The sequence below is a fragment of the Acuticoccus sp. MNP-M23 genome (genome assembly GCF_031195445.1).
In the GTDB taxonomy this organism is placed as follows: domain Bacteria; phylum Pseudomonadota; class Alphaproteobacteria; order Rhizobiales; family Amorphaceae; genus Acuticoccus.
This window is the reverse complement of sequence record NZ_CP133480.1, coordinates 342,054-456,388: the sequence shown is the minus strand read 5'-3', so window position 1 is coordinate 456,388 and position 114,335 is coordinate 342,054. Positions and strand designations below refer to the sequence as shown.

Annotated in this window: 104 protein-coding genes, 1 tRNA gene, 1 other RNA gene and 2 pseudogenes (2 of these 108 cut by a window edge); 39 read left to right on the top strand and 69 right to left on the bottom strand. The window is 63.6% G+C overall.

The window, feature by feature from the left end; all coding sequences use genetic code 11:
• Nucleotides 1-68, top strand: partial view of a hypothetical protein gene (locus RDV64_RS02145; RefSeq protein ID WP_309197643.1) — the final stretch only. 133 nt of this gene lie to the left of the window's left edge; 68 of the gene's 201 nt are visible here — the last part of the coding sequence; its start codon lies off the left edge, out of view; the stop codon is at nt 66-68.
• A gap of 32 nt (nt 69-100) precedes the next feature.
• Here the strand turns inward: RDV64_RS02145 and RDV64_RS02140 are convergent, their stop codons facing one another.
• The 7 genes from RDV64_RS02140 to glpK all read right to left on the bottom strand — a co-directional run bounded on the left by RDV64_RS02140 (nt 101) and on the right by glpK (nt 9,000).
• On the bottom strand, nt 101-2,254 hold the full coding sequence (locus tag RDV64_RS02140) for an ABC transporter permease (protein WP_309197642.1): 2,154 nt from the start codon (nt 2,252-2,254) through the stop codon (nt 101-103).
• Between the two features lie 56 nt (nt 2,255-2,310).
• The gene (locus tag RDV64_RS02135) at nt 2,311-3,102 is read right to left on the bottom strand and encodes an ABC transporter ATP-binding protein (RefSeq protein ID WP_309197641.1); all 792 of its coding nucleotides are present in this window, start codon (nt 3,100-3,102) and stop codon (nt 2,311-2,313) included.
• Nucleotides 3,095-4,156 carry a branched-chain amino acid ABC transporter permease gene (locus RDV64_RS02130; protein WP_375143786.1) on the bottom strand — a complete coding sequence of 354 codons (1,062 nt, stop codon included), beginning with the start codon at nt 4,154-4,156 and terminating at the stop codon, nt 3,095-3,097. The genes RDV64_RS02135 and RDV64_RS02130 overlap by 8 nt, the downstream gene beginning before the upstream one ends.
• Nucleotide 4,157: 1 nt before the next feature.
• On the bottom strand, nt 4,158-5,174 hold the full coding sequence (locus RDV64_RS02125; RefSeq protein ID WP_309197640.1) for a branched-chain amino acid ABC transporter permease: 1,017 nt from the start codon (nt 5,172-5,174) through the stop codon (nt 4,158-4,160).
• A gap of 119 nt (nt 5,175-5,293) precedes the next feature.
• Nucleotides 5,294-6,124, bottom strand: coding sequence for a helix-turn-helix domain-containing protein (locus RDV64_RS02120; protein WP_309197639.1), 831 nt, complete (start codon nt 6,122-6,124; stop codon nt 5,294-5,296).
• Between the two features lie 86 nt (nt 6,125-6,210).
• On the bottom strand, nt 6,211-7,482 hold the full coding sequence (locus RDV64_RS02115) for an adenylate/guanylate cyclase domain-containing protein (RefSeq protein WP_309197638.1): 1,272 nt from the start codon (nt 7,480-7,482) through the stop codon (nt 6,211-6,213).
• A gap of 30 nt (nt 7,483-7,512) precedes the next feature.
• Nucleotides 7,513-9,000 (bottom strand): glycerol kinase GlpK, encoded by a 1,488-nt coding sequence (gene glpK, locus RDV64_RS02110; protein ID WP_309197637.1) that lies wholly within the window; start codon nt 8,998-9,000, stop codon nt 7,513-7,515.
• Between the two features lie 127 nt (nt 9,001-9,127).
• Here glpK and RDV64_RS02105 point away from each other — a divergent pair, with 127 nt between their 5' ends.
• Both RDV64_RS02105 and RDV64_RS02100 read left to right on the top strand, forming a co-directional pair.
• Nucleotides 9,128-9,733, top strand: a complete 606-nt coding sequence (locus tag RDV64_RS02105; RefSeq protein ID WP_309197636.1) for an HAD family phosphatase — start codon at nt 9,128-9,130, stop codon at nt 9,731-9,733.
• Between the two features lie 75 nt (nt 9,734-9,808).
• Entirely contained in the window at nt 9,809-11,461 is a 1,653-nt protein-coding gene (locus tag RDV64_RS02100) for a polysaccharide pyruvyl transferase family protein (RefSeq protein ID WP_309197635.1), read from the top strand.
• 69 nt (nt 11,462-11,530) lie between these two features.
• Here RDV64_RS02100 and RDV64_RS02095 read toward each other — a convergent pair whose 3' ends face one another.
• Complete coding sequence (locus RDV64_RS02095; RefSeq protein WP_309197634.1) at nt 11,531-11,812, bottom strand: hypothetical protein; 282 nt, start codon at nt 11,810-11,812, stop codon at nt 11,531-11,533.
• A gap of 34 nt (nt 11,813-11,846) precedes the next feature.
• On the bottom strand, nt 11,847-13,832 hold the full coding sequence (gene tkt, locus RDV64_RS02090; RefSeq protein WP_309197633.1) for a transketolase: 1,986 nt from the start codon (nt 13,830-13,832) through the stop codon (nt 11,847-11,849).
• 201 nt (nt 13,833-14,033) lie between these two features.
• Here tkt and RDV64_RS02085 point away from each other — a divergent pair, with 201 nt between their 5' ends.
• From RDV64_RS02085 to RDV64_RS02015, 15 genes are all read left to right on the top strand, one after another.
• On the top strand, nt 14,034-14,288 hold the full coding sequence (locus RDV64_RS02085; protein ID WP_309197632.1) for a DUF4164 family protein: 255 nt from the start codon (nt 14,034-14,036) through the stop codon (nt 14,286-14,288).
• Nucleotides 14,285-14,851 (top strand): cell division protein ZapA, encoded by a 567-nt coding sequence (locus RDV64_RS02080; protein WP_309197631.1) that lies wholly within the window; start codon nt 14,285-14,287, stop codon nt 14,849-14,851. Before RDV64_RS02085 ends, RDV64_RS02080 begins: the two co-directional genes overlap by 4 nt.
• Before the next feature lie 27 nt (nt 14,852-14,878).
• Nucleotides 14,879-15,493 (top strand): LysE family translocator, encoded by a 615-nt coding sequence (locus RDV64_RS02075; RefSeq protein ID WP_309197630.1) that lies wholly within the window; start codon nt 14,879-14,881, stop codon nt 15,491-15,493.
• Between the two features lie 79 nt (nt 15,494-15,572).
• Nucleotides 15,573-15,727: non-coding RNA, 6S RNA (gene ssrS / locus RDV64_RS02070), on the top strand.
• A gap of 105 nt (nt 15,728-15,832) precedes the next feature.
• A complete protein-coding gene (gene gap, locus RDV64_RS02065; protein WP_309197629.1) occupies nt 15,833-16,834 on the top strand; it encodes a type I glyceraldehyde-3-phosphate dehydrogenase in 1,002 nt (333 codons plus the stop codon).
• 2 nt (nt 16,835-16,836) lie between these two features.
• Complete coding sequence (locus RDV64_RS02060) at nt 16,837-17,421, top strand: GNAT family N-acetyltransferase (protein WP_309197628.1); 585 nt, start codon at nt 16,837-16,839, stop codon at nt 17,419-17,421.
• Complete coding sequence (locus RDV64_RS02055; protein ID WP_309197627.1) at nt 17,418-18,611, top strand: phosphoglycerate kinase; 1,194 nt, start codon at nt 17,418-17,420, stop codon at nt 18,609-18,611. Before RDV64_RS02060 ends, RDV64_RS02055 begins: the two co-directional genes overlap by 4 nt.
• A gap of 78 nt (nt 18,612-18,689) precedes the next feature.
• The gene (locus RDV64_RS02050; RefSeq protein WP_309197626.1) at nt 18,690-19,724 is read left to right on the top strand and encodes a class I fructose-bisphosphate aldolase; all 1,035 of its coding nucleotides are present in this window, start codon (nt 18,690-18,692) and stop codon (nt 19,722-19,724) included.
• A gap of 4 nt (nt 19,725-19,728) precedes the next feature.
• On the top strand, nt 19,729-20,298 hold the full coding sequence (locus RDV64_RS02045) for a thiamine phosphate synthase (RefSeq protein WP_375143848.1): 570 nt from the start codon (nt 19,729-19,731) through the stop codon (nt 20,296-20,298).
• Nucleotides 20,295-22,415 carry a hypothetical protein gene (locus RDV64_RS02040; RefSeq protein ID WP_309197624.1) on the top strand — a complete coding sequence of 707 codons (2,121 nt, stop codon included), beginning with the start codon at nt 20,295-20,297 and terminating at the stop codon, nt 22,413-22,415. Before RDV64_RS02045 ends, RDV64_RS02040 begins: the two co-directional genes overlap by 4 nt.
• Nucleotides 22,416-22,505: 90 nt before the next feature.
• A complete protein-coding gene (locus tag RDV64_RS02035; protein WP_309197623.1) occupies nt 22,506-23,393 on the top strand; it encodes a glycerophosphodiester phosphodiesterase family protein in 888 nt (295 codons plus the stop codon).
• A gap of 162 nt (nt 23,394-23,555) precedes the next feature.
• Nucleotides 23,556-24,119: an elongation factor P gene (gene efp / locus RDV64_RS02030; RefSeq protein ID WP_309197622.1), complete on the top strand. Its 564-nt coding sequence runs from the start codon at nt 23,556-23,558 to the stop codon at nt 24,117-24,119.
• Nucleotides 24,120-24,172: 53 nt separating this feature from the next.
• Nucleotides 24,173-24,973, top strand: coding sequence for an inositol monophosphatase family protein (locus tag RDV64_RS02025; protein ID WP_309199596.1), 801 nt, complete (start codon nt 24,173-24,175; stop codon nt 24,971-24,973).
• 92 nt (nt 24,974-25,065) lie between these two features.
• A complete protein-coding gene (locus RDV64_RS02020; RefSeq protein WP_309197621.1) occupies nt 25,066-26,055 on the top strand; it encodes a flagellar motor protein MotA in 990 nt (329 codons plus the stop codon).
• Nucleotides 26,056-26,071: 16 nt separating this feature from the next.
• Nucleotides 26,072-27,106, top strand: coding sequence for a peptidoglycan -binding protein (locus RDV64_RS02015; protein ID WP_309197620.1), 1,035 nt, complete (start codon nt 26,072-26,074; stop codon nt 27,104-27,106).
• 14 nt (nt 27,107-27,120) lie between these two features.
• On the opposite strand, the gene RDV64_RS02010 is transcribed toward RDV64_RS02015, so the two are convergent.
• Nucleotides 27,121-28,950 carry an ABC transporter transmembrane domain-containing protein gene (locus RDV64_RS02010; protein ID WP_309197619.1) on the bottom strand — a complete coding sequence of 610 codons (1,830 nt, stop codon included), beginning with the start codon at nt 28,948-28,950 and terminating at the stop codon, nt 27,121-27,123.
• Between the two features lie 158 nt (nt 28,951-29,108).
• Here RDV64_RS02010 and rpmE point away from each other — a divergent pair, with 158 nt between their 5' ends.
• Nucleotides 29,109-29,333 (top strand): 50S ribosomal protein L31, encoded by a 225-nt coding sequence (rpmE, locus tag RDV64_RS02005; protein WP_309197618.1) that lies wholly within the window; start codon nt 29,109-29,111, stop codon nt 29,331-29,333.
• Nucleotides 29,334-29,405: 72 nt separating this feature from the next.
• Here rpmE and RDV64_RS02000 read toward each other — a convergent pair whose 3' ends face one another.
• Entirely contained in the window at nt 29,406-29,597 is a 192-nt protein-coding gene (locus tag RDV64_RS02000; protein WP_309197617.1) for a DUF1192 domain-containing protein, read from the bottom strand.
• A gap of 62 nt (nt 29,598-29,659) precedes the next feature.
• Between RDV64_RS02000 and RDV64_RS01995 the strand changes: the two genes are divergently transcribed.
• From RDV64_RS01995 to RDV64_RS01985, 3 genes are all read left to right on the top strand, one after another.
• On the top strand, nt 29,660-30,649 hold the full coding sequence (locus RDV64_RS01995) for an NAD(P)H-quinone oxidoreductase (protein WP_309197616.1): 990 nt from the start codon (nt 29,660-29,662) through the stop codon (nt 30,647-30,649).
• Between the two features lie 126 nt (nt 30,650-30,775).
• Nucleotides 30,776-31,492, top strand: a complete 717-nt coding sequence (locus RDV64_RS01990; RefSeq protein ID WP_309197615.1) for a cell cycle transcriptional regulator TrcR — start codon at nt 30,776-30,778, stop codon at nt 31,490-31,492.
• Nucleotides 31,493-31,583: 91 nt separating this feature from the next.
• Nucleotides 31,584-32,228 (top strand): LysE family translocator, encoded by a 645-nt coding sequence (locus RDV64_RS01985; protein WP_309197614.1) that lies wholly within the window; start codon nt 31,584-31,586, stop codon nt 32,226-32,228.
• Nucleotides 32,229-32,231: 3 nt separating this feature from the next.
• Here the strand turns inward: RDV64_RS01985 and pbpC are convergent, their stop codons facing one another.
• From pbpC to RDV64_RS01960, 5 genes are all read right to left on the bottom strand, one after another.
• The gene (gene pbpC / locus RDV64_RS01980) at nt 32,232-34,229 is read right to left on the bottom strand and encodes a penicillin-binding protein 1C (protein ID WP_309197613.1); all 1,998 of its coding nucleotides are present in this window, start codon (nt 34,227-34,229) and stop codon (nt 32,232-32,234) included.
• 86 nt (nt 34,230-34,315) lie between these two features.
• A complete protein-coding gene (locus RDV64_RS01975) occupies nt 34,316-39,697 on the bottom strand; it encodes an alpha-2-macroglobulin family protein (protein ID WP_309197612.1) in 5,382 nt (1,793 codons plus the stop codon).
• A gap of 64 nt (nt 39,698-39,761) precedes the next feature.
• On the bottom strand, nt 39,762-40,490 hold the full coding sequence (locus RDV64_RS01970) for a DUF3299 domain-containing protein (RefSeq protein ID WP_309197611.1): 729 nt from the start codon (nt 40,488-40,490) through the stop codon (nt 39,762-39,764).
• Nucleotides 40,491-40,620: 130 nt separating this feature from the next.
• Nucleotides 40,621-41,172 (bottom strand): inorganic diphosphatase, encoded by a 552-nt coding sequence (locus RDV64_RS01965; protein WP_309197610.1) that lies wholly within the window; start codon nt 41,170-41,172, stop codon nt 40,621-40,623.
• Nucleotides 41,169-41,708 (bottom strand): GNAT family N-acetyltransferase, encoded by a 540-nt coding sequence (locus RDV64_RS01960; RefSeq protein ID WP_309197609.1) that lies wholly within the window; start codon nt 41,706-41,708, stop codon nt 41,169-41,171. Before RDV64_RS01960 ends, RDV64_RS01965 begins: the two co-directional genes overlap by 4 nt.
• 144 nt (nt 41,709-41,852) lie before the next feature.
• Here RDV64_RS01960 and mtaB point away from each other — a divergent pair, with 144 nt between their 5' ends.
• From mtaB to RDV64_RS01945, 3 genes are all read left to right on the top strand, one after another.
• Nucleotides 41,853-43,088, top strand: a complete 1,236-nt coding sequence (mtaB, locus tag RDV64_RS01955; protein WP_309199595.1) for a tRNA (N(6)-L-threonylcarbamoyladenosine(37)-C(2))-methylthiotransferase MtaB — start codon at nt 41,853-41,855, stop codon at nt 43,086-43,088.
• Nucleotides 43,085-44,155: a signal recognition particle-docking protein FtsY gene (ftsY, locus tag RDV64_RS01950; protein WP_309197608.1), complete on the top strand. Its 1,071-nt coding sequence runs from the start codon at nt 43,085-43,087 to the stop codon at nt 44,153-44,155. The genes mtaB and ftsY overlap by 4 nt, the downstream gene beginning before the upstream one ends.
• A gap of 228 nt (nt 44,156-44,383) precedes the next feature.
• Nucleotides 44,384-44,460, top strand: a tRNA-Arg gene (locus RDV64_RS01945).
• A 420-nt stretch (nt 44,461-44,880) separates the two neighbouring features.
• On the opposite strand, the gene RDV64_RS01940 is transcribed toward RDV64_RS01945, so the two are convergent.
• Together RDV64_RS01940 and RDV64_RS01935 are read right to left on the bottom strand one after the other, a co-directional pair.
• Complete coding sequence (locus RDV64_RS01940) at nt 44,881-45,513, bottom strand: LysE family translocator (RefSeq protein WP_309197607.1); 633 nt, start codon at nt 45,511-45,513, stop codon at nt 44,881-44,883.
• 145 nt (nt 45,514-45,658) lie between these two features.
• A complete protein-coding gene (locus tag RDV64_RS01935) occupies nt 45,659-47,086 on the bottom strand; it encodes a PLP-dependent aminotransferase family protein (protein WP_309197606.1) in 1,428 nt (475 codons plus the stop codon).
• A 256-nt stretch (nt 47,087-47,342) separates the two neighbouring features.
• On the opposite strand from RDV64_RS01935, the gene RDV64_RS01930 reads away from it, so the two are divergent.
• Together RDV64_RS01930 and RDV64_RS01925 are read left to right on the top strand one after the other, a co-directional pair.
• Nucleotides 47,343-48,035 carry a glutathione S-transferase N-terminal domain-containing protein gene (locus RDV64_RS01930; protein ID WP_309197605.1) on the top strand — a complete coding sequence of 231 codons (693 nt, stop codon included), beginning with the start codon at nt 47,343-47,345 and terminating at the stop codon, nt 48,033-48,035.
• A 737-nt stretch (nt 48,036-48,772) separates the two neighbouring features.
• Nucleotides 48,773-49,744: a LysR substrate-binding domain-containing protein gene (locus tag RDV64_RS01925; protein ID WP_309197604.1), complete on the top strand. Its 972-nt coding sequence runs from the start codon at nt 48,773-48,775 to the stop codon at nt 49,742-49,744.
• Here the strand turns inward: RDV64_RS01925 and RDV64_RS01920 are convergent.
• From RDV64_RS01920 to RDV64_RS01865, 12 genes are all read right to left on the bottom strand, one after another.
• Nucleotides 49,677-49,940 carry a DUF2274 domain-containing protein gene (locus tag RDV64_RS01920; protein WP_309197603.1) on the bottom strand — a complete coding sequence of 88 codons (264 nt, stop codon included), beginning with the start codon at nt 49,938-49,940 and terminating at the stop codon, nt 49,677-49,679. The genes RDV64_RS01925 and RDV64_RS01920 overlap by 68 nt on opposite strands.
• Nucleotides 49,941-49,943: 3 nt before the next feature.
• Entirely contained in the window at nt 49,944-51,113 is a 1,170-nt protein-coding gene (locus RDV64_RS01915) for a TrbI/VirB10 family protein (RefSeq protein ID WP_309197602.1), read from the bottom strand.
• A complete protein-coding gene (trbG, locus tag RDV64_RS01910; RefSeq protein ID WP_309197601.1) occupies nt 51,110-52,087 on the bottom strand; it encodes a P-type conjugative transfer protein TrbG in 978 nt (325 codons plus the stop codon). The genes RDV64_RS01915 and trbG overlap by 4 nt, the downstream gene beginning before the upstream one ends.
• Entirely contained in the window at nt 52,084-52,773 is a 690-nt protein-coding gene (gene trbF / locus RDV64_RS01905) for a conjugal transfer protein TrbF (RefSeq protein ID WP_309197600.1), read from the bottom strand. The genes trbG and trbF overlap by 4 nt, the downstream gene beginning before the upstream one ends.
• Complete coding sequence (gene trbL, locus RDV64_RS01900) at nt 52,770-54,122, bottom strand: P-type conjugative transfer protein TrbL (RefSeq protein WP_309197599.1); 1,353 nt, start codon at nt 54,120-54,122, stop codon at nt 52,770-52,772. The genes trbF and trbL overlap by 4 nt, the downstream gene beginning before the upstream one ends.
• A gap of 6 nt (nt 54,123-54,128) precedes the next feature.
• Nucleotides 54,129-54,410 (bottom strand): putative entry exclusion protein TrbK-alt, encoded by a 282-nt coding sequence (gene trbK-alt / locus RDV64_RS01895; protein WP_309199594.1) that lies wholly within the window; start codon nt 54,408-54,410, stop codon nt 54,129-54,131.
• Between the two features lie 30 nt (nt 54,411-54,440).
• Nucleotides 54,441-55,214, bottom strand: a complete 774-nt coding sequence (gene trbJ, locus RDV64_RS01890; protein WP_309197598.1) for a P-type conjugative transfer protein TrbJ — start codon at nt 55,212-55,214, stop codon at nt 54,441-54,443.
• Nucleotides 55,201-57,666 carry a conjugal transfer protein TrbE gene (gene trbE, locus RDV64_RS01885; protein ID WP_309197597.1) on the bottom strand — a complete coding sequence of 822 codons (2,466 nt, stop codon included), beginning with the start codon at nt 57,664-57,666 and terminating at the stop codon, nt 55,201-55,203. The genes trbJ and trbE overlap by 14 nt, the downstream gene beginning before the upstream one ends.
• A 16-nt stretch (nt 57,667-57,682) precedes the next feature.
• Complete coding sequence (locus RDV64_RS01880) at nt 57,683-57,964, bottom strand: VirB3 family type IV secretion system protein (RefSeq protein WP_309197596.1); 282 nt, start codon at nt 57,962-57,964, stop codon at nt 57,683-57,685.
• Entirely contained in the window at nt 57,964-58,296 is a 333-nt protein-coding gene (locus tag RDV64_RS01875) for a TrbC/VirB2 family protein (protein WP_309197595.1), read from the bottom strand. Before RDV64_RS01875 ends, RDV64_RS01880 begins: the two co-directional genes overlap by 1 nt.
• Nucleotides 58,277-59,302: a P-type conjugative transfer ATPase TrbB gene (gene trbB, locus RDV64_RS01870; protein ID WP_309197594.1), complete on the bottom strand. Its 1,026-nt coding sequence runs from the start codon at nt 59,300-59,302 to the stop codon at nt 58,277-58,279. Before trbB ends, RDV64_RS01875 begins: the two co-directional genes overlap by 20 nt.
• Nucleotides 59,303-59,559: 257 nt before the next feature.
• Complete coding sequence (locus RDV64_RS01865; protein WP_309197593.1) at nt 59,560-60,399, bottom strand: SDR family oxidoreductase; 840 nt, start codon at nt 60,397-60,399, stop codon at nt 59,560-59,562.
• A 52-nt stretch (nt 60,400-60,451) separates the two neighbouring features.
• Here RDV64_RS01865 and RDV64_RS01860 point away from each other — a divergent pair, with 52 nt between their 5' ends.
• Complete coding sequence (locus RDV64_RS01860; RefSeq protein WP_309197592.1) at nt 60,452-61,027, top strand: TetR family transcriptional regulator; 576 nt, start codon at nt 60,452-60,454, stop codon at nt 61,025-61,027.
• A 50-nt stretch (nt 61,028-61,077) separates the two neighbouring features.
• On the opposite strand, the gene RDV64_RS01855 is transcribed toward RDV64_RS01860, so the two are convergent.
• The 17 genes from RDV64_RS01855 to RDV64_RS01775 form a co-directional block, all read right to left on the bottom strand.
• Nucleotides 61,078-61,506 carry a CopG family transcriptional regulator gene (locus RDV64_RS01855; RefSeq protein ID WP_309197591.1) on the bottom strand — a complete coding sequence of 143 codons (429 nt, stop codon included), beginning with the start codon at nt 61,504-61,506 and terminating at the stop codon, nt 61,078-61,080.
• A gap of 3 nt (nt 61,507-61,509) precedes the next feature.
• Nucleotides 61,510-63,495, bottom strand: coding sequence for a conjugal transfer protein TraG (locus RDV64_RS01850; protein WP_309197590.1), 1,986 nt, complete (start codon nt 63,493-63,495; stop codon nt 61,510-61,512).
• A 180-nt stretch (nt 63,496-63,675) separates the two neighbouring features.
• Nucleotides 63,676-64,614, bottom strand: coding sequence for a pyridoxal-phosphate dependent enzyme (locus RDV64_RS01845; RefSeq protein WP_309197589.1), 939 nt, complete (start codon nt 64,612-64,614; stop codon nt 63,676-63,678).
• A 276-nt stretch (nt 64,615-64,890) separates the two neighbouring features.
• Nucleotides 64,891-66,630, bottom strand: coding sequence for a DUF3363 domain-containing protein (locus RDV64_RS01840; protein WP_309197588.1), 1,740 nt, complete (start codon nt 66,628-66,630; stop codon nt 64,891-64,893).
• Nucleotides 66,631-66,880: 250 nt separating this feature from the next.
• Nucleotides 66,881-67,642, bottom strand: coding sequence for a lytic transglycosylase domain-containing protein (locus RDV64_RS01835; RefSeq protein WP_309197587.1), 762 nt, complete (start codon nt 67,640-67,642; stop codon nt 66,881-66,883).
• 3 nt (nt 67,643-67,645) lie between these two features.
• On the bottom strand, nt 67,646-67,981 hold the full coding sequence (locus tag RDV64_RS01830) for a DUF736 domain-containing protein (RefSeq protein WP_309197586.1): 336 nt from the start codon (nt 67,979-67,981) through the stop codon (nt 67,646-67,648).
• Between the two features lie 48 nt (nt 67,982-68,029).
• Complete coding sequence (locus tag RDV64_RS01825; RefSeq protein ID WP_309197585.1) at nt 68,030-68,575, bottom strand: S26 family signal peptidase; 546 nt, start codon at nt 68,573-68,575, stop codon at nt 68,030-68,032.
• Nucleotides 68,572-69,093 carry a DUF2840 domain-containing protein gene (locus RDV64_RS01820; protein ID WP_309197584.1) on the bottom strand — a complete coding sequence of 174 codons (522 nt, stop codon included), beginning with the start codon at nt 69,091-69,093 and terminating at the stop codon, nt 68,572-68,574. Before RDV64_RS01820 ends, RDV64_RS01825 begins: the two co-directional genes overlap by 4 nt.
• Nucleotides 69,090-69,341 (bottom strand): hypothetical protein, encoded by a 252-nt coding sequence (locus tag RDV64_RS01815; protein WP_309197583.1) that lies wholly within the window; start codon nt 69,339-69,341, stop codon nt 69,090-69,092. Before RDV64_RS01815 ends, RDV64_RS01820 begins: the two co-directional genes overlap by 4 nt.
• Nucleotides 69,338-69,976: a ParA family partition ATPase gene (gene parA, locus RDV64_RS01810; protein ID WP_309197582.1), complete on the bottom strand. Its 639-nt coding sequence runs from the start codon at nt 69,974-69,976 to the stop codon at nt 69,338-69,340. The genes RDV64_RS01815 and parA overlap by 4 nt, the downstream gene beginning before the upstream one ends.
• Nucleotides 69,973-71,151: a replication initiator protein A gene (locus RDV64_RS01805; protein ID WP_309197581.1), complete on the bottom strand. Its 1,179-nt coding sequence runs from the start codon at nt 71,149-71,151 to the stop codon at nt 69,973-69,975. Before RDV64_RS01805 ends, parA begins: the two co-directional genes overlap by 4 nt.
• Nucleotides 71,152-71,159: 8 nt before the next feature.
• The gene (locus RDV64_RS01800) at nt 71,160-71,432 is read right to left on the bottom strand and encodes an AlpA family transcriptional regulator (protein WP_230721431.1); all 273 of its coding nucleotides are present in this window, start codon (nt 71,430-71,432) and stop codon (nt 71,160-71,162) included.
• 164 nt (nt 71,433-71,596) lie between these two features.
• The gene (locus RDV64_RS01795) at nt 71,597-73,063 is read right to left on the bottom strand and encodes an FAD-dependent monooxygenase (RefSeq protein ID WP_309197580.1); all 1,467 of its coding nucleotides are present in this window, start codon (nt 73,061-73,063) and stop codon (nt 71,597-71,599) included.
• A 169-nt stretch (nt 73,064-73,232) separates the two neighbouring features.
• Nucleotides 73,233-73,553, bottom strand: coding sequence for a DUF2285 domain-containing protein (locus RDV64_RS01790; RefSeq protein ID WP_309199593.1), 321 nt, complete (start codon nt 73,551-73,553; stop codon nt 73,233-73,235).
• A gap of 97 nt (nt 73,554-73,650) precedes the next feature.
• Nucleotides 73,651-73,986: a transcriptional regulator domain-containing protein gene (locus RDV64_RS01785; RefSeq protein ID WP_309197579.1), complete on the bottom strand. Its 336-nt coding sequence runs from the start codon at nt 73,984-73,986 to the stop codon at nt 73,651-73,653.
• Nucleotides 73,987-74,103: 117 nt separating this feature from the next.
• Nucleotides 74,104-74,472, bottom strand: a complete 369-nt coding sequence (locus tag RDV64_RS01780; RefSeq protein ID WP_309197578.1) for a DNA -binding domain-containing protein — start codon at nt 74,470-74,472, stop codon at nt 74,104-74,106.
• Nucleotides 74,473-74,492: 20 nt separating this feature from the next.
• Entirely contained in the window at nt 74,493-74,753 is a 261-nt protein-coding gene (locus tag RDV64_RS01775) for a helix-turn-helix domain-containing protein (RefSeq protein WP_309197577.1), read from the bottom strand.
• A 155-nt stretch (nt 74,754-74,908) separates the two neighbouring features.
• On the opposite strand from RDV64_RS01775, the gene RDV64_RS01770 reads away from it, so the two are divergent.
• Nucleotides 74,909-75,127: a helix-turn-helix domain-containing protein gene (locus RDV64_RS01770; protein ID WP_085816326.1), complete on the top strand. Its 219-nt coding sequence runs from the start codon at nt 74,909-74,911 to the stop codon at nt 75,125-75,127.
• A gap of 200 nt (nt 75,128-75,327) precedes the next feature.
• On the opposite strand, the gene RDV64_RS01765 is transcribed toward RDV64_RS01770, so the two are convergent.
• Both RDV64_RS01765 and RDV64_RS01760 read right to left on the bottom strand, forming a co-directional pair.
• Nucleotides 75,328-76,374, bottom strand: a complete 1,047-nt coding sequence (locus tag RDV64_RS01765) for an IS110 family transposase (RefSeq protein ID WP_309197576.1) — start codon at nt 76,372-76,374, stop codon at nt 75,328-75,330.
• 152 nt (nt 76,375-76,526) lie between these two features.
• Nucleotides 76,527-77,486 carry a LysR family transcriptional regulator gene (locus tag RDV64_RS01760; RefSeq protein ID WP_309197575.1) on the bottom strand — a complete coding sequence of 320 codons (960 nt, stop codon included), beginning with the start codon at nt 77,484-77,486 and terminating at the stop codon, nt 76,527-76,529.
• A gap of 64 nt (nt 77,487-77,550) precedes the next feature.
• Between RDV64_RS01760 and RDV64_RS01755 the strand changes: the two genes are divergently transcribed.
• Nucleotides 77,551-78,414, top strand: coding sequence for an NAD(P)H-binding protein (locus RDV64_RS01755; RefSeq protein ID WP_085816323.1), 864 nt, complete (start codon nt 77,551-77,553; stop codon nt 78,412-78,414).
• A 232-nt stretch (nt 78,415-78,646) separates the two neighbouring features.
• On the opposite strand, the gene RDV64_RS01750 is transcribed toward RDV64_RS01755, so the two are convergent.
• From RDV64_RS01750 to RDV64_RS01700, 11 genes are all read right to left on the bottom strand, one after another.
• The gene (locus RDV64_RS01750) at nt 78,647-78,967 is read right to left on the bottom strand and encodes a DUF736 domain-containing protein (protein ID WP_309197574.1); all 321 of its coding nucleotides are present in this window, start codon (nt 78,965-78,967) and stop codon (nt 78,647-78,649) included.
• Between the two features lie 582 nt (nt 78,968-79,549).
• Nucleotides 79,550-79,987, bottom strand: a complete 438-nt coding sequence (locus RDV64_RS01745) for a hypothetical protein (RefSeq protein ID WP_309197573.1) — start codon at nt 79,985-79,987, stop codon at nt 79,550-79,552.
• 183 nt (nt 79,988-80,170) lie between these two features.
• Complete coding sequence (locus RDV64_RS01740; protein WP_309197572.1) at nt 80,171-80,962, bottom strand: phytanoyl-CoA dioxygenase family protein; 792 nt, start codon at nt 80,960-80,962, stop codon at nt 80,171-80,173.
• Between the two features lie 170 nt (nt 80,963-81,132).
• Nucleotides 81,133-82,053, bottom strand: coding sequence for a DUF2493 domain-containing protein (locus RDV64_RS01735; protein WP_309197571.1), 921 nt, complete (start codon nt 82,051-82,053; stop codon nt 81,133-81,135).
• 324 nt (nt 82,054-82,377) lie between these two features.
• Entirely contained in the window at nt 82,378-83,445 is a 1,068-nt protein-coding gene (locus tag RDV64_RS01730) for a toprim domain-containing protein (RefSeq protein WP_309197570.1), read from the bottom strand.
• The gene (locus tag RDV64_RS01725; protein WP_309197569.1) at nt 83,442-87,737 is read right to left on the bottom strand and encodes a strawberry notch family protein; all 4,296 of its coding nucleotides are present in this window, start codon (nt 87,735-87,737) and stop codon (nt 83,442-83,444) included. The genes RDV64_RS01730 and RDV64_RS01725 overlap by 4 nt, the downstream gene beginning before the upstream one ends.
• Nucleotides 87,738-87,832: 95 nt before the next feature.
• Entirely contained in the window at nt 87,833-88,051 is a 219-nt protein-coding gene (locus tag RDV64_RS01720) for a DUF6117 family protein (protein WP_309197568.1), read from the bottom strand.
• On the bottom strand, nt 88,048-88,458 hold the full coding sequence (locus tag RDV64_RS01715; protein ID WP_309197567.1) for a hypothetical protein: 411 nt from the start codon (nt 88,456-88,458) through the stop codon (nt 88,048-88,050). The genes RDV64_RS01720 and RDV64_RS01715 overlap by 4 nt, the downstream gene beginning before the upstream one ends.
• A 99-nt stretch (nt 88,459-88,557) precedes the next feature.
• Complete coding sequence (locus RDV64_RS01710) at nt 88,558-90,663, bottom strand: ParB/RepB/Spo0J family partition protein (protein WP_309197566.1); 2,106 nt, start codon at nt 90,661-90,663, stop codon at nt 88,558-88,560.
• A gap of 133 nt (nt 90,664-90,796) precedes the next feature.
• Nucleotides 90,797-91,174, bottom strand: a complete 378-nt coding sequence (locus RDV64_RS01705; RefSeq protein ID WP_309197565.1) for a DUF2958 domain-containing protein — start codon at nt 91,172-91,174, stop codon at nt 90,797-90,799.
• A complete protein-coding gene (locus RDV64_RS01700; protein WP_309197564.1) occupies nt 91,171-92,130 on the bottom strand; it encodes a zincin-like metallopeptidase domain-containing protein in 960 nt (319 codons plus the stop codon). Before RDV64_RS01700 ends, RDV64_RS01705 begins: the two co-directional genes overlap by 4 nt.
• Nucleotides 92,131-92,414: 284 nt before the next feature.
• On the opposite strand from RDV64_RS01700, the gene RDV64_RS01695 reads away from it, so the two are divergent.
• From RDV64_RS01695 to RDV64_RS01685, 3 genes are all read left to right on the top strand, one after another.
• A complete protein-coding gene (locus RDV64_RS01695) occupies nt 92,415-93,020 on the top strand; it encodes a DUF6088 family protein (RefSeq protein ID WP_309197563.1) in 606 nt (201 codons plus the stop codon).
• A 443-nt stretch (nt 93,021-93,463) separates the two neighbouring features.
• Nucleotides 93,464-93,853, top strand: coding sequence for a helix-turn-helix transcriptional regulator (locus RDV64_RS01690; protein ID WP_309197562.1), 390 nt, complete (start codon nt 93,464-93,466; stop codon nt 93,851-93,853).
• Complete coding sequence (locus tag RDV64_RS01685; protein ID WP_309197561.1) at nt 93,853-95,076, top strand: type II toxin-antitoxin system HipA family toxin; 1,224 nt, start codon at nt 93,853-93,855, stop codon at nt 95,074-95,076. The genes RDV64_RS01690 and RDV64_RS01685 overlap by 1 nt, the downstream gene beginning before the upstream one ends.
• A gap of 429 nt (nt 95,077-95,505) precedes the next feature.
• Here RDV64_RS01685 and RDV64_RS01680 read toward each other — a convergent pair whose 3' ends face one another.
• Nucleotides 95,506-95,784 carry a hypothetical protein gene (locus RDV64_RS01680; RefSeq protein WP_309197560.1) on the bottom strand — a complete coding sequence of 93 codons (279 nt, stop codon included), beginning with the start codon at nt 95,782-95,784 and terminating at the stop codon, nt 95,506-95,508.
• A gap of 249 nt (nt 95,785-96,033) precedes the next feature.
• The gene (locus RDV64_RS01675; RefSeq protein ID WP_309197559.1) at nt 96,034-96,279 is read right to left on the bottom strand and encodes a hypothetical protein; all 246 of its coding nucleotides are present in this window, start codon (nt 96,277-96,279) and stop codon (nt 96,034-96,036) included.
• Between the two features lie 129 nt (nt 96,280-96,408).
• Here RDV64_RS01675 and RDV64_RS01670 point away from each other — a divergent pair, with 129 nt between their 5' ends.
• The 3 genes from RDV64_RS01670 to RDV64_RS01660 are packed head-to-tail and all read left to right on the top strand — an operon-like array spanning nt 96,409 to nt 102,619.
• Nucleotides 96,409-97,302 (top strand): WYL domain-containing protein, encoded by an 894-nt coding sequence (locus RDV64_RS01670; RefSeq protein ID WP_309197558.1) that lies wholly within the window; start codon nt 96,409-96,411, stop codon nt 97,300-97,302.
• Between the two features lie 8 nt (nt 97,303-97,310).
• Nucleotides 97,311-99,209 carry a site-specific DNA-methyltransferase gene (locus tag RDV64_RS01665; RefSeq protein ID WP_309197557.1) on the top strand — a complete coding sequence of 633 codons (1,899 nt, stop codon included), beginning with the start codon at nt 97,311-97,313 and terminating at the stop codon, nt 99,207-99,209.
• The gene (locus tag RDV64_RS01660; RefSeq protein ID WP_309197556.1) at nt 99,206-102,619 is read left to right on the top strand and encodes a DEAD/DEAH box helicase family protein; all 3,414 of its coding nucleotides are present in this window, start codon (nt 99,206-99,208) and stop codon (nt 102,617-102,619) included. The genes RDV64_RS01665 and RDV64_RS01660 overlap by 4 nt, the downstream gene beginning before the upstream one ends.
• An 80-nt stretch (nt 102,620-102,699) precedes the next feature.
• Here RDV64_RS01660 and RDV64_RS01655 read toward each other — a convergent pair whose 3' ends face one another.
• A complete protein-coding gene (locus RDV64_RS01655) occupies nt 102,700-104,016 on the bottom strand; it encodes a tyrosine-type recombinase/integrase (protein WP_309197555.1) in 1,317 nt (438 codons plus the stop codon).
• A gap of 494 nt (nt 104,017-104,510) precedes the next feature.
• Between RDV64_RS01655 and RDV64_RS01650 the strand changes: the two genes are divergently transcribed.
• Together RDV64_RS01650 and RDV64_RS23805 are read left to right on the top strand one after the other, a co-directional pair.
• Complete coding sequence (locus tag RDV64_RS01650) at nt 104,511-108,824, top strand: hypothetical protein (RefSeq protein ID WP_309197554.1); 4,314 nt, start codon at nt 104,511-104,513, stop codon at nt 108,822-108,824.
• 153 nt (nt 108,825-108,977) lie between these two features.
• Entirely contained in the window at nt 108,978-109,127 is a 150-nt protein-coding gene (locus RDV64_RS23805) for an SH3 domain-containing protein (protein ID WP_375143847.1), read from the top strand.
• 54 nt (nt 109,128-109,181) lie between these two features.
• On the opposite strand, the gene RDV64_RS01645 is transcribed toward RDV64_RS23805, so the two are convergent.
• Nucleotides 109,182-109,307, bottom strand: coding sequence for a hypothetical protein (locus RDV64_RS01645; protein WP_309197553.1), 126 nt, complete (start codon nt 109,305-109,307; stop codon nt 109,182-109,184).
• On the bottom strand, nt 109,307-109,633 hold the full coding sequence (locus tag RDV64_RS01640; RefSeq protein ID WP_309197552.1) for a hypothetical protein: 327 nt from the start codon (nt 109,631-109,633) through the stop codon (nt 109,307-109,309). Before RDV64_RS01640 ends, RDV64_RS01645 begins: the two co-directional genes overlap by 1 nt.
• A 106-nt stretch (nt 109,634-109,739) precedes the next feature.
• Between RDV64_RS01640 and RDV64_RS01635 the strand changes: the two genes are divergently transcribed.
• Nucleotides 109,740-110,126 carry a hypothetical protein gene (locus RDV64_RS01635; protein ID WP_309197551.1) on the top strand — a complete coding sequence of 129 codons (387 nt, stop codon included), beginning with the start codon at nt 109,740-109,742 and terminating at the stop codon, nt 110,124-110,126.
• 60 nt (nt 110,127-110,186) lie between these two features.
• On the opposite strand, the pseudogene RDV64_RS01630 reads toward RDV64_RS01635, so the two are convergent.
• The 4 genes and pseudogenes from RDV64_RS01630 to RDV64_RS01615 form a co-directional block, all read right to left on the bottom strand.
• A pseudogene (locus RDV64_RS01630) lies at nt 110,187-111,455 on the bottom strand (D-alanyl-D-alanine carboxypeptidase family protein); the annotation flags it as partial.
• Nucleotides 111,456-111,824: 369 nt separating this feature from the next.
• Nucleotides 111,825-112,888: pseudogene (locus tag RDV64_RS01625) on the bottom strand (IS3 family transposase); the annotation flags it as partial.
• Nucleotides 112,779-113,888, bottom strand: a complete 1,110-nt coding sequence (locus RDV64_RS01620; protein WP_309197550.1) for a hypothetical protein — start codon at nt 113,886-113,888, stop codon at nt 112,779-112,781. The pseudogene RDV64_RS01625 and the gene RDV64_RS01620, both read right to left, overlap by 110 nt.
• A gap of 110 nt (nt 113,889-113,998) precedes the next feature.
• A protein-coding gene (locus tag RDV64_RS01615; protein WP_309197549.1) for a hypothetical protein crosses the window boundary here: on the bottom strand, nt 113,999-114,335 show its 3' portion. Its footprint extends 50 nt past the window's final position; 337 of the gene's 387 nt are visible here — the last part of the coding sequence; the start codon falls outside the window, past its right edge; the stop codon is at nt 113,999-114,001.

Here is a 114,335-nt window from a genome sequence, read left to right as displayed (position 1 = left end):
GGGGCGCTGCCAGTGCGCTGGGGGGCGCGATGCTGCCGCAACCAATCTCCGCGGTGGCGCCACACTAGACTGCGCCCGCAGACACACGGCACGTCGTCCACTAGCCGGCCCTGCGTTTTTGCGCAGCGCCGTGGAGGGCGCGGTAGGCTTCGGTCAGCGCAGCGGCAAAGGCGGGATCGTTGATGTTCTCCGGACGGCGGATCAGCTGTCGGTTGGCCGTCTGGCGGACGGTTCTCGTCAATGCATCGAACAACGCCTTGTCCGCCGCGGGGTCGTGAAAAGGCTGGCCGGGCTTGTCGAGCGCCGAAACGCCGCCTTCCGGCAGGAAGAACCGCACCGGCCCGTCCATCTCGTTCAGCCTCTCGCCGATCCAGGTGCCCATCTTCGCGTTTTCGTCCGCGGTGGTGCGCATCAGCGTGATCTGCGGGTTGTGGTGGTAAAGGGTGCGGCCGCGATAGCGCTCCGGCACCGTTTCGGGGGCGGCAAAGTTCACCATGTCGAGCGCACCGCAGGCGCCGACATAGGGCATCTTGGTGCGGATGAACGCGCCGAAGCGGTCTTCGGTGGCGGGAAAGACGCCGCCCATCATCATGTCGCAGATTTCTGTGGTGGTGACATCGATGACGCCCTGCACCAGCCGGTCGTCCACCAACTGCTCCATGGCCTGCCCGCCAATGCCGGTGGCGTGGAACACCAGGCAGTCGTGGGTCTTGGCCAGCGCCGCACCGATCTGCTGCACGCAACTGGTCGTCACGCCGAACATCGACAGGCCCACCGCCGGCAGGCTGCCGTCGGCTTCGATCTCACCGGCGGCCACCATTCCGGCAAGGCCGTGGGCAGCGTTGGCGAGAACGCGCCGGGTGAGGGCGTTGAGGCCCTGCACGTCGGCCACCGAGTGCATGATGGTGATGTCGGACGCGCCCACATACTGGCGCACGTTGCCCGACGCGACGGTGGAGACGATCAGCTTGGGGATGCCCACCGCAAGGCGCCGCATGGCGGGCGCCAGCATCGCAGTGCCGCCTGACCCGCCGGCGCCGATCACGCCCGCAACGCCGCTCTGGCGGCTCATCCAGCGCTCGAACGCCTCGGTCATGCCGGCCACCGAGCGGCCGCGGTCCTCGGTAAACACGGCCGATGCGCCGCGCGGGTGATAGGCGGCAATCTGGTGCGCCGGAATTTCGGCGCCCGAGTGCTTGCCGGACGTGGAGAGGTCGGCCAGCCGGACCGCGAGGCCATGGCCTCGGATGATGTCGCGGATGTAGCGCAGCTCTTCGCCCTTGGTGTCCAGCGTCCCGGCCACGATCACCACCCGCTCGCCGGGGGCGGCGAGGGGGCGCAGGTCCGCCTCCACGGTGCGGGCCGTGGCCTCGGACACAGTGCGCGCGTTATGCTCGATGACGCGGACCGGGACTGCGCGCGACCACCTGGTCGGCACCGACGGGTTGGAGACATAGACCTTCGACGGCCCGGTCTGCTGCACGGCGGCGGTGGCGGCCTGCTCTTCGGGGGCGGGCGTGTCTTCGTGGGCGACGCGGCCGACGCCGAGGAGGCGCTGCTGCAGTTCGCGGTCGGCGGAAAGCTGGCCGGCATCCAGCAGCCGGTCGATCCGGCCATTGACCATGATGGCGACCCGCGGCGCCACCTCGGTCGCAACACCGATATTCTGCTCGATGACGAGGACGTGCTGGGCTTCCTCGCCAAGGCGGATCAGCATTTCCTCCACCTGGGCGACGATGACCGGCGCCAGCCCCTCTGTCGGCTCGTCCATGACGAGGAGCTTGGGGTTGAGGAGGAGCGCGCGCGAGATGGCGAGCATCTGCTGTTCGCCGCCCGAAAGCTGGCCGCCGCCATTGTTCTTTCGCTCGCCAAGCCGCGGGAAGGTGGCGTAGATCCGCTCCGGCGACCACTGGCCGCCCGGCACGGCAATCATCTTCAGGTGCTCGTCCACCGTGAGCGAACGCCACAGCCGGCGTCCCTGCGGCACATAGCCGACACCAAGGCGTGCAATGTCGGTGGAACTCTTGCCGAGGATCTCCTGCCCGTCGAACCGGATGGAACCCGAGGAGGGGACCAGACCCATGATGGCCTTGCACAGCGTGGTCTTGCCCATGCCGTTGCGGCCCACAACCGACATGACGCCGGACTTGAGCGTGAGGTCGACGCCCTGAAGCGCGTGGCTTCGGCCATAATAGACGTTGAGGCCGCGCACTTCGAGGATGGGCGCGGCGGGGCGTGCCTTGGGATCAGCCATCGCGTCGCCTCGCGCTGCCGCTTCGGCGCGCCGCATGCGCAGCCTTGGTCCGGGTCTCAGTGGCCGCCATGGGCGCCTCCGAGGTAGAGCTGCTGGACTTCCTCGTCCTCCTCGATTTCCTGGGGGAGGCCTTCCTTGAAGATCTTGCCGTTGTGCATCATCGTCACCCGCTCGGCGACCCGCAGCGCCACGTCCATGTCGTGCTCGATGATCATGTAGCCGATGTGCTCGGGAAGGCCGGTGAGGATCTCGATCAGCTCCCGCCGCTCGGTGGGGGAGAGGCCCGCCGCCGGCTCATCGAAGAGGACGAAGCGGGGCGCACCCGCCAGGGCAAGCGCGATTTCGAGCTGGCGCTGCTGGCCGTAGGAGAGGTTGGCGACCAGCGTGGCGCGCACGTCGGTCAGGTGCACCGCGTCGATGAGGTTCCGGGCGCTTGCCATCAGCGCATCGCTGCGGCGGGGCCGGATCATCGAGAAGCGGCCGCGCGAGACGCCCCGGCAGGCAAGGTAGACGTTGTCCTCCACCGACAGGCCGGCAAACAGCAGCGAGATCTGGTAGGTGCGGCGAAGGCCCCGGCGGATCCGCTCGTAGGGCGGAAACGCGGTGACATCCTCGCCGAACAGGCGGATGGAGCCGGCCGTCGGCGGAAAGTCGCCGGTGATGCAGTTGAACAAGGTGGTCTTGCCGGCACCGTTGGAGCCCAGCACCGCGCGCCGTTCGCCGGGCGCAACGGTGATGGTGATGTCCTCCAGTGCCCGCAGTGCGCCGAAAAAGCGCGAGACGCCGCGCAGTTCCAGCGCGTTGGCAGTGCCGGTGGCGGACAGGCGTGCGGCAACAGTGTCAGCCATCACGGCGTTCTCCGGTCACGGGATCGCGCCGCGCGCGCTCGCGAAAACTCTTCCAGATACCGAGGAGACCGTCCGACGAGAAGAACACCACCACCAGAAATCCAAGCCCGATCAGAAGCTGAAAGCGTTCGCCGCCAAGGCCCAGCGCCACCAGCACGTCGATGGCAAAGGTGCGCAGGAGGACGTAGAGGAACGCGCCGAGATAGGGGCCGATCGGGTGGGCAAGGCCGCCCACAACGGCAATGATGAGAATGTCGATGGCGGGGCCCACAGCAATGGTGCCCGGCGAGACCTGCCCGTTGAGCCACACCAGAAGTACGCCCGCCACTGCCGCAATCAGGCTGGCGAATGCGTAGGCCGCGATCCGGTGCATGGTGACGTTGAAGCCAAGGGCCGCCATGCGGCGCGGGTTGTCGCGCACGCCCTGAAGGGCAAGGCCGAACGGGGTTCGCGACACATACGTCACCGCCCAGTAGGACACGAGCGCGATAGCCAGCGTGAGGTAGTAGAACGGCGCCGGATCGCTCCAGTCGACCCCCCAGAACACCGGCGCGCGGACCTGGTTCATGCCGGAAAAGCCGTTGAACAGCGTATAGTTCTGCCGCACCAGGTAGAACATCGCCGCCGCAATCGCGAGGGTGATCATGATGGTGTAGATGCCCTCGGTGCGCACCGCGAGCGCGCCGGACAGGGTGCCGAACAGCACCGCCACGAAGATCGCCACGGGCACCGCAAGCCACCACGGCCAGCCGAGCGAGATGGTGTCCACCGCCGACATTCCGAAGATTGCGGTCATGTAGGCGGCAACGCCGGCAATGGTCATCTGCACGAGGCTGACCATGTTGCCGTAGCCGGCCAGGAACATCAGCGACAGGGCGATGGTGCCGAGGATGAGCGCGTAGGAGACGATCTGGCGCAACACGAAGTCGCCCGCGATCACCGGCATGATCAGGAGGATGAGGCCGATCACCGCGAAATGGAGCGGGATGCGCGTCACGTCCCACCACTGGCCGCCGACATCGCGCCCGGTTGTATCGCGCTCGGTCACGGCCATCTCAGCGCTGCACCGCAATGAGGCCCTGCGGCCGGAAGGCGAGCACCAAAACCATGATAAGGAACGTCAGCACCACCGAATAGGTCGGCGCGTAGACCGAGCCGAACTGCTCGGCAAGGCCGATGATCAGCGCGCCGAGCGCAGCGCCCGGAATGGAGCCCATCCCGCCGACGATCACCACCACCAGCGAGGCGAGGAGAAAGCGGATGTCCTCGCCGGGTGCAACGGACTGGAACGTGCCGCCGATGACGCCGGCAATGCCCGCAAGGCCGGCACCGAAGGCAAACACCAGCACGAACACGCGCTGGATGCGCACGCCGGTGGCCGACAGCATCTCGCGGTCGTCGACGCCTGCCCGCACCAGCATGCCGATCTTGGTGCGGTTGAGCGTCAGCCACATGCCGACGCCGATGGCGATGGCGGCAAGGAAGATGACGAGGCGGACGATGGGGTAGGTGAGGTAGATATATTCGCCGCTGCGCCGGGAGATGCCGGTGATCAGCGGCAAATCGATCGGGCCGCTCAGCCATGTGGGCGTTTCGATGGTGTAGAAATCGCCGCCCCAGATCCACAGCATGATGTCGGCCAGCACCAGCGAAATGCCGATGGTGACCAGCGTCTGCTTGAGGTCCTGCCCCTCCATCCGCCGGAACACGACGATCTGAAGGAGGATGCCGAGGACGGCGACCACCAGAAACGACACCACGAAGGAGAGGAGCCACCAGCCGGTGAGATTGGCCGTCTCGTAGCCGATATAGCCGCCCAGCATGTAGAGCGAGCCGTGGGCAAGGTTCACGTTCTTCATGAGGCCGAAGATCAGCGTGAAGCCGGACGCCACCAGAAAGTAGAGCGCGCCCAGCGTGATGCCGTTGAAGAGCGCGTTCAGAAAGATCTTCTTGCGGCCGACGAGATCTTCCAGCCCGCCAGGCCACGGCGCAAAGATCGCCCACAGGAGGATGGCCGCGGCCAGCACCCAGATGGCAGTCAGGATCGGGTGGCGCTCGGCATAGCGGACCATTCCTTCCCGCATCCCTTCATCAACATTCCACAAGGTCGAGGTGGAAGGTAGCCGAGCAGGGCGCCGGACAGCATACCCCAAAGTCTTGGTTTTTCGGAGAGGTTCCGGCGCCCGCCAATTCAGCCCGAGAGGACTGATGCGCGGCGGTAATCTGTGGGTGCCATGCCGATATTGTTGGAGAAAAAGCGGGTGAACGAGGCCTGGCTTGCAAAACCGAGGTCGAGACCGATGGAGGTCACCGGCTCCTCGGAGCGGGTCAGCCGGTCGATGGATCGCTCAAGCCGCAACGTGTTGAGGTACATGTTGGGCGTGAGGCCGATATTCTGCCGGAACAGCTTGTAGAAATGCGGGCGAGAGAGGCCGGCATCGCGGGCAATCCGGTCGAGCACGCAGGCATCCGTCACGCGCTCGTTCATCAGGCGCATGGCGTTGCGGATGCGGTAGTCGCTGAGGCGCGGCCAGAGCGAAGGGTCGCGTGCCAGGACCGGCGCCTTCTGCCAGGTGCTCTCGAAGGCGCTGCCTGTGAGTTCGTACAGATAGCCCGGAAAGCGCTCGCCCATATGGCCGTCGGCCATCATGTCGGAGACGATCGCCACGAGGCGGGTGAGGTTGGCATCCAGCACCACACGCGGGCTGCCGAACCGCATGGCGTTGCCCGGCCCGCTCGACTGTTCCTCGAACCAGCGCGGCGAGATGTACAGCGTCAGAAAGGTGCCGCCGCTGCCAAAGTCGGTGGGGCGAAAGTCGTGCGGCTCCCAGGGGCTGATGGCAGCGCCGCAGCCGGCGTCCATCAACTGGCGATGCCCGTCGATGTCCACTATGCCGGGCATTCCGGCCACATGGAAGATGAGATGCCCCTCCCTGTGGGCATGGGGTGCAAGTGGCTTGTTAAGGCGATACAGCGCGGCGCGACCGAATGCGCCATGGAAGACGGCAAGCGCCGTGCTCATGGACAGAAACCTCCCCGGGGAAAACGGCGCCTTTGGCGCTCTTGGGGGACAGTCCAGCACTCTGCAGCGAGAGTGTCAAAGCCACATTAGCCTTCAACCATTGTAAAAATATCTATTTGTTTTGAATGCCCACGGATCTGGACCGGTGCAACCGCGCGCCAGTCCTTGGCTCTCATGCCGGGAGACTCGACCACTGCGCGGGAGGCAAGAATTGCGGTGCCGGCAATCTTGTTGGCGCTTTCCAGACGCGCGGCGACATTCACCACATCGCCGATGACAGTGAATTCAAGCCGCGCGTCGTCCCCCACCGTACCGACGAATGCTTCGCCGGTGTGCAGGCCGATGCCGATCTCGACGGGCGGAAGACCGGTTTTTTCCAGCGATTGCGACCATGTGTGCATTGCAGCCAGGATCTGGCGGGCTGCACTGGCGGCTCTGGCAGGATCGTCCGCGCGGGGCTTGGGCACACCGAACACGACCAGCGCGCCATCGCCGATGAACTTGTCGATGACCCCTTCGTGGGCGTCTGCGGCGGCCGCGATGTGGGCGCGAAAGTCTGACAGGAAGCGCCGCACCGCATCGGGTGCCATGGTTTCGGCGCGCGCGGTAAAGCCGCGGATATCGACGAACATCACCGTGACCGCCTGCCGCGAACCGGCCCGCAACGCGTCGGCGGACTGGGTTTCGATGAGGTTCGCGATCCTGGCGGGGAGAAAGCGTGTCAGAAGCTGCCGCCGGCGTTGGTCATTCAGCGCCTGGATCAGCCGCTTGCGCGCCCGCATCACGGCAAGGCCGAGGACCGCGCAGAAGGCGGCCAGCATGGCAAGGCGCATGATGTTGGGCGGTGCCATGAAAAGTTGTGCGTGCAGCATCTGCGGCGGCGCTGCCGTGCCGAGGAGCAGGACAAGGCCCGCCAGAAGGATCGCACTGCCGTAAAGCTGCACCGCCCAGTTGTAGCGCAGCGCGTTGAACGCGACGATCAGCGGCACGAGGAAGAACGAGGGGAGGGCGAACAGCAGCGCCGGTTCGGTGCTGGTGTTGGCAAGAGCGGTAAAAAGGCTTGCCAGTACATAGAGCGCGTCGGCGGTGACGAAGCCGAACGCAAACCAGGGCCGGTAGCGTCTGCGGTTGGACAGGTACACCGCAAGCACGCCGATCCCGATGAACAGCAAGATCGTGACGCGTGCGATGATCTGCTGGTCGATGAGCGTGACGTCCCACGAAGGCATGCTGCCATCGATGGCCACATTGAAGACGGCCATAAACACCAGGCCGATGGCGATCCGCAGACCGCCGATCAACCGTTCCGCGCGGCGCTCCGCATCCTCGATCAGCGCGCGGTGGGACGGATCCATCATCATCGTCTCCGGTCCCGGTCGCGCGCCCTGCTAGCGGGTCGACAGGGTGCGGGAGACGGCGTCGTTCCAGGCCTCGATCAACCCGTCCCGTTCGTCGGCGTTCATCTTCGGCTCGAACCGGCGGTCCCGTGCCCAGCTTTCGGCAAATGCCTCCTGGCCGGGCCACACGCCCACATGGTGCCCGGCAAGCCATGCCGCGCCGAGCGCCGTGGTCTCGCCGATCACCGGGCGGTCGACCGGGGCGGCCAGCACATCGGCCAGCCGCTGCATCGCCCAGTCGGATGCTGCCATCCCGCCGTCGACGCGCAGCACCGTCTCGCCCGCCTCGTCCGACCAGTCCTTGTGCATTGCGTCGAGCAGGTCGTGGGTCTGGAGCGCAACGCTTTCCAGAGCGGCCTTCGCGAATTCTGCCGGGCCCGTGGCGCGGGTGATGCCGAAGATGGCGCCTCTGGCGTTGGCATCCCAGTGAGGCGCGCCGAGGCCGACGAAGGCCGGCACCAGCACCACATGCTGGTGCGGATCGGCATTTTGCGCCAGTTCGCCGGACTGGGCGGCATTCTCGATGATGCCGAGCCCGTCGCGCAGCCACTGGACCGCCGCGCCCGCAATGAAGATCGCGCCCTCCAGCGCATAGTGCGTCTCGCCGCCAAGCCTGTAGGCGATGGTGGTGAGGAGCCGGTTTTTGGAGGTGACCGGCGTGGTGCCGGTGTTGAGGAGGGCAAAGCAGCCCGTGCCGTAGGTGGACTTGACCATGCCGGGCTTGAAGCAGGCGTTGCCGATGACGGCGGCCTGCTGGTCGCCCGCCGCGCCGCACACCGGAATGGCGGCGCCGAAGATGGCCGGATCGGTTGTCCCGAAATCGGCCGCATTGTCCTTGACCTCGGCCAGCATCGCGCGGGGGATTTTCAGCATTTCGAGAAGCTCGTCGTCCCAGTCCTGCTTGCGGATGTCGAACATCAGCGTGCGCGAGGCGTTGCTGATGTCGGTGACGAAGGCGCCGGTGAGGCGGGCAATCAGGTAGGTGTCGATGGTGCCGAACACCGCTTCGCCCTTCTCGGCGCGGGCGCGCAGGCCGTCCACGTTGTCGAGGAGCCAGGCAAGCTTGGTCCCGGAGAAATACGGGTCGAGGAGAAGGCCGGTCTTCTCGGAGACCATGGGCTCCAGCCCGTCCGCCTTCAGCTTCGCGCAATAATCGGCGGTCCGGCGGTCCTGCCACACGATGGCGCGGTGGGCAGGCTTGAAGGTTGCACGGTCCCACACGGCCACGGTTTCGCGCTGGTTGGTGATGCCGATGGCGGCAATGTCACCGGCTTCGAGCCGCGCTTCGTTCAGCGCCTGGCGGATGGTGGCAAGGGTAGTGGACCAGATGTCCTCAAGGTCGTGTTCCACCCAGCCGGACCGCGGATAATGCTGGGTGAATTCCTGCTGGCCGACGCCGATGATCCGCTGCGTCCCGTCAAATATCATGGCGCGGGTGGATGTGGTGCCCTGGTCGATGGCGAGAATGGGAGCAGACATAGCGTCCTTCCGTGACAATCGGCGCGAGGCTCAAGCAACGTTGCGGCGCTGTCAAACAAATCAGCCATTTGACAGTGGCGGCCAAGCCGTTTTCCATCGCGGCCCAAATCCAGCAAGGACCCGTCTGATGATCCGCCACATTGTTTTCGATATCGGGCGCGTTTTGATCCGCTGGGACCCGGAGATTCCCTACCGCCGCCTCATCGCCGACGATGCGCGCCGCGAATGGTTCCTGGCAAAGGTGTGTTCCTCCGCCTGGAACAAGGAGCAGGATCGCGGCCGCAGCTGGGCCGAGGCCGAAGCGGTCCTGATCGCGCAATATCCGGACGAGGCCCCGCTGATTCGCGCCTACCGCGAACACTGGTCCGAGATGGTGCCGGGCGAGGTGGAGGGCACGCGCGAGATCTTCGACGGCCTTGTCGCAGCCGGCCTCGACGTGACGATGCTGACGAATTTTGCCGAAGACACGTTCCAGATTGCGCAGTCGCGCTTCCCGGTGCTGACGCGCAGCCGCGGGGTCACCGTGTCGGCTGCCGTGGAGATGGTGAAGCCGGACCGGGCGATCTACGACCACCACGTCCGCACGATGGACATCGACCCGGCCCAGACGCTGTTCTTCGACGATATGGTGGAGAATATCGACGCGGCGGAGGCGGCAGGCTGGCATGCCCGCCACTTCACCACTGCGGCGCAGATGCGCGCCGACCTTGGCGAACTTGGCGTGCGTTTCTAGCGGCCAGCGTGATAGCTGCTGGCAGAGCGCTGGCGCCACCGTACGCGCGGCCATCTACAGTGAGGCGAGTATTCGATGGATTCCGGCGTTTCAGCCTATTCCCCCCAACTGCGGGAAGAATTGTTTGGCCCCGGCGCGGATCCCGACCAGTGGCCGGTCACCCCGGTCATCCCGAACGAAGGGACGGTGTTTGCCGAACGCGGTGCCGGCAACCTTGACCGAAAGCTTGAGATCCTCTGGGCAGAGTTTCAGTCCAGGCCGATAATCTGCTGGATTCACGCCGCGCTGACGGTGCACATCCGCCGGGGCATCAATGCAGAGATCAACGCGGCTCGCTTCTTCCGGCTGTGGGAGCGGCACGGCGACATCCTGTTGCGGGAGCTTGATTCACGCTGGCTGGTCTCTGCGTGTGACACCATCATCGACATCTCCAAAGATCCAGCGCAGCGGGCGCTGGCGCTGAACGGCTCGATGCTGGTGAATACGGTGAAGCTCTACGAGACGGAGCGGATCCTGATCGGCCAGGAAGCGTCGCCCTACAAAATCAGCGAGGAGAGCCGAACGCTGTTCGATGGGATCAGCAAATTCGGTGCCGGCAGAGGCAACATGATCCTGCATCTGCAACAGCGGATGCTCGATGTTTCGTCCGATGGAAGCCTCGCCGCTTCACTCGTCCGGGAGCTGGCCAGACGCTTGGCCCGGCACGATACGGTGTTCAGGCGGTTTGCGGCGATCCATACCAACGACAAGACACGCTGGGCCTTTCTGGCGAAGCGCGTTGCCGTGTTCAACGACACCGCTTCAAGCGGTCACTTCGGCTGCGTCGCGGTCATGTCCACGCTTGAGAGGCTCGTGCATGATTCCAACGCTTCCATCGTCTACCGGCATCCGGTGGGAGCCGGGTGGCAGGACGATCCCGCAGCGCTGGCGGCGATTGACGATGCCGACATCGTCATCGTCAACGGTGAGGGGTCGATCCACCACAACAATGCCCGCGCGCGGCAACTTGCTGCGATCGGACCATACTGTGCCAGGCGCAGCAAACCGGCCTACCTCATCAACACGACACTGCACGAAAACAATGCGGCAGTGATGGCAGACGTTGCCGCGTTCGACCACGTCTGGGTCAGGGAGACGGCCTCATCGCGGATTCTCGCCGATCTCGGTATCGCGCATGGCATCTGCCCGGACCTCAGCATGCTTTCGCGGTTTGGGCCGAAACCCGCAAACCGGGGGCGCATTCTTCTGGTGGATTCGGTGATCCCGCAGGTGACAGCGCGACTGGGGCGGTTGGCCGCAAAGCGCGGTCAGCCGCTCGCGACAATGACGAGCGGCGCAAAACGGGGCGCGATCCTCGGCGCATTGCCGCAGGCGGAAAACAACAACCCGGTTGGCCGTGAGGATATGGTCACTGTGCTGGCGGAGGCTGAGGACCACCTAGCCTTCGGCCAATACATGGCGGGGTTCAACCGCATCGTCACGGGGCGGTTTCACGCCGTGTGTTTTGCCGTCGCCATGCGCATCCAGTTCCACGCCATCCCGTCAAACACGCCGAAGATCGAAACGCTCATTGCCGATATCGGCCTCAACCCGGCGAGGATCGCTGGTCTCACCGGCGGCCTGCCGCGGCCGTTGCCATTCAGCGAAGATGAACTGGCGGCAATCGGCCGCTATCTCGCCGATGCTGAAAAGGCCGCGCAGGACATGGCCGGCCGTATTTTCGCATGACGCGGCGGCAATCTCAGCCCGCCGGCTGAACTTTGCAGATCACGCTACGGACAGAGAGTTGCTTGCGTGTCAGTCGACCAGCTCGCAGCCGACTTCGCCGTCGGCGCGGATGCAGGTGTCGTCGGCTTCGGCGCCTTCGGTCTCGGCCATCGCCTTGCTCATGCCGTCCTGTTCGGAACCGTATTGGCCGACTTCCGCCGCCTCGTCGGCGATTGAGGGGAGGCCCTGTTCGTTGGCGTCGTTGCGGTGCTGGGTGGCGACAGCTTCGCCGGCACGCTTGGTCTCCTGAGCGAGGCCGGCGGCGGACGACAGCACCAGCGCAGCGGCGCAAAGGGTGGTGAGGCGGATCATTGAAAACTCCTGACGGGAAGAGGGCGCGCCCGGCCTAGCGGCCAAGGCGCTCGCGGACGGCGGCAACGGTGTGCGCCGCCGTGATGCCGAAGTGCTCGTAAAGCTCCTGGAACGGGCCGGAAGCGCCAAAGCCCTTCATGCCGATGAAGATGCCGTCGTGGCCGATGATCGAGTCCCAGCCGAAGCGGACCGCGGCCTCGATGGCGACCTTGACCGGCGCCTTGCCGATCACGGTGTCGCGATAGTCCGCGTCGGCCTCGTCGAAGAGGTCCATGCAGGGGACGCTGACGACTTCGGTCGCGATGCCGAGGACGTTCAGCTGGTTGGCGGCCTCCACCGCAATCTCGACTTCCGAGCCGCTGGCGAAGATGGTCGCCATTGCATCGTCTTCGGTTTCGCGCAGCTTGTAGGCGCCGCGGCGGGAGCGGTTGTCGCCTGTGTCGCTGAGGGACAGCGTCGGCAGGTTCTGCCTGGTGAGGGCAAGGGTGCTCGGACCGCGCCGCTCGACGGCAAGCTCCCACGCTTCGGCCGTTTCCACCGCATCGCAGGGGCGGAAGTTGATGAGGCCCGGCATCGCACGGAGCGCTGCCATGTGCTCCACCGGCTGGTGGGTCGGGCCGTCTTCGCCAAGGCCGATGGAATCGTGCGTCATCACGTAGACCACGCGCAGGCCCATCAGCGCCGAGAGGCGGATGGCGGGGCGGCAATAGTCGGAGAAGGTGAGGAAGGTGCCGGAGTAGGGGATCAACCCGCCTTCCAGCGCCATGCCGTTCATGGCGGCGGCCATGCCGTGCTCGCGGATGCCGTAGTGGATGTAGCGGCCGCCATACTGGCCGGGCGACACGGCGGACAAATGGTCGGTCTTGGTGTTGTTGGAGCCGGTGAGGTCGGCCGAGCCGCCCACGGTTTCCGGCAGCACACCGTTGACGGTGTTGAGGACGCGCTCGGACGCCTTGCGCGTTGCCATGGACGGGCGCTCTGCCTTCAACTGTGCACGAAGGGCGGCCATCGCGGGCTTGAAGTCGCTCGGCAGGTCACCGCGCTTGCGCCGTTCGAAGTCGGCCCGTGCCTCAGCATCCATCGCCTCGAAGCGCTGCTCCCAGTCCTTGCGCGACTGTGCGGCGCGCAGGCCGGCAATGCGCCAGGCGTCGCGCACTTCCTCCGGCACCTCGAACGGGGCTGAGTCCCAGCCGAGTTCGCTGCGCGTCGCCGCCACTTCGGCGGTGCCCAGCGGCGAACCGTGGACGCCGGATGTGCCGACCTTGCCGGGCGAGCCGAAGCCGATCTGCGTGCGGGCGGCAATCATCGTCGGCTTGTCGCTGGAGGCAGCGCGGGTGAGGGCGGCATCGATGGCGGCAACGTCGTGGCCGTCGATCCGTTCGGCGTTCCAGCCGGCAGCCTCGAACCGCTTGACGGCATCGCCGCTGTCCGACAGCGACGTCGGCCCGTCGATGGAGATCTGGTTGTCGTCGTAGATGACGGTGAGCTTCTTCAGGCCAAGATGGCCGGCCAGCGCGATGGCCTCGTGGCTGATGCCCTCCATCAGGTCGCCGTCGGAGGCGAGGACGAACGTGCGGTGGCTGACGATGTCTTCACCGAACTCGGCGGCGAGAATGCGCTCGCCCAGCGCCATGCCGACGGCGGTGGCAAGGCCCTGGCCGAGCGGGCCCGTGGTGGTTTCGATGCCGCGGCCGTGCGGATATTCCGGGTGGCCGGCGGTGATCGAACCCAGCTGACGGAACTTCTTCAGCGAGTCGATGGTGAAGTCCTCGTAGCCGAGGAGATGGTAGAGGGAGTAAAGCAGCATCGAGCCGTGACCGGCGGACAGCACGAAACGGTCGCGATTGGGCCAGTCCGGCTGCGCCGGGTCCACGTTGATGTGGTGCACGAAAAGCGTGGTCACCAGGTCGGCGGCCCCCATGGGCAACCCCGGGTGGCCGGACTTGGCGGCTTCGACCGCATCCACCGACAGCATCCGTATCGCATTCGCCATGGGTTTTAGCTTGCCGGCGTCGACCATCTTTTCAGCTCTTTCTGTTTATTCCCGCGAGCGCCCCAATAGCCCAGCCGGAGCGGAGACGATAGGCCCAAGGGTAAAGGCTTGCTGCACAATGCTTGCCTTGCGTTGACATTCAGACGATTTGCCAAAGACGATGGCGGCACGCCAGGCCGTCTTGCACCCGAATCGACACAGGAGAGCCCCATCGCTGGTCCGCGGACATTGAGCGCCATCAGGCGGCTTGAGGGAGCACTTGCGCGCCTGAATGGCGCAGCCGCCCTCAACGCCGAGGCGTCGGCGCAGGAGGCTGCGGCCGATGACGATCGCGCGCGCCTTGCCGCCGACCGTGCGGACCTTGCCGACCGGCTGGACCGGGCCGAAGCGCGGGCCGAACGCCTCAGCACTGCGAATCGCGAGGTGGAGGGCCGGCTGGTATCGCTGATGGACAAGGTGCGCCGGATGGAGCCGCCCCGGTGAACCGCGTCACCGTTTCCATCGGCGGGCTCGAATACACCGTGGCCTGCAACCCCGGCGAGGAGGACCGGCTGCAGGACCTTGCCGCCGGGTTCGACGAAATCGTCCAGGGCATGAAGGTGAAGGTCGGCGAGATCGGCGACCGGCGCATTGCGGTGATGGCGGGGCTTTCGGTGCTGGACCGGTTGCACGCGGCGGAGGCGCAGAACGCAAGGCTGACCCATCGCGTCGCCGTGCTGGAGCGCGCGCGTGAAGCCGCCGCCCTTGCCGCGGAAAGCGACGACGACACGCTGGTGCAGCGGCTGGAAGAGACGGCTGCGGCCATCGACACCATCACCAGCCTCATCAACCGCGACACGCGCAACCGCACCAGAACCGGCGAGCGCAAGGTCGTGCCCACCGCGGCCGTCGCATCGCGCGGCCGGCCGGCTGCACCGGCTGACGAGGCCGGCCCGCCGGCGCCAGAGGGCGAAGCCGAAACGCAGCCGGCGGGAGAGCCGGAGGCGGATGGACCGGAGGACGGGGCAGGCGCTATCGTACCCGCAAAGGATCGGCGTCCGGCCTGATGCGGGCGCCCCACTGGAGAGCGGCCCATGTTCGACCCGTCCGTCATCATCACGCTTTTTCTGGCTTCGGCGGTGGTTGCCGTCGTGCCGGGGCCGAACGTGAGCCTCATTGTCGCCAACGCGCTGCGCAAGGGGACGGCGGCGGGGCTTGCCAATGTCGCAGGAACACAGATTGGCGTTCTCACCATGATCGGCGTTCTGGCACTCGGCCTTGAGGCTGTTGTCAGCTTCATGGGCGAGGCGTTCGTCTATCTGAAGCTCGCGGGCGCGGCCTATCTTGTCTATCTCGGCTACAAGCTCCTGCGCTCGGACGGGGTGATCGAAACCAGCGCCGGGTCGAACAGGTCGCTTACCGGTTACATGGTGCAGGGTTTTCTGGTCCTGTGGTCGAACCCCAAGGCCCTCCTATTCTTCGGCGCGTTCATTCCCCCGTTCGTGAACCCGGCATACGACGCCTCATTGCAGGTGATGGTGTATGGCGGCGTCTTCCTGGTGACGGCGACGGTGCTGGACAGCGGCTACGCCATTCTGGCCGGGCGGGCGGGGCGTCTTCTGAGCCGCCAGCGGGTCCGGATTGCCGAAAAGATCGGCGGCTCGGTGCTGATTGCGGGCGGGCTGGGGCTGGCGCTGACCCGGCGCTGAGGCACCGTCGCGGCCTTCGCGCAATAAACCGGCTAAGACGCCTTTTCGCCGCGGCCTGCCATCTCTATATTGGGTCGTGGCGATGCTGCCTGGTTCGTCAGGATTTTGAATCCCCGGGGCCTTATCGATCCTAAAGGGAGCTGTCCCTGTTGAGGCCCGTGGGCTTCAGTAAACGGCGCCCACCTACTCTGTAGGTTCCCGGGATCGTACTTCCAACGGCCGAGGTGGCTCGCTTCAAGCTTTATGATCGCGCATCTGCGCGGTCACTTGGTTGTGCGCGGCTCTTGCCCTTCCGACAGTGTTGCGACAGAACCGCGACAACGAAATCGGGAGTTCATCATGGCCGTGAAGGTTGCAATCAACGGGTTTGGTCGGATCGGGCGCAACATTTTGCGCGCCATCGTGGAATCGGGCCGCACCGACATTCAGGTCGTTGCCATCAACGACCTCGGTCCGGTCGAGACCAACGCACACCTCCTGCGCTATGACAGCGTGCACGGCCGCTTCCCCGGCACCGTCACCGTCGACGGCGACACCATCGACCTTGGCACCGGCCCCATCCGCGTCACCTCCGAGCGCGACCCCAAGGCGCTGCCGTGGGGCGACGTCGACATCGCGCTCGAATGCACCGGCATCTTCGCGACGCGCGACAAGGCCGCCATCCACCTCGAAAACGGCTCCAAGCGCGTCCTCGTTTCGGCGCCCGCGCCGGGTGCGGACCAGACCATCGTCTACGGCGTCAACGACAAGGTGCTGTCGGCGAACGACAAGGTGGTCTCCAACGCGTCGTGCACCACCAACTGCCTGGCGCCGGTGGCGTTCGTCCTCAACAACGCGGTCGGCATCAAGCGCGGCTTCATGACGACGATCCACTCCTACACCGGCGACCAGCCGACGCTCGACACCATGCACAAGGACCTTTACCGCGCCCGCGCGGCGGCCCTTTCCATGATCCCGACGTCCACCGGCGCCGCCAAGGCCGTCGGCCTCGTGCTGCCGGAACTCAACGGCAAGCTCGACGGCGTGTCGATCCGCGTCCCGACGCCCAACGTGTCGGTGGTCGACCTCACCTTCGAGGCGGAAAAGAACACCACCGCCGAAGAGATCAACGACGCGATCCGCGCAGCCGCCAACGGCGACCTCAAGGGCATCCTCGGCGTGGTCGACGCCCCGCTCGTCTCGTCCGACTTCAACCACGACCCGCACTCGTCAATCTTCGCGGTCGACCAGACCAAGGTGATGGACGGCAACTTCGTGCGCATCCTCACCTGGTACGACAACGAGTGGGGCTTCTCCAACCGCATGGCCGACACGTCCGTCGCCATGGCGAAGTACATCTAGCAATGCCGCTCAGCCTCGTCCCGCCGATGCGTCTTGCGACCGCTGCCGATGGGGTGGCGCTCGCCGAACTGGTCAATTTTGCAGGGGAGGGCCTGCCCCTCTACCTGTGGAACCGCCTGTCGGAACCGGGGCAGGACCCCTGGGCGCTCGGCGCCGAGCGCCAGGCGAAGATGGCGGCCGACGGGCGCATTGTTGTCGTCGACGAGGGGGCAGGCGTTGTCGCCGCGCTGACCGGCTATCCGGTCCACGAGGAAAAGCCGCTGCCCGAAGACATGCCGCCCATGTGGCGTGTCCTTCAGGAGCTGGAAAACCAGGTCGTCGGCACGTGGTATCTCAACGTGCTGGCGACCTATCCGCGTGCCCGCGGCCGCGGTCTTGGCGCACAGCTCATCAAGCACGCCGAAAAGATCGCCCGCTTCGACAAGCTGTCCGGCGTGTCAATCATTGTTGCGGACGAGAATGTCGGCGCGCTGCGGCTTTACGAGCGGCTCGGTTATGCCGAGATCGACCGCAAGCCGATGATCAAGGAAACGTGGGACAACCCGTCCGACAACTGGATCCTGTTGAAGAAAGACCTTGCCGCATGAACATTCTCGGCCTTGACGAGATCGGCGATGTGGCCGGCAAGCGCGTCCTCGTCCGTGTTGACCTCAACGTGCCCATGGCGGACGGCAAGATTGGCGACCGCACGCGCATTCACGCCGTCGCGCCCACCATCACCGAGCTGTCGGACGCGGGCGCCAAGGTCATCCTGCTTGCCCACTTCGGCCGCCCCAAGGGCGAGCGCAACGACACCATGTCGCTGCGCCCCATTGCCGAAGCGATGGCCGAGGAGATCGGCCGCAAGGTCGCATTCGCAGAGGATTGCGTGGGTGAGGCCGCCGCATCCGCCGTCGCCGACATGGACAATGGCGCGGTGCTCCTTCTGGAAAACACCCGTTTTCACGGCGGCGAGGAAAAGAACGACGCCGACTTTGCCGATGCGCTGGCGAAAAACGGCGATCTTTACGTCAACGATGCCTTCTCCGCCGCGCACCGGGCTCACGGCTCCACCGAGGGGCTTGCGCACCGCCTTCCGGCCTTCGCGGGCCGCTCCATGGAGAGCGAACTTGCCGCGCTCACCAAGGCGCTGGGCGAACCGAAGCGGCCCGTCATGGCCGTGGTCGGTGGCGCCAAGGTCTCCACCAAGATCGCGCTTCTGGAAAACCTCGTTACCAAGGTGGATGCGCTCGTCGTCGGCGGGGGCATGGCCAACACCTTCCTCCATGCCATGGGGATCGACGTTGGCCATTCGCTGAAGGAGGCCGACCAGGCCGAAACCGCGCGCCGGATCATGTCGGCGGCCGAAAAGTCCGGCTGCGCGATCATGCTGCCCCATGACGCGATGGTGGCGGAAAAATTCGAGGCGGGCGCCGAGGCGACCCACGTCGGCACCGACGAGGGCGTGGACCACGACAAGATGATCCTCGACGTTGGCCCCCGCACCGTGGAGGCCATCAACAACGAGATGAACCACTGCGCCACGCTGGTGTGGAACGGCCCGCTGGGCGCGTTCGAAATTCCGCCGTTCGACAAGGCAACCGTCGCCTGCGCGCGCCATGCGGCAATGCGCACCAAGGCCGGGCTTTTGTCGGTCGCCGGCGGCGGCGATACCGTGGCGGCGCTGGTTCATGCCGGGGTTGCGAACGAGTTTTCCTACCTCTCCACGGCAGGCGGCGCGTTCCTCGAATGGCTCGAAGGCAAGCCGCTCCCCGGCGTTGAGGCCTTGAAGCGGTAGCAAGTCCGGGTAAAACGGTTCTAAAGCGGCGCAATCAGCGCCAAATCAGGACTGCGCGGCAACTGCGAAGGAACGCCCATGACCGAGACACTGAACGATATTGCCCTTGCCATGATGGCCGATGGCCAGGGCATTCTGGCTGCCGATGAGTCCACCGGCACCATCAAGAAGCGCTTCGACCAGATCGGCGTCGAAAACACCGAGCCCAACCGGCAGGCTTACCGCGAGCTTCTCTTCACCGCCGACGAGGCCATGCAGAAATACGTCTCCGGCGTGATCCTGTTTGACGAGACGCTGCGCCAGTCGACGCTCGACGGCCGCCGCTTTGCCGACGTCATCAAGGCCGCGGGCGCGGTTCCGGGCATCAAGGTGGACGGTGGCGCCAAGCCGCTGGCCGGTTTCCCCGGCGAGAGCGTGACCGAAGGCCTCGACGGCCTGCGCGGCCGCCTGGAAGAATATTACAAGCTCGGCGCGCGTTTCGCGAAATGGCGTGCGGTGATCGACATCGACACTGCCAACAACCTGCCGACCGCCGGTGCCATTGCCGCCAACGCCCATGCGCTCGCCCGCTATGCGGCGCTTTGCCAGGAAAACGGCATCGTTCCCATCGTTGAGCCCGAAGTGGTGATGGACGGCCCCAATTCCGGCCACGACATCGACACCTGTTATGCCGTGACCGAAACGACGCTGCGTGCCGTGTTTGCCGCCCTGAACGAAATGCGCGTCGACCTCACCGGCATCATCTTGAAGCCGAACATGATTGTCCCCGGTCAGAACGGCCCGCAGGTCTCCACCCGCGAAGTGGCCGAAAAGACCATCGCGTGCCTGAAAGCCACCGTTCCGGCGACCGTGCCCGGCATTGCCTTCCTCTCCGGCGGCCAGTCGGACGAGATGGCCACCGAGCATCTGGCGATCATGAACGAGATCGGCGGCATGCCGTGGAAGCTCACCTTCTCCTATGGCCGCGCGCTGCAGCAATCCTGCCTGAAGGCATGGAGCGGCCAGAAAGAGAACGTGCCTGCCGGTCAGGCCGCGTTCACCCACCGCGCGAAAATGAACGGTCTGGCCGCTCTCGGCACCTGGAAGGCCGAGGACGAGCGCGAAGCGGCCTAAGGCCCTGCGCCCGCGTCTGATACTCGTCGTCCCGGCAGGTCTGGCCGCGGACCGCCTTGCCGCGGCGCTCGCCGGGGGCGACGTTGCGGCGGTGATGATCCCGGCCGATGCGGCGGAGGGGCGAACGCTGGTTTCCCTTGCGCAAGGTTCCGGGGCGGCGGCGCTGGTTGTGGGGAGCGGATGGCCCGCACCCCACGGCGCCGACGGTCTCCACACCGATGCGGAAGCGGTCGACCGCATTCGCGCACGCCCTGCCGAGGCCACCTGCGGCGCACGTGCGATCAACAAGCACGACGCGATGATGGCGGGCGAGGCCGGGGCGGACTATCTATGGTTCGACGGTGTGGACGATCTGCCCGCAGCCGCCGAGCTTGCGGCGTGGTGGCAACGGGTGTTTGAGGTGCCGGCGGTGATTGCCGGCCCGAACGACACGGCCTCCGTCACCGCGATGATCGAGACAGGTGCGGAGTTTGTCGCCTTGGTAAATGCGTTCGGCGAAGAAGATGATCCGCGTGAGATTGTAGCGCGGGTGAACACCGCGCTTGATGCAGCGGGCGCGGACGGCACGGCGTGAGCCGCGCGCGTGCCAGCCGCGCGGCATTGTGCACGGCCTTGGCTGCCATCGCCCTGTGCGGGGCCGCGGCGCCCACCTTTGCGCAGGATGCACCGGAGCCTGCGCGCCCGCGCGCTGAAGCCCCGCCGCCCAGCCCGGCAGAGGATGCACAGGCAGATGATCCTGCGGCAGATGATCCCGCACAGGAAAGCCCCACCGCTGAAACGCCAGGAGCCGAAGCCGAGCCGCAACCGCCGGAAGCCGTTTCGGAGGCCGCATTGAAAAGCGCGCCCGCCGCGCAACCGGCCGATGCCGAGAGTGATGCTGCAACCACCAGCGGTGACCCGGCAGAGCGCGCACCAGGGGCGAAGGTGTCGCCGCTGGACACCGAGGCGATCAAGCGCGTGATCGAGAATGCGCCCCGAACTGCGCCTGAAACCGGTGAGGCGGCGGCAGACACCGAGCCGGCCGCCGATGAGCCGGCAAACGACGCGGCAGAGAGCCCGCCCGCCGCCGCTGAGCCCGATGAGAACGCCGCAGCCGCCCCGGAGCGCCCCAGGGCGCCGGAGCAGACCAGCCCGTCCGCGCGGCAGGCCACCGACCGCAACGCGCCGGCAGATGAGGCTGCCGCGGTGGAGCGTACCGCAGACACCCCGGCCGCGGGCATCGATACCGCCGCACAACCGGCGGACAGCGTGCCCGCAGAACCCGTGCTCCCGCCAACTGCAACAGCTCCTGCCCCGGATGCGGACGATGCATCGGAAACACCGGCGGACGCTGTGCCACCCACAGCCGAGGCTGTTCCGGCACCGGAACCTGAGCCGGACGCAGCACCGGAAGCGGTGACGCCTCTGGAGACCCCCGTACCGGCCGCGCCAGCGGTACCGGCGAGCACCGCCACACCGGCCGAAACCGGCGAGACGCCCGCTGTCGTTGCAGAACCCGCTCCTGCCCCGAAGCCCGAGGCGGCGCCAGAGCCTGCGCCTGCGGTGGAGGCGGCGCGCCTGCCGGGTCTCGCAGAAGAGCTTCTGGGGCCCCAGAAGCGCAATTTCCTTCCGATGCCACTGTCCAGCCAGCTCATCGTGCCGCAGCAGGACGGGCCGGGCATTGTGGTCTCCGCCGCTCAGGTCGGCGATCAGGTGAGTGTGCCCAACACGGTCGCGGCGCAGGTGGTGAGCCGCGCCACGGTTGCCATCGGCGCCAACGATCAGGCGGCGGACGCTGCACCCGGCACAGACACCTACGAAGATTATGAGAGCATTCCGGACGCGATGCTGCGTGCCGCCTCGGAGGGCGCAAGGCCCCTCCGGCTGGCCCACTACGCCTATGGCGCCTTCCAGCGCGGCCTTTACAACACCGCCCTCAACGTGGCCCTGCGTGCCTCGCTGGATGATGATCCGGCTGCAGCCGCGCTGGTCGGCCGTCTTTACGAAGAGGCGATGGGCGTGGAGCAGGACTATGCCAAGGCCGCCGGCTGGTATGCCCTTGCCGCCGATCTTGGCAGCACCGTGGCGCAGAGCCGCCTTGCCGCACTGCTTCTCACCGGCCGCGGCGTGCCGAGGGACGCGGAAAAGGCCGCGGACGTTTTCACCCGGGCCGCCGATGCCGGCAACGCCGAAGCGGCCCACGCCCTGTCGCTGATCTATATCCGGGGCATCGGCCGGCCGCGCGATCCGGCAAAGGCCTTCAAGTACATGAAGATTGCCGCTGAAGGGGGCGACCCCGCAGCACAGTTCGCCGTCGCCGTGATGTACGAGGACGGCGAGGGGACGGTGCCCGACGACACAAGGGCGACCCGGTGGTACGGCAAGGCGGCCGAACAGGGCGATGCCGCCGCGGCTCTGGCCTATGGCGAACGGCTTGTGGCGGGCCTCGGCGTGGCGCCGGACAGCGCCGGTGCAGCGCCCTTCCTGGCCATTGCGGCGCACACCGGCAACCCGCGCGCCATGAACCTTTATGCCCGCATCCTGTCCGGCACCGACGTGGTGTCAGACCCGGTGGAGGCGGTGAAGTGGCACCTTCTTGCCCGCGCCGCCGGCATCTCCGATCTTTATCTCGACGGCTATATGGGCACGCGCGACCCGGCGGTGATCGACCAGGCCCGCGCCCGCGCCGAGGCGTTTGCCGCCCGGCGCTGACCGTGCGCGCCGCTGGCGCCGGCACTGTCATCCAGCGGTCGCGTGGGGCCGTTAGGGGACGCAAACCAACCCTCATCCCAGAGACCTGAAATGCTGAAACTCCTGGGCACCATCGCCCTTGCAACCACAATGACCGTCCCTGCGCTCGCCGCCGCCGACGACCTGTCCGGCCGTGACCTGCCGGGCTGGGACGTGGTGCTCGTCGCGCACCGTGGCCTTGCCCCCGGCCTGCCGGAAAACACCATGGCCGCCTTCGAGGACGTTGTGGCCCGCGGTGTCGGCGTTATCGAGATCGACCTGCGCGGCACGGCCGATGGCGATGTCGTCATCATGCATGACGAGACGGTGGACCGCACCACCGACGGCACCGGCCCGGTGACATCGCTGACGCTATCGCAGATCAAGGCACTCGACGCTGGCCGCCATGCGGGTGATGCCTACGCCGGCGCCACCGTGCCGACCTTCGAGGAGGCGCTGGCCTTCGCGCAGGCCAACGGTGTGATGCTCCTCCTCGACATCAAGGAATCGGACGTTCTGGACCGCGAGAAGATCGTGCGTCTGGTCGAAGCCCATCACGCGACGCTCAACGTCATCGTCGGCGTCCGCTCGCTGGAGGACCTTGCCGAGTTCCGGGCGCTGAACCCGAACCTGCGCACCCTGGGCTTCATCCCCAACCCGGAGGCAATCGACGCTTTCGCGGAAGCTGGCGTGGAAATCATCCGCCTGTGGCCGGTGTGGATCCGCGGCGAAAGCACGGAGAAGCGTGGTGCAATCCCGGCGGACTGCGAGGGCGTCGAGAATTGCCTCGTCTCTCGCGTACAGTCGCACAACCGTCCGGTGTGGACCACCGCCGGCACCGCAGACCGCGCAGAGCTGATCGACCTGATGGCCGCTGGCGTCAACGGCATCCTCACCGACGTGCCGGACGTGATGGCAACGCTCAAGGCCGATATCGAAAAGCAGCGCACCGCCGACTGATCGGTAGCGCTTCAACGCGGTGTTGCAGCGCCCGGCCTGCGGGGCGCTGCAACATCCGGTCTTGAGTTTGGCCCGATGCGGCCTTAGACCGGCCCAATCGCGATTTATTACCCGGTGTGGCCGCGTGTGACGTGTGCGCCTTGCCCGGACGCAGGATTGGTCATGAAAATCAACGGCAATGAAATTCGCCCCGGCAACGTGCTGGAGCATCAGAACACCCTATGGGCCGCGGTCAAGGTCCAGCACGTGAAGCCCGGCAAGGGCGGCGCGTTTGCGCAGGTCGAGATGAAGAACCTGATCGACGGCCGCAAGCTCAACGAGCGCTTCCGCTCCGCCGACAGCGTCGAGCGCGTGCGCCTGGAGCAGAAGGACTTCCAGTTCCTGTACGAGCAGGGCGAAGACCTGGTGTTCATGGACGAGACCACCTACGAGCAGCTCGAACTTGCCAAGGACTTTGTCGGCGACCGCGCGGCGTTCCTGCAGGACGGCATGCAGGTCACGGTGGAAATGTACGAAGAGAAGCCCATCGGCATCAAATTGCCGCAGCACGTGACGCTGGAGATCACCGAGGCCGATGCCGTGGTGAAGGGGCAGACTGCGTCCTCCAGCTACAAGCCCGCGGTTCTGGAAAATGGCGTGAAGGTGATGGTGCCGCCGTTCATCGGCGCCGGTGAGCGCATTGTGGTCGATACCGAGGAAGTCACCTACCTGCGCCGCGCCGACTGACCTTCCCGCACTGCCAAGCCGAACACTGAAGCCCACCTTCAAGGAGACGTCCGATCGCCCGTTCCGCCCTTCTCAACGTCATGGTCGCTGCCGCCGAAAAGGCGGGGCGCAACCTCGCCCGCGACTTCGGTGAGGTGGAAAACCTCCAGGTTTCCAAAAAGGGCCCGGCGGACTTCGTGTCCCGCGCGGACATGCGGGCCGAGGAGATCGTCCTCACCGAACTCTCCAAGGCCCGGCCGGATTATGGCTTCATCGGCGAGGAAGGCACCAACGTGAAGGCGGCGGACGGCCAGCACCACTTCATCGTGGACCCGCTGGACGGCACCACCAACTTCCTCCACGGCATTCCGATCTTCGCGGTGTCCATCGCGCTGCAGCGCGGCGACGACCTCATTGCCGGCGTTGTCTACAACCCGGTGATGGACGAGCTTTACGTCGCCGAGCGCGGCCGCGGCTGCTTCCTCAACAGCCGCCGCCTGCGCGTGGCTGGCCGGCAGGACCCGACGGCCGCGGTATTTGCCACCGGCGTGCCGTTCCTCGGCCGTGGCAACCAGTTGCGCTTCCTGTCCGAACTTCAGCCGCTGATGAGCCGCTGCGCCGGCATCCGCCGCGGCGGGTCGGCGGCGCTGGACCTTGCTTGGACAGCAGCGGGCCGGTTCGACGGCTACTGGGAGCACGACCTCTCGCCGTGGGACATTGCCGCAGGGATCGTTCTGGTGCGCGAAGCGGGCGGTTATGTGACCGACGCTGACGGCGGCGAGGACCCGCTCGGCAAGGGGTCCATCGTGGCCGGCAACGAGTACATGCAGCGCCTCCTTCTGAAGAATGCGAAGGACGCAGCGAAGGGCCGGTAAAGCGGACGTTCAGCTTGGGCACGCAATGTGCAATGAATTTGTTTGGGCGGCGCGCGTTGTGACCGCTCCGAAAGTTCGGTTACATCGACCCTATGGCGCGTAAGGATCCCTACAAACTCACCCAGCCGCAGGTATACCTGTGGCGCATGGGCCTGTTCGTGATTCTGGTCGGCTTTCTGATTTTCATTCAGTTTGCCACCATCTACGAGGCTTTTCTGGCCAACCCGCTGCTCAACGGGATGATCATTGGCGTGGGGGCGATCGGCATTCTCCTGTCGGTCCTGCAGGTCACGCGCCTTTTCCGCGAGATCAACTGGGTCAACCGGTTCCGCTCCGGTGCGCCGTCCACCCGCAGGAACCCGCTGCTTCTGGCGCCCATGGCAACGCTCCTGCGGGACGGGGTGGACGACACCATCATGAGTGCCGTCACCATGCGCTCGATCCTCGACACCATCGGCACGCGGCTGGACGAGCAGCGCGACATTTTGCGCTATCTCATCGGCCTTCTGGTGTTTCTCGGCCTTCTGGGCACCTTTTACGGCCTGTTGCAGACCATCGGCTCGGTGGGCGACACCATCGCCTCGCTGGATGTCGGCTCGGGCAACAGCGCAGTCATCTTTCAGGACCTGAAAGCCGGGCTCGAAGCGCCGCTGTCGGGCATGGGGACCGCGTTTTCGTCCTCGCTGTTCGGCCTCAGCGGCTCGCTGATCATCGGCTTCCTCGACCTTCAGGCCGGACAGGCGCAAAACCGATTCTACACGGAGCTGGAAGACTGGCTGTCCACCCTGACGGACATTGTGGACGACCTTGAGGTGGCGGGCGCTGCGCAGGCGACAACCGACCTTCAGGCCGCTGTGGATCGCCTCACGACCCTGCTGGAGCAGGGCGGCGGGGCAGGGCCCGGCCAGTCCAACAAGGCCATGGCAAGCCTTGCGGACGGCATCCAGGCCGTGGTCAAGAACATGCGCCGTGAACAGAAGGTGCTGATCGAGTGGGCCGAGGCCCAGGGCGCCCAGAACGACCGTATCGAAGAACTCCTGATCCGCCTCAACAACGCGCTCGAGCAGGACGAGCGCGCCTGACGAGGGGACGATTGCCATGCCGCATGGATCCAGACGTCGGGGCCGCGAGGCCCGCGCCGACTATTGGCCGGGCTTCGTCGACGCGATGGCGACGCTGCTCCTCGTCATCATCTTTTTGCTGTCGCTGTTCATGCTGGCGCAGTTCTTCCTCAGCCAGGAGCTGACGGGGCGTGAAACCGCGCTTCAGCGCCTCAACGCACAGATTGCGGAGCTGACTGACCTTCTGGCGCTGGAGCGGGCACAGGACAGCGCGCTGGAAGACGAAACCCAGTCCATGAGCGCCAGCCTCGAACAGCTGATGGCCCAGCGTGACAGCCTGCAGGGCCAGCTTGCCGGTGAGCAGGACGCCGCCGGTCAGGTGACCGAGGAGGTGCGCTCGCTCACGGAGGCGCTGGAGAGCGAGAAGCGGCTGGGCGCCGATGCATTGTCCAGAGTTGCGCTGCTCAACCAGCAGCTTCGCGCGCTCCGCCGCCAGGTGGGGGCGTTGGAAGAGGCGCTTGAAGCCTCCGAGGCGCGCGACCAGGAAAGCCAGACCCGTCTTGCCGACCTTGGCCGCCGCCTCAACGTGGCGCTGGCCCAGCGTGTCCAGATCCTCAACCGCTTCCGCTCCGATTTCTTCGGCCGCCTGCGGGACATTCTGGCCGAGCGTGCCGGCATCGAGATTGTCGGCGACCGCTTCGTCTTCCAGTCCGAGGTGCTTTTCCCGTCGGGGTCAGACACGCTTAACCCGGCCGGCGAGGATGAGCTTGCAAAGCTTGCCGCCGAACTCATCGGCCTCGACGCCGAAATTCCCGACGATATCGACTGGGTGCTGCGGGTAGACGGGCATACGGATGCGCGGCCGCTGTCGGGCTCCGGGCGGTTCCGGTCCAACTGGGACCTTTCGGCAGCCCGCGCCATTTCGGTGGTGCAGTATCTGATTTCGCAAGGGGTATCGCCGACGCGGCTGGTGGCGGCCGGGTTCGGCGAGTTCCAACCGATTGTGGATGAGGCGACCGAAGAAGCTTACGACCGCAACCGCCGCATCGAGTTGAAGCTCACCCAGCGCTAGCGCCGGGTGCAGGCTCAGGCGGCGTCGGAGGCGTGGAGGCGCGTGCCGGCTTCGCCGAACTGGAGCGCGGCAAGACGGGCGTAGACGCCTTCGCGTGCGGCAAGCTCGGCATGGGTGCCGCTTTCCACAATACGTCCTTCGTCCAGCACCAGAATCCGGTCGGCCCGGACGACGGTGGCGAGGCGGTGGGCGATGACCAGCGTGGTGCGGCCGACCATCAACCGCTCCAGCGCCTCCTGGATCAGCGCCTCGGATTCAGCGTCCAGTGCGGAGGTCGCCTCGTCGAGAAGGAGGATCGGCGCATCCTTCAGCACCGCGCGGGCAATCGCGATGCGCTGGCGCTGACCGCCGGACAACGTGATGCCGCGCTCGCCCACGACAGTCTCGAAGCCGTTCGGCAATGCGCTGACGAAGGGGGTGACGCGTGCGGCTTCGGCCGCCGCAATCACGTCGGCATCGCTGGCCTCCGGCCGGCCGATGCGGATGTTGTCGGCAATGGAGGCGGCGAGAATTGTGGTGTCCTGCGGGACCAGCGCAATCCGCTCGCGAACCGCCTTCAGCGATGCATCGCGCACGTCCACGCCGTCGATGGAGATGGACCCGCCGAGAACGTCATAGCTGCGGGTCAAAAGCTGGAACACGGTGGTCTTGCCAGCGCCGGATGGTCCCACAAGCGCAACCGAGCGTCCGGACGGCACGTCGAACGACACGTCGTCCAGCACGCCGCGGGCAAGGTCCGCGGGGTAGGCGAACGAGACGTTGCGGAAGGACAGCGCCCCGGCGGCCGGGGCGGGGAAGCTGACCGGATTTTCCGGCTCCTTCACGTCCGGCGTTTCCGCGGCGAGGATGGAGAGCCGCTCGGCGGCACCGGCGGTCTGCGCCACTTCGCCCCACACCTGGCTGAGTTCGCCGAGCGCACCCGCCGCAAACACCGCATAAAGCACGAACTGGCCGAGCGCGCCGGCGGTGAGGTTGCCGGCCAGAACCTCCTGTGCGCCCAGCCACAGGACGCCCACTATGGCGGTGAATACCAGAAAGATGACAATGGCCGTAAGCGTCGCGCGGGCCGCCGTCGCCTTCTTGGCGATGCCGTAGGCTTCCATGGCGCCGGTGCGGTAGTGCGCGCCAGCCCGCCGTTCCGCCACGAACGATTGCAGCGTCCGCACGGCGCCGATGGCCTCCGTGGCATAGGCGGAGATGCGCGCCAGCGTGTCCTGTGCGGCGCGCGAGCGCCGGCGAACGGCCTTGCCGAACGCCACCAGCGGGATCACCAGAAGCGGAATCACCGCGACCGCCATGCCCGACAGGGCAGGGCTCGTCCACACCATCATCACCATGGCGCCGATGAACATGAAAAGGTTGCGCAGTGCGATGGAGGCGCTCGCCCCCACGGCGGACTTGATCTGCGTGGTGTCTGCGGTGAGGCGGGAGACGATTTCGCCGGACATGGTGCGGTCGAAGAACGCGGGCGACAGGCTCATCACCTTGTCGAACACATCGGCCCGGATGTCGGCGACCACGCGCTCGCCCAGCGTGATGACGAGGTAGTAGCGCATGGCCGATGCCACCGCGAGCGCCAGCGCCACCAGAATGAGCATGCCGAAATATGCGTCGATGAATTCGGCGTTTTCCGCGGCAAAACCGAAGTCGATCATCCGGCGCACGGCCAGCGGCACGGCAAGCGTCGCCGAGGTCGCGCACAGCATCGCGAGCAGCGCCGCGCCGAGGCGGACCTTGTAGCGCAGCGCATACGGGAACAGGAAGCGCAGGGGTTTAAGGGCGACCCGCTGCCGCCCGCCACCCTGTACACCTTGTTTAGAACGATTGTTGCGTCCGAATTTCATGTCGCCTGACAACAGGTCGCAGCGCGCAATGTCAATGTGTCAAACACGGCTGGCCTTGCGCAAAAGCGCCTTACGGTTTATTGCCGCGCGGTTCCCCGATACAACCGGAACGGCCGGGCGCTTTGTCGCGCCGCCGTTTTCGCCACAGGACTTTTGCCATGAAGAAGGACATTCACCCCGATTACCACGCCGTCACGGTCGTGATGACGGACGGTACGGAGTACGTGACCCGGTCCTGCGCCGGTTCCGCCGGTGACCGTATTCCGCTCGACATCGACCCCCGCACCCACCCGGCGTGGACCGGCGGCCAGACGACCCTGCTTGACCGCGGTGGCCGCATCTCCCGCTTCAAGAACAAGTTCAAGGGCATTCCGGGCGCATAACCCGGCAACGGCCGACGGCGCCCGGCCTCTGGCCGGCGCGCCGCCAAAATACGGACGCCGGGCTGCGGCGGCCTAGAATTTGAAGACGCTGGCCGCGGCAACGCGGGTGGCGTCTTTTGCGTTGATCTCGGCTTCGATGCGGCTCGCCTCGTCAAGGCACGCCTGCCGCAATGCGTGAAGCTCGTCCACTGAAACACGTGACAGGTCCGCGCCGATGGTGTGGCCGGGCTTCAGCGCCTTGGGTCGTGCGTCGTCTTCGTTCATACAGTCCTCCCGCGGGCGCAAGTTTAAGCAAAGCGACCGGCAGAGCGCGAGAGGAATTGGCAATGACACTCCCCACCACCATGCAGGCCGTGACGGCGCCGACCCCCGGCGGACCGGATGCGCTGGTCATTGGCGAACATGCCGTCCCGTCACCGGGGCCGGCTGAGATTCTGATCAAGGTCGCGGCTGCCGGCGTCAACCGTCCCGACTGTTTTCAGCGGGCCGGGATGTATCCGCCGCCTCCCGGTGCGCCCGACATCTTCGGCCTTGAAGTGGCCGGCGAGGTTGTGGCGCTGGGCGAGGGCGCGTCCCTCCACGGCGTGGGCGACAAGGTGATGGCGCTGGTGCCGGGCGGTGGCTACGGCGAATATTGCGTGGCTGCGGAAACCAATGCGCTCCCGGTGCCCGCGGGCCTTTCGATGGAAGAAGCCGCGGCAATCCCCGAAACCTTCTTCACCGTCTGGAGCAACCTGTTCGACCGTGCGGGCCTCGTCGCCGGCGAGTGGCTGCTGGTCCACGGCGGGTCGTCCGGGATCGGGACCACGGCCATCCAGCTTGCCAAGGCGTTTGGCGCGAGCGTCATCGTCACCGCAGGGTCGGCGGACAAGTGCGAGGCGTGCGTGGCGCTGGGGGCGGACGTTGCCATCAACTACCGCGACAGCGATTTCGTGGCCGAGGTGAAGACCCACACCATCAAGGGTGTGGATGTGATTCTCGACATGGTTGGCGGAGAATACGTGGAGCGGAACTGGCACGCCGCCGCAGTCGAGGGCCGGATTGTCCAGCTCGCCACCTTGCAGGGCAAGTCCACCGCGGACTTCAGCGTCCTGATGCGCAAGCGTCTCGTCCACACCGGGTCGACGCTCCGGCCCCGCAGTGTGGCGTTCAAGGCCGAGATTGCGCGGGCGCTGACCCAAAAGGTGCTGCCGATGGTGGAGGCCGGCGCGGTCCGGCCGGTGATGGACCGCACGTTTGCCCTGTCGGAGGTGTCTGCGGCCCACGCCCACATGGAAGGAAGCAGCCACATCGGAAAGATCGTGTTGCTTCCGTAAGCGTTTCGGCCTGTGGGGTTTGCTCCTGCGTGCGCATGGCCCTATATCTCGATCATTCCACGACAACCCGAAGTTTGATCTCGGGTTCTCCCGCCGGCAGGCGGGAGACCAGAAGGATTGTTGCGCATGCCAGCTGATGATACGCCCCTGATGCCCAAGGCCACCGCCGTTTGGCTGGTGGACAACACCTCGCTTTCGTTCGAGCAGATTGCCGCGTTCTGCCGGCTGCATCCGCTCGAGATCGGCGCCATTGCCGATGGCGACGCGGCTCAGGGCATCAAGGGCGCTGACCCGATGCAGACCGGTCAGTTGACGCGGGCCGAGATCGAGAAGGCCGAGGCCGACAAGGATTATCGCCTCAAGCTCTCCAAGCCGAAGACCATCGTGCCCGAGCTGAAGCGGAAGGCGCCGCGCTATACGCCGGTGTCCAAACGGCAGGACCGGCCCAACGCCATTTTGTGGCTCCTGCGCCAGCACCCGGAGCTGAAGGAAGCGGCGATCATCCGCCTGGTCGGCACCACCAAGACGACGATCCACGCCATCCGCGATCGCACCCACTGGAACTCCGCGCACCTTGCTCCGCTGGACCCGGTGACGCTGGGCCTCTGCTCGCAGATGGATCTGGACCGTGAAGTGGAAACGGCGGCCCGCGAATCCGGCATCACCAACCCGCAGCCGGCACTCGGCAGCGCGGACGGGTTGTTGTCGGTGGAGGAGAGCCTCCAGCCCGAAGAGGCCGAGGACGAGCCGACCGGCAACGAGCGTTACGACGCCGATACCGTGTTCAAGGGCCTGAAGGCGTGGACCAAGGGCCAGCCCGCCGAAGACGACGACGAGGCCTGAACCGGCCTGCGCCGTCCTTGCGGGATGGCGCTGACAATTTCAGTGGCGCGCCGGTTGTTGCAGACTGGCGCGCCGCTTTCTAGTGTCGGGCATGGCTCTCGACATCCTCCTGCTGTTCGCCGCGACCGAATTTCTCCTGTGCATCTCGCCGGGGCCGTCGGTGCTGCTTGTGGTGGGCCTTGCCATGCGCTCTGGCACGCGCGCCGGATGGGCGGCAGCTGCCGGCGTCACTGCCGGTTCGGCGTTTTATTTTGCGCTGTCCGCGCTGGGCGTCGGCGGGCTGATTGTCGCCAGCCACACCCTCTTCACCATCGTCAAATGGGCGGGCGCGGCGTATCTCGTCTATCTCGGCATCCGGATGATGGGGCCGCTGGTCTGCGCCCTGCGCAATGGCGCCATGCCGGCTGCCGGGCCGCTGCCGGTTGCCGATGGCGGGGGGAGCCAACGCGCATTCTGGAAGGGCTTTGCCGTCCAGCTCGCCAACCCCAAGACGCTGATCTTTTTTGTTGCGCTGTTTCCGCAGTTCATCGCGCCGGAGGGCAATGTCGCGCTTCAGTTTGCGGTGATGGCACTCGTTTCGGCCTTGATCGAGATGCCCGTGCTGATGGTTTATGCGCTGGTGTCTGCCGCGTCGGCGCGGTGGATGGCGCGGACCGCGGTTCTCTGGTTCGAGGGGCTGGCCGGCGCCGTTCTGGTGTTCATCGGCGGCGCGCTGGCTCTGGCGCGGGGGCGCTGACCTTCACTCGGCAATAAACGAGACGCGCTCGGACGCCCCGTCGCGGGTGACGACGGTGAGCGTGTGCGCGCCGGGCGGCACGTCAATCTGCGCTTGCCGCCGGTTGACCTTGATGGGGAGCGGACGGCCGTTGAGAAGCCAGGTGTCGGCCGGGCGGCCGACAACGCGGGCCACCAGCTTGTTGCGGCTGCCGTCGGCTGCGGCAAGGGCAAGCACGGCGCCTTCGGGTGGAAACGCAATCTCGATCTCCGGCGCCCTCGCCGGGCCGCCCTTGCGCCGGCCGGGCACGAATTCGCGCAACGGCGGCGGCAGGGCAGCGGTGGGTACGGCCACTGGCGCGGGTGGCAGGCGGTGGACGCCGATGCGCGCGAACGCGTCGAACAGCAGGGGGGCAGCGTCGGTCCACCCGGTGAGCGAGGGCACGGGCGTGCCGTCCGGCCGGCCGACCCACACGGCCACAACATGGCGCGCGTCGTAGCCCACCGCCCACGCATCGCGGTAGCCGTAGGACGTCCCGGTCTTGTAGGCGATCTCGCCGGCGGGCGCGTTGCGGGGCGGGCGCATTGCCGTGAGCATGGCCGAAACGTCCGCGGCCGCCCGCTCCGACAGGAGGCGTGCGGTGCGCACTGGCGGAGCCTTCTGCGCAAAAAGCTGTGCGGGCACGCCGCCGTCCGGCAGGGCCGTGTAGAGGCTTGCAAGGTCACTGAGGGTGATCCCGAAACCGCCGAGACCCACGGCCAGCGTGGGCACGAAGCCCTGGGGGAGCACGATTGCGGCGCCGGCCTCCTCAAGCCGTGTGACGAGGCGGATGGGGCCGAGTGCTTCCAGCACCGTCACCGCCGGTACGTTGAGGGACTGGCGCAGCGCCTCTTCCACGGTGACCATGCCGTGAAATTCATCGTCGAAATTTTCAGGCTGGTAGCCGGCAAAGGTTGCCGGTGCGTCGGCAAGGAGGGTGTTGCGCGCAACCAGCCCCGCCTCGATGCCGAGGCCATAGATGAACGGCTTCAGCGTGGAGCCGGGCGAGCGGATGGCGCTGGTCATGTCCACATGCCCGGCGCGGCTCTGGTCCAGAAAGCGCGCGGCGCCGACGCTGGCGCGAATGCGGCCGGTGCCGTGCTCGGCCACCACAATGGCGGCGGACAGACGTGGGCCGATCCGGTCCACCCGTTCGGAGGCAAGGTCTTCCAGTGCGGCCTGCCAGTCCCGCTTGAGCGTGGTGGTGTGGACCGTGGCGGCCGGCTCCGCCTGATGGAGCTTGCGGGCAAGATGGGGGGCAAGACGGGGCACGGGGCGCCGCCGCGTCGGCACCGCCTCGCGTTTTGCGCGCGCAGCGTCGGCTGCTGTGATGGCGCCGGTGGTGGCCAAGCGGTCCAGAACCCGGTTGCGCGCGCGTGCGGCATTTTTGGGGTGCCGGTCAGGCCGCCGGCTTTCGGGAGACTGGGGCAGGGCGATCAGCAGTGCCGACTGCGCCAGCGTCAGCCGGCCGGGCTCGCGGCCGAACCAGGCGAGCGCGGCCGCACGCACCCCCTCGATATTGCCGCCATAGGGGGCAGCGTGAAGATAGCGGGCAAGAATTTCGTCCTTGGTGAGACGCCGCTCCATCTGCCAGGCGCGAAACGCTTCGGTGGCCTTGCGCCAGGGCGTCCGCTCGCGCGCATCGGTGAGAAGGCGCACGGTCTGCATGGTGAGGGTGGATGCACCGGAGACGATGCGGCCGGCGCGTACCGCCTGCATTGCTGCGCGTGCGGCGGCCCGCGGGTCGACGCCGCCATGGTCGCGGAAGCGGCTGTCCTCGAAGGCAATCAGCAGATCGATGAAGCCGGGGTCGACCGCATCCACCGCCACCGGGAGCCGCCACCGCCCGGCGCCAACGGTGAAGGCGCGCAGGAGCACGCCGTCATCGTCGAGCACCACCGTGGACACCGGCGGGATGGCAAGAGGAGGCGGCGCTGCGCGGTCGATGGCGCGCCCGCCCGCGACCACAGCCACAATCAGCACCGGCAGTGCCAGGAATGCGGCCGGCCAGGCCCGCGATACGGGCCGCGGTGCGGTCCGCGGCCTGTGCTTCCTGTTCGGCCCGCGCGTCAGCGTGTGGGCACCACGGAGAGGCTGCCGCTCTCGGTCCGGGCGACAAAGCCGGGCTGGTACATGTCAGACACCTCGGCGGCCGGCACCGCGAAGGTGCCCGGCGAAATGGCCCGCACCAGGTAGCTCACCGTGATCGCCCGGTCTTTGTTGCCGCGCCCCAGCGTCCACGCCGCGGCGAAGCGGTCATCCCGGAATGCGGTGAACTCCGGCGTCTGGCCGGACTGGACGAGCTTCACCCCGGCGACATCCGCGGCCGACATCAACCGCGGGTTCTCCACCTCGAAGCCTGCGGGCAGAAGGTCGGTCAGCATGATGCGCATGGGGTTTGCCACGGTTTTCTGGAATTGCAGCGTGACGATGACCCGGTCGTTCTGGGCAATCGTGCCAAGGTCGACGGGCGTTCCGTCCAGCGCGGCATAGGTGCGCGTGATCCTGAGGCCGTTGGAAACCGGCGGCAGCGGCGCCACAGGGGTGCCGGTGATGGTGCTCGCAAGGCTGAGGGGCGCGGTGCCGGTGTTTTCAACCGACACGCCAATGGCCGTTGCCGTGCTGTCAAAAGCGCGGGTGCCGGGTGCGGACACCACCTCGCCGTCAACCAGCGCCGAACCCGTCACGTCCTGCCGGGCCTCCGCCGACAGCACCAGCCATGCCGCTTCCTGGGTGGAGTAGGTGCCGCTGTCGGCGCGCTTTGCATCGTTCAGCCGGGTGGTCAGCCAGTCAATCGTGGTGCCGGGCACGCGGCTTTCGCTGGCCAGCGTCACGATGGCGGCCGCATCGCGCAGCGGCGTGCCAAAGTCGGTCCGGTTCGGCCGCTGGGGGAGCGGGCCGGAGAGGACCGCGTTCTGGAACAGACGGTTTGCGGCAGACTGATCGCCGGTGAAGGCAAGGCTTGCGGCCAGTTGTGCGCGGGCCAGCGGCGCCTTGAAATCGTCCAGCTTTTCCTCGGCGAAGTAGCGCAGATCGCCGATGGCGGCCCGGCCGTTGCGGGCCAGAACGTACGTGGCATAGGCCACTTCGGTGCCGCGCTCGCCCTCCACGTTGTCGATGTAGGACAGCACCGACTGAAGCCGGTCCAGCCCCGCCTCGAAGGCATCGTCCGGCACCTCGTAGCCGGCCTCCCTGGCGCGGGACAGGAAGTCCATCACATAGGCGGTCAGCCACACATCGCTGCCGGGCGACCAGAGGCCGAAGCCGCCGGTGGTGCCCTGGTAGGCAAGCACCCGGTCGATGGCGCTGCGGATACGCTCGGGCAGCGCCGTGTCGGCATCCATGCCGAGCGTGGCGCCAAGGTCGTTGGCATAAAGGAGGGGGAGGGCGCGGCTCACCGTCTGCTCGGCGCATCCGTAGGGGAAGCGGTCGAGCATGGTGATGAGGCCGGCGGTGTCGATGTCGCCCGCACCCACCGTCACCGAAACCGTCGCATCCGCCTCGAAGCCGGCATCGGCGACGTTGGCAAGGGTCATCGTTTCGCCGGGCGACAGGACCAGCAGTTGACGCTGGCTGACGACCGGAGCAGCGGACCGCACCGTCAGCCGATATTCGGACGTGAACTCTGCCCCGTCCGGCCCATCCAGCGTTGCGACAATGGTGGCAAGGCCGGGTTCGTCTGCCGTGATCGGAAACTCGATGCTGTCCCTTGCATCGGCGCCAAGGTTCAGCGTTTCAGACGTGCGGTCGATATGGACCGGGCCGTCTACGTTGAGCGAGAGGCGGTATTCGCCAGCAGCGCCCGCCACATTGTGCAGGTCCATCCGCATCCGGCTGGTGTCGCCGGGGGCCAGAAACCGCGGCAGCGAGGCGGCAACCACCACGGGGTCGCGGATCGTCATGTCGGTGCTGGCATTGCCCACCTTGTCCGGCGTCCACGCAATGGCCATGAGCCGCACGGCGCCGTTGAAGGCCGGCAACTCGAACACCGCTTCAGCCACGCCATCGGCGTCGGTCTCGATCACGCCGGTGAACAGGGACACGCTGTCCTCGGTCGGGGGCAGGGCTTCGGAGCCGGATGCGATGCCGTCGCCGCCGGAGCGGATCCGACCGCGCTTGGCGCCGGCAGTGTCGATCAGGTCGCCATAAAGGTCGCGCAGTTCCACCGCGAGACGGCGCTGGCCGAGATAGAACTCGTCCACGTTAGGCGCCTCGTAGCCGGTTATGTTGAGGATGCCGATATCCACCGCGGCAACGGTGAGATAGGCCGTCTCGCCAGCATCGAGACCGCCGACGCGCACCGGGATCGTGGCGGTCTGGCGCGGTTCGGCCTGCGCCGGCGCGTCGATAGTGACGGCAAGGCGGCGGTTTGCGGTATCGACATCGAGATAGGCAACGCCGACGGAACGCTCCGGCAGCGGGACGCCGGAGGGCGAGGGATCGCCGTTGCGGAAAAGCGTTGCCGCCACGTAGGCACCGGGCGACCAGTCCGCCGAAACCGGAATGTTGACGGTGGCTCCTTCGGCCGGGACATCCACCACAGTGGCAAAGGCCACGCTCTCCGACAGGACGGTGACCAGCGCCTTGCCGGCGGCGCGCGGGGTGATTCTGAGGGCGGCGGTATCCCCGTCGCTGTAACTTTCGCGGTCGAGGGTGATTTCCAGAACGTCGGGCGTTTCGGCGTTGGCGGCGCTGCTGACCCAGCCGGCATCAAACAGCACGCTGCTGGCGACGCTGCCATCGGTGTTTGCCACCTCCAGCCGGTAGCGGCCCCAGCCCACCGGCTCGGAAATCCGCAGCGGCGCATCGGCGCCGAGCGTGACCTCGCCTTCGGCAACCTTGTCCAGCCGCTCGATCGCGTCGTGGTACCAGCGGTCGCCGCGCCTGTACCACTGGAAGTCCCGCTCGATGCGGGTCAGCGTCCATGTGGCGTCGGTCTCGATCCGCTCGCGTGCGGCGCCGATGGCGATCACGTCGAACCCGGCCACGGAGCCTTCGCCCACCCGGCCGTCATCGAAGGCAGGGCGGATGCCGATCATCGGCGCCCCGGTGTCCACCGGCAGGGTGATGGCATCGCCCACCTGCCGGCCGCCGGGTTCGCGGACCGACACGATCACCCGTGCCTCAAGCGGTCCTGTGGCGTCTGGTGCCTGCCCGATGTCGACGCTGAAGGTGGCGCTGCCGTCCGGTCCGGTGCGTGGCAGGTTTTCCAGCGGAGTGCGCTGCGGGGCGACCTCTTCGCCGGCAAGGCCGAAGCGGTAGCCCTCGAAGGCGGCCACCGTCCGGCTTTCGCTCAAAACAACCGCGCCTTCCACAATCAGCCCCGCGGCGGGGGCGCCGTAAAGAAATTGCGCGTCGAGGTCGACGGGGACGCTGGACCCGGCGCGCGCCTCGGTCTCGTCCGACGCAAGGGCGACCTCGATCCGCTGGGGCACGAAGTCTTCCACCAGAAAGCTGGTGTCGCCGACGGCGGGTCCGCTGGGGTCAACGTGGGCGGTCAGCTGCCAGGTGCCCGTGGCGGCATTGGTGGTCAGCGGGATTTCGACGGCCGTGCCGCCTGCCTCGGCGGCGCGGGCCACGATGCGGCGTGACAGCACCCCGTCCGGCCGAACCACCTTGATCGTGACCGGCACGTCGAGCGCAACGGCATTGTCGTTGCGCATCAGGACCGTGGCGTTGACGGTTTCGCCCGCCCGGTAGACGCCGCGTTCGGTGGCGATGAAGCCATCGACCGGGCCGGGCGCGGTCCGCCCCTCCACGCCGCGGTCGGTGAGTTCGAATGCGCCGCCCTTGAGGGAGACGAACGCAAAGTCGTCGTCGCCGTTTTCGGCGGTCACCAGCACGGGGGCGCGGCTGCCCTCCACCGGCGCATTGCTGACAAGGCGTGCGCGGCCCTCGGCGTCGGTGATTGCGGTGGCGAGAAGCGCATCGTTCTCGGCCAGAAGGGTGAGTGCGACGCCCTCAAGCGGCTCTGCGGTGGCGAGCGAGCGGGCGAACACGTCCACCGTGCCGCGGTTGGAGAAGGTGGAAAGCCCGAGGTCGGAGATCACGAACCACTGGGTGGCCAGCGCCTCGGAGCGGTTGGCCAGTTCCCGCGGCATGGCGGTGAGGACGTAGACGCCGGGTTCGCGCGTGCCGATCATGTCGCCCACGGGGGCAAGGGTGCGCACCTCGGTGTTGCGGGTCATCCCGACGGGCATTGTGCCCTTCCAGACTTCGGCGCCGCGCTCCTGCGCAATCTCGTTCATCTCGTAGGGGTAGAGCTGGCGCCGGAAGTCGCCGCGCCGGACCACTTCGGCCAGGTTGCGATCGTTGATCTGGTAAAGGACGAGGTCGAGCTCGCGGGTGTTGATGGTGGTGACCGGAACGCCTTCAGCGGAGGCCGGCAGGACATAATCGTTGGTGTCGAAGCGGGCGAGGGGGGCGCGGTCCCGCACGAACACGGTGAATGAAGGGTCGCCGCGCAAGGTCTCGCCGGTGGTCGCGGGAAGACCTTCGCGCAGGTTCACCTCGTAGCGTGAACCGTGGGACAGGCCCTCCACGCACAGCTGACTGTTCTCCACCGTGATGGCGGGATCGGCGGCACCGTCCAGCGTGACGAAGCGCTGGAGCGCGGCAGAGTCGCCACGCAGCGGCTCGGAGAATTGCACGCACATGCGCGGCGTGATGACCTCGGCGTTGACCGTGTAGTCCAGCACGCGGAAGCCATGCTCGCGGCGCAGCTTGTCCAGCCGCTCGGCCTCGGCGCCATCGTAGCGCAGCGTGAGGCCGGCCTCCGATGCGGTGATGGCCGGCCGGAAGATGCCCTGCCGTTCGAGGACTGCGGAGAGCATCGCAAGCCCCGCGCCCTGTTCGCTCACCGTGCGGGCGGACTGCAGCGCCAGATATGCCGCGCCAGACGCTTCGCGCTGGGCGTTGACCTGCCGGTCGTAATTGTCGGTGCGCAGATCCAGCATCTGCCGGGCGTAGCGCAGCCACGCGCCTGAATCGCCGCTGGCAAGGTCGCTTGCCGCGGCCGGATTTTCCAGCGCAGCCGAGCCGGAACCGCTCTGAATGGCGGCCTGCACTTCGGACGCAAGGTCCTCCGCCTCCCGCGCATAGCTTGCCGGCAGATATGACACGTCCGGCATGTCGAGCGGCGGCTCGCTGGCGGACGTTTCGCGCACCACGGCCGATGTGGCGCCGCTATAGGGCGTCCGCTCGCCCACTTCGGATTTCAGGAAGCACCATTGTGCGCGCTCGTTGTAGGTGAAGGCGGCGCAACCGGTGTCGGCGAGGCACACGCGCTCGCAATCGGGCAGAGGCACGTTGCGCAAGGTGCGATAGTCGAAGCCGGGAAGGTCGACCTCAGGAAGGCGCTCCAGCGTTCGCTCTGCCGCGGCTGGCTGAGCCAGGACCAGCAAGGCGGCCAGAGCGGCAAGACCTGCGGCAACATGGGTGCGAAGCGCCATGGTTATTCTCCCGGATTTTTGCCAGTACTAGCGCAATCCGGGCCGCAGCGGAACGCCTGTCGGCCTATCGGTAGGGTTCGACCTTTGCGTCGACGAGCTGATAACCGACATCGGCAAGAATTGTGGCGACCGGGGCAGCCTTCAACGTGCCCGTGACCCAGACCGGATCGAACATCTTCGCCTCGCCGGTTTTCACCTCCGGCACATAGACGATCTGGTTGGCGGGGGGCGGGGGCACGTGAATGCAGGCGCCAAGCTCCGGCACCAGCAAAAAGCGCGGGTCGGTCTCGTCGAAGCCGACGGGGGTGACGTAGCCGGCCAGGCGCACCCGCTTGCCGTCCATGTCCGCCTTCACGCTGCCCATCTGCGGCTGCATCGAGCGCATGTCGCCCATGTCGAGGAAGAAGAGCATCACGTCTTCCGCGGTGGTGCCCTCCGGAAACTGGTCCGCCGTCGGCCGCCCGACGCGGTCTTCCTCCGCCGCCTCGATGGTCATGTCGCCTTCCTGCCAGAGGTCTTCCCACACGATTGCGGTGGTATCTTCGGCCAGCGGCGGCGTATCTTCGGGGGTGGGCATGTAATAGCGCACCAGATCGTGCTGTCCGGCGGCGGGATCGTTGATCGGCTTGAAGCTGCCGTCATCCTCGATGGGGAGGCCGTCGGCACCGATGAGCGTGGCGGTGCTGGTGGCGGGTGCCGGCGCCAGAACGCTATCCTTCCACGGCTGCCACATGATGAGGCCGCCGACGACGAACGCGATCAAAACGAAGAGCCCCCGGATCGCGACCGACATTTCGCGCCTCCCACGCAGCCTGACATGGGGCTGCTGTTATTTCATTCGCGCACCGTGCGCGAGTCCCCCCGCCGCATTGCGGATCGCTTGCGTCAGATGGCTCTGGTGGGCCTCCGGCGACAGATTGCGCTCAGCGGTCGATGAGCGGCAGATGGTCGCGGACGCGTTCGGAGGCTTCCATGATGACGCGCCGCGCTTCGCTCACATCGCCCCATCCGGCGGAGCGGGCCGGGCGCGCGTCCTCCATGTCGCGGTAATGGCTGAAGAAGTGGGCGATCTGGCGCAGCTCGCCTGACGGAAGGTCTGTATAGTTGGCGATGGCGGCGTGCCGCGCGGAGAGCCGGGCCGCCGGCACCGCCAGCACCGTGGCTTCGTCCGCTGCATCGCCGGAAACGTAAAGGACGCCCACGGGGCGGGCGGCAATCACCATGCCCGGCGCCAGAACGTGGCTGGTCAGCACCAGGGCCTGCAGCGGGTCGGCATTGTCGCCCTGGGTGTGGGGGATGACGCCGAGGTTGCCGGGCGTGCGCATGGTGCTGTGCAGGAGCTGGGACACGGTAAGGGCGCCGGACCTGTCATCCACCCGCACGTCGAACGGCTCGGCCCCGCAGGACACCGTGATGAGGACGTTGATGTCCTCGGGCGGTGCGGCGCCCAGGGTCAGCGCATCGAGCCGGATCAACGCTTCAGCCTGACGCGCGGCAGGGCCTTGCGGTCGAACGCGTAGGCCAGCTTGGCGACATCCGCGGTCTCGAAGGGTTCGCGCGCGTTGGCGACCACCTTGCCGCCCAGACGCTCGTAAAATGCGCACCCGTCGGTGTTTTCCGAAAGGCACCAGACGACGAGCCGGTCGTGGCCGCGGCGGGCCAGCCGCTCCTGCACGGTGCGGAACATCCTGCGGCCGAAGCCGAGGCCGGTGAATTCGGGCTGGATGTAAAGCTCATAGATCTCGGCCCGGTAGGGGAGGGTCCGCATCCGGCTCGCGCCATAGGTGATATAGCCGCGCACCGCGCCGCCGGCTTCCAGCACAATGATCGGCACCCGGCGTGAGATGGCTCTCGCCCACCACTGGGTGCCGCGCCTTGCAATCATCCGCTCCAGCTCGGTGCCGGGCAAAATTCCGCGGTAGGCGAAACGCCACGCGGAGTCGTGCACTTCCGCAACGCCGAATGCGTCGTCCGGTCTTGCGGTGCGGATGGCAATGGCTTCGGTCGTCATGATTATGGATGGTGCTGGACGAATGCGGCGGCTGCAAGCCAAAAAAGCGTCACGCCGGAAGGCTGGAGCCAGTTGCAAGCAAGGGCCGCCCGGCGCATATCACGCACCGTGAATGCACCTGTGACCCTGCCCGCCCCCGAAGTGATGACCTTCGGCTGCCGCCTCAACGCGCTTGAGAGCGAGCGTATCCGCGCGCTCGCAACCGCTGCCGGCCACGATGATGCTGTGATCGTGAACACCTGCGCCGTCACGCAGGAAGCCGTGCGCCAGGCGCGCCAGGCGATCCGCAAGGCGCGGCGCGAGAATCCCGCGGCCCGGATCATCGCCACCGGCTGCGCCGCGCAGATCGACCCCGCCGCGTTCGCCGCGATGGACGAGGTGGACGTGGTTGCCGGCAACGCGGAGAAGCTGAGCCCCGGCTTCTGGCAGGGGCTGGACCGCGCCGGCCCCGTCGCCGTCACCGACATCATGGAAGTGCGCGAGACCGCGGGCCACCTCATCGAGGGTTTCGCGAGCCGCACCCGCGCCTTCGTCGAGGTGCAGAACGGGTGCGACCACCGCTGCACCTTCTGCATCATCCCGTTCGGGCGCGGGCCGTCCCGCTCCGTGCCCATGGGCCGGGTGGTGGATGCGGTCAGACTGCTGGTGGACAGCGGACACCGCGAGGTGGTGCTGACCGGCGTCGACCTCACCAGCTACGGCGGCGACCTTCCGGGCGCGCCCCGCCTCGGCGCGCTCGTCGGCCGCATCCTGAAGCTGGTGCCGGACCTTGCGCGCCTCCGCCTTTCCTCCATCGACAGCATCGAGGTGGACGACGAGCTGGTCGACCTCATCGCCGATGAACCGCGCCTGATGCCCCACCTCCACCTTTCGCTCCAGGCCGGCGACGACATGGTGCTGAAACGCATGAAGCGCCGCCACCTGCGTGCCGATGCGCTGGCGTTCTGCGCATCCATCCGCGCCCGCCGGCCGGACATTGCGTTTGGCGCGGACATCATCGCCGGCTTCCCGACCGAAACGGACGAAATGTTCGAAAACACCCGCCGCATCATCGAAGACTGCGGCCTCACCCACATTCATGTCTTCCCGTTTTCGCCGCGCACCGGCACCCCCGCCGCGCGCATGCCCCAGGTGGACCGCCAGACCGTGAAGGCCCGCGCCGCGATCCTGCGCGCCGAGGCCGGCGCCGCCATGGGCCGCGCGCTGGCGGCACAAGTGGGCCGTTCGGTGGCGGTGCTGGTGGAGGACGGCAACAAGGGCCGCACGCCGCACTATTTTTCCGCCCGCATCGAAGGCGCGGCCATTGCGCCGGGCACAATGATGACGGGCCGCGTCACGGGCCTCTCTGGAGAGACGCTGGTTGTGGACGGTGCATCGTGAGCGAAGGACGCCGTTCATTCTGGGGCTTCGGCCGCAAGAAAGCTGACGACCCCAAGGCGGACGCAGCATCCTCCGCGCCCGCTGCACCCGCAGAGACGGCGCAACCGGGCACCACCCCTACGCCGCCGGTTCCGGCGACGGACACTGCATCCGCCGAGCCGAAGAAGCGCTGGTTTTCTCGGCTGACGTCGGGCCTCAGCCGGTCGTCTTCCAAGCTGGGTGACAGCGTTTCCGGCCTCTTCACCAAGAAGAAGCTCGACGCCAGCTCCCTTCAGGACCTCGAAGACATTTTGATCGAGGCCGATCTCGGCATCGAAACCGCAATGGCCATCACCGATCGCCTGTCCGAATCCCGCTTTGCCAAGGGCATCGAGGCGGAGGAATTGCAGGAAGTTCTGGCCAGCGAGATCGAGAAGGTGCTGGCGCCGCTCGCCCGTCCGCTCGAAATCGGCCCCGCGCCCTACGTTGTGCTGGTGGTGGGCGTCAACGGCACGGGCAAGACCACAACCATTGGCAAGATTGCCGCCCAGCAGGCCGCCGCGGGCAAGCGCGTTGTGCTGGCGGCCGGCGACACCTTCCGCGCCGCCGCAGTGGCGCAGCTGAAGATCTGGGGCGAACGCTCCGGCGCGACCGTTGTGTCGGGCGAGCAGGGCGCTGACCCGGCGGGCCTGGTGTTCGACGCCATGGACAAGGCCGCCAGCGCAGATCTCCTGATTGTCGACACGGCCGGCCGCCTCCAGAACAAGGCCGAGCTGATGGCGGAGCTGGAAAAGATCGTCCGGATCATCAAGCGCAAGAACCCGGCCGCGCCCCACGCCGTCCTCCTGACGCTCGACGCCACCACCGGCCAGAACGCCATGAACCAGGTGGACATCTTCAAGAAGAGCGTTGGCGTGACGGGCCTCGTCATGACCAAGCTCGACGGCACTGCCCGCGGCGGCATTCTGGTCGCCATCGGCGCCAAGCACGGCCTTCCGATCCACTTCATCGGCGTGGGCGAGGGGGTCGACGATCTCGCCCCGTTTGCCGCGCGCGATTATGCCCGTGCAATTGCCGGTCTCGTCTGACAAGGCGCCTTGCCGATCTCTTTGCGATCGGCTACGTCTCTCCCCCGGTCAGCACCCGTAGCTCAGCTGGATAGAGCGCTGCCCTCCGAAGGCTGATGTCAAGGGGCTCGGCGACAAAGAGGAAACGAAAAAGGACTATAATAACAAGGATTTGCGAGGCCCTCGTTCTGATCTTTCAACTCGCGAAAAGTTCACGTAAGCACTGCGTAAGCAGTTGCGACGCGGTAAGCACCCATAGCTCAGCTGGATAGAGCGCTACCCTCCGAAGGTAGAGGTCTCAGGTTCGAATCCTGATGGGTGCGCCATTTCATAAAAAATTCAGCCAAAATCGCTCAGTGCGACAGCGCCGCCACTTCTGCAGCATAACCCATGCTGGCAACATCTATTGGACCCTGCCACCCGCGTGATGGCGTCGATGCGTTCACGGCTGTTGCGGGACAGGACAAGCAGAACCTCGCTGATCTCTCCACCGGAAATTGGTCTCGCGGAAAACCCTCCGGACTTCTCGTGGGCAAGGAGCATGAAGCTGATCATGTCCGACCATACCATTATCGAAGACTGTTCCTCACTGATGTCTTCGGTCTTCCTGCAACCAATTGCTTTGTAGAAGTTGGTAGACTTCTCAACATCGGTAACTGGGGGTTTCGCGAAATCATCTTTCGCCAATTCAATTCTAATTCATTGTCTATTCCGCATCAACAGCCAGTACGACTGGAGCGTGCGTTTTATAGTTTCGAGGTGATGAGCTTCCAACTGGCGAAGCAGAAGAAGACACCCAGCACGCCCTGTATCCAGCGCTTGGTGCGCAGATAGATCCGGCCGACCGGCGGTGCGGAGAAGAGAAGCGCATACGCCATATGGCCCGCGAGCGAGATAAAAAAACAGCCAGCGACAACCGCCATGCCGATCCAGATGGGTGCGCCGTCGCGCATCCCTAGCGACATGATCGCGATCCAGGTCAGCGCCGCCTTGGGGTTAGAGAGCTGGATGGCGAGGCCGCGTAAATAGAGGTGCCCCGCTATGGTGCCGTCTCCGGACCCTTCCGGCATGTCGGAGCCGTGCGTCATCGCGGCGCGGAAGGATTTCCAGGCGAGCCAAATCAGATAGGCAGCGCCCGCAATCTTGATGAGAATGAGCGTACCGGCATAGAGCGCAAGTAAGGCATTCAGCCCGAGTAATGTCATCGTACCCCAGACAAGCGTGCCGCTGACCATGCCAGCAGCAAGCGTCACGCCCGCGCCGCGCCCCTCTTCCATGGACGTTCCCATGACGGCGAGCACGTTTGGCCCGGGGCTCAGAATGCCCATCCCATAGGCGCTCCAAGCGAGCAGCAATCCGGGGAGATAGAGTTCCAGCATGTCGGGGGCCCGTCAGATTGAGTGATTCTCGGTCGGCAATTCAGATTGCTCAGACAGTGCCCGAATCGATGGCTCCTATAAGGGGCCATGATTAGGATATATTATAGAGCCAATCGAAGGGCACCGATTGAACTAGTGACATACCTCATGCCAGTCGCGCCAGTATCTTTACAGCCGGCTCTATGTCCTCTGCCCGAATCAAACCGAAGCCGAACACAAGGCCACGCTGATCGATATCGCGCACCGCATAGCGAGCGATGTCTTCAACGCGAATTCCCTTTGCCTCCGCTTTGACGACAAGCCTTCGGTCGTCCAGTGAGTCCGAACCTGCGGCGAGATGGACTCCGGCATGGGCGGGAAACAATTGCAGTCGGTCATCGAAGTGATGGGCGATCGCCTCAGTGAGGGCTCTGTGGCGTTCGCTGTAAATGCGGCGCATCCTGCGTACATGTCGTGCCAGATGCCCTTCGGCGATGAAATCCGCCAGCGCAAGCTGGGTGATGAGCGGGCAATGCCAGTCGTTGAGCTGTTTGGCCAGCGTCAGCGCATAGCGCGCCCAGCGGGGGACAACCACGAAACCAACGCGAAGTTCTGGAAACATGCTTTTCGAGAACGTGCCTACATAAAAGACGGTCTCAGCTCGGTCGAGTGTCTGCAATGCGTCGAGCGGCTGATGATCGTGCCGGAACTCGCTGTCGTAGTCGTCCTCGATGATCACCGCGTTAAAGCTCGCCGCAAAATCGAGCAGCGCGCGCCGCCGCGCCGCCGACATGACGACGCCAAGGGGAAACTGATGTGAAGGGGTCACACAGACGATGCGCGCGCTTGGCGGCAGGCGCTCAACTACGAGGCCTTCAGCATCGACCGGTGTTGCTCGGATAATCGCGCCGGCGATCTCCAGCGAGCGACGGGTCGGTCCGTAGCCGGGATCCTCGATCGCCGCTTCGGTTTGGCCAGGTGTCACGAGGATGCGCGCAATCAGATCGATCGCTTGGCGCGCGCCACCGGTGACGACGATATCGTCGGGCGTGCAGGCAACCGCACGGACGAAGGAGACGTGGTTGGCGATAGCCTCGCGCAGAGAATATTCACCGGCCGGATCGCGTTCCTGTACCTTGCGCCGTGCAACCTGCCGCGCAGCGCGGGTCGAGAGACGCTGCCAGATGTCGAACGGAAACGCCATACTCGGCACACCAGCGATAAAGTCATAGCGGAAAACCTGGTCGCTGCAGAATTCCTTGACGGGACGCCAGCCGCGCCATTGGGACGCCAACCGCGTATCGGCCTCTGGGTCGGGTGGAGGTGCCTTGGGGCGGGTGAGCCTTGGGCGGAGATCAATGACGTAAGTGCCGGCGCCGCCGCGAGCCTCCACATAACCTTCACTCAACAACAGATCATAGGCAGCAATGGCTGTATTTCGCGAGATACCCAGCGCCTTCGCCAGTGCGCGTGTCGGTGGAAGGCGCACTCCGGCCTTTAGCCGTCCGTCTACTATGGCTGCCCGTAATTGCCGATGGAGTGAGCGCAGGAGGTCGCGCGAAGCCTTCTCGGGGAGCTCGATGGCGATATTCAAAATTGGTTCTATAGACATACGGCAACCTGTTCCGTTTGAGGAACCATATTTCAGCACGGGACCGCGAACAACGGATTGCTTTATGCCGAGAGCCACGGCTGGTCGATCGGCACCTATCCGGGGGAAGCCAAGCACCCCTTCGGTGTTGGTTCTCAGTTAGTTGACAGACTTGGAACTTACCCGTTGCGGAAATTGACTGCACCGTTTCGTGGCTGCCCATCGTCGATGGACAGCCCACCGGAAAAGGGCAACGTCGATGATCGATCTTTATTATGCGCCGACACCGAACGGGCAGAAGCTGAAGCTGTTTCTGGAAGAGGCCGAGTTGCCGCACCGGATCGTTCCGATAAGGCTCTCGAGGGGCGAACAGTTCACTCCGGAATCTCTGGCAATCTCACCCAACGGCAAGATTCCGGCGCTGGTTGATCACGCTCCGGCCGATGGCGGCGGGGCCATACCGATGTTCGAGTCCGGCGCGATTTTGCTCTATCTGGCCGAGAAGGCATGCAAGCTTGTGCCGAGCGCCCCGCGGCAGCGGCAGGTCGTCCTTCAATGGCTGTTCTGGCAGATAGGCGGATTGGGAGCCATGGCCGGCCAAGCCGGGCACTTCCGCGTCTACGCCCCGGAGGATGTTCCCTATGCTGTGGAACGCTATACGAGGGAAACCGCGCGCCTGTTCGGTGTGCTCGACAGACGATTGCGCGATCACACGTTCATCGCCGACGACTACTCGATCGCCGACATCGCCTGCTATCCTTGGGTCGTGCCTCACGTCGGGTTGGGCCAGAATCTGCGCGACTATTCACATCTAGACCGCTGGTTTGAAACGATTGCAGCACGTCCGGCGACCCGGCGGGCCTATGACGGTGTTGAGGACGTCTACGCCGGTGGCAGAAAGCAACTGTCGGACGGGGAGCGACGCACCCTTTTCGGCAGCTCTAGCAAGTAGTCCTTCAGGCACAACTGCGAGTGACCCAACGCTTGTCGTGCTCGCCTGCTGGTGCGTCGTGTGGACGGCGTAGTTGCGACCCATGAACCCTGGGCGCCTTCGGGTGCGATTATTCGTCATCAATCTTGTCTGCAGTGTACGACGCAACTCCTCGCGGACGATCATGATACACCCGACTAATTAGCGGTGCGCCTCGGGACTCCGGATGACTGGGATACTTTGCAACCTCGCACGTCGAATAATCGCAGGAGCCTGCTCTCCTAATGACATGAGAGCACGAAAGAAGCCCTGTCAGGGTCGGGCAGGGTGCTAGGTCTGAGCCAGGCGATTGGCTCCATAAGCTTGACCGATCTTGGGTCTTCTCAGGAGCCGAAATTCTGAGGAGAATCGCTATTCACGAGCGAAGGAGAGGGAACGCGATGATCTCGGTGGCAATCAGCGCTCGCGGGCATCGTGGCACCTCGATCGCTGCGCCTGCGTCAGGCTCAGCTTCAGGACCATACAGGGTTTGCGATGCAACTTTTTCAATTCAGTTTCACGACACGAGCGATTTTCCGATTGTGCGCATGAGTGGGCGCAGCCTTTCTGCGTGCAATGGGGAGCGGTTTACGTGCGAACTGAGCACGCTTCTCGCCAACGGGGGTTCCTTCGTCCTAATCTTCTTCGATAACGCGGAAAATCCCTACACCGTGGATCAGAAGGCGCTAACGCAGTGGCTCCAATAGGAGTTTGCGGTGTTGGTTTCGCGTCAAACTCAAACGCTGCGGCTACAGATCTGGTGTCAGTGCCAACATCTCGAGCTCTACGATGTAGAAACAGTCCTTGCTGTTGCTGAAGCCGGGAGTTTTCGTAAGGCTGGCAAGCTGCTGGGTATCGGCCAGTCCGCCGTCACACGACGAATTCAGAAACTGGAAGACGTGCTCGGTGTCTCGATGTTCGAGAGAAGCGCGACCGGAGCGCGCCTAACATCGGCAGGCTGGAATTTCGCCACCCGATCGCGGCAGATCGCCAATCAGTTTTTGGACACGGTGCGCGCCGCGCAGTCCGCCGGCACAGCCGGAAACGGGCGGTTGCGCATGGGCCTGACCGCATCGCTTTCTCGGGGACCCTTACGCGAGGTCGTCGCCAGATTTCAAATGCAACACGCCGATGTCGACCTGTCCTTCACGGAAGCAGACCTCGGCGAATTGATGACCTCCCTCAGCCATAGAAGCATCGACGTGGTCGGAGCAGCGGGCGAGCCGACATCCGAGCATGGCGACATGATGCTGCTTACAAGGGTGCCCCTCTATATCGCCGTCGCGGGAGATCATCCCCTGGTCGGGCGGCGCTGTGTCGATTGGTCGGATGTGGCGGCGATGTCCTTCATCGTGAGCGCCGACGTGCCCGGGCCGACAATTCATGATTATATCATCCGAAGGATCAGCGATTTCGGGCGCCAGGCCTGCATAGAGGTGCAGGGGATGCGGCGCGAGGGCCTCATGAATCTGGTAGGTCTCGGGCTCGGCATCAGTCTTGTTTGCGCACAATGGTGTGGTGTCCGCTATCCGAATGTCGTGTTCATCCCGCTCAAGGAAAGCGGGACAGCGGAGACCATCCCCTTCTCGCTGACCTGGCGACCGGAGAACGATAATCCGGCGCTCAGGCGGTTTCTGAGTCTGGCGCGCGAGGTCGCGAAGGCTGATGCAGCGTCTTCCGGGCCTTCTTGAAGGCCCGGTCCGTCGCCATGAACCGCTGTAGCATGGGCGCGATCAGCTTTCCCGGTTCGGGCGGCGTCTGTCCGGTCTCGCGCGCCATCAGGGCGGCGTAGTCGAGCAGGTCGCGGTGGACTTCCGGAGGGAGTTCCACCGACAGCTTGACGGGTTTGTCATCTGGAACGGATGAGAGCTTCAGCTTGGCGGTCATGGCTCAGCCTCCATAGGATTCGAGGATGAGATCGCGGGTGACGATGACACGCACCGGGAAGCCCGGCCGGATCGTTAGCGTCGGTGCGACCTGCAACTGGCGCTGGACGATCTGCTGGCCTACATCGTTGATCGTGTCCTGCGCGCCATTGCGGATGGCCTGAATCAGACGGTCGTCGTCATCCATGGTGAGTTCGGCCCCGACCGAAAGCAAAGTGGAGAGCCCGGCGGCCTTGGCCAGATCCCACCAGTGGTAGTCGACCCCGTCCTCCAGGCCGGCATAGCCTTGGGTATCGGCGCCGGGCTGGCGTTCAAGGACGATGGAGCGGCCGTTGGGGAAGATCAGTCGGTTCCAGACGAGCAGCACGCGCCGATCACCGAGCCCCACATCATTGCTGTATTCGCCGATGATGCGCGTGCCCTGCGGGATCAGCACCATGCTGCCGCTCGGACTATCATAGATGTGCTGGGTGACCTGTGCGGTGATCTGCCCGGGAAGATCGGAGCGGATGCCGGTGATCAGCGCCGCCGGAATGACGGATCCGGCCTGCAACACAAATGGCGATGCCGGCGGCATCACGCGGTCGAGCGCCACGGTACGCCGGTCAACGGGAGCGTTGAGGAAGGCGAGATCGTTGTTCTGCGCGACGCCCTGCTGATTGCCGAGATTGAGCCCAGCAAGGTTTGGTCCCGAGGTTTCCCGCGTGGCGCCTGGTGCGGTCTGGAAGAAAACACGGCTGGTGCGCGCCGCTTCCTCTTCGGCGAGCCGTCTCTGTTCCTCCGGATCGACGGCCGGTGCATTGATCGCCGGCGGCGGGACTGGTTGACCCCGTTCTTGCGCATCGAGGATCGGTCGGCCGAGATCGCCGGGAAGTGGTGGACCGAGAACCGGACCGGTGTAGTCGCTGGGCAGGTCGTTCAATCCATCGGCGGTATTGCGGTTCTCGGTCGAATAGAGCTCGTCTCCGCCGGTTCCGTTGTCCGGTGTCTGAAGCGCGTAGATCAGGGCGCCACCCACACCGAGCGCTCCGACCAGACCGAGGCCCGCGAGAACCCGGCGCGAGAGCCGCGTCACACGCGGCGGTGTTCCCCGGAGGCGCATCGGTTCGGCGGTGTCGGCGGACGGTGCTTCGAGTGGCGCACCTTCTTCCCTAGTGTTGTCGATGTCGCTCATGATCCGGGCCTCCCGTCGGTACGCACGATCCTGACGGTCTGCTGGCGGTCGCCGCCGCCGAGCCGCAGTTCGGCCGCCGCGAAGATGCGGTCGACGATCAGGATGTTTCGGTAGATGCGGCTGTTCACGATCTCCGGCTCGCCATCCGAGCCGAGGACGAAGAGCGGTGGCATCTCGCCCTGCACGATCCCGGCGGGGAAAACGATATAGACCCGTCGCCCGTCGTCGAAGACCGAGACCGGCCGCCAAGGCGGGCTTTCGCCCTGCAGTCCGTAGCGATAGTGGCGGGCGGCTGCCGCCGGAATCCTCGGAGTTGTCGGCGTTGCGCGCTGCGTGGCGGGCGGTTGCGGATAGGCCCAGGCGACGGCGGGCATGTAGGGATCGTCGCGCGACCGCAACTCGATCATGTACGTTCTGCGGTCCGTGGTGATGACGAGGTTGGTCACAATGTCCGGTCGCGTCGGCTTGACAAGGATATGGACGCGCCGAGTTGTTCCAGCGCCGCTTTCGGTGTCGCCGATGATCCAGCGGGCGGTGTCCCCGGCCGCGATCGGTCCCGCGCCTGTCAGCGCCTCGCCCGGTTCGAGCGCGATGTTGGTGATCTGGCCGGGTGCGGCGTAGACCTGATACAGCGCCCCCTCGCTCCAGGGATAGATCTGGATGGCGTTGTAGTAGCCTTCCCGGCGAGGCTCGACTCGGGCGGCCACATTGGCATTCTCGACCTGTCCCGTTGGTGTGGAAGATGCCTGCCCACCTCGCGCGACCGTCCAGGCCGGCGGCGTGTGGAGCGGCCTCGGCCGTTCATCGACCGCGGGTCGCTCGACCCTGGGCAGCGGCGGCACGCTGTCATCGTAGCTGATCTCCGGCGGACGATAAGTGGCGCATCCGGCGAGCGCCGATGCGGAGATCAGTGCAAGCGGCAATGCGGTTTTACGGAGAACCGGAAGCGCGGGTTTGCGGACAATCGTGCTCATTGCCCCATCTCCCGCGACCAGTTGATGGCGTTGACGTAGATGCCGAGCGGGTTGGCGCGCAGCCTCTCGGTGTCACGTGGGGGCTGGATGACGATGGTCAGGATTGCGGTCCATCGCTCTGTCGTAGACAACTGGCCGTTCTCATAGTGTCGCTCCGTCCAGGCGACGCGGAAGGAATTCGGCGAGGCGCGAATGACGCTGGAGACCTCCACCGCGATCTGCTGACGTCCGACCCGTGTGAACGGGTCGTTGGCGCGGGCATAGTCATTGAGGGCGAGTGCGCCGCGATCGGTGGTGAACTCGTAAGCGCGCAGCCAGTTCTGGCGCACGATGATTGCGTCAGCGGGGATCGCGCGCACCTGCTCGATAAAGTGTGCGAGATGGAAGGCGATCTGCGGATCGCTCGGCTCGAAGCTGGCGTCCGCGGGGCCGACAGCATGGGCTTCGCCGAGATTGTCGACTTCGACGACCCAGGGCACGACGTTGCCGGTCGTGGACTGCCAGACAAGGGCGCCGGCGAAGCCGCCGGAGAGGATCAGGCAGCCGAACGCCATCAGACGCCAGTTGCGGGCCTGGACGCGGGCGGAGCCGATGCGTTCGTCCCAGACCTGGGCCGCGCGTTGATATGGCGTCTCCGGTTCGGGGGCTTTGCCGTAGTGGGTGGTGGATCGTTTGAAGAAGCTCATGAGCGATTCCCCTCGGAAAGATTGACGGAACTGGCGCCGCCGTGGCTGTCGCCGGAGCGCACGGCATGCGCGGCGGCCTGGACGCCGTGGGAAAGACGCTGCGAGCGCTTCATGCGCTTCGCCCAGTCAGGCGCACCATCGGTTGGTGTGGATGGAGCGGCGGCGGCGCCTGCAGTGCTGGCGGTATCGCCCAGTGTCCCGCCGGTCGTTTCGAAGGCCGATCGAGCGCCCGACTGGAAACTCTGTTTCATGCTGCCGGACGCTCTGGCCGCGGCGCTCCGCAACGGGGACGTCGCGGCCTTCGCGCCTGTGCTCGCCACCGCGCCGAGACCGGAAGCAACGCCGGCAGCGCCGGACTGACTGGCCGATCCGAGGCTATAGGCAGTTGCGGCTCCACCCGCGGCCGATGCGCCGCCGCGCGCGGCGGCGGCTGTACCGGAGAGCGCCATGCCGCCGCCTCTCGCTGCGAGACCCGCGGCACCGGCACCCGCCAGGGCAGCGCCGCCCACGGCAAGGCCGGTCCCGACCGCAGCACCCGCGCCGAGTTGCGGCCCTCCGGAAACGATGCCGTTGGCGATGCCCGGCCCGAAAATTCCGAGGCCAAGCAGTGACAGTGCCGCGAGCACCACGGCCATGGCCTCGTCGATTGTGGGGGTAACGCCGCCGAAGCCGGCGGTGAACTGCGAGAACAGGGTCGAGCCGATGCCGATGATGACGGCCAGCACCAGCACCTTGATGCCCGAGGAGATGACGTTGCCGAGCACCCGCTCGGCCATGAAGGCGGTCTTGCCGAAAAGGCCGAAGGGAATGAGGACGAACCCGGCGAGTGTCGTCAGCTTGAACTCGATCAGGGTGATGAAGAGCTGGATGGAGAGGATGAAGAAGGCGAGCAGGACCAGCGCCCAGGCAAAGAGCAGGCAGGCGATCTGGATAAAGTTCTCGAAGAAGGCGACCCAGCCCATCAGGTCCGAAATGGATTCGAGCAACGGCCGCGCCGCATCGAGCCCGGTCTGTGCCACGCGGCCTGGCCGCATCAGATCGGTTGCGGAGAAACTCGTACCCGACGCCATCAGGCCGAGGCCGGCGAAGCTCTCGAAGACGATGCGGGCGAGATTGTTCCAGTTGCCGATGATGTAGGCGAAGACGCCGACGAACAGAGTCTTCTTGATGAGCCGTGCGATGATGTCGTCGTCGGCGCCCCAGGACCAGAAGAGCGCGGCGAGCGTCACGTCGATGACGATTAACGTGGTGGCGATGAAGGCGACCTCGCCGCCGAGCAGACCGAAGCCGCTGTCGATATAGCTGGTGAAGACCCCCAGGAAATTGTCGATGACGCCGGTGCCGCCCATGGGTCGTTATTCCTCACCTCTGGATGCAGCGTCGGACGGTGCGCGGCCAAGGAAACGGTCGCGGGTCTCGGCCCAGACCGCGAGACACTCGGTGTCCCGGACAGCGGCCTCACCCAGTTGCTGGCAGCGGCGCTGCTCAGCGCGCAGCGGATCGACGGCAGGCGCAAACGCTGGCGCGGGAGCCGGTCGTGCGGGTTCGTCTTCCCGCGTCAACTCGATGACCGTCGCTATCATGGCAAAGGCGACGAAGACGATCGCTCCGATCCGCGCCAACGTCTTGCCTTCCATCGCTTCCCCCTTTCCGGCCATCGGCCCAAGTCAGTTGTTGCCGTTGTTAAACATCTGCGCGTTGCCGGGCTGATAGCCGCTGCCGGGCGTCAGGAAGCGCTCGCGCTGCACACGCCCCTGTTCGGCCGCGGCCGCGCGCTCGGCGTCGGTCAGTGCCTGCGCCCGGCCGTTGGCGGCGATGACGGCCGTCAGATCGGCGAGCTGTTGCGCCTGCAATGCGAGCAACTGATTTCCGGCTTGGGTCGCCTGCAGGGCGCCTGTCGCGCCCTGGCTCTGGTCAACCAGCGCTTCCATCTGGGCGCGGTTGGTCTCGATATTGCCGACAACGCCAGCCTGGACGCGCATCGCGTCCTGCAGGCCGCCGACGGTATTCTCCCAGCGCGAGCGGGCATCGGCCACGAGTTGCTGCTCGGAAGCGCTCATGTCGATATTGGCGTATTTCTGCTGGAAGGCCTGGTCGATCTGCTGGACATCGAAGGCGATGTTCTGTGCCTGCTGAAGCAGGGATTGCGTGCGGCCGACCGCCTGCTGCAATTGCTGCAGCGAGGAGTAAGGCAGGCTTGTCAGGTTGCGCGCCTGATTGATCAGCATCTGCGCCTCGTTTTGAAGCGATGTGATCTGGTTGTTAATCTGTTCGAGGGCGCGGGCAGCCTGCAGCACGTTCTGCGCATAGTTGGTGGGATCGTAGACGATCCATGCCGCGGAGGCCGGTGGCGCCAGCACCATTGGTAGCACCGCGACCGGTGCGGCGATGAGCGCGGCAGCAAAGCGCAGCGCGCGCGAGCGCGATTTACGTGTCTTCATGGTCAGTCTCCTTCTTGGGCTGGGGAATGAGATTGCTGAGATCGGGAATGAGATCGGCCGCCCAGTCGGCACCGCGCTCCCGCAGCCAGGCGGCGAGGAAGCCCGTGCGGCCATGTTCGGCAAGGATGCGCGCGATGGCGGCCTGATCGGTCTTGGCGGAGGTGGCGCAGAGCGCGAGCGCCACTTCGCTGAGGCCCAGTTCGAAGAGGCGGTTGCCGCGCCGTGACTGGCAGTAGTAGTCGCGCTTGGGCGTGGCCCGCGCGAGGATCTCGATCTGGCGATCATTGAGGCCGAAGCGCCGATAGATCGTGGTGATCTGCGGCTCGATCGCGCGTTCGTTCGGGAGCAGCAACCGTGTCTGGCAGCTCTCGATGATGGCCGGCGCGATCGCCGAACCGTCGATATCGCTGAGGCTCTGCGTGGCAAAGACGACGGAGGCGTTCTTCTTCCGGAGCGTCTTCAGCCATTCGCGAAGTTGACCGGCGAACCCCTCATCGTCGAGCGCCAGCCAGCCCTCGTCGATGATGATGAGCGTCGGTGAGCCGTCTAGCCGGTCCTCGATGCGATGGAAGAGATAAGCGAGGACCGCGGGCGCCGCGCCGGTGCCGATCAGCCCCTCGGTCTCGAAGGCCTGCACGGTCGCTTCACCGAGATGCTCGGATTCGGCGTCAAGCAGGCGGCCATAGGCGCCGCCGACGCAATAGGGCCTGAGCGCCTGTTTGAGATCGTTGGACTGGAGCAGCACGGCCAGGCCTGTGATCGTGCGTTCGCCGGCGGGCGCCGAGGCAAGCGAAGTCAGCGCCGTCCAGAGATGCTCCTTCACCTCGGGCGTGATCTCGACGCCTTCGCGCATCAGGATCGCAACGACCCAGTCGGCCGCCCAGGCCCGTTCGGCCGTCTCTTCGAGGCGAGAGAGCGGCTGCAGCGAGACGCTCTGGTCATCGCCTTCGGTCAGGCCACCGCCGAGATCGTGCCAGTCGCCGCCCATGGCGAGCGCGGCGGCGCGGATCGAGCCTCCGAAGTCGAAGGCGAAGACCTGGGCGCCGGCATAGCGACGGAACTGCAGGGCCATCAGCGCCAGCAGCACGGACTTTCCCGCGCCGGTCGGGCCGACGACGAGCGTGTGCCCGACATCGCCGACATGAAGGGAAAACCGGAACGGGGTCGAGCCCTCGGTCTTGCCGAACAGCAATGGGGGCGCTGCAAGGTGTTCATCCCGTTCCGGCCCCGCCCACACGGCACTGAGGGGGATCATGTGGGCGAGATTGAGCGTGGAGATCGGCGGTTGGCGGACATTGGCGTAGACATGTCCGGGCAGCGATCCGAGCCACGCATCGACTGCGTTGATGGTCTCGGGCATCGCGGTGAAGTCGCGACCCTGGATGACCTTCTCGACCAGACGCAGCTTTTCGTCGGCGACGCGCGGATCGGTGTCCCACACCGTCACCGTCGCGGTGACATAGGCGACACCGGCATAGTCCGCGCCGAGCTCCTGCAGGGCGAGATCGGCATCGGCCGCCTTGTTCGACGCATCGGTGTCGACCAGCACCGAGGCCTCGTTGGTCATCACCTCCTTGAGGATGGCGGCGATCGACTTGCGCTTGGCGAACCACTGGCGCCGGATGCGCGTCAGCAGTTTGGTCGCATCGGTCTTGTCCATGAGGATCGCGCGGGTCGACCAGCGATAGGGGAAGGCGAGCCGGTTGAGCTCGTCGAGCAGGCCAGGCGTGGTCGTCGTCGGAAATCCGGTGATCGTCAGGACGCGCAGATGCTCGTCGCCGAGCCGTGGCTCCAGCCCGCCGGCGAGCGGCTGGTCCGCGAGCAGCGCGTCCAGATACATAGGCGTTTCGGGGACGCGGACACGATGGCGCTTGGTGGAAACGCAACCGTGCAGATAGGTCAGCGTCTCGGCGTCATCGAGCCAGCGGCATTCGGGCATGAAGGCATCGACCAGGCGAAGCACGCGATCGGCGCGGTCGGCGAAGCCGGTCAAAATCTCGTGCGGATCGATGCCCTTGGTCTCGCGACCTTCATAGAGCCAGCTCTCGGCACGCGCGGCGTCCTCGGCCGGCGGCAGATAAGTGAAGGTGAGGAAATAGCTGGATTCAAAATGCGACCCGGCTTCCTCGAAGCTTGCCTTGCGCTCGGCATCGACCAGAGCGGAGGCCGCATCGGGAAAGCGACTGTCGGGATAGAGGTTCGAGGGGTGGCGCTGCGCCTCGACGAAAATCGCCCAGCCGGAGCCGAGACGGCGGAAGGCGTTGTTCAGCCTGCCGGCAACAGCGATGAGCTCCGCCGGGACCGCGGAATCGAGATCCGGCCCCCGGAAGCGCGCCGTGCGCTGAAAGCTGCCGTCCTTGTTGAGGACGGTGCCCTTCTCGACCAGCGCCACCCAGGGCAGATAGTCGGCAAGCCGGGTGTTGCGGTTGCGGTATTCGGCGAGGTTCATCATCGCTGCGCCTCCCACTTCACACCGTCAGATGCGCGGGAATGCGCAGATGGCGGCGGCCGACCTCTACGAAGAGCGGATCGCGCTTGGCGGCCCAGACCGCCGCGAAGTGTCCGACCGCCCAGATCGCGATGCCGACCAGCCAAAGCCGCAGGCCGAGACCGACCGCCCCGGCGAGCGTGCCGTTCATGATGGCGATCGCGCGCGGCGCGCCGCCCAACAGGATCGGTTCGGTCAGCGCCCGGTGAACAGGAACTGAGAAACCGAGCAGTTCTCCGCTGTGCCCTTCGTCCGCTGCCATCAGATCAGCGCCCCGCCGCCGAAGGAGAAGAAGGACAGGAAGAAGGAGCTCGCCGCGAAGGCGATCGACAGGCCGAAGACGATCTGGATCAGGCGCCGGAACCCGCCGGACGTGTCGCCGAAGGCGAGCGTCAGGCCGGTGATGATAATGATGATGACGGCGATGATCTTGGCGACCGGCCCCTCGATGGATTCGAGGATCGACTGGAGTGGCGCCTCCCAGGGCATGGAGGAGCCGGAGGCGTGCGCGGCGGGCGCCGTCATCATGGCAATGACCACGACCGACGCCGCGGTCGCCAGTCTCTGGCGCGTGTTATGCAGAATCTGGTTCATGGGAGCTGTCCTTTGCGGTTGCTGTGGGAAGAGGTGCGTCCGGAGCGGCGATCGCTCCCGCGAGGCGATAATCGCCGTTGGGCGTGAGGCCCTCGACGCGGGCGAGCTCTGCGAGGCGGCGCGCGGAGCCGCGTCCCGACAGCACGGCCACGAGATCGATCGTCTCCGCGATCAGAGCGCGCGGGACGGTGACGACGGCTTCCTGAATGAGCTGTTCGAGACGGCGCAGCGCGCCGAGCGCTGTGCCGGCATGGATCGTGCCGACGCCGCCGGGATGGCCGGTGCCCCAGGCCTTAAGCAGATCGAGCGCCTCGCTACCGCGGACCTCGCCGATGGGGATGCGGTCTGGCCGCAAGCGCAGGGACGAGCGGACGAGATCGGAGAGCGAAGCGACGCCGTCCTTCGTCCGCATTGCGACGAGATTCGGCGCGCCGCATTGCAGCTCGCGCGTATCCTCGATGATGACGACGCGGTCGGCGGTCTTCGCGACCTCGGCCAGCAGCGCATTGGTGAGCGTGGTCTTGCCCGTCGAGGTGCCGCCGGCAACGAGAATGTTGGCGCGCGCCGTGACGCCGGCCCGCAGCGCCGAGGCCTGCTCGGCCGTCATGATGCCGGCGGCGACATAGTCGTCGAGGGAAAACACCGCGACGGCCGGCTTGCGGATCGCGAAGGCTGGTGCCGCCACCACGGGCGGCAGAAGCCCCTCGAACCGCTCTCCCGTTCCGGGCAGTTCCGCCGAGACGCGCGGGCTCGCCGTATGGACCTCGGCGCCGACATGGTGGGCGACCAGCCGGATGATGCGTTCGCCGTCTTCCGGTGCGAGGCGCTCGCCCGTATCGGACAGTCCCTCGGCGAGGAGATCGATCCAGAGCCGCCCGTCCGGGTTCAGCATCACCTCGACGACGCCCGGGTCTTCCAGGAAAGTCGCGATGGCTGGACCGAGCGCGGTGCGGAGCATCCGCGCGCCACGGGCGATCCCTTCCGAAGTGTGATGTGAGGCTGCCATCCGATCCCCGATTCCAGCGGGGACAAACAGGCGATCCCCATGCGGGGACGATTAAAAGAGCCCGATTTAGGGCTGAATCAACAAGGAATTAGCGGCGTCGCAGCCTAGCGTGCAAAGACAGGGAAACGGCGGTGACTCTGAACCACGACGTTTGGCGAATGACGGCTAAGCGGACAAAGCGCCCATTCAAAATGTTACACAGATCAGCACGATCCCAACATGCTCGCGTCCGGCTTCGGATTCTCTGCGTGTTCCAATCAGGCCGTTTGCATACGGTGGATTATTTTTAGGACCAGTCGCTTCGGAGCAAAGGGCAGCAGTTGGACCATGACACGCTGCATCGCGCTCATGCCGGTGATGATTTCAAGTCTTCCGTTCATCATCGCGCGGTAGCCGTCTTCGGCGACGGTGCGCGCGGATGAGGCGCCCTTGTAGAGCCCCAGCTTACCCATACCGGCGGCCTGCTCGAACCCGGTATCTACGGGGCCAGGCATTATGGCTGTGACCGTAACCCCGGTTCCTCTCAGTTCCTCGGAGACCGCGTTGCTGAACGAGGTCACATAGGCCTTGCTAGCGTAATAGACCGCCTGCATCGGTCCGGGCGTCAGCGCGCCACTCGACGATGTGTTCAGGATACGCCCCGATCCGCGCGCCACGAAGTCCGGCAGGAACAAACGCGTGAGCGCGGTCAGCGCGATCATGTTCACCTGTATCATCGCCCGGTCCGCCGACCAGTCCCCCTGGTCGAACCTGCCGAGCCCACCGAAACCGGCATTGTTCATGAGAAACGCGATCTCGATGCCGTCCCTCTTGACGCGGTCGTATATGCGACGTGGGGCGCTCTCATCCGCCAAATCCTCGGCCAGCACCGTGACTGCGATGCCATGCGCAGTTTCCAGTTCGTGCTTCAGCGCCTCAAGCCGGTCCCTGCGTCGTGCCACCAATACAAGATCGCCGCCGTTTTCGGCGTGGATGCGGGCCAGAGCCTCGCCAATTCCACTGGAGGCGCCGGTAATCAGCGCGGCGCCTGGTTTGCCGGTCGTTTCGGTATTTCGCTCATGTGCCATTGGCTTGCCAATTCGTTCTCGATCGCTCATATCAACACTCGATGACTTAAGTCATCGTATGTTGACTTGCAAGAGGCCCAAAATGCCCGCACACCGAAAAAGACCGCGCAATGCCGAAGCGACCCGCGCAGCCATCGAACAATCCGCCCGGCATCATTTCGAGGCCAGTGGTTATGACGCGGTCGGCCTGCGCGAGATCGCCCGGGACGCGGGCGTCGATGCCGCGCTGATCAGCCGCTACTACGGTTCTAAGAAAGGACTGTTCGAAGCCGCCATTCTCCCGCATTTCAACATCGACGCCCTGCTTCAGGGCGATATGACGGACTTCGGTGCGCGGGTCGCGCGAATGATGCTCGATCCGGGACACAAACAGGGTTTCGATCCCAACCGGGCCTTGCTGAATTCCGTCGGCAGTCCCGAAGTCGGCTCGCAGATCAACGAGGCGTTGACCGGAAAGGTCGTCGACGTTCTGGCATCCCGGATCGGCGGTGCCCAGACAAGGCTTCGGGCGGCCCTTGTCATCGCGATCCTGACCGGCGTCGATACGATCTATCGCATCGCACGCCTGGATGCGCTCGCGAACGCGGATCAGGCCGCTCTCGGTGAACTGCTCTCCGCGTCCATACAGGGTCTTGTGGATGACCGGGAAGACGATTGAGTACCTCTGCAACGCCATGATGCAATGATAAAAGGGCTCCAAGCAGACCTTCAGCTATCAGATCCAGCTACATCCTCTGACACTTCCTGCCGGAACGTCGGTCCTTTGGCGAGACGCCGGCCAAGCGTGGTGATGAATGTCTCGTAGCGCTCTGCTGCCTTAGCACGCGCTGCCTGGACGGCCGGTTCTGGCAACGCTGGCGTCGTGTTGAGCCAGAACCGAACGAAGACGGCCAGCGTTTCGACGGAAATCCCGACATCCCGTTCCAGACGGGTAATGCGACGGTCGATCTGATCCAGCCGCTTGGCGACGACGGCCTCACGTTTTTCGGCATCGTCCGGCGAAAGAAAGGACGCGATCGCCGCCTCGGCGATCATCGACAGCGATTGATCGCGGCGCGCCGCATAGTCTGCCAGCATCGCCATGATGTCCGGGTCGAGATAGACGGAGATTTGCGTCTTTTTCCTGCTGCCGGGCATGGATTACAGCTCCATCCCATCCTTGGGGTCGAGCGAGACCTGCCGCGCCACCCGTTGCATCGCCCGGTTCATCCGGCTGTTGCGCGCGGCCTCTTCCTGATCGTCGTCGAGGGGGGCGATCTCGAACTCGTTTTCGATTGGCTCCTTCTTCTCGACGGGCTGGACACGGCTGAGCTCGGGCTGGCGCCGCCGCTCGGAAACTGTGGTGTCCTCCTCGTATTCAGCACTGCCAGAGCTGTTGGCGTGTAGGGTCGGCTTGGGTGGCAATGGCAACGTGCTCCATTCATCATCTCCAGACTCGACAGGTTCTGCTTTGGACGGCGGCGGCAGAATGCGGTCCTGGAACCGCTGGTCCTCGTAGTAGCGAACCTTCTTCGCACGGAGCGGCGATATGCCGGCGACCATGACGATTTCATCCGCTGGCGGAAGCTGCATGACCTCACCGGGCGTCAGCAGTGGCCTTGCGGTTTCCTGCCGCGACACCATCAGATGACCGAGCCAGGGCGAGAGCCTGTGTCCGGCATAGTTCTTCATCGCCCGCATTTCGGTCGCCGTTCCGAGGGCATCGGACACGCGCTTGGCGGTGCGTTCGTCATTGGTGGCGAAGCTCACCCGGACATGGCAATTGTCGAGGATTGAATTGTTCGGCCCGTAGGCTTTCTCGATCTGGTTCAGCGACTGCGCGATCAGAAAGCTCTTGAGCCCGTAGCCTGCCATGAAAGCGAGCGCGCTCTCGAAGAAGTCAAGTCGACCGAGCGCCGGAAACTCGTCCAGCATGAGCAGCAGCTTGTGCCGCGCGGTCCTCGATTGCATGTCTTCGGTCAGCCGCCGGCCGACCTGGTTGAGGATGAGACGGATCAGCGGCTTGGTCCGATTGATGTCGGACGGGGGCACGACCAGGTAGAGCGTCGCCGGGCGTTGGTCGCCGACCATATCGGTGATGCGCCAGTCGCAGCGGCGCGTCACCTTGGCGACAACTGGGTCTCGGTACAGCCCGAGGAACGACATCGCGGTGGAGAGAACACCGGAGCGCTCGTTGTCCGACTTGTTGAGCAGTTCGCGGGCGGCGCTGGCAATAACGGGATGCGGGCCGGCCTTGCCTAGATGCGCCGTCTTCATCATCGCGGCGAGCGTGGATTCGATGGGGCGCTTCGGATCCGACAGGAAGGCGGCGACGCCGGCGAGCGTCTTGTCCTTCTCGGCATAGAGGACATGGAGGATGGCGCCGACCAGGAGGGCATGGCTGGTCTTCTCCCAGTGATTGCGCTTTTCCAGCGAGCCCTCGGGATCGACGAGGATGTCGGCGATGTTCTGGACGTCGCGGACTTCCCACTCGCCGCGGCGAACTTCGAGCAGTGGATTGTAGGCGGACGAGTTCGGGTTGGTCGGGTCGAACAGCAGCACCCGGCCATGCCGGGCACGAAACCCCGCCGTGAGCTGCCAGTTCTCGCCCTTGATGTCGTGGACGATGGCCGAGCCCGGCCAGGTCAGAAGCGACGGAATGACGAGACCGACGCCCTTGCCCGAGCGGGTCGGCGCGAAGCACAGAACATGCTCGGGGCCGTCGTGGCGTAGATAGTCATCCCTGAGCTTGCCAAGCACGACACCGTCGGGTCCAAGCAGACCGGCGGATTTCACCTCATCCGGCTTTGCCCAGCGAGCCGATCCATAAGTATCGACGTTCTGTGCCTCGCGCGCGCGCCATATCGACATGAGGATCGCCACAGCGACGGCGATGAAGCCGCCGGACGCGGCAATGATGGCGCCCTCGATGAAGATCGGCGGCGCATAGGCATCGTAGAAATACCACCACCAGAAGAAGGCCGGCGGATAGTAGATTGGCCAGCCGCCAATCTCGAACCAGGGCGCCCCGAGTTGGGCCTGAAAGCCGAGACGCCACGCCGTCCATTCCGTGGCCGCCCAGGTGGTGGTGAGGACGATGGTGAAAACGATGAGGATCTGCCCCCAGAGAACTTTTGTACCCGACATGGCTTCCGTTCCGCGCAAATATCGGAACGCTCGGGGCTCGGAGCCAGGTCGACAAGCCTGTTCCTCCTCCGATCGTAGGAACGGCGGCTAGGGGATAAACAACGGCGTTGTACCTGCGGACCCGCTTGGCTGGTCAGCTATGCGGACAAAGTTGCCATTCGCTTTGTAAAGATCAAACGTTCAACGCTTAGGGAAGCCAATCACATCTGCAACTGTCGTATTCCCCCCGCAGACGACCAGACCGATAACGGCATTCTCGGGCAAGTTGGCAGAAATTCGTTTTGCAGCAGGTATCAATGCGCCCGCCGCCGGTTCCGCCCAGATGTGCTCCTTTTCGGCAAAATCGATCACGCCTTTGAAGGCTTCCCGATCTTCAACCACAATCACTTCGCGGACTAGTTGTAACACAATATCCAAAAACACTTTGGAAACTTGCGGTACTCCGAGTGTGGATATGGCCGTTGTCACATCGATGGTTACCGGCTTGCGTTGCCGCATGGCCTGGGCCATCGAGTCAGAGCCATTTGTTTCCACCCCCCATACTCTGATATCTGGCGACATAGACTTGGCTGCGGTAGCAACACCGGAAATCATCGAACCGCCGCCGATCGTGGCAACAATGTCGGTAATCTCCGGAACAGACTGCAAAAACTCCAACGCCAATGTGCCGGACCCAGCAGCAATATGAACATCATCACAATCATCAATCAGAGTGAGTCCGTCTGACGCAAGTTCATCCGCCTTGGCAAATGCCGAACTCACATCAGGCGTCCAGATTACTTTTGCTCCAGCGTCTTTGATACGGTTGGCTGATGCTATAGGCGCGGTTTGAGGTAGGACGATCGTAACCGGTAGACCGAGCGTTTCGCACACTTCGGCGAGCGCAATGCCAAAGTTCCCTCCACTCACGGCAACAAACTGAGAGCCCTCGCTTTCGGTTGGCTTGGAAAGTAGCCTATTCAATACGCCTCTTCGTTTGAATGACCCTCCGATTTGCAGGTTCTCGAGCTTAAGAACGGTCCGTCGCCCCAGCATCTTCGAAAGAACAGGAGCTTCGATTACAGGAGTTACAATTGCCAGATTGCCAATACAATCGACTGCCGAACTGATGTCTTGCATGGATATCATTCATTCAAGCTACCTGAATGGAACAACTTTTCAATCGAAGTGTGGCGCGATCCGCGAGGAAGCGGGGTAGCTTTGGGCTGAGGCTGTGTGAAAACCGAGCGCTGTGATCTCTCTCGTCGAGTTCGTTTCCGCATCTCGTCCCAAGAGGCGCTCAGCTTAATGAGAGAGAGCAGATATCTCGGGTTTTCGAGCGATTGACTCAGGCCGCCGGAGTTTTCACACAGCCTCGGCTCGAAGCTGACCTCGCGAGCCTAAAATGTTGAATGATCACCTCCCCAGTCCCCGCTTGCGGCCGAAACTCCAGTCGATGCCGCCGTCGCCGCGCGCGACGCCGGAGACATGGCGGCCGAGATGTCTCTCCATCGATGGCGTCCAGGGCACGAGCTGGAAGCCGAGCCCGTCGTCGATCATTGCGAAACGTCCCGACGCGAGCGACAGACGCTGACGATAGGCGCCGGCGACATGCTCGCCGCTATTGGAGCGCTGAAACGGTTGCCCGGTCTTCGCCGCTATTTTCTCGCCGACCTCTTCCACCTCGCGTCGGCGCAGCGTGTCGATCAGATTGCGGCTGAAGACGATCCGCCGGCCCTGCCGCTCGGCCAAACCTTCCCCGATCAGATAGTCGGCCCGCCTGTCGAGAGCGCCGCGCAATTCAGCGCCGAACCCGCTTTCCGACAAGGCTGCCGGCTCGCGCGCGATGTTCTGCCGGTCGAGCCAGGTCGCCCCGGTTGCGGTGACCTGCCGTTCGATATCGAGATCAGAGCGAACCGCGAGTGCGACGCGGCGCTGGCCACGGGAATCGTCATAGGCGCGCAACTCGACGATCGAGCCCGGCGCGCTGTCGCCGGCGGCATTGAGATCGGCGAGCCTGATGTGATGGCTGCGTCCATCAACGCCATCGACCACGGCATAGGCCGTACCCTTCAATTCATCATCCAGCCCGCGCTCGACCAGACGCCCGACGATAGGCGCGTCGAGGCTTTCGGCCGCCAGCACGTACTCGACCGATCCGCGCTCGATGCCGCGTTCGGTCAAAGCGCGGTGCACGCGCTTGATGATGTCGCTACGCTCACCGAGTTCGCGCATGGTCGCCTCGGCCTTGTCGCCGATCATCCATTGACCGGGGCCGACCTGCTCGGCGAGGCCGAGTGTTTCCAACTTGCGCAGGCGCCCGACTTTCAGCGCATGGAACTCGTCGTGCCGCTCGCCCGGATGGGGTGCGAGATCGATGACTCCGGAGCGCCGGCCATCGCGCACGAGTTGACGGTCAAGTTGCGTCCAGCGCTCCGTTTCGATCTGACTTTCGAGTGTCCGGCGAATATCGAGATCGGTGCGTGGGCCAAGCTCCTGGGTTATGAGATCGCGCGCGCGGTCGCGCATGCCTTCCTTGATATAGTCGCGCGAGATGACGAGGTCTTCACCGTCCTCGCGGACACCGCGCACGATCAGATGGACATGCGGGTGTTCGGTGTTCCAGTGATCGACGGCGACCCAGTCGAGCTCGGTGCCGAGATCCTTTTCCATCTGACCAACAAGGTGGCTGGTGAAGGATCGCAGGTCCGACATCTCCAGCGCGTCGTCTGGCGAGACGATGAAGCGGAAATGATGCCGGTCGTCCTCGCAGCGCCCGGCGAAGGCCCGGCCATCCGCTTCTTCCTTTCCCGGCCCGAACAGCCTCGCCTTCTCCCCGTCCCGGGTGACACCGTCGCGGCGCAGATAATCGAGATGGGTGTCGAGTGGCGCGGCGCGTGCCGAATGGCGAACCACGCGCGCCTTGATGACCGCGCCGCGCGAGCGCGCGGTGATGAGACGATTGGCCTGGATGCTGGCGCGCTGGCCATGGCCGAAGCGCGAGCGGTTGCCAGAGCTGATGCGGCCGGAGCGTAATACGCCACCGCCTGCCTTCTTCGCGGCCGCCAGCGCCTGGGCGATGAAGGGACGCGCCGCCTGCGCACGGGTCGAACGGATACGGCCAGGCCGAATGCGGAACTCGCGGTCATCGGCCATGGCATGGTTCCGCAATGTGCGGAAACCCGAGCAAAGCCGGGATGTTGAGCACTCTGCGCACATTGCGGCGAGGCTGGGCAATGTGCGGAACGCGCCAAAAAAACCTGCAAAAACAACCGACCGACCAGCGCACAATGTGCGCCCTTTTATCCTGCCATCGGTCGGTTGTGGTTCCTGCCGCTCCCACTCCCGCGCGCCATAACACGCCAGAGCCCGAGATCATGCGATGAGAACTCCAACGCGTCATCGCTCACCCCCCGGTGTCATCCTGCGCAATGAAGATGGTCTTCGGGTGGGAATGATCCTCGCCATCGGGCTGCACCGGCACGGAAGCAGAGGCGCCATCCGTCTGCTTGACGATGGCGCGGTCCGCGACTGACCGGCGGTCAATTGAGCGCGGGACGAACAGCGGCGCCTCGCGCCAGTCGGGTGGCGGTGCGGGTACAGCCGGAGCGCCGGACGATGGCACCGTTGCACCCAGCGCCGGTGCAATCAGATCGACATAGGCGCGTGTTTCGGCTGGCAGCGGTCGCCCTGTTGCGAGGTGCTCGTCATAGCGATCGGGACCGGCATTGTAGGCCGCGAGCATTGCCGGGATCGTGCCGTAACGGTCGTACATCTCGCGCAGATAGGCCGCGCCCGCCAGGACGTTATCGCGCGGGTCGAAGGGATCGGAGCCGAGCCGATGTCGAATGCGCAGATCTTCCCAGGTCGCAGGCATGACCTGCATCAACCCCTGAGCGCCGGCATGGGAGATCGCGCGCGCATCACCTGCGCTCTCTGCGCCCATGACGGTGGCAATCCAGTGTTCGGGAATTCCGAACCGCTGCGCCGCCTCGGCAATATGCGCGGCAATGGGATCGCGGACTTCGTGTCGCCCGGCGGGCGTCGGCTGTGCGGATGCGCCGCTGGTATCGAGCACGGCGATGACCATGCCGAAAAGGAAAAGGAGGGCAATGCGGCCGCAGGGACCGCACCGCCGCAGTGCTGCTGACGGACCGATGCGCGGCATCGTTCAGTCCTGCTCGTCGCGTTTCTTCGGACGGGTCCAGTGCAGGCCCCAGTCGCCTCCATCCTCGTCCGACTGGAACAGCCGGGCGCGCACCGGAACCGCAAAGGCTGGATCGTCGAGGACGACAGAGATGAACGTGCCTGCGCGGTCGCCGGTATGTTTCCATCCGGCGCCAACCTCAGGCCCTGTCTCGTCGCCAAGATGAACGCGGTAGGCCGGCGCGTTCTCGCTGTCGGCATTCTCGGCCGTGACGAATGTAAGCTCGCAGTCGAAGGACAGCGAGCGCATGCGACCGCCGTAGCCATTTTCCGTGCGCGTGAATTGTCCGATTTGGGGCATGGTGAACTCCTGTTTGAATGCGGTGGGATTGCAGGAAGGCGTGCGTCGTCACCGCGTCGGCGCGCGCCAGACGAAACGGCCATCGCCGTCTTCGTCGGTGTAGAGAGGGATTGCCCGGCCGATGACGGTCGTCGCCGGAAGCGGACCGAAATACCGGCCGTCGAGGCTGTCGGGGACCTGCCAGTTCATGAGGAAGAGTTCGTCGTCCGCGACGGTGCGGCAGCCGCTCCAGACCGGCAGCGGGCGGTCCAGGCGATCACGGTCGCGCGCTTCGCCCATCGCGATTCCGTCGACCGTGATGGTGTGGCCGCTCCGGCATATGCGCTGTCCCGGCACGCCGAGAACGCGCTTCAGGATCGGGACGTCGTGGCCGATGTAACCGCGCTCGACCATGAAGTCCTCAAGCGGCTCGGGCGGCATGACCGCGACAAGATCGGGGACGTTGAGATGCACGGCGGGGTCGATCCGATAAAGGCCGATCGGTGCGCTGGCCGACACGTTCCAGACGAGCTTCAGCGAGGTCGGAACGAACGCGGCCGCGGCGACGCCCATGGCGGTGAAGTAGGTGAGCATGACGTAGCCAAAGCGGGTCATCGTTCGATCTCCCGCCGCTTGAGCCAGGCCTGATGACGCTCCGGCGTGTAGGGACGCGGTTCCTGGCCAGCGCTCATCCGGTGCGCCACATGGCGCCAGTGATCGGGGGCGGCGTCGCATGGATCGACTTCGGCGGCTTCCACCGCGTCGATGTGCTGGAGCACCTTCTCGACCTTCGGCCAGCCTTCGATCTTGAGCAGGATTTCCCCGCCGGGGCGCACGAAGGGAAGCGTCTGATAGGCGGCGCCCGGAGCGACGGCGCGCACGATGTCGATGCGCGAGATGACCGTGCCATAGTCGTTGGACGCCCAGCGCACAAAGGCGAAGATGGCGCCGGGACGGAAAGATACGACGCGCCGTCGGCGGTCGATGATCCGCTCGCCGGCCGCACGGCCGAAGCGAATCCAGTATTCGATCCTGCCCTCGATCCAGGTCAGTTCGACATTGGTGAGTGCGTCGGACGTGTGGGAGGAGAGCATCGTACTTGCGCCGGCACCGGGGGCTGTTGTGCCGGTCATGAGGGGTCTCCTTCGTCATTCGGGAATTCGTGGGCGAGCAGGTCGCGCAGCATGTCGGCGACGGTGACGCCGCGCTGGAACGCGGCGATCTTGATGCGGCCGCGCAGCTCGGGTGTGATGTCGATGGTCAGGCGGGCGGTGAATCCGGACGGCTTGCCGTCACGGGGCGCAGCATCGGCTGATCTGATCCACTGCTCGGGATCGCCTGGTCTCGTGGCGAAGGCGCGGCGGTTTGGACGGTTGCTCATGGTGCGAGCCTTCCGATCTCGGCCGCGAGCGCCGCCACTTCCCGCGCGGCGATGCTGTCTGCATCGCACTCGCAAACGAGGCGGCCGGACTGCGCGGCCGACGCAAAGATGACGCGCTGGCCGATCGTCGCGCGCAGCGCGGGCGGGTCCTGGTCGGCGAGCGCATCACCGGTCTCGCGCGCGATGATGGTTCGTGCCGGACAACGGTTGAGGACGAAGCGCACTGCGAGCTGCGGACGGAATATCCGCGCCTCCTCGATCAGGCGCAGGATCTCCGCCGAGGCCCAGCCATCGAAGGGTGACGGCTGAACGGGGATGAGGATGATGTCAGCGGCGAGTAGCGCCGAGCGCATCAACCCCGCGACGCGCGGCGGACCGTCGATAACGACATGGTCGGCAGTGCGGGCGAGCTCCGGGGCTTCGTGATGCAGCGTGTCGCGCGCGAGGCCGATGACGCCGAAGCGCCGCGGCAGCCCCTCATGGCTGCGCCGTTCGGACCAGTCGAGTGCCGATCCCTGCGGGTCGGCATCGATCAGAGTGGCGGTGCTTCCGCCTCGCGCCCATTCGCCGGCAAGGTGCAAGGCGAGCGTTGTCTTGCCGACGCCGCCCTTCTGATTGAGGAGTGCCGCGATCATGAGGCGCCTCCCGGACCGTGTCGGGCAGGCGGACTGCTCGCGGCCGCAGCGTCGTCATCGCGTTCAGAGAATGCCGTCTGGCGTCCGCGCTCTTCCTCTTTTCGGTGTTTCGGAGAGCGGTTTTCCCCGAAAGGCGCGCCCATACAAAAGTTAGATTCTTTGTTAGACTCTAAGTTAGGGGGCCGATTTTCGCTTTGTGCGGAAGAGGTTAGATGCGGTTTGGGTTCCCGATAGCACGATGGGTCGGTTCCCGATGGCACGATAGTCCGGGTTCCTGATAGCACGACGGCTTCCACAGCCTGTCCACAGGGCGCGGGCTCGAACGCGAGCAGCGTGCGCCCGCCCGCTTCGATCTCGAGAAACAGCGTGTAGCCGGGTAGCGGTTGTCGCTGGATGATCGCGCGCAGTTCGAAGGCGAAGCGCTTGAACGGCGAGAGGCTTCCGGATTTGACGTAGAGGTGCCGGAAGTCGAACCGCCAGCCGTGCTTCTGCCTGCCGCCATGCTTGCGCACGATCCGGTAGAGCCAGCGCTCGATCCCGCCCGTGAGGCCGAAATAGGCGCGGTCGATGGTGAGGACGAGCGCCTCGTCCAGCACCGCCTTGTAGAACCAGTCCGGCACGATGAGCTCGATTCCGTCCGGATTGCCGAACGCGTCGGCGCGCTCCGTCCATTCGTTGATCCAGGAGAAGCGATGCATGCGCCGACCGGTCGCTGGAACATCGGATGTGCGTTCACTGCGACTTCGAGGATTGGCCGGCGGCTGTCGCAAAGTGGTCGCGACCGTCGTCGATTGCAGCCGATCGAGCGCGGCTATCAGCCGGCGATAGTCGCGCGCACTGGTGCCACGTCCGATGAAGGTGAGGATTTCGTATGGGGTGGTTGCGATCAGGCGCGACGTGCGAAAGCCGTTGTCGCGCGCCTCGACGATCTGGCTGGCCGCCCAGATCAGGATGTCCGCATCCCAGATTGTGGCCATGCCATGCTCTGGCACGGCTTCTACGCGGATGGCGATCTCGCCCGCTCGGAAGTCGATCGGCTCGACGCGGTGGGACTTGGAGAGGGAAAAGAAGGGATAGGCCATGAGGTCCTGTGCGTCGCGTGGCGCGAGATCGCTCGGCAGAGCGCGGAACAGCTCAAGCTGGTCCCTTTCCGATCTGCGGGGGCGCGCCGTCATAGGATTAATCAGCGGTTCTCGGCTGACGACGGATCGTCATGACGTTTGGCCGGAAGGACCGTGCCGACGCCGGGGTCGGAGGTGGATCGCTTGGCGCCACGTTCCGCCCAGGCCTGCAGGTCATCGACGGAATAGACGACACGGCCACCGAGTTTGCGGTAGGCGGGACCGGTTCCGTAGGTGCGGTGTTTCTCGAGGGTTCGGGCGGAAAGGCTGAGAAAGCGGGCCGCCTCGGGCGTTCTCAGATAGCGCGGCGGTATACCGGCGGTGGCTGCGGACATGATCGTGCCTCCGTGATCCTTGTTGGCGCCGCCGGATATCGGCGGAGCGTCAGGGTCACGGTGGCGGAGAAGAAAGGGCGTGGGGGAGTGCGAAGATTCGAAAGAAAATTCGCACCCCGATCGCTAATTTTGTTGGGATTGGATGTTCCGGCGAACTACCACAGCTATTTTGCGGCGTGGCCGAACCAGGTAGAGAGCGCCTCGCGAAGGCTTTCGTCGTTGCCGTCCCCGACCCATGCCACATGCCCGTCCGGTCGGACGAGCACCGCCGACGGTGCATCGATCATTCCCATCACCGGCAGTTCAAAGCGGCTTGCGATGTTGGCATCGACCACCTTTACGCGGTCCTGCCAACCAGAGATATCCAGGCGCTTGGATTCGTCGAAGTTGAGCAACAGTGGTCGTGCATCATGGAGAAGTGCGAACACGGTCAAAGAATGATCGGCTGTGGAGATGTCTAAGTCAGGCATGCGGCGCCCAATTAGTGGGTGACCGTGGCCAATATCATAGTGCACATCCAAGCCAGACATTCGTGCCGCGTACCATTTGCGCGGCCCGTCCATTTGCATCACCTCTGCCATCATCTGACGCAGGGCGTTGGTCCGTTCATCACCACGGTTAAGTGCAGTCAACGCCAAAGTGCTTTTGAGCAAGGCCGCGCCGACGGGGTGTCGCTCGTCGTGATAGGAGTCGAGAAGATCGTCCGCGGAAATCCCCTTAACCACCTGGCCGAGTTTCCAGCCCAAATTGACCGCATCCTGGAGCCCGATGTTAAGTCCTTGGCCTCCCGCAGGGGAGTGGACATGCGCGGCATCGCCTGCCAGTAGAATTCTGCCTTTGCGATAGGTTTCGGCCTGACGCGCTGCATCGGTGAACCGTGAAAGCCAGGTGACGTTGCGGACACTGAAATCCGCGTTATAGGCCGCGTTGAGCGCTCGACGAAGATCGTCGATATCCGGTTTTTCGCCGCGCTCCAGGTTCTGCTCCGTGATCACGCCGCGGAACCGGTTGGCACCCTCCAATGGGCCGATGGCATAAAGCCCCTTTGGCCCATGGCTGATGCCCAGTTGCGGCCCTGACATCTCCGCTTCGAAGATCAGGTAACTGATATCAGGATCCCAGCCCGGAAAACCGATGCCGGCCTTCTTGCGCACGATGCTGCGTCCGCCGTCGCAACCGACGAGATATTGAGCGGCGAGTGACCGACCATCATCAAGGGCGACGGATACTCCGTCGTCAGTCTCGGTGAATTCGGCGACCCTGCAGCCGCGATAAAATTGCACCGGCAGTTCTGAAACCCATTCGGCAAGTCCCAGTTCAATCTTCTCCTGCCACAGTGCGAGTGTGTAGTTGTGACGAGACGGGCGGTCGCTGGCATCGAGAACTGCTCCGGCAAAATGCACAACATGATGCTTTTCGCCTTGGGAAATGAAACGGTCTGCGATGCCGCGCTGATCAAGGACTTCGATGGAGCGCGGGTGCAAACCGCCGGCGCGGGAGCCGTCGACCTCCTGGTTCGGTCGCTCCTCGACAATGGCGACATCTGCGCCCGCCAATGCCAGTTCTCCCGCCAGCATAAGCCCCGTCGGACCGCCTCCGGCGATCACTACCTGATGTCTGGAAACATGCATTTCTCACCTCTAATCATCGGGAATCACACCCGACTTCTACGCAATGACCGGCCTCTTGAAGCAAGACAGTTCTGCACCATATCTATGTTTTGGTGGAGGTAGGTTCCGTCGTTCGAAATACTTCGAGCCGGATTTCGCTTCAGGCGCCGAACTTTATAGTCTCCGGGGCCTATCGAATTCTGTGACTGTAGAGCAGCGTTCTGTATCCGCCATTCACTAGTGCAAGACCGGTTCGAACACGGCGCATAACCGTGTCTCTTTGGGGCGCTGATTTCCACGATATGGCGTTGACACGTTTCGTATTGAAAACGGATTCGGCGATCTCCTGGTAGCTTGCTCCTGCGTAATTGCCATCAACCGCGCGCAACATCTCGATAAGATGGCGTTTGCGTTGAAGTGGAAGGTGCCGGTCAGGACGCACACGGCGACCAAAAAGCACGTCGTGAAACCGATGCAGAGCGTCGACGCGATCTTGCAGTAGCTGGTCCATCAGCATGACGGCGGCCACTTGCCCGCTAGGAGGCCTGCCGTCGAGCGAAAGGGCAACGAACTGCTCCGCGCCGAGAAAGAACCGAAGATATAGTCCTTCATCGGCTGTCCTGGCGTACACGGGATCGGCCGTGAACGTTACTGTCGTCATGGTGGGCGAAGTCTGAGGCGTGAGAATGAGAGCGGCAGGATCGATGCGTGGTATCCAGAAAATGCCGGGGTTGGGCGCGGACAAGTTCGGTGCTATCGGGAAAGCGCAACCCCCAGTGCGCCGTCAGCGCGGTTGCGGCGTAATCGTCCGCCGGATCGGAAGCCGAGACTTCCTTTTCATATTCGGGATTGCGCCTGAGAAACTCCCAGGCGAGTTCGGAACGGTTCAGGCCGCTCAGATATCGATAGTGCGTCGGGTCTCGCCAGTTCGTGTCCGCCACCATGCCGATTTCCTCCCCGACTCTACGCGGTGGTTCGCAGGTCGTTGGAAGATCGCGTTAAAATTGAAACCTGGATAGCCGGGCAACCGGCATACAAAGATGCGTTTCGCGCATCACCTGTCAGTGATAGGCGGATCGAAGGAGATCGCGGTAACCGTTCTCAGTCATCCAGTGGGCGCGAGCGAGATGCGCTTCATGGACCTGCATAGCTCGTTCTGGATGTTCGTCGGGATCAAGGCCAAAGATGACGCGCACGACTTCAGCCCAATGCGCGGCATCGGCCTCCGCATCGAGCAAGCGAAGATAGGTCGCAAAATGCGCACGATCGTATTCGGTCAGGTGTTCGCTGTGCGGCGGCTCGTCCAGAAAGTCAGCTTGCCCCATCCGTCCCCCAGTCTCTTGGCGCAAGGCCTCGATGCATATGGTTAGCGTAAATTGACAAATTTTGTAGAGGTGCGCCGAAAAATCGCTGCGAAAGGTGTGGCGCATTGCGCCTGACACCTCCGTCGTCAGGCCAGCGCTCCTGGCTGGTTAGGGTTCGCGGCATCGACAATCATCACTCCTTCGCCTCGGTCGGAGGACAGGAAGACGATGCCAGCTGCTTCCAGCGCCCGGCGTATCTGGTCGCATGTGCTCTCATGCACCTTGAGTCCGTTGACGGACTCGAGGCGCTTGAGCGCGGTCAGCGAAACCAGGGCCTTTTCAGCGAGCATCTCTTGTGTCCAACCGAGCAATGCGCGCGCGGCCCGTGCCTGTCGGGCGGTGATCATGCATGATCACCTCCTACAGACCCCGGCATTCACGCCACTAAAACGACTTCTCTATTCGGACCAACCGGATAGCGGGGAATCCCTCACTCCCCAGCGGCTCATTTACATACTATAGTTGATAAACTTAAAGTATGTAAATCGCGATCTTCCTGCGCATGGATATGCGCAAATTGGTCGGCCGGAACTTCGCCCGCCTGCGTCGGGAGAAGGGCCTGACGCAGGAAGAGGTCGAAGCGCGTTCCGGCTTCAGCCAACAATATCTCAGCAGCCTCGAACGCGGCCGGAGGAACCCAACCGTGATCACGTTGTTTGAACTCGCCCAGGCTCTCGGCGTCAGCCATGTGGATCTGGTCGAGCCCGACGACGAGGTTTGAGCGGCACGCCCGCGAGGATCATGCTTCTCTTCGTGGTCGGTACAAGACCGCCACAGGATGGGATCAGAGGAGCCGGCGGGACAATCTATTTTGCGACGTCACCTCGGCATCGGCCTTGGCGGTCAAGTCGTATTTGCGCGCTCGCCGTTCCCCGTCCCCTCGCGGGGATGTGCCTCGACCGGACTGTGCCCGGTCGAACCTTAAACAGATGACGCAGCGGTTTCCGGCCGCTTGCCCCAGTCGAATTCCGATCCGTCGATCCACATGCGATGAAGGATCACAGCGATCTTGCGCGCCAGCGCGATGATCGCTTTCTTGTGGCCTCGGCGTCGCGAAATCTGTGCGCCCCAAGCCTTGAGCGCTGACCAACGTTTCACCCGTGTCAACAGCACCTGCGCCGCTTCGTAAAGAAGGCTTCGCATCATCTCATCGCCCCATCTCGAGATGCGTCCGTTGCGGTCGACTTCACCGGATTGCTGCTTGCGAGGTGTCAGTCCGAAGTGGGCGCCGACTGTGCGCGAGCGCGTAAAACGCGACGGAACATCGACCGTTGCCCGAAAGGTCAGTGCGACAAGTGGGCCGACGCCGGGAACCGTCATGAAGCGTCGCGTCACCTCGTCATGCTTCGCCAATCGAACGAGCATATCGTCCAACCGGCCGAATTGCTCTCGCAAGGAGCGTCTTGCCAACAGGAGAGCGTCGGCCACGGCGTGCAGGTCGGTATCGGCGATCAGTTCCCGCACCCGTGGTTCGAAGTCGCGCGGCGTCACCTTTCCGAGGTGATAGCCGAAGTTGCGGATGAGGCCGCGGATTTCGTTCTCGACATCCTGAAGCTTGTTCCGCAGAAGTTGCCGTGCGGTCAGGATCGTGCGCAGGCGTTGGCTGTTCGGCGTCTTGACGTGGACCGGTTTGAACAATCCGACGCGCATCATCTGGGCGATCCCGCGCGCGTCGTGCCGGTCGGTCTTGTTGAGCTGAGCGGCGAGCGCCGCTTTCATGTGCCGGGTCTCGACGCAGACGACCGGGATACCGGCTTCAGCCAACCGCCCATAGATGTGTTGCGATAGCATTCCGGCCTCGAGGCCGACACGAACAATCGGAAACCGAAGTGACAGGATATGCTGTGCAATCTCCTCCGGATCCGAGGAGAGCTTGCGTTCGTGTACCACCTGGCCATCGTGATCGACGATGCAGAGATTGACGGTGCGGGCCGAGACATCCAGCCCTATATAGTGCCTTTGGGACATGCCGATTCCCCTTTCGAATTAAGGACCGGCACTTCTCCTAACCAATCTTCAAACGGTTTTGTAAACTACGACTATTTCAGTCGTTCTTTGCTGAGAGGCAGCAGCGCGGCGGACAAATCATTTCTTCCCGGTAGTAATTAGAGCTTAGCTGTTCAGACCCTGTCGCTGCCGCAGCGGCAAATTTCAATGAAGGCGCGGAGCGGCGCGGTTGTAAAACGGCTTGGATAGTAGAGACGCGGGCCGTTCCGAGAAGGCCACATATTCGGCAGAACGGGAACGAGCGTTCCGGCGGCGAAGTCTTCCTCCAACCAATTACGGAAAGTCCCAATGATGCCGATCCCGGTCCTGGCGTAGCGAAGTCCCGTGTCGAGAGCGTTCACGCTCAGGATCAGGCGTGTCGCAGGCTGGACGGTGACCGTTCGAAAATCATCGACGAGGCTCCACGGCAGCAGAGGACCATCCGGCAGGCGATAGCGGATCGCATCGTGCCGGGTCAGTTCTTCGGGGCTCCGGGGCGTACCTCGTGCCTCCAGGTAAGCCGGTGACGCTGCAAGGGCACTCTGCTGGGTCCGGGGGCCGATCGGGATAGACACCATGTCCTTTTCGAGGGCGTCGTCATAGCGGATGCCCGCATCGCAGCCCGCCTTGACGATATCGACGAGACCGTTCTCGACCACGATTTCGACCTCGACGTCGGGATGACGGGCGTGGAATTTCGACAGGAGCGGCGGAAGGATGTCCGGCATCACTGCCCCGGGTACGTTAAGCGTCAGCCGGCCCCGCACGCGGCCCGCCGTGTCGGCGGCCTCGGCGCAGGCTTCCTCGAGCCCGGCGAACAAAGGGGCGATCCGGTCCGCCAGTGCCTGACCTGCGTCTGTCGTGGCCACGCTGCGGGTCGTGCGACGCAGGAGTGGCACGCCGAGGCTAGCCTCCATCCGCGAGATCGTCGTGCTGACCTTCGAAGGAGCGATCCCGAGGCGTCTGGACGCTGCCCTGAACCCGCCTTCGCGAACCACCACGAGAAAAATGGCCAGATCATCATTCGAGACATTGTTCTGCATAGAGAACAAGGTATTCGAAAATACGCGAATTGTCTCAGGGAAAGAGAACAATCAATCTCTCTCCATCAGCCCGCGATCACTTACCGCGCAGCGGACCCACCGAGGAGATTGAGACATGCTTATTGTGACAGGCGCGACCGGCCAACTCGGCCGCAGGATCGTCGAACACCTTCTGCAACATGTGCCTGCCGAACGCATCGGCGTCAGCGTTCGCGACCCGGATCGCGCGGGCGACCTCATGCGGGCCGGCGTGCGGGTGCGCCGGGGCGATTACGACGATCCCGACAGCCTGCGTCATGCGTGGAACGGGGCCGAGCGGATTTTATTGGTCTCGTCGAATGCGGCGGCAAAGGGGGGAGATCCGTTGAAGCAGCATAGGGCCGCGATCGGAGTGGCGCGCGAACTGGGTGTCGGCCGCGTGCTTTATACCAGCCAGGTCTCCTGCGCGCTCGACTCGCACTTCCCGCCAGGGCGGGATCACGCTGCGACCGAGAAGATGTTGGCGGACTCGGGCCTGCCCTGGACGTCCTTACGCCACGGCTTCTACGCGGCGAGCGCCGTTGCCATGAACGCGAACGGACTCGAGGCTGGGACGCTGACCGGCCCCGAGGACGGAAAGGTAGCCTGGACGACCCACGACGATCTTGCCGCCGCCGATGCCATCCTGCTGGCGCGCGGCGAGACGTTCGACGGTCCGACACCGCCGCTGACTGGCAGCGAGGCCCTCGACCTCGCCGACCTCGCGCGGCTGGCAACGGACGTCCTGGGACGGCCCATCGCGCGAGAAATCGTCGAGGAAGATTCCATGGAACGCCATGCTCGGGAGAATGGCATACCTGAGGGTGCTATCGCCGTCATGCTGGGATACTTCCGTGCAGCCCGAGCGGGCGAGTTTGATCGGGTCGATCCGACGCTCGCTCAGTTGCTGGGACGTGCGCCGACGCGGATGCGAGAGTTTCTGGCGACGGTGCAGGGATGACCACTGCGCTAGCGTTAGCGAGCCAAGACCATCGCGTTTTCGCGTGGCGAGTAAGGGCTCGAAGCCGTCGCGCGGGAACGACCGAATACTCCATCTATAATAGTCGCCTTTGCCAGATTTGTAAGCTGAAAAACCGTTTTGAATCGGGCAATCGGCGGGTGCCTGCGCATCTGATTCGGTCGCCACAAGAAAAGGCCCCGCCCGGACCAGCCGGGCGGGGACCTGTCGGGCCTCACTCGCCGTTGCGGCGGGTGGGACGGGACCAGATGAGGCTGAAACCGCCGTCCTCGTCGTCGAAGAGGTTGGCGTAGATCGGAGCGGTGAAGCTCGGATCGTCGAGCTTGAGGCCGAGATAGTCGCGGCCCTCGTTCGACTGCTTGGACCAGGCTGCCCCGATTTCGGCGCGGCCGACCAGGACGCGGTGGCTGGGAGCGTTCTCGCTGGTCTGGCTGGTTTCGGGGACGATGCGGACGTTTTTGGCCTGCACGTTGAGGGTAACGATTTCGCCGGTGAATTCGTTGCCGGACTTCTTGAAGGTGCCGATGGTTGCCATGGTAGTTCTCCCTTGATCACTGGTTTCGAGCCCGCACCATTGCGGCCTCGATGGCGATCGGAGAGGCCGGAGGCGATCGACGGCGCATCGCTCGCGACCGCAGCGTCAGCGGAGGATGGCGATCCGGCGGGTTTCTTGCCTCGCGAGGAATGGCGGCTCAGCCGGCAGGGGAAGAAACTTGACGGGCGTCATTGCGCCATAGGCGATCGAGGCGCAGCCGGCCTTCGGCCAGATCAGCCCATTGAAGAGGCCGTTAGGAGCGGTCGGCTCACCGGGATTGTTCAAGGAGAGAATGGCAAGACAGAACACCCCGGTTTAAGTCCGGCGAAGGCACGGAAATTGTCTGCGGCCCTGCGGGCCATTCCGCTTGATACCCAGCGATGCCACCTGATGCGGAAACAAGCCGCTCTGCGTCCGGCACCGGTCGCGCGTTTCGGGGCAAATCACGCCATGCCGTCCGGGAGTGCCGGCGCTCAACCGAAATCGCCGATCCGTCCCGTACCGCGCCCCACATTGCTCACCCTTCGATTTGGGCGCGGCACAAAACCTCAGCCCCTGTCCCGGCTTCACCTACCGTTGCGTTCAGATGCTGGCAGGCGTCTGTCCGGCAGGCCCGGGCGGGGCCATTGAGGTCACGCGCACGAACGCCGTGATGCCGACCGCCACCGCGCCGATCACTGAGAAGACGGTCTGCCAGGTTTCCGACGGCATGAGATGTTTGACGATGCCGTGGGTGGCGTGGAAGCCTGCAACGGCGGCAGGTGCGACGAAGGCGAGCGCGACGGCGAGCTTCAGCCACATGGGCCGTGCGAACAGGATGAGGAACTGAGCAAGGCCGAACACGAGGCCTGCGCCGACAAGTCCGACAAGGATGCTGCCCGGCACGCCGGCTCCGGTCTGATAGGCCCACATCCCTGCCGCCGCGCCGCCAAGCGCCGGCAATGTGTAGATGGTGAGCGTGAACAGCAACCAGCATAGGACTGCAATTGCGGTGATGGATCCGAGAATAGCAATAGTCATGGTGGCATCTCCGTAAGGTGAGGTTCGAACGGTTGCGCCTCCACCACCACCATGGCGCAACGAGAGTATAGCGCAATCACAGCCAGCCTTGGAGTTGGCAGGTATGCGGCACGTGCATTAGGAGGCTGGCGCTAGTTACGTGCGGAAGCACCCGGGACATTAATCGTCCCGGGTGCCTTTAACTTAGAGTTTCAGATTGCACGCCTGCCGGATAACAACCTGTACCGGCGAAGGCGGCAAGTCCGGATCGAACTCACCTCGTGGCAACAGCGCCGGTTGCGCCATGAAGCGCGGCTCCGTCCCACCATGAGGTTGCGCTGCGTGGACGAGAAATGGATGGCAGAGATAAACCGTACCCGCCGCACCTGTCGCCATCTCGACGTCGCAACCCTCCGTCGAGGAGTAACCACCCGCCGAAAGCTGCCTCAGCGTTGCACCCGCGTCACCAAAGGGCAGCAACTCGCGCGCAATAATGGCGTGCGACCCTTTCCGTATCCTTGTCGGGGCATCATCCGAACCGACATCCGAAAACAGGAACAGCATCAACAAGGCGCGTCCGCTGGTTTTGACATTGACGCGCCATTCCATGAAATCGGAATTTTCGGTTCCGAAACTCATGTCAACATGCCAGCCATCATCGCCTGGTGACTGAGGCGAGGGAAAGCGGATCGGAAACGTTCCGAGTCCGTTGGGCGTTATCCAACGGCCCTCACCCACAAGCTGGTTGTAAGCTTTGCGCAGTCGCCGCGTATTGGCGGCCTCCACAAAGGGAGGAGAGGACTTGAACCCGATCCGGACAACCGGCTGCTTCCAGCTTTCCGGTTCGTTTGGGGAAAGGCCCATGTCAGCCCACAGTTCCGCCCTGCATTTTTTCGCAAGGTCGGCACTGAAAGCGTCTTCGACTTTGACGAATCCATCGTCGATAAAGCTCTGGACCTGACCAGGGGTCAGTCCGGTTTGTTTAGAATTTGGCATAACATTCTCCGTTCGGCCATCGCGTCAGCGGGCCGGTTGATCTTTTTAGGGCGCAGTTGCGCCAGAACGGGTCGAACCGTTCAGATCAGTGGGAAGAATGTGGACATGAACATCATTGGTCGATCCTATATCAAACTACTTTGAGGGCGCAAGGTGGTCGCTGGCGAAGGTCATTCGAACCGCCACACCGGGATGCCGAGCTTCCGAGCCTTGTCGGCGAGGTTCGCCTGAATGCCGGTGCCGGGGAAGACCATGACCCCGATCGGCAGGACGTCGAGCATCTGGTCGTTGCGCTTGAAGGGCGCCGCGCGGCCGTGCTTGGTCCAGTCGGGCGCGAAGCCGATCTGGGTGACATTGCGGTGATCGGCCCATCGGGCGGCGATCTTCTCGGCGCCCTTCGGCGACTTGCCGTGCATCAGCACCATGTCCGGATGCTTTACATGCACCTGGTCGAGCTTGTCCCAGATCAGCTTGTGATCGTTGTAGTCGGCGCCTCCGGAGACGGCGACCTTCGGACCGGCGGGCAGGAGCACTTCGCGGTTGGCGCGTTTGCGCTCTGCGATGAAGTCCCGGCTGTCGATCATCGCCGATGTCAGGGCGCGGTGGTTCACCTGCGAGCCGGTGCGCGGTGACCATGGTGATCCGGTGGTGCGCAGATAAAGCTCGGCGGCGCTGTCGCGGAAGACCTCCAGGCTGTCGCGGCGTTCTATGAGACCTTGGCCGGTCTCGATGAGCCGTTCGAGCTCGACGGCCTTGATTTCAGAGCCATCCTGTTCGCGTTGCCCGCGCTTCTGCGCCTGCTCGTTGTCGTCGAGCTTGCGTTCGAGCCGGTCGGTAGCGCGATGGAACATGTTGACCGTCGACCAGAGCAGATCGTCGAGTTCGCCATCGAGAGCCGTGTCGGCCATGGTGGCGATCAGCGCGTCGAAGATGTCGGAGACTGCGCCGGCGATGACGTTGTCCTCCGGGACGAGGCGTGGATCCGGACCGTGGCCGTCGTGGCGGTAGCCATGGAGTTCAAGTTCGTTCAGTGCGTGCTCGGTCGGCGAGGACTCGTGATGGGGTTCGAAAGTGTCGTCGTCGAGTGTCATCGGGTGGCTCCCTTTGTCGGTTGGCCGCGCCCGCCGCGGCCTTCATGGGCAGACAAGACGGCGGGCGGACCGGGCTTGCATCCTGGAGCGGCAGCGCAAGGACCGGAGCGTCAGCGGAGGATGGCGGAGGCCGGCGATTTTGTTTCGCGATGGAAAGGCCCGCAGGGCCGCCGGATAATCGTTGGCCGCAGCCATTGCCGGACCGGGCCGTTTGCCGTCCGGTCGCCCTCTGAAGAAGGCCGGGGCGCGGCCCTCTCCGGCATTCACGGGGAGGCGTTGACGAAGGCTGCGACGTCACTGCCATAGCCCGCACCGCTGCCCCGTTCAGGCGGACAGAACGGATTCCATGAACCCGGCAACATCCTGCGGGGCGAGCTGGACCCGGATCGAGGCCCGGAATGCATCGATGCCACGCAAGCGCAGATCCTCGTTGAGATCGCCCAGCATCGGCGAAATCGGCAACGCCTCTATGCCGAGTGCGTCTGCCCGTTCGATGAGCGTGTCCCGTGCGCCGTCGCCCGCCGGATCGTCGTCGCGCACGATGTAGAGCCGGCGCAACGTGTCGGGGAACAGGATGGCGGCAAGATGAGCTGCGGAGAGCGCGGCTGCCATGGGCATCTCGGGCAAGACACATCGCAGCGACAGCATGGTTTCGATGCCTTCGCCTGCCGCCATGATCTCGCCCGCCGCGCCGAACCGGACGGCATGGCCGAGCAGGTCGCCCATTGCCCGTCGCGGCGTCTCGATCGGGGCCTTGCCGAGTGTCGCCTCGCTGAATCCGCTCGGATCGAGCCAGGTGCGATGGGCGCCAGTCTGGTGACCGTCGAGATCGGTGACCGATGCGATCAGCGCCGGCCAGGTCTCGGTCGGGCTATGCTCGTCAGGCCGGTAGTAGCAGCGCGGATGAAATCGCAGCGATCCGGTTCCGTGCAAAGCCGTAATGCCGCGCTTACGGAAATACGATTCCGCGCGTGTGCCCATAATCGGCTCTGCCATCGAGAACAGTCGCTTCGCAGCGAGCGGCGAACCCGTTGGTGCTGGCAAATTGCGTGCGGGCGATGATGCCGGCTCCGGTTCAGGGTGCGGCAGGCTGAGAAACCGCCGCGCCTCGTCGGCGACGTCCCGGAACTCGGTCAAACCGCAGCTTTCCCGGATGACGTCGAGCAAGTCGCCATGCTCACCGGTCGCCGCGTCGGTCCATTTGCCCGCCGCGCCCTTGCCGGACTCAGGGCCTGTCAGGCGCACGAACATCGAGCGACCCTTGGCGTTGCGCACGTCGCCCACCATCCAGTAGCGGCCCTCGCGCCGCCCGCTTGAGAGATATTCGCGGCACACGGCCTCGGCCTGCCGGCCGAGACGGTGCGCGAGGTCGGAAGCATCGCGGGTCATCATGCAGCCTCCCGCTCGGCGATGCGCTCGACCGGAAACCGCTCCAGCAGCCTGGCGAGGACGGCGGCGCCGGACGCGTCGGTCGGGACGAACAGTCGGAACTTCCACGAGATAATCTCGCCGAACAGGCCATAGGCCTTGAGGCGGTCGCGCATGGTGTCGGTGAAGCCGGTGAGCTCGATGCGGTTCGCGCCCATGACGCGGGCGCGGCGAAGTTGAAGGCCCTCGGGGAGATCGAGGATCGTGCGACCCTCGGTCAGCGCGGCGAAGGCGTCGTCCGCCGAAAGGCTGGCGGTGCCTGTGGTCGCCGCGTTCGCGGCCCAGGCCGGAGAAACCTTGCGGCCGATGATCCGCTCGCCGTCGTCGGTCTGGAGCCGGTAGACCCGCGCCGATTCATTGGGCAAGCGTTTCCAGATCGGCAGCAACAGTCCGGTAACGATATGAACGGTGCTGTCGATATATTCCGGGACCGCTGTCACTTCGGTGTCCCAGATGCGCGCAAACGTCTCGCGGTCGGTTTCGACCCAGTGCGTGTCGCCCATCATTGCGAGGGGCACCTTGGTGGATTCCATCGGCCGGATCAGGCGCACCCGGCGTTCGACGACGCCGTCGTCGTCGATCACGCTGGTGGTCGGAACGCGCACGGCGGCCCGGCCCGATCGCTCGTTGACCAGCAGGGCGGCACGTGGATCGGCGAGATGGTCGAGCGCCTCGTCAAGCGTGACGGGATGATTGCGCTCCCGCTGCGCGACGGTGAGCAGCGTGGTCTCCGCGCCGGTGGCGGGATGCGTATGGATCACCTTCCGGTCGGTGACCGTGAACTGCTCGCCCCGCAGCGTTTCCAGCCCGACATCATAGGTGCCACTGGCGATGGCACCCTCGATCCGGGCGGTGAGGATCTGCTCGAAATGCGCAAACAGGATGTTCTGCAGATCGATGGTGAGCGCCAGAAGCCGGTTGAGGAAGGTGGTGATCGGCGGCAGGTCGTCCTTGATACCGGTATCGTCCACGAGCTTCAGACCGGTCGAGGTCTCGAAAGTCTGGAGCGGGCAACCTTCGACCTTGCCGCCGACGATCATCAGATAGAGCCGGCGCAGCGCATCGCGCGCATAGGCGCTTTCGAGATTGTCCTCGGCGCGGAACAGGCCCTGTCCGCCGGTCTGGCGCTGACCGCGGGTGATCGCGCCGAGCGTGTCGAGGCGGCGGGCGATGGTGGAGAGGAAGCGCTTTTCCGCCTTCACGTCGGTTGCGACCGGCCGGAACAGCGGCGGTTGCGCCTGGTTTGTGCGGTTGGTCCGTCCCAGACCCTGGATCGCGGCGTCCGCCTTCCAGCCCGGTTCCAGCAGATAGTGGACGCGCAGGCGCTGGTTCTTCGCCGCAAGGTCGGCATGGTAGGAGCGCCCCGTGCCCCCGGCGTCCGAGAAGATGAGGATGCGCTTGAGGTCGTCCATGAAGGCCTGGGTTTCGGCGAGGTTTGCCGAGATCGCGCGGCCTTCGACGGCGAGGCGATCAGCGGTGGCGCCAGCACCGGGCTTGCGGACGATGCGGCTCGAGCGGCCCGTGACTTCGGCGACCATGTCGGTGCCGAAGCGATGGATGATCTGATCGAGCGCACCGGGGACCGGCGGCAGCGACGCGAGCTTCTCGATCAGCCTGTCGCGCCTTGCGACGGCTTCGCGGCTTTCGACGGGCTGGCCATCGCGAGTTACCGGGCGGGAACACAGATTGCCCTCGGAGTCGGTGAAGGGCTCGTAGAGCTGCACAGGGAAGGAATGGGCCAGGTAGTCGAGCACATATTCGCGCGGGGTGATGTCGATCTGGACGTCGTTCCAGTCCTCGGTCGGGATTTCGGCGAGCCGACGTTCCATCAGGGCTTCCCCGGTCGAGACGATCTGAATGACGGCGGCGTGGCCGGCTTCGAGATCGGCGTCGATGGCGCGGATCAGCGACGGTGTCTTCATCGCCGTGATGAGGTGATTGAAGAAGCGCTGCTTGGCGCTTTCGAAAGCCGAGCGGGCCGCCGATTTGGCCTGCCGGTTGAGGGTGCCCTCGCTGCCGGTGACGTTGGTCGCCTGCATCGCGGCATCGAGATTGTTGTGAATGATCGCGAAGGCGCCGGCATAGGCGTCGTAGATGCGCCGCTGCTCGTCGGTGAGCTGGTGCTCGACCAGCTCGTATTCGACGCCTTCATAGGAGAGTGAACGAGCCTGGTAGAGGCCGAGCGCCTTGAGATCGCGTGCCAGCACCTCCATGGCTGCGACCCCGCCATCCTCGATCGCCTCGACGAACTCGGCGCGGGTGGTGAAGGGGAAATCCTCACCACCCCACAGGCCGAGCCGCTGGGCATAGGCGAGATTGTGGACCGTGGTGGCGCCGGTCGCGGAGACATAGACGACGCGCGCATCGGGGAGCGCGTGCTGCAGGCGCAGCCCGGCGCGGCCATGCTGCGAGGCGGCCTGGTCGCCGCGCTCGCCCTTCGATCCGGCGGCGTTCTGCATCGCGTGGCTCTCGTCGAAAATGATCACTCCATCGAAATCCTTTCCCAACCAATCGACGATCTGCCGCACACGCGAAACCTTCGATCCGCGCTCGTCGGAGCGCAGCGTGGCATAGGTGGTGAATAGGATGCCCTGCGGCAGACGGATGGGCGTGCCCTGGCGAAAACGCGAAAGCGGCGTAACGAGGAGTCGTTCCCGACCGAGGGCTGACCAGTCGCGCTGCGCGTCCTCGAGCAGCTTGTCGGATTTCGACACCCAGACGGCGCGGCGCCGGCCCTTGAGCCAGTTGTCGAGCAGGATGCCGGCGACCTGCCGGCCCTTGCCCGCGCCGGTGCCGTCACCAAGAAACCAGCCACGCCGGAAGCGGACAGCGTCGTCGGCGTCTTCCGCCGCGGCGGTGACCACATCGCAGGTCTCATCGACGATCCAGGACCCGGCGAGATGCTGGGCATGGGCTTCGCCGGCATAGATCACGCTTTCGAGCTGGGCGTCGGAGAGAGTGCCATCGGCCACGAGCTCCGCCGGCAGATGCGGGCGATAGTCCGGTTTCGGCGGCGCGACTGAGGCCATGGCGGCGGATTGGACGAGCCTCGTCGGATGCGCCTGAGAGCCGGGAATACGGATCGACTGAAGCGCGTATTCCTCGTAGATCGCGTCGGTGAGGCGCGCGCTATGCGGCGGGGTCCAGTCGACCGTCTCATAGGTGAGCTCTTCGCCCGTCGGATCGGCAATGGACGATGCGGCGCTGCCCCCACCGAGGTTGCGGTGCGCGGCTGAGGTGGAGCGCGGTGGGGTGACCCGCTGTCCGGAGATCGCCGGCAAGGAAACCGGTGCGCGGGGTGGCATGTCCGCCTCGATCCAGCCGAGCAGTGTCGCGACATCGGGGGCGATGCCCCGCGATGCCGGAAAGGCGGTGGGATCTTCGGCGGCGATCTTGTCGATCACCGTCAGCCGCGTGTCGATGGTGGTGCCATGGCGCGCATAGACCGCGCCGTCGATGGCGGCGGTGAAGACGACGCGTCCGTGCTCCTGCAGGCGTGCGAAGGAATCCCGCCACTTTGGGGTGTCTGGTGCGAAATTGGCGCCGGTGATGGTGACGAGGCGTCCACCGGGCGCCAGGCGAGCCAGCGCGGAGGTGACATGACGATAGGCGGCGTCGGCCATGCGTCCCGAGACATTGGCCATCACCGAGAATGGCGGGTTCATCAGCACGACGCTGGGAACAGCATTGGCGTCCAGATAGTCGTCGATCTGGGCCCCATCGAAGCGTGTGACCGAAAGAGCCGGAAAGAGGGAAGAGAGAAACGCACCGCGCGTCTCGGCCAGTTCGTTGAGATGGAGCCGGCCCCCGGCGATCTCGGCGAGAATGGCGAGGAGGCCTGTGCCGGCGGACGGTTCCAGCACGACGTCGTCCACGGTGATCGTGGCGGCGGTCGCCGCGGCGAAGCCCAGGGAGATCGGCGTCGAGAACTGCTGGAAGGCTTCGCTCTCTTCTGAGCGGCGGGTGTGCGAGGGCTGAAGGCTTGCGATCCTGTCGAGCAATGGCAACGCACCCGCCGGAGATCCGGCTTTGCGCAGAAGTGCCTTTCCGTATTTGCGCAGAAACAGGACGGCGGCACCTTCGCAGACGTCATATGCGGTCTTCCAGTCCCAGGCGCCGTCGGTGTCGGAGCTGCCGAAGGCGGCGTCCATCGCGATGCGGAGCGCGGGCGCGTCGATGCGGCGGCCTTGTTCGAGAAGCGGAAGGAGTTGATGGGCGGCGCGGGTGAGCGCCGCCCCCGGAACGATCTCTGTCATGGGGGAGAACCTCGGGAGAGCGGGAACGGGGCAAGCCGGGCAGCGCTCTCTCTGGACCGCACCGGCTCATACCCGTCCCGGCAACCCTCTCCCTCTCATGGCTCGGGCGGCCGATAGGCCTCGTAGGGATTGCCATCGGCGAGATGACCGAAGGGCGTGAAGAGGAACTCGCCGCCATCTCGGCCGACCGCGCAGATCACATAGCGCACCGCCCCGGTCTCGGCGTCGGCGCATTCGAGCAAGGCGAGATTGCCGTCGGCGGCGGCGCGTAACAGTGTCTGGAAATTGGCGCGGGCATGGTCGGGAATGCTCATGACTGGCCTCCCGCCAGCGTGTCGGCGAGCCATTCGCCGGTATAGGTCCACGCCACGGTCTCGCCGGTGGTAAGGTCGAGGACATGCGCGCCGCCACCGAACGCATCGGTGCGTGGCCGTGAACAGGTGTTGGCGTATTGGAAGCCCCACCGTCCGGTCAGCGAGAACACGGCGGCGCAGCGCTTGACGAACTGGATGACATGTTCCGGATCGCCGGTGCCATCATCGCGTATCCAGAGGCAGGTGCCGCCATGTTCGGGCACGATCGAGAGATCGAAGCCTTCGGATGGCGGGTCTTCCGCTGCGTTTTCGTCGGCCAGGCGGTTGTAGAATTCGAGCGCGCGCGCCGCGTTCTCGGGTGTTCTGACGTCGAGGACGCAGGAGAAGTGTGTGAAGTAGTCGGCCATGTCGGGCTCCTGAAACGAAACGGCCCGGTGCGGTGACCGGGCCGAGATGAGACTGATGGTGGGAGATGCGGGGCGGCCCTGGCCGCCCCGCTGGAGCGGCTATTCGGCAGCCACGGTTTGCGGTTCGTCGACCGGCTCTTCGTCGCCATCATCCTCGTCGGAGAGGAAGGCCGGCAGAGCTTCTGCGTCGTCCCCTTCGGCATCCGAGGTAATGCCATCGTCGATGACGGGCAGGCGCAGCGGTTCGGGCAACCAGCCGCTGTCGGCGAGCAGCCGTTCCGCCTCCTTGGCCATGTCCGACTTCTTCAGGTGGTCGATGAGCTGTGCGGTTTCCTCGCCCTTGGCTTCGCGCACCGCTTCGAGAATGCGGGGCTTGGTCACCCGGCCAAAATAGTTGTCGACCGTCGGCCGCCATCCGGTTTCCACCATGTCGAGCCCAACGGCACGGGCGAGCCGGTCCGCTTCGTGAATACGCTGCTGAACGCCGCGCGCTGTCGGCCCTGCACCATAGGGATTGGCCTTCTCGTAGAGCGCGTTGACGCCGAAGGAGACGCAATGGGCGAGAAGCGCCATGCGGCTGGCATCGTCGAGACCGTCGATTTTCGCCCAGAGTGCCTCGTCATCTTCGAGGGGCAGATCGGCCTTCCAGGACTCGTGCCGGTCGTCGACGATCTTGGCAGCCGCGCTGTCTTTCAGGTCATCACCCTGGACGGGGAAATAAACCTGCCGGACCGACGCCTCCAGGCATCCCGGTGTCGAGACGTGCTGGAAGGCATCGCGCACCAGCTTGTGGATCAGCGCGGTCATGGCGACCGAGGGGTTGTTGGCCAGCGCATCACGCAGAGCCAGAGAGCGTTGCGCCGTCAGTTCGATCACCAGCCGCTCGGGCAGCGGCTTGATCGCATCGTCCTCCTCGTCCTGCGGCTCGGATTCGCCACCCACGGTAATGACGGTACGCTGCACGGCGCCGGGCTCGATTGCCGCATCGCCATCGCATTCCGCGTCGTCGCCCTCGGACACTTCGTCCTCGGGGCGGACATAGCCACGCTCGACGGAAAGCTGGCCATCGTGGCGGATGCTGACAAAGGCGCCGGCGCGGCCGATTTCGGCGGGATCGTATTGCTTCGGTCGATCCTCGAAGGCATCGAGTGCCACCTCGATCTCGCCGAGCCGTTCATCCACCTCGTCTGGCAGTTCGTCGGCCTCGGCATATTCGGCTTCGAGACGGTCGAATTCCTCACGGAGGGCTTCGCGTGTGGCCCGCTCTTCGTCGGTGAGATCGACTGGCGTGCCAGTGAGCGCCCGCAAGCCGTTGGTATGGCCATAAGGGAAATCGGCTGCGACCGAGATCCATTTCCAGCCCTCCTTGGCGATGGTCTCCGCCTCGGCGGTGAGCTTCTTTCCGACCAGCCGTTCGAGCAGAGCCACATCCTCGATCCAGCCCCCGTCGTCGTCCTGGAAGAGATCGCGCAGGACGGTGCCGCCGGCTTCTTCATAGGCTTCGATCGTGACGAAGCGCACGCGCCGGTCCGAGGTCCGAACGGTGTTCTCGGTCAGCATGCGGCGGATCTGATAGGGTTCCTTCGACCAGCTATGCTCGATGGCCTCCCAGACCTGTTCCTGGCGAGCATGATCGGTGGAAACCGTGAACGCCATGAGTTGATCGAGCGTCATGACGTCCTCCGCATAAAGGTCGAGGAGCTTTTCCGACACGGCAGCGAGCTTGAGACGCTGCTTGACGGTGTTGACCGAGACGAAGAAGCGCGCGGCGATGTCTTCCTCACTCATGCCCTGGTCCCGGAATGTCTGGAAGGCGCGGAACTGGTCGAGGGGATGCAGCGCTGCGCGCTGGACGTTTTCGGCAAGGGAATCTTCCTCGGCCGAGATGTCGCTGTCCGCCTCGCGCACGTTGCAGGGGACCGGCACGGTCCGGGCCAATCGCTTCTTCTTGGCGAGGAGTTCGAGTGCCCGGAAGCGGCGGCCGCCGGCCGGAACCTCGAACGTGCCGGTCTCCTTGCCATCGCTATCCACGACCGGACGGACGTTGAGGTTCTGCAGGAGGCCACGGCGGGCGATGTCCTCGGCCAGGTCCTCGATCGAGACGCCGGCCTTGATGCGCCGGACGTTCGACTGGGAGAGAACGAGCTTGTTGAAGGGGATGTCGCGCGAGGCGCTGAGGGTGATCTTCTTGGCTGCTGTCGCCATGGTGAGTTACTCCGCGACGGGCGCCGAGAGCCTCTCTCTCGGCTTGAAACCCGTCACGGAAACAGGGCGCAGCCCTCTCACTCTCCTGTGCCTGGCCGGAACCTTGCATGAAGGTGACAGTCTGAGCGCCACCTCACCGCCGCGACTGCATTGCGGCCGCAGCTTGCTCCAGGAGATCTCCGCGTTCGACAATGTGGCCAGCCCGGCGCGCTGCCTCGGTATAGACCGAGATCGGCAATGTGGCCTGAAACAGGATGTCGCGTTCGATCCCGAGACCGAAAGGCAGGCGCACCGAGGTGAGTTCGGCAAGGCTGCAGGAGCCGATCTCCGGGCATCCGAAACCGAGATCGGCAAGGCCGAACAGCGTGTCGCCGTCCGCCTCCATCTCGGTGATAAGCCAGGTGGCCGCGCCGACCGGACTGAAGAGTTTCACCAGGGGCACATGATCGATATCGCGTTGCCGCCCGTTGGCGAGCAGCCGATCGCGCAGATCGTCGGTCAATAGGATCATGCCACCCTCCTGTCGCAGGAGGTCTCTGCCGAACTGGATTCCGCATTGTCTGGCGCGAAGGCCAAAAGCCAGTCGGCGGCCTTGCCAGCCTGGCTGGCGGCGCGAACGATGGCGCGGTTGTCCTCGCGCAGCACTTCGAGCCAGGAGCCGATATAGTCGGCGTGCCGGACGGTCGGCGCGATGCCGAGCGAAGCGCAGCAGAACGCAGCGTTTATCTCGGCGATGAGCTCCTCGAAGGCGTACTTCTTCGTACCGAACGAACCCGAGAAGTCGCGCCCCAGACGCGAGGGATGGCCTGTCGCGTGGCCCATCTCGTGCAGCGCGGTGCGGTGCCAATTGATGGATTCAAAATAGGCCTGCGGCGGCGGCACCTGCACATAGTCATGAGCCGGCACGTAGAAGGCCCGGTTGCCGCCAATGCGGAAGTCGATGCCCGTCGCGGCGATCAGCGCCTCGACGCACGGTTTGATCAGACCTGTCGGCAAGTGCGGCGCCGCGGTCGCCACGTCCTCGGGCAGATTCTCGCACTGATCGGTGTTGAAGACGGTGAAGCGCTTCAGGAACGGGATCGCCTGGGCGTCCTCGCCGGTCTCGCGCGCCCGGCGTTTCTCGTCCTCCGGCACGAAGCGATCGGCATAGACGACGGTGGTGCCGCGCTCGCCCTTGCGGACATTGCCGCCAAGCGACAGCGCCTGGCGGAAGGTCAGCCAGCTCTGGCCAGAAAAGCCGCGCTCGATAACGGCGCCCCAGAGGAGCAGGACATTGATGCCTGAATACTGACGATCGGTGGAGGCGTTCTTCGGAAGGCCAAGGGGCGCCTTCGCCGCCAAGGTTCCCCAGGGCTGAACCCAAGGCACACGGCCGGCCTCCAGCTCGGCGATGATCTTGTCGGTGATCTCGGAATAGAGATTGGTCCGGTCGCGCCGGGCGCCGGCTTTGCGGTTCTGTCTTGACATCGCGGGTCTCCGCGACGGGCGCCGGAGGCCTCTCCCCCAGCCCTCAACCCGTCACGGAAAACCCGTCCGCACTCTCACTCTCAAAGGGGGCGTTGCGGGGGAATCCCCCGCTCGAAGGGGTCGGACGAGACTACAGGCTCGGCCGCAGGGGAAGGCTTTCCCCTCCCGGATATTCAGGAAGTTCGTCTTCGTTCGGTGGCCGCGAATGCGCCAATTTGCAGCTACCCCCGGATAACAATTAAAAACGTCAGAAACTCGCATATATTTCTGACAGGAGATGACACGTGCAAAGACTCACCGAACAGATTCTGGCCCATGCGAAGAGATTGCCCGAAGGGGAAGCTATCTCTGCCAAAGGCTTGCTCCATCTCGGAAAACGGGCTGCGGTGGATCAGGCCTTGTCGCGTCTTGCCGAGCGAGGACACCTGATCCGGGCCGGTCGCGGCGTCTACTTTCGTCCCGTCGAGGGGCGGTTCGGCACACGCACACCCTCGGTAGAACAGGCGGTCGAGGCGCTCGGCAGGCAGCGCGGTGAAGTGATCGTGTCTGCCGGTGCGGCGGCGGCAAACACACTCGGTTTGACCACACAGGTGCCGGTTCGCTCGATCTTCCTGACATCGGGCCGCAGCCGCAATATGAAGCTGGGCAAACAGATCGTCGAACTCCGGCACGCGCCGCGGTGGCAACTGGCGCTTGCCGACAGGCCGGCCGGTGTGGCAGTTCGCGCTCTTGCGTGGCTCGGTCCGGAACAGGCGGAACCGGCGCTTAAGAAATTGAAGCGAACGCTGCCACCGACCACGTTCGAAGAACTGGTGTCGGCGGCTCCGCAGTTTCCCACCTGGCTCGCGCAAAGCGTGGGCAAGGTCGCTTATGGCTCAAACGTTCCTTGAACTGTCGCTCGATGACCGCCGTTACACGGCTGCCTTCGATGAAGGGCTGGCGCGGCCTCAACTCACTATTCTCGCCTGCATGCAGGAGCAGCGGGCTACTCGAAGGCCTCCCGACCAGATTGCCAACGCTATACGAAACCTCACACTTTGGATGCTGGTCTGCGAGGATTTGTATCATTGCGCCGTCGCGGTCCAGGCTCGGTGGAACCTGCGAGCTCCTCACGTACAGGAAATTCTGCGGCCGGCGGATTTCAAGATACGGGCATGTCTGCCGTAGCCCCAGAACCCTTCCGAAGCCAAAGCTTGTCCGAAATCTGCCTACAGACTTCGGACAAGGTCTCTCCGGATAACGTGCCGAGCGTGGCACTGGCCAACCATTGCACCGCCTCCATGCATATGTTAAATGCCATATATGGCAGTTTATAAAGGATTGGCGGCCGAATATGGCAGTTAAGGTAAGCTCCCTCAATGCGCGCCGAGCCTTGGAGGCGCTGGGAGCCAACATCAAGACGGCTCGTTTGAAGCGTCGGATCTCCGTGAAGGGGTTCGCCGAACGGATCGGTGTGTCCGAGAGAACCGTCATCCGACTGGAAAAGGGCGATGACGGCGTCAGCATCGGCACGCTGGCCATGGCCTGCCTGGTGCTCGGCGAGATCGACCGGATTTCGGACTTCCTCGATCCGGGCTCCGACGATACCGGACTGCTGCTTGACAGGGAGGCGTTGCCGAAGCGGATCGACCGGAAGCGAGGGGCCAGACCCACTGGATCGGCCAAAGGAGAAACCACTCTTCCGGACAGCGATGATGATGATGATGAAGGGGTCGGCTTCTGATGCCCGAAGCGATCGTTGCCCTTGGCGAAGGCAAGCGGATCGTCGGGCGGTTGCGGTTTGAGACCGACGGCCGACGCCAGCATTCGCAATTTGAATATGCCGCCGAATGGCTGGCGGCGCCCGATCGCTTCGCGCTCTCTCCCGGCCTCCCTCTTCGTGAGGGTGGCCATTTCAGTGCAGGCCGCGGCGACCGCCGTTCGGCGCTGCCGGGATGTTTTTCCGACGCCGCGCCGGATTCCTGGGGGCGCGCGCTGATGACCAAAGCCCTCGGCGGCGGTCTCAGCGAGTTTGACTATCTGGTGTTGTCCGACGACCGCACCCGACAGGGCGCGTTGCGGTTCCTCGGAGAGGATATGGAACCTCTGTCCGACCTGACGCCGCCGATCCCGCGACTGGTCGAACTGGATCGCCTGCGCGCGCTCGCGCACCGGTTCGAGCGCGATCCCGGCGGCGCGGAGGAAGAAGCCCGCGATCTGGCCGGTGTCGCCGGATCGCTCGGCGGTGCCCGTCCGAAGGCCAACGTCGAGGGCGACGGGCATCTGTGGATCGCCAAGTTCACGTCCGCCCAAGACACCAAGCCGGTCGAACGTGTGGAGGTCGCGACGCTCAAGCTGGCGGCGAAATGCGGCTTGCGGGTTGCCGAAGCAAAACTCGAGATGCGCGATAGCGACAGCCCGATCGCGTTGATCCGACGGTTCGATCGCCGCGGTAATACGCGGATCCCGTTTATTTCGGCGCGGACAGTGCTCGACTGGGACAGCGACGAAGGCGGGTTCTACACGGACATCGCCGACGTGATCCGCCAGATTTCGAGCAAGCCGGTTGACGATTTACATGAACTCTGGCGGCGGATCGTCTTCACGATCCTCGTCTCCAACAAAGACGATCATCTAAAGAACCACGGCTTCATCTATGCTGGCGGAGATCGATGGCGGCTGTCACCGGCCTTCGACATCAACCCCTCGCCGTCACGACACCGAGTGCTGGAGACCGGCATCATGCGAGGGGGCTCGTTCGAAGCGTCCTTAGATATTGCACTGGAGGCATGCGACTTCTTCGACCTTGCGCCCGCCGACGCCAAGAAGCAGGCATTTCAGATGGCCGAGACGATCGCGAACAACTGGAAACGAGCCTTGCGAGATGAAGGCTGCTCTGCAGCGGATGCGCTGAGCTACGCCGACGCTTTCGAGCACGAGGAAAGTAAGCGTGCGTTGGCGACTTGAGTATCCAGCGCATATCCAGATTAGAGCGGGAGCCAGTCATTTTTACGACGCACGATAAACTGCAGCATCGAGAAAGCGGGCTAATAGCAGCTATGATGCTTTGGCGTTCAGAATAGTGGCGATTGGTTCTCGACGAGATTGCGCCGGATATGGCGGCCTCTAGCTGATCGAGTATTCCCGCCAAGGGATTGCTCGAACAGGCACCGAAGCCATGAAGCGAGAAATGTCCGGGCGACCATAGTACGTAGCCCGACCCCGACTGTCTTGCGCCATAAGCACAACAGGAATCCCACCGAAGATGGGTGTGAAGCTGCTGATAGCATTGGCGGCTTCTGCCCGATTCTGGACGACATGGGGCTTCACCACAACCACTGCGAAAGTCTGTCCCTGTTCGCGGATCACCGCACCTTGTACAAGCATAGCTGCCTCCTAAGCTGCCATTTTCGAGGAACGGCTATTCAGCCATTCCCAAGCCTCTTGAGGGAGCCAGCCCTGATAATCGCGAGTGACACCGATCACGAGAACAAAGTCATTCTTGTCTACGTGCGTGGCGATACTATCCCAGACGCCTTTGGCCGACAAATTGGTATCCACCAGCCAAGTCGAATCGAGGAAATGCCACCAAGCGCCGCAACCCTTGATTGCTTCATGCAGCGCCTCATAGTTCTGACCCGGACGCTTCAGGTCGTAGTTGATTGCGTAGATCATTTTCGGGCCTCCTGAGCCGCTGATTCTAGAAGGAGGGGCCGGGCGAACCCGGCCCCGCATTGCTTGCTCCGCGGCCTACTTCTTGTTCGGACGCTGAGTGAGGGCCGACGCCGCTGCCGACTTCGCAGCCGGGCTGGACTTCGGGTTGCGAAGCACTTTCGACGCTGCCGAAGCCGCCTTTGCGCTCGTCACTTCCTTGTTTGACTTTGCCATTTTGAATCACCTCCTTTCTTTAGGATTTCGCCGCCATTACCCAAGACGGCGTTTGACCTCTTCGATCAGGGTCGGAGACCCTGAAACCTCGAAAGAGAGGTTATTCAGAGAGCGGCCCTTCACCGTGACGGTAGGAGCTGCACCGGTTTCGGGATCGCGCACGCTCCTCAACTTCTTTTTGATCCCTTCCTGAACCTGATTAAGCATCGCTTTCTCCAACTGATTTGCGATGTCGTTCGGGCGGACCGTCCGCCCATTCAGCTTGAACTCGACCTTCACCATCTTCTCATTCCCCTATGCCTTTGCCTCGGCCCTATTGACCGCGACTCGCTGATGGGTATAGTAACTATTCTGATATGAGGATCGCGTCAAGGTCCGAATAGTTTTTATTCTTATTTGAAGGAGATGGACATGAAGGCATCTGCACCCGGCCTACGATGGGGCATAGAGCAGAGACTGGAGTTCATTGAATTCAGGCTGTTCTGGGAAGGCGGGATCAATCGTGCCGATATCAGAGGCTTTTTTGGCGTGTCGGTTCCGCAGGCGTCTAACGACCTGAGTCATTATCAAGAGGTCGCGCCGGGCAATATGCTCTACGACACGAGTCTAAAGCGGTACTATGCGAGCGACGACTTCAAGCCGAAATATCTGGTACCGGATGCGAACCATTATCTGATGCAGATGGTTGCGACGGACCCGTCCCCGATTACCGCCACTGACTCTTGGGTGTCACAACCAGTAGGTTTTGCGACGATCCCACAGCCGCGTCGCGCCATCGATCCCTCGATGCTTCGAAAGCTTTTAAATTTCATACGCACTGAGCAATCCGTGGAAATCCGCTACCAGTCGCTCAACAGCGAAAAACCAAAGCCGCAGTGGCGACGGATTACGCCACACGCCTTCTGTTTCGACGGAATGCGCTGGCACGCGCGAGCCTATTGCCACGAGCGGAATGCCTACCGGGACTTCCTTCTTCCCCGAATTTCGGGCCTACGAAATGCAGCAGAACCCGGAAAACTGGCCGACAAGGATAGCGCTTGGCATGAAATCTATCATCTGAAACTGAAGCCGCATCCAAAGCTTTCGGAGGAACAGCAGAAAGCGATTGCATCAGACTATGGAATGAAGGACGGCGAGTTCGAAATCCCCATGCGCCTCGCGCTGCTGTTCTACTTCCGCAAGCATTATCTAGGGCTGGACTACAAAGAACATGAGAGAAGCCCCCAACAACAACATATTGTAATGGCAGACCCCGATTCGGTTCGGGCGGCCCAAGCCCGCGCCGATGCGCTACCCAAAGAGTGAGTTTGCCAATGTCCGAAAAAACCAAGAACGGCTATGGCCCAAGCAATCCGCATCCTCTTTCACAAATGCGCTCCGAGCTTATTTGGGAAGGCAAATATGACGAGTTTGGCAACCGAAGAGAGGTAGATGTGGCGGCACATTCAATGCCGCTTCAGAGAATTGAGACCCTTGATTTACCAAGGTCACAGGCTACGGCTCAAAAATCGCTCTTTGATGCTTCGACGGCTTACAGAGACGATTTTCGAAATCAGTTGATATGGGGCGACAACAAACTGGTTCTGGCCTCTCTGCATCAGGAGTATCAAGGCAAAGTTGATCTAATCTATATTGATCCACCATTCGATGTTGGTGCCGACTTTACTATGGACGTAGCCATAGGCGACGGCTCGCAAATGACCGAAAAAGATCAATCTCTCATTGAGCTTGTAGCTTATCGAGACATGTGGGGCAAAGGAGCGGATAGCTATCTTCAAATGCTCTATGAACGCCTGACGCTGATGCGTTCGCTCCTTTCAGAAACAGGTTCAATCTTTGTGCATTGCGACTGGCATATGTCTCACATGATCCGAATGTTACTGGACGTAGTATTTGGCCGAGATCGCTTTGTGAACGAAATTGTCTGGCATTACTACAACAAGATGCAGGGGAATGTGGGTCATTTCGCGCAAAACCATGATACTATATTCTGGTATAAGAATGGAAGTAAGCACAAATACTTCCCTCAAAGAGAGGAGCGAGACGGAACGACCAAACAGATCAAAAGAGTCTGGGATAAAGAAAAAGGGAAAATCGTCAACGCGAAGGGAGCAGACGGGAAAGTTATTTACACAGAGAGCGATAGTCGCGGTGTCGATAGCGTCTGGTATCTTTCGATGTTGCAGCCTGCCGATAAGACAGAGAATCTAGGATACGCAACGCAGAAGCCAGAAACGCTGCTCGGACGCATAATTTCTGCGACAACTGAAGAGAATGATCTCGTTGCAGACTTCTTTTGTGGGTCGGGTACGACTCTGGCAGTGGCAGAACAACTCGGCAGACGCTGGATTGGATCAGACCTCGGCCGATATTCTATTCACACCGCGCGCAAGCGATTGATCGGAGTGCAGCGCCAATTGCACGAGGCAGGCAAGCCCTATCGCTCCTTCGACGTTTTTAACCTCGGGCGGTATGAGCGCCAATGGTGGCAGCAAGAGGCACTAAAGGATGCAGAGGACGAGCATCGAAATATTGTTTTGGGTTTTTTCCGTGCGGAACCGCTACCCAATGCGCCGTCGCCGCTAATCCACGGGCGGAAAGCCGCTGCTTATATCCATGTAGACGGCATCGACAGCATTTTTACTCGGGACGAAGCCAAGTCCGTTGCATTGGCGGCAAAAGCTGCTGGCGGAAAGCAAGTGCATTGCCTTGCTTGGGACTTCGAAATGGACATCCGGCAAGCCATCGCCGGGATCGAAACCGACCTGGGTGTCAAGATCAGGTTGCACCGCATCCCCCGCGAAATCATGGAAAAGAACCGCACCGAGGTGCCGCCATTCTTTGAAGTCGCTCTTCTTGAAGCTCAGCCCGTAGTCCACAAGGGGCCGAAGGGAAACACTGTGGAAATCAAGCTGACAAATTTCCTGCCTAGTTTGACCGAAGTACCTTCCAAGGAGCTTGAGGCCCTTCAGGAGCGCGCGATGAACAGCGGCTTCGACTTTATTGATTTCTGGGCCATCGATTTCGATTGGGGACCGGACAAGCCATTCAACCATCATTGGCAAGATTACCGCACGAGGAAAGATCGCTCGTTAAAAACCGTAAGCGATGCCGAATTTGCCTATGACAAGCCCGGAAAACATACGGCCTGCGTCAAGGTGGTGGACGTGTTTGGCTGCGACACCAGCATAACGGTGGAGATCGAAGTATGACCGAAGCCGCGACAGACGACAGCATTTCGATCAACGCCGCAGCGCTCGACCCACTTTTTGCGCCTTGGGAGGAACCGAACAAACACCGGGTACGCGCCAAGAAGGGCCAGCCGCCGGAAACAAAGACCTATCGCCGCCAATCGCCAATCAGGATGGTGAATCCGCTCCGCGCCGCCGTGAAGGAATGGCGCGAGTTGAACTATTTTGGGGCCAGCGACACAACCCGGGAGTTGCTGGGATATTGGTTCGAACGCCCGCACAGGCTGATGAGCGGCAACGGCGAGGAGTTCGATTTTCGCTATTATTTCTGCCAGCGGGAAGCCATCGAGACTTTTATTTATCTCATCGAAATTCGCGGACTGACGTCGCTTTCCTCGCTCATTTTCGAGTATGGCGGGCCGAATGCGGAAACCGAAGCGCTTGGCATCAAACCTGAAGATGACGAGTGGGCGCGCTATGCGTTCAAGCTGGCAACGGGCGCAGGCAAAACCAAATGTATGAGTCTTGCCGTTGTCTGGAGCTATTTCCACGCCTTGCGGGAAAGCGGCTCGGAGATGGCGAAGCATTTCGTCATCATTGCTCCAAACCTTACGGTCTTTGAGAGACTGAAGGAGGATTTCAGGCCGGAAGGAGGCGGTCCAGACATATTCATGACCGATCCGCTCATTCCCCCGGAATGGCGCGGCGACTGGAATTTCTCTGTCGTTTTGCAGGACGAGGCAAGCGGTGCAAGCACTGGTGGCGTTCTCTACCTCACCAATATTCACCGCCTTTTCGAGCCGCGAAAAGGAAGTCGTTCTGAGGCCGAGACCTATGATTGGGCAGGCCCAGCGGTTTCCAAATCCAAGGCTCTTGATACGGGGGCGGAACTACGGGACCGCATCACGTCTCACCCGCGTCTCATGGTCTTCAATGACGAGGCTCATCACGTCTGGGACCCCGGTTCGGCTTGGAGCGAAGCCATCCGTTGGCTGCATGAGACCGTTCGTAAGCGTTCGGGCAACGGTCTTGTTGCTCAGCTTGATTTCTCCGCAACCCCCAAGGACAACAGGGGGCGCATCTTCCCTCATGTTGTTTGCGACACTCCCCTTGGCGAGGCTGTTGACGCGGGGATCGTGAAGACGCCGATCATTGGGCGCACCAAAGAGCTTGTCGAGCAAGCTCATGACGACGCTGCCTACCAGTATGAGGCACACCTTCGGCTTGGGTATGAACGCTGGAAGCGCAGTCGAGCCGAGTGGGAAAAGAGCGGTAAGAAGCCCCTTCTTTTTGTCATGTGCACGGACACGGAAGCCGCAAACCAAATCACTGACCGGCTCAACGCCGATAGCCTTTTTTCCGAACTGAACGGCAAAACGATCAACCTTCACACCAATCTCAAAGGGAAGGTGAAGAAGCGCAATATTGGAGGCCAAACGATTGAGGTCTTCGAAGAGAGCGAAAAAGACATTAGCGATGAGGATTTAAAAGCCATTCGTCGCATCAGCCGCGAGCTGGACAGGGCGGACAGCCCTTATCGCTGTATTGTTTCTGTGCTGATGTTGCGGGAGGGGTGGGACGTTCGCAACGTCACCACCATCGTCCCGCTGCGCCCCTATAGCTCGAAAGCCAATATCCTACCGGAACAGACCCTTGGACGAGGCTTGCGGCGCATGACGCCACCTGGTCAGGCCAACGAACTTGTAACCGTTGTCGAGCATCCAGCGTTCTCTAGCCTCTACGAGCAGGAGCTTGAGCAAGAAGGTCTACCGATTGAGGTGCTCGACACTGAGAAAGTGCCGGCAACTACGGTCACTATCTTCCCTGATGATACCAAGGATCTGACGGCCTTGGACATTGTGCTGCCAGCCTTGACTGCTGCGCACGAGATTCAGCCCAAACTCGAAGGCCTCACCATTGAAGACGTGAAGGCAGCTTTCAAGAAATACTCACCGCTCCCCCTTGGCAACAAAGGGGCAGTGGACGTGAAGTACGAGGGGCGTCACCTGATCACAGATGAAGTGATTGAGGTGATGAACATCAATCTTCCGCTTCTACAAAATGGCCTAACGGCAATTTCCTTTTATGTTCGAGAGCTTGAGGCTGCCTGTAAGGTTCAATCGACCCACAAGGTTTTGGCTTCGCTGCTCGCGACGTTCCTCTCGGAAATCCTGTTCGATGAGAAGGTGACGCTGACCGACGATCGTTTGAAGAGCAGGCTGGCCGATCAAGATGTGCGCGAACACATCCGGGCGACTTTCATTCCGCTGATCCGCGCCCGAACTGTGAAAACCGAAAAGCGCCGCGCTGATGGTCTGGGCATGCAGTTACGCAACTGGAAGCCCTATCAAGCTACCCTTTCGGAACGGAAACCGGTCGAAAGAGCAAAGCACACGCTTTTCAATCTGGTTCCATGCGATCAGTCTCTTGAGGTCGCGATGACTTCATTCCTCGACAACTGCTCTGACGTTACGGCCTTCGCGAAGAATGCTGGTCCCCAAGCCTTGCGCATCGACTATCTGACCGCCGATCAGCGGCTTGCATTTTATCGCCCGGACTTCTTTGTACGGATGGATACAGATGAATATGCGGTTGTTGAAACCAAGGGACGGCAGGACAGTGATGTTCCCAGAAAGGCCGCTGCTGCAATCGAATGGTGCAAAGCTGCCTCCAAAGGGGCGGTGAAATGGCACTACGTCTTCACGCCTCAGAATGTCATGGAGCGCCTGACTGGTAACAAGTTCGCCGACCTTGCACGGGCGTGTGCCCCGGCGCTTCAAAATCTTCTCAGCGAAGCTACCTCACAGCCTGAACTTCCGCTGTTTGGGCCAAGGCCCGACAATGACGCCGAGGACTTTTACGGCAAGGATGTGTTCGACAGCCTGCCAGTGCGTGCAAGGAAGGCAGCGACAGATGCCTTGGAGCTGTACAGGTTCTTCGAGAAAAAGACCGAAGCGCCAAATTTCGCACCCGTATTCCAAGCCCTGCTCGGGTCTTTCGATGAAGCGTGTAAGGCGATGATCGTAACCCGCCTCCAATCTTCGATGCCTGCAACAGCGGTTGAGCAACGCGACTGGTTCGAGCCCTATATGCCGAGCATGGACAAGGGAAAGCTCGGTCACTTGAATGGTATGGCGAAAAACCTGAAGCGCGGCCTTGTTTATGGCAATCCGCATTCAGTCATCGGCCTGCTCCGATCATGCCTAGATTTTGCGCTTAACGACACCACCAAGATTGATGGCGTGTTTAAGGAAGTGAACACGGCGTTCCGGTTCGAAGGATCGCGGGCACTTTTCGAGAAAATTTCGGCGGTGAACGAGTTCCGGAACACCTATGTCGCTCACAGCCAAAAAGAATTGAGAGACGCGAAGCTCGCGGAGCAAAACCTGAAGTCGTGGGTTGTGGCGTTATCGGTAGTCGCTTCGCGTTAGTCGAAGGTGCCAGCGAAGCGGATCGTCGATAGCGCACTTGCTTTGGAAGCCAGCTTCGGTTCGCCAATGGCCGAATATGCTTACCTAGCAGCATCGACGAGCATCAGTTCGATTGCACTCTGCCGGGACTGGCGATCCAGGGTGTAGGTGTTCCGCCTGAACTCGGCGCCCTCGAGGAGGGCCTTCACGTAACCGGACACAGTGTCCGCAGCCATGATCAGCGTAGAATCCAGCGTGTGGACATACTTGCTCGTGACCGATCCCTTGGCATGCCCGATGAGCGCAGCGATAGTAATCTCCGTGAAGCCAAGGTCGTTCGCGATGCTCGCGAAACTGTGCCGGAGCACGTGAGGGGTGACGTCCCAGAGCGGCGTGTCCTTGAACAGCTTCTTCCAGCTCTGCGGGAAGTTTCCGACTGCATTGTCGATGCCCTGGCCGGGAAAGACATAGGTGCCCGTTCTCTGCCGCCGCTCCTCCTCTAGATACTCCACGACGGGAAGCCCAACCGGACGAACCGAGGAGCCTTCCTTGCTGTCGATCAGCCGCAGGCAGCTCCCATCGAGATCGACCTCGCTCCATTTGAGATTGACGATTTCGCCGCGCCGGCAGCCTGTCACCGCAATCAGACGGAGGATTTCGGCATGTATCCTGTAGCGGTCGCTCTCCTGCGCCTCCTTGAGAATGCCGCCCAGAACCCTGTATTCGGCTTCGCTGAGCCGACGGTCGCGGACCTGATACTTCGGCTTGCGGAGACCGTGCGTCGGGTTGTGCTCGATCACCCCAGCTTCCACTGCGTATGAGAAGATTCCGCCAAGCAGGCCCATCGTCCGGATCGCGGTGCCACGGCCGCCACGAACGATGGCCTTGCCGCGCAGCTTTTCGGTTTTCATGGTCACGCGTGTCTTGCCGGCGATGATGTCCTTCATCAGATTGTTCATGTCCGGCTTCGTGATGTCCCGCACACGTCGCGTCCCGAGAAGGGGAATGATGTGCCTGCGGATACGGCCGACATCGGTGGCGATGGTGGTATCCTTCTTAGGGCGGCCGCCTTTCCCCAGGATGAGACCGGCTTCCATGTCGGCGATGTACTGTTCGCAGAGCTGCTTGATGGTCAGCGCCTTGCGGTCTTCCTCGCGCTCTTCAGCAGGATCACCGCCATGGGCGACCTGTCCAAGCAGGGCCTTGGCTTCGCGGCGCGCGGTCTCGGGTGTCCAGACGCCATGAAGGCCGATCGTGTAGCGACGCGAGCGGCCACGAGACCGGTACTGGACGATGTAGCTGCGCTTGCCCGAGGAATAAACGCGAAGACCGAAACCGGGAAACTCGTCGTCCCAGACGACGTGACCTTTGCTCTGCGGCTCGACGGTCTCTACGAACCGTTTGGTCAGTTTGGTCATGCTCCCGTCCCTCGGAAGCCCCGATTTCGAGTAAGCACCACGCAAGCACGCGGGCGGAAATCAAGGCGTATTCTCGGATAGAGACTTCGGAGAGCAAATTCTGAAAATCAATGCATTTCAGGTAGTTATCGTGCTCTGGCGTACCCTATCGTGCAATTCGGATAGGCCCTTAGACCAGCTCCGAAGGCAGAGGTCACAGGTTCGAATCCTGTCGGGTGCACCATCTACGCCAGATAATTCGCTGAAAGAATTGCGCATTCGGGCGAGTTCGGAATTTCATACCCCCAGCTTATCCCCCAGGACAGGCGGCCACTCGCGGCTCTATGCGAAATGGCGAGATGACAAAATCTGCGAACTCACGGCTTTAATGGGGCTTGGGACGTCGGTCGTCTTAGGAGACATACTCAACCTCGTACTTCAAATGTCTGCCGCGATGATAGTTTTAGCTAGAGACGAGAAATTGCTAATCAATCAATGAATAAGCAGGTCGATGAATGATCAACCATGTACCTGTCACACGTAGCTTTTCCCTCGTGACGAAGACCGAAAATGATCACGACGGTGAGTTCGATATCCAGGCCGGACTGATCGAAAGACGCCTTCGAGGCTGGAACGACATTGAGCAAGAGTACCGCGCCGTGATCCTGGCTCCTGCCGGCGGCGGGAAAACGCATGAGATGCGACAGCGCGCCGTTGACATGTACAGTCGCGGGCGATCGGTGTTCTTCCTGCCTATCGAGGAAATCGAGGACGATTTCGACGACGCTTTCGAAATCGGGGATCGTGAAACCTTCGAAGCTTGGTTGACGAGCACTCGCGGACAGGAAGCATGGTTCTTCCTCGACTCCGTCGACGAGGCACGACTCAAAGACCCCCGCACATTCCAACGCGCCATTCGTCAATTCTCCAAGCGAATATACGGTGCCCGTAATCGCGCTCATATTTTCATCTCGAGCCGTCCGTACGCATGGCGTGCGCGTACGGACAGGATGATGATCGAGGATCGCCTCCCATTCGTCCCTCTACTTGCAGAAGCGATGGACGGCACCGAGAGCCCTGAGTCATCAGATAAACCGACGACAGAAAGCGCGGTGCGGGTCTTCCAGTTGGATGATTTGGATGAAGTGGGTATTCGTCTATTCGCCAACCATCGCGAAGTCGAGAATGTCGAAGACCTCCTGGCTGAGATCGAGCGGCTTGACCTATCCGTACTGGCAGGCCGTCCCTTCGATCTCGAGAGCTTGATTGCGAAATGGAAGGTAGACGGTCGGCTGGGCACACGCCTCGATCTCCTCCGTCATGCGATCGACAGCGCGCTCGGCGAAATTAACCCGGATCGACACCAGCTTGCGCCTTTAAACTTGAACCGCGCGAGAGAAGGCGCACGCGCTTTAGCCGCAGCCGTCCTAACGAGTGGGATGCCAGGCATTCGGGTGCCCGGCGCTGATCAGGAAACGAAAGGCATAGACGCCGAAGTCGTTCTGGGCGACTGGGCTGTCGGTGACGTTCAGACCCTCCTGCAGCGTGGCGTCTTCAACGATGCCCTCTACGGGATAGTTCGGTTTCGGCATCGTGAGGTCCGCGAGTTGCTGGCGGCTGAGTGGTTCTCCGGGCTACTCGAGAACGGTGGCTCGCGCCGGGCGATCGAGGGTCTGTTCCTTCGTGAACGTTACGGCGAATGCGTCCTGACACCACGCTTCAAACCGCTGCTCCCATGGTTTGTGCTTCTCGACCGAGACATTCGGCAGCGCGTCTCCGCCATGCAGCCAGAGGTCGTTATCAACGGAGGCGACCCCGCGCAGCTCCCGCTTGATGAGCGTCGGCAGCTCCTCGATTGTGTATTGGAACGGATCGCCCAGGATGTGGACGACCACTCGGCTCGCTTCAATGCGGCGATCGTCCGGATCGCTCAGGAGGATCTGGCGGCGGATGTGCTTCGGCTAATCGAGATGCATAAAGAGAACGATGACGCGATCTTCTTTCTAGGTCGAGTAGTCTGGCAGGGACGCATGGTTTCCTGCCTGCCGCTTCTTGCCGACATCGCCTTGGACGCGGCGCGTGGGATTTACGCCCGGATAGTATCAATCCGCGCAGTCATGACATGCGGATCCCGCCAGGAAGGCGACCGCGTTTGGAATGGAATCAATGCGTCGAATGCGATGCCCCGCCAGGTACTGGCCGAGCTAGTAAATAATGCAGCCCCGGATGCCGGATCTGTTGATTGTCTACTTACCTCCCTCAAGAAAGTTGACGCAAGCAGTCGTTCAACAATAACGGGGTTAAGCTCCTCTCTTCGTGCGTTCATCGATCGACTGCCGATCGCGGGGGGTAATGGACAGCGGCCACCACTTCCGGCATTTGTCGAAGGCGTCAGCCCCCTGCTCGCGCAAGAGCCGCACATAGAGCAGGGTTACTGCAAGGTTTCGCAGAACTACGCGTGGCTCATGAGCGCAGCCGGTCGCGCCGTGGAGCGAATGGTTGTGGCGCGCCACGACGGGGCATTCAGTGAGGCGGCGACTTGGATCCTCCAAAATACGCCAACCGCACGGTGGTGGGGCGTAGGCGAGCTGGACTCTAGAAAACAAACGTTGAGCGAGAGCGTGCCGGCTTGGTCGGACTTGAACGACGCTCTTTTCTGGAAGGACGTGGACGTCAAACGTCAAGAGCTCCTACGCGAGCAAGGGGGAGCACTAACGGACGTCTGGCCCATTCTTCGCCTGGAGCATTTTTGGAGATACAGGCCCGCTGACTTAAATCGTGTGAAAGATTTCGTGTGTGATCGCCCGGAGCAGGGCGACCGCCTGATCGCCTTATCGCTGGCCTTCCACATCTGCATTCAAGCCGATAACACCGAACAACAGCTCGCAGAAGTCGAGCAGTTTCTGAAATTCGACAAAAATCTTGCAGATTTATTCCGTGATATGCGAGAAGCGCGAGAGCGGTTTCTGTCTGAGGAAGCTGACCGGGGCCCAAGTGAGGCTGAACGAGAAGTCAGGAAAATTTACGAGGAGCAGGTAAGGAACCGCGCTGAACGGATCACCCGCCTTCAGGAGCGACCTTCTTATTTGGCCAGACCTGCGACGCTCACCCCTGGAGGGCTAACGCAATACCAACAATGGCTCTTGGAGGAAGCGCGAAGAGCTGCACCGGACAGGAATCGGTTATCCATCCCAGAGTGGCAAGTGCTGATTTTGGAGTTTGGGGATGCCGTTGCTCGCGCGTTCCGGGATGCAGCCGTGGCCCATTGGCGAGACCACCGTCCGGATATCTATTCAGAGGGCCGATCCGGAAATAGCATACCATCCACCGTCATATTTGGTTTGACCGGCATTGAGATCGAGGCCGCCGAGGCGCCCGACCTGTTTGTATCCCTCAGCGACGCGGAGGTTCGCCACGCACTGCGATACCTCAGCTGGGAGATAAATGGCTTCCCTAACTGGGCGGAAGCCGCACACATAAGACGTCCGGCGGTAATGATTGAAGCAGTGCTAGCCGAGGCTTGCTGGGAATTGGCGGCCGATCCGACCTGCACCGCCACCGCCCACATTCTGCACGATATCGTCTATCACGCACCTTGGCTGCATGCGGGTTTGGCGAAGCCGCTGCTGGGATGGTTGCGTGGGAACAATGTCTCTAACCTCCCGTCCTTGCAGCATGCTTTGACGATTATCGCCTATGGGGATGTAACTGCAGATACCTTGGCATCGCTTGCGAAGGAAAAAGCAATGCATGCGGCAAGCGAGCAGCGCCCGCTTTGGTACGCCACGTGGGTCGATACCGACGCCGAAGAGGCCATCCCCCAACTTGCGGCTTGGTTGAAGAGCCAGTCGTCAGATGAAGACGCAGTAAGAGCAGCGCAGGAATTTCTGACGTCGTTGCTCGGCAACCAATTTTCTGAGAGGGCCGGATCGCGGGTGGGAAGCTTCCGGAATGCGGAACACCTTGGATGTCTCTACGATCTCGCATGTTGCTACGTCAGGAGGGAACACGACATAGATCGGCCCGACGGAGAGGCCTATTCGGCCGAACTTCGCGATCACGCGCAGTATGCTCGAAGTAAGTTACTTCATCTTCTCGCTGAAATACCTGGAAAGCCAACACATACTGCGCTGATAAAACTGGCCGGCCAAGAGCCTGAAGCGTGCCATAGTAAATGGCTTCGTCGCCTCGCGCGCCAGAGGGCGGAGCGGGATGCCGATCAAGTTTCCTGGGCTGCTGCCGATCTGCGGCAGTTCGGCGTGGACCAGACGCGAACGCCGACTACGCACCGCGAGTTGTTTGATGCAACCGTGCAGTTGCTGCACGACCTCAAGGACTGGCTGGAACGCGGAAACGAAAGCCCCTACCGTACATGGGCGCGCGCCGACGACGAAGGCGAGATGAGAAATCTGATCGTCGGGAGATTGAATCAGGAAGCCAAGGCTCGGTTCACTTGCGCCCAAGAGAACGAGTTGCCTAACAGGCAGCGCACGGATATCTGGACCCAGATCCCCGCGGCCTCTGCCGTTCCAATAGAATTGAAACTTCTCGACAAGGGCTGGTCTGGCCCCGACCTTTGTGAGCGACTTCGCAACCAACTAGCTGGCGATTACCTTCGCGAGGAGAGGGGCGGTTGCGGAGTGATGCTGCTTATCCGTCAGAACAAAACCCAGTCATGGCGAATCGGTGGTGGCAAAGTCGACATAGATGGTCTTCGTGAAGCTCTGTTGGCACACTGGACAGAAGTTTCTCCTCGCTTTCCGAATGTAGAGGACATAGAGGTTATTATCATTGATCTAACGGTACGCGATCAGCGTTCGGTGCAGTAGTCGTGACGCTGAACTCTGTGAGTTCGTATACTTCTTTAAATTAAAAATACTGGAAGCCTTCTTCGCGAGAATGGTCTCTGTTTCGCAGAAGATGTTTATCCGCCGGACTCCGGTCTTTCATTCCGCGGTGAGCATGGAGCCGGCTGAGGCGAACTGCTTGCGAAACTGCCTTCAGGAGCTCGACTTAATATGCTCGGGCGCCGGGCAGGAGATTGGCATTTTGTCGAAGTGGACGACGGTCGGCGAGGATGGGTCTCCTGGAGGTCGCGGCGGTGGATCAAATGCGTGGGCATCGGAGACTGATGCTGGCGCCGCATTGCACCCGCAGGGGCGTGTACATGATGCACTTACCCCTTCTCAGCACACCACCTGCCGCGCCCCGAGCTTAAGAAAGAGCACGGTCGCAATGCCCTCGGCGGCGGGCACGGCGCGCCGGTTGAGCTTGACCATTTCGTGTATTGAGACGAGGTCGACGTCGTCCATCACTTCGAGCCAGTGCCCGCGTTCCGCTCGTAAGCAGCGTGATGCGCTAGGAGAACGTCTGAAACGGCCTTGGTGATGGGAGCGACGAGCGCGAGCTCGCGGCTCTCACTTTCGTTCTCGAGGATGATGGTCAGGAGGTCACGAAGATGCGCCTCTACATGAGCGGCAAGGAGCTTCGCCAGCGTGGCGCCGGCCTTCGTGCAGCGCGGCCGGGATGTCGCGTTGAGCGGCAGGATCGTCACGTCGAAGTCGGCAACGATGTCTGAAAGTAGCGCGGGACGACGGCCTCGCGTCGCAGGGGCGGAAGGCTCCACGAGCGGAGCCACGTTCACTTTCACGCCGCGGATCTGCGCGGCTATGGCGGACGGAAATGCATATTCGACTCGCCTTGGATTTTCGTGTGTGCTCAGCGGAAAAGCAGGGAGAGCCACCATGGGAACGCTGAAGCCAGCGTCTTTCGAGGCCGAAGACGGCGCCGTTCTGATGAAGCTGCGTGATGAGAACGGCGACGAGCACACCGTCCGTCTGTCACCGATAGAGGTCGGCCTCGTCGTCTCTGGCCTTTATGGCGCTAACGCCAAAGCGTTGGCGCAAACCCCGTCGCAAGCGCCCGAATTCACCCTGCCGATCCATGAACTACAGATCGCGGATACTCAGGATAACAAAGTGCTTCGTGTCAGCGTAACTGAGGGCCTTTCGGTGGATTTTTACACCCCGAAGACCACCGAACTTGCACTTGCTCTGGAGCTATTTTCAGAGGCGATGGCCAGTATAAAACGCCAGACCCCTCGACCCTTTGGTGGCTCGACCGAACACTAGCTACCCACGTGCACGGCTCGGTGCGATCAAGGATACGCTGCCCGATACCTTGATGGACCATCAGCCGAACCTCTCCTGTGCGCCCTGCATTCGCCTCAGAAGCGGAGCACCCTGCATCTGGCTGTCGTACCGGCGGATGCCTTGGCTGGTGATCTGCCGGCTCTCACTCTGCGCGACTTTCTTGACGTAGCCGCGCAAGCCGCCGTCGTCGTCGATGGTTACGCCAACGGAGACGTTGACACGACCGCCATTCTGCCCTCCACCGGAAGGCATTGCCCGCCCCATCTGCGCAGCGTTCGCGATCCTGCCGTTGACGCCGGGAAAGAACCGCTCTGGCCCGTGCTCACCAACTGTATAGCCCTGCCCCGCTTTGACCGGCCCGCCACTGGCGCGACCGGGGAATAGGGCACCGGCGAGGCCGCCGCCGAACAGTCCGCCAAGCGGCCCGCCGCCGAACAGCGCCCCCTGGATCGCCATGTTCGCGAGCTGGCGGATGAGGCCCTTCACCGCATCGCCTGCCTTGGCGCTGCCGTCCGCGATGGACGTGACCGTGTCCACGATGGGCTGGCCGACGCCAACGAACGCACTCTTCATCTCTGCAGAACGAGCGAGTAGCACTTCCTCCGCAGCAATGGCGGATTGCGGGGCGCGCTGCACTTCAAACAGAGCCGCGGCCTTCGAACGGATCGCAGCTTCCATCTCAGCCGTGACTGTCACACCTGCCGTCTCAAGCTGGTTCAGCTTCTCGCGAACAAGCGCCTCTTGATTGATCGCCGCTGTCACCTCATCGCGGGTGAACTTGCCCGTCTCCAGCATCTCGCGTTCAAGGCCGGCCATTTCCAGTTGCTCGGCAAGCTGCGTGTTGACGGCGGCAATAGCGTCCGCCTGCCGCTGGCGCGCCGCCTCTTGTTCCTTGGCGAGGGCGAGTTGATCGCGTGCGGCCTCTGCCGCTTCCTTTGAGCGCTTGGCGACAATCTCGCGCCGATCCGCAGCCATCGGCGGCAACGCGGGCCGCCCGCCGTTTGCGTTCGGCTCGACATGCCACGGCTCGTGGTTCATCGGGAACCGCAAGCCGAATTGCCCGGCGTTGTCGTGCGCCCATTTGCGGGCCGCATCATCCCCAAAGCCGAGATCCGCAGCGACCCCGAGATTGTGACGAGACCGGCCAGGGGGCGCCACCCACTTTCGCGCGGCTTCCTCGCTGCCGTATTTGCGGACCGCGGCATCAAACAGTTGCTTCTGACGCTCGACAGAGCGAAACCCCGAATTGACCTTGATGGAGTGCCCGGCCTCTTTGGCCGCTTCCGCCATGCTCCGCAGCGCCGCTTCAAAGCCGCTATCGAGGCCGTCGATATTGCCCAAATTGACGGGCGCTTTGCTCGCGCTCGCGCCACCCGGCGTGACGGTGACGCTCGTCATTCCGCTGCGCATGTCGGACAGCGCCGATTCTGCCTTTTCAAGCTCCTCACGGATGCCTGCGGCGTATTCTTTCGCCATGCGCAGGCCAGTGATGCCTAGTTGAGCCTCTGAAAGCCCGGCCTGTGCGTTGGCCCTTTCAAGCTCCCCACGAAGGCTTGCAACCGCTTGCTCTTGTTCGGCAATCTGAAGGTTGGGCGCCGTGAGAGTGAGGCCGCTTGGACTTGCCCCGCTAAAGTGGAGAGGCATTTTCTCAGCGTGACACAGTTCGCTCGAACTGTGCGGGCTGATGTAGTTGAGCGCGGAATGGCGCCTGACGGGGTTGTAGAAGCCGTCGATATAACGGGCAATGGCCTGAGTGGCTTCGGCACGGGTGTAGAAGACAGTGCGCCAGACAAGCTCGGATTTGATTGTCTTGAAGAACGTCTCGACCATGGCGTTGTCGTAGCAATTTCCCTTGCCCGACATGGAGATACGGATGCCGTGACGGCGTAGCTCGGCCTGGTAGTCGACAGAGCAATATTGGCTGCCGCGATCGGAGTGATGAATGAGCCCCTCCGGTGGACGCCGCAGGACGATGGCCTTTTGCAGGGCTGCGAGTGCCAGATCGCGGTGCAACCGATCATCGACCGCCCAGCCGATTACGCGGCGGGAGAACAGGTCGATCACCACGGCCAGATAGAGCCAGCCTTCCCGCGTCCAGACGTAGGAGATGTCGACGCCCCATTTATGGTTCGGCGCCGTTGCCTTGAAGTCCTGATCGATGATGTTCGGCGCGATCGGCCAGGCGTGCTGGCTGTCGGTCGTGCGTTTGAACCGCCGCTTCTGACGGGCGCGCAGGCCATTCTCGCGCATCAGTCGCGCCGTGCGACGGCACCCGATGGTCATACCATCATCCTGCAACTCACGCGTCATGCGGGGGCTGCCATAGGTGCCGTTCGACAAGCTGAATGCCGAACGGACATGCGCGAGCATCACCATGTCGTCGCGTTGGCGCCGGCTCGCAGGCCGGTCCTTCCAGGCAAAATAGCCGCTCTGGCTGACGCCGAGCACTTGGCAAAGGCGATGCACGGGGAAATCCTTCTTCGCCTGATCGACGAGCGCGAACCTCATCGACTTCCCTCCCGGGCGAAAAAAGCGGTGGCCCGCTTCAGGATATCGCGCTCCTGCCGAAGGATCTCGTTCTCCCGCCGGAGCCGCTTCAACTCGGCAGCCATGTCTGCCGGCGGCGACCGGTCAGGCATCTCTGCCACACGGTCTCGCTGACGCCCGATCCAGCGCACCAGCGTCGACAGCCCGATGCCCAGATCTTCGGCCACCTCCCGCTGCGTTCGCCCACTGGTCACAACCAGCCGCACCGCTTCGTCTTCGAATTCCTTCGTAAATCGTCTCTGCTTTGTCATCGAGTTCGCCTTTCACCTCAGGGGAACTCTCCACTTTTCTGAAGCAAGTCCAGCTTGTGTCCGAGAAGCCGTTGCGGATCATCGATTCATTCAGGCGCTGAAGCGGTTCGGAATTGCCCAGCGCGTTCATGAAGCGTTGAGCCGAGCCTTCCCATTCGCCGATCTTGTCGCCGATTTGCCCAACAGCGTCGCCGAACTCGACAAGCGCGCCCTTCATGCGGTTGGAGATCACAGACGTGATCTCCTGGAAACGGCGGTCTAGTTCGGCGGCCTTCTCTCCCACCTCATCAGACAGCACAACGCCAAGCTCGCGCGCCCTTGCAATGCTCTCTCTGATCTTTTCCGAACCGGCGTCGAGAAGCTGCACGAATTGCTCGCCACCAGTGCCGCCAAAAAGCTCGTCAAACACACGAATTTGCCCGGCGCGGTCGAGTGACTGCGCGCGATCCATGATTTCCAAGAGAAGCTCCGGCGTATCCTTCAGCTTCTCCTTGAGCGACTGCGCACTGTAGCCAAGCCGCTGGAACGCCTCCGCAGCCGAGCCTTTGCCGGTCACGATGAACTCGTCAGCGCGAAGCTGCAGCTCTTTGAAGCCGCCCGTCAGCGCGTCGATGGAAACCCGCTCACGCGCAAACGCGAACTTCAGCTCTTGGAACGCTTGGAACGAAAGGCCCGCCCGTTCCGCCTCAGCTCGCATTTCAGCGATGGACGAAGCAGCCTCATTGATCTCCCGCACCCCCGCGGCGATGCCAGCCCCACTGAGGATACCCACACCAGCGCCGATGCCTAACCCGCCCATCGTGCTCGCTACCGCGGTGCGCACCTGGGAGAACTGCGCGATGATCCGCTTGTTGGAGCGCTCGAAGTCGTTGGCCATGGCATCCGCGGCGCGGCGCGAGGAGCGCTGCACCTGCCGCATCTCGCCGTCGACTTTTGACTGCATCTTCGAAACGCGCGTTCAACCGTCGCCATAGAGCGTTCAAAATCCTTCACGCGACCTTCAATCAGGATCGCCAGCCTTTCTTCATCGTTCGGCATTCTCCGTAGTCCCTTTTAGTTGAAATACTTCGTCAACGTTTCGTCGTCGTCATCGTCTGGCGCCGTCACCCGGCAGCGATCGGCAGGCGTAGCGCCCAGCGCGCTCAAGCACATTCGCAGTTGAGCAAGCGCGTTGACGCCCATGTCCGGATCGGCGACCAGCCGCGCGGAAAGTCTGGCCGTGACTTCAAGGATTTTGCGGTCGGATCGGCATAACCAGGGCAACTCGTCCGCAAGCTCATCCCATGCCGTAACCTCAGCCTCGCTTAGACGAGACGGCGGCGCCCCGAGCGGACCGGGTCTTGATGCCTTGCGAGCCCGGTTAGGGTTCTTTGCGAACGCCCCCTTCGCC

Coding starts and splice junctions, on each gene's coding strand:
- RDV64_RS02140 (WP_309197642.1), bottom strand. CDS start 2,254: ATGGCTGATCCCAAGGCACGCCCCGCCGCGCCCATCCTCGAAGTGCGC.
- RDV64_RS02135 (WP_309197641.1), bottom strand. CDS start 3,102: ATGGCTGACACTGTTGCCGCACGCCTGTCCGCCACCGGCACTGCCAAC.
- RDV64_RS02130 (WP_375143786.1), bottom strand. CDS start 4,156: ATGGCCGTGACCGAGCGCGATACAACCGGGCGCGATGTCGGCGGCCAG.
- RDV64_RS02125 (WP_309197640.1), bottom strand. CDS start 5,174: ATGGTCCGCTATGCCGAGCGCCACCCGATCCTGACTGCCATCTGGGTG.
- RDV64_RS02120 (WP_309197639.1), bottom strand. CDS start 6,124: ATGAGCACGGCGCTTGCCGTCTTCCATGGCGCATTCGGTCGCGCCGCG.
- RDV64_RS02115 (WP_309197638.1), bottom strand. CDS start 7,482: ATGATGGATCCGTCCCACCGCGCGCTGATCGAGGATGCGGAGCGCCGC.
- glpK (WP_309197637.1), bottom strand. CDS start 9,000: ATGTCTGCTCCCATTCTCGCCATCGACCAGGGCACCACATCCACCCGC.
- RDV64_RS02105 (WP_309197636.1), top strand. CDS start 9,128: ATGATCCGCCACATTGTTTTCGATATCGGGCGCGTTTTGATCCGCTGG.
- RDV64_RS02100 (WP_309197635.1), top strand. CDS start 9,809: ATGGATTCCGGCGTTTCAGCCTATTCCCCCCAACTGCGGGAAGAATTG.
- RDV64_RS02095 (WP_309197634.1), bottom strand. CDS start 11,812: ATGATCCGCCTCACCACCCTTTGCGCCGCTGCGCTGGTGCTGTCGTCC.
- tkt (WP_309197633.1), bottom strand. CDS start 13,832: ATGGTCGACGCCGGCAAGCTAAAACCCATGGCGAATGCGATACGGATG.
- RDV64_RS02075 (WP_309197630.1), top strand. CDS start 14,879: ATGTTCGACCCGTCCGTCATCATCACGCTTTTTCTGGCTTCGGCGGTG.
- gap (WP_309197629.1), top strand. CDS start 15,833: ATGGCCGTGAAGGTTGCAATCAACGGGTTTGGTCGGATCGGGCGCAAC.
- RDV64_RS02060 (WP_309197628.1), top strand. CDS start 16,837: ATGCCGCTCAGCCTCGTCCCGCCGATGCGTCTTGCGACCGCTGCCGAT.
- RDV64_RS02055 (WP_309197627.1), top strand. CDS start 17,418: ATGAACATTCTCGGCCTTGACGAGATCGGCGATGTGGCCGGCAAGCGC.
- RDV64_RS02050 (WP_309197626.1), top strand. CDS start 18,690: ATGACCGAGACACTGAACGATATTGCCCTTGCCATGATGGCCGATGGC.
- RDV64_RS02035 (WP_309197623.1), top strand. CDS start 22,506: ATGCTGAAACTCCTGGGCACCATCGCCCTTGCAACCACAATGACCGTC.
- efp (WP_309197622.1), top strand. CDS start 23,556: ATGAAAATCAACGGCAATGAAATTCGCCCCGGCAACGTGCTGGAGCAT.
- RDV64_RS02020 (WP_309197621.1), top strand. CDS start 25,066: ATGGCGCGTAAGGATCCCTACAAACTCACCCAGCCGCAGGTATACCTG.
- RDV64_RS02015 (WP_309197620.1), top strand. CDS start 26,072: ATGCCGCATGGATCCAGACGTCGGGGCCGCGAGGCCCGCGCCGACTAT.
- RDV64_RS02010 (WP_309197619.1), bottom strand. CDS start 28,950: ATGAAATTCGGACGCAACAATCGTTCTAAACAAGGTGTACAGGGTGGC.
- rpmE (WP_309197618.1), top strand. CDS start 29,109: ATGAAGAAGGACATTCACCCCGATTACCACGCCGTCACGGTCGTGATG.
- RDV64_RS02000 (WP_309197617.1), bottom strand. CDS start 29,597: ATGAACGAAGACGACGCACGACCCAAGGCGCTGAAGCCCGGCCACACC.
- RDV64_RS01995 (WP_309197616.1), top strand. CDS start 29,660: ATGACACTCCCCACCACCATGCAGGCCGTGACGGCGCCGACCCCCGGC.
- RDV64_RS01990 (WP_309197615.1), top strand. CDS start 30,776: ATGCCAGCTGATGATACGCCCCTGATGCCCAAGGCCACCGCCGTTTGG.
- RDV64_RS01985 (WP_309197614.1), top strand. CDS start 31,584: ATGGCTCTCGACATCCTCCTGCTGTTCGCCGCGACCGAATTTCTCCTG.
- RDV64_RS01975 (WP_309197612.1), bottom strand. CDS start 39,697: ATGGCGCTTCGCACCCATGTTGCCGCAGGTCTTGCCGCTCTGGCCGCC.
- RDV64_RS01970 (WP_309197611.1), bottom strand. CDS start 40,490: ATGTCGGTCGCGATCCGGGGGCTCTTCGTTTTGATCGCGTTCGTCGTC.
- RDV64_RS01960 (WP_309197609.1), bottom strand. CDS start 41,708: ATGACGACCGAAGCCATTGCCATCCGCACCGCAAGACCGGACGACGCA.
- mtaB (WP_309199595.1), top strand. CDS start 41,853: ATGACCTTCGGCTGCCGCCTCAACGCGCTTGAGAGCGAGCGTATCCGC.
- RDV64_RS01940 (WP_309197607.1), bottom strand. CDS start 45,513: ATGCTGGAACTCTATCTCCCCGGATTGCTGCTCGCTTGGAGCGCCTAT.
- RDV64_RS01930 (WP_309197605.1), top strand. CDS start 47,343: ATGATCGATCTTTATTATGCGCCGACACCGAACGGGCAGAAGCTGAAG.
- RDV64_RS01920 (WP_309197603.1), bottom strand. CDS start 49,940: ATGACCGCCAAGCTGAAGCTCTCATCCGTTCCAGATGACAAACCCGTC.
- RDV64_RS01915 (WP_309197602.1), bottom strand. CDS start 51,113: ATGAGCGACATCGACAACACTAGGGAAGAAGGTGCGCCACTCGAAGCA.
- trbG (WP_309197601.1), bottom strand. CDS start 52,087: ATGAGCACGATTGTCCGCAAACCCGCGCTTCCGGTTCTCCGTAAAACC.
- trbF (WP_309197600.1), bottom strand. CDS start 52,773: ATGAGCTTCTTCAAACGATCCACCACCCACTACGGCAAAGCCCCCGAA.
- trbL (WP_309197599.1), bottom strand. CDS start 54,122: ATGGGCGGCACCGGCGTCATCGACAATTTCCTGGGGGTCTTCACCAGC.
- trbK-alt (WP_309199594.1), bottom strand. CDS start 54,410: ATGGAAGGCAAGACGTTGGCGCGGATCGGAGCGATCGTCTTCGTCGCC.
- trbJ (WP_309197598.1), bottom strand. CDS start 55,214: ATGAAGACACGTAAATCGCGCTCGCGCGCGCTGCGCTTTGCTGCCGCG.
- trbE (WP_309197597.1), bottom strand. CDS start 57,666: ATGATGAACCTCGCCGAATACCGCAACCGCAACACCCGGCTTGCCGAC.
- RDV64_RS01880 (WP_309197596.1), bottom strand. CDS start 57,964: ATGGCAGCGGACGAAGGGCACAGCGGAGAACTGCTCGGTTTCTCAGTT.
- RDV64_RS01875 (WP_309197595.1), bottom strand. CDS start 58,296: ATGAACCAGATTCTGCATAACACGCGCCAGAGACTGGCGACCGCGGCG.
- trbB (WP_309197594.1), bottom strand. CDS start 59,302: ATGGCAGCCTCACATCACACTTCGGAAGGGATCGCCCGTGGCGCGCGG.
- RDV64_RS01865 (WP_309197593.1), bottom strand. CDS start 60,399: ATGAGCGATCGAGAACGAATTGGCAAGCCAATGGCACATGAGCGAAAT.
- RDV64_RS01860 (WP_309197592.1), top strand. CDS start 60,452: ATGCCCGCACACCGAAAAAGACCGCGCAATGCCGAAGCGACCCGCGCA.
- RDV64_RS01855 (WP_309197591.1), bottom strand. CDS start 61,506: ATGCCCGGCAGCAGGAAAAAGACGCAAATCTCCGTCTATCTCGACCCG.
- RDV64_RS01850 (WP_309197590.1), bottom strand. CDS start 63,495: ATGTCGGGTACAAAAGTTCTCTGGGGGCAGATCCTCATCGTTTTCACC.
- RDV64_RS01845 (WP_309197589.1), bottom strand. CDS start 64,614: ATGCAAGACATCAGTTCGGCAGTCGATTGTATTGGCAATCTGGCAATT.
- RDV64_RS01840 (WP_309197588.1), bottom strand. CDS start 66,630: ATGGCCGATGACCGCGAGTTCCGCATTCGGCCTGGCCGTATCCGTTCG.
- RDV64_RS01835 (WP_309197587.1), bottom strand. CDS start 67,642: ATGCCGCGCATCGGTCCGTCAGCAGCACTGCGGCGGTGCGGTCCCTGC.
- RDV64_RS01830 (WP_309197586.1), bottom strand. CDS start 67,981: ATGCCCCAAATCGGACAATTCACGCGCACGGAAAATGGCTACGGCGGT.
- RDV64_RS01825 (WP_309197585.1), bottom strand. CDS start 68,575: ATGACCCGCTTTGGCTACGTCATGCTCACCTACTTCACCGCCATGGGC.
- RDV64_RS01820 (WP_309197584.1), bottom strand. CDS start 69,093: ATGACCGGCACAACAGCCCCCGGTGCCGGCGCAAGTACGATGCTCTCC.
- RDV64_RS01815 (WP_309197583.1), bottom strand. CDS start 69,341: ATGAGCAACCGTCCAAACCGCCGCGCCTTCGCCACGAGACCAGGCGAT.
- parA (WP_309197582.1), bottom strand. CDS start 69,976: ATGATCGCGGCACTCCTCAATCAGAAGGGCGGCGTCGGCAAGACAACG.
- RDV64_RS01805 (WP_309197581.1), bottom strand. CDS start 71,151: ATGACGGCGCGCCCCCGCAGATCGGAAAGGGACCAGCTTGAGCTGTTC.
- RDV64_RS01800 (WP_230721431.1), bottom strand. CDS start 71,432: ATGTCCGCAGCCACCGCCGGTATACCGCCGCGCTATCTGAGAACGCCC.
- RDV64_RS01795 (WP_309197580.1), bottom strand. CDS start 73,063: ATGCATGTTTCCAGACATCAGGTAGTGATCGCCGGAGGCGGTCCGACG.
- RDV64_RS01790 (WP_309199593.1), bottom strand. CDS start 73,553: ATGGACCAGCTACTGCAAGATCGCGTCGACGCTCTGCATCGGTTTCAC.
- RDV64_RS01785 (WP_309197579.1), bottom strand. CDS start 73,986: ATGGTGGCGGACACGAACTGGCGAGACCCGACGCACTATCGATATCTG.
- RDV64_RS01780 (WP_309197578.1), bottom strand. CDS start 74,472: ATGCGCCACACCTTTCGCAGCGATTTTTCGGCGCACCTCTACAAAATT.
- RDV64_RS01775 (WP_309197577.1), bottom strand. CDS start 74,753: ATGATCACCGCCCGACAGGCACGGGCCGCGCGCGCATTGCTCGGTTGG.
- RDV64_RS01770 (WP_085816326.1), top strand. CDS start 74,909: ATGGATATGCGCAAATTGGTCGGCCGGAACTTCGCCCGCCTGCGTCGG.
- RDV64_RS01765 (WP_309197576.1), bottom strand. CDS start 76,374: ATGTCCCAAAGGCACTATATAGGGCTGGATGTCTCGGCCCGCACCGTC.
- RDV64_RS01755 (WP_085816323.1), top strand. CDS start 77,551: ATGCTTATTGTGACAGGCGCGACCGGCCAACTCGGCCGCAGGATCGTC.
- RDV64_RS01750 (WP_309197574.1), bottom strand. CDS start 78,967: ATGGCAACCATCGGCACCTTCAAGAAGTCCGGCAACGAATTCACCGGC.
- RDV64_RS01745 (WP_309197573.1), bottom strand. CDS start 79,987: ATGACTATTGCTATTCTCGGATCCATCACCGCAATTGCAGTCCTATGC.
- RDV64_RS01740 (WP_309197572.1), bottom strand. CDS start 80,962: ATGCCAAATTCTAAACAAACCGGACTGACCCCTGGTCAGGTCCAGAGC.
- RDV64_RS01735 (WP_309197571.1), bottom strand. CDS start 82,053: ATGACACTCGACGACGACACTTTCGAACCCCATCACGAGTCCTCGCCG.
- RDV64_RS01730 (WP_309197570.1), bottom strand. CDS start 83,445: ATGATGACCCGCGATGCTTCCGACCTCGCGCACCGTCTCGGCCGGCAG.
- RDV64_RS01725 (WP_309197569.1), bottom strand. CDS start 87,737: ATGACAGAGATCGTTCCGGGGGCGGCGCTCACCCGCGCCGCCCATCAA.
- RDV64_RS01720 (WP_309197568.1), bottom strand. CDS start 88,051: ATGAGCATTCCCGACCATGCCCGCGCCAATTTCCAGACACTGTTACGC.
- RDV64_RS01715 (WP_309197567.1), bottom strand. CDS start 88,458: ATGGCCGACTACTTCACACACTTCTCCTGCGTCCTCGACGTCAGAACA.
- RDV64_RS01710 (WP_309197566.1), bottom strand. CDS start 90,663: ATGGCGACAGCAGCCAAGAAGATCACCCTCAGCGCCTCGCGCGACATC.
- RDV64_RS01705 (WP_309197565.1), bottom strand. CDS start 91,174: ATGATCCTATTGACCGACGATCTGCGCGATCGGCTGCTCGCCAACGGG.
- RDV64_RS01700 (WP_309197564.1), bottom strand. CDS start 92,130: ATGTCAAGACAGAACCGCAAAGCCGGCGCCCGGCGCGACCGGACCAAT.
- RDV64_RS01690 (WP_309197562.1), top strand. CDS start 93,464: ATGGCAGTTAAGGTAAGCTCCCTCAATGCGCGCCGAGCCTTGGAGGCG.
- RDV64_RS01685 (WP_309197561.1), top strand. CDS start 93,853: ATGCCCGAAGCGATCGTTGCCCTTGGCGAAGGCAAGCGGATCGTCGGG.
- RDV64_RS01680 (WP_309197560.1), bottom strand. CDS start 95,784: ATGATCTACGCAATCAACTACGACCTGAAGCGTCCGGGTCAGAACTAT.
- RDV64_RS01675 (WP_309197559.1), bottom strand. CDS start 96,279: ATGGTGAAGGTCGAGTTCAAGCTGAATGGGCGGACGGTCCGCCCGAAC.
- RDV64_RS01670 (WP_309197558.1), top strand. CDS start 96,409: ATGAAGGCATCTGCACCCGGCCTACGATGGGGCATAGAGCAGAGACTG.
- RDV64_RS01665 (WP_309197557.1), top strand. CDS start 97,311: ATGTCCGAAAAAACCAAGAACGGCTATGGCCCAAGCAATCCGCATCCT.
- RDV64_RS01660 (WP_309197556.1), top strand. CDS start 99,206: ATGACCGAAGCCGCGACAGACGACAGCATTTCGATCAACGCCGCAGCG.
- RDV64_RS01655 (WP_309197555.1), bottom strand. CDS start 104,016: ATGACCAAACTGACCAAACGGTTCGTAGAGACCGTCGAGCCGCAGAGC.
- RDV64_RS01650 (WP_309197554.1), top strand. CDS start 104,511: ATGATCAACCATGTACCTGTCACACGTAGCTTTTCCCTCGTGACGAAG.
- RDV64_RS01645 (WP_309197553.1), bottom strand. CDS start 109,307: ATGGACGACGTCGACCTCGTCTCAATACACGAAATGGTCAAGCTCAAC.
- RDV64_RS01635 (WP_309197551.1), top strand. CDS start 109,740: ATGGGAACGCTGAAGCCAGCGTCTTTCGAGGCCGAAGACGGCGCCGTT.
- RDV64_RS01620 (WP_309197550.1), bottom strand. CDS start 113,888: ATGCAGTCAAAAGTCGACGGCGAGATGCGGCAGGTGCAGCGCTCCTCG.